The following is an 82,125-nucleotide window of genomic DNA, read 5'->3' as shown; positions in this document are numbered from 1 at the left end:
CCGGAACATGCTCCTTTGTCGTGACGATGGGGCTTTTCGCTCTTTATTATCAGGTCGATCTGGAAAAAGCCAGAACAATGGCGCTGACCACGGCGGTTTTTTGCGAGATGTTCATAGTCTTATCCTGCCGCAGCAAGAGAAATATCTGGGAAATAGGATTTTTCAGCAATAAATTTCTGGTTTATTCGATCGCGATCGCGGTGGGCCTGCAGCTGATCGCGATCTATTCTCCGCTGGCCGGTGTTTTCGGATTCGTTCCTCTTTCGGCAATGGAAATATTAATGATAACGGCGGCCAGCTCCTCGATATTTATCATCTTTGAAATACAGAAGTTTTTTCAATCAAAAAAATCTAATGAGTATCAAGTTTCTCCTTTTAAAAATTAGATGATTCGCCGGCCGCCATGTTCAAAATTTTTTTTAAAATCTTAGCTTATTCGGTTATTGCCTTTGTCATTGTCGGCTTGTATTTTATTTTGGCGCCTAAAAGTAAAAATGTAAAAATAAATCCAATTCCTCCGGTTAGTAATATTATTTCAACCGATGCGCCGGCTATCGCTTCAAGTACTGGAAAGAGCGTTGCCGCGGCGGATAAACCGAAAAGATTGATTGCCGAGCCGATCGCCAATGCTCTGGAAAGGATTACTAAAAAACCTTTCGGGATAAAAGTTTCGCCCGGCCATTCGCCGGTCAGCCCGGAAAGGTTTTCCGGTTATCATACCGGCGTTGATTTTGAAGCTTTTGCCAGCGAAACCGATTCGATCGTTCCGGTTTATGCCATCTGTACCGGGACACTGGCGATCAAGGAAACCGCGCGCGGCTATGGCGGCATGGCCGTCGAGCGCTGCAAGATCAGCGGCCAGGATGTGACGGTAGTCTATGGCCATTTGAAATTAACCAGTATCGGAGTTAAGGTCGGCGAGAATTTATCGGGCGGCGAACAACTAGGAATTTTAGGCCAAGGCTATAGCGCGGAAACTGCCGGCGAGCGCAAGCATCTGCATCTGGGAATTCACAAAGGCACAACTATCAATACCAGCGGCTATGTCGGTACGGCGACGCAGCTTTCCGGCTGGATCGATGTCGAGCAATATTTAAAATAATTTTTATATATTAAAGTTATTTCGGCAATAGCCACGATTTAAGGAGGGCGGCCGGAAGACAAAAATTAATATGTCGTTAAAAAATAAAGTGGCGATCGTGACCGGCGCGGCGCGGGGGATCGGCCGGGGGATTACTGAAGAGTTAGCCAGTCTCGGCTGTAATATCGTCATCGCCGATTTGAATCAAAAGGATTGCGAGCCGGTGGCGGATGAAATCAGAAAGATGGGCGTCGAAGCGATCGGCGTCGGCTGCGACGTTTCCCATAGATCCGACGTGGAAAATTTGCTCGGGAAAACTTTGGAAAAATTCGGGCGCGTCGATATTATGGTCAACAACGCGGGCATTTATCCGTTTAAATCATTTGCGGAATTAAGCGAAGAAGATTGGGATAAGGTCATGAATATTAATTTAAAAAGCAACTTTCTGTGTTCGCAGGAAGCAGTGAAGCATCTGCCGGAGGGCGGCCGTATTATCAGTATTTCCTCGGTCGCCTCGCTAATCGGATTTGAAGGCCTGACTCATTATTGCGCTTCCAAGGGCGGCATCAACGGATTTATCCGCGCCTTGGCTTTAGAATTGGCGCATAAAAAAATTACGGTTAACGCGGTCGCGCCGGGCGCGATCCAAACCCCGGGCGCTTCCGGCGGTTCGGAAGAGCAAACCAAACAAACGATCGCGATGATTCCGGCGGCTCGCATGGGCTTGCCTGCCGACATCGCCAACGCCGTCGCCTTTTTAGCTTCGGAAAAATCCGATTACATTACCGGTCAGGTTATTGTGGTCGATGGCGGCTGGATATTAAGATAAAATTTGCGCTTCAATCCGAGAGGCGATCAGAATTGAACCAAAATAAGGATTTTTTCGGATTATTTTCTGAAGTTTTGCCTCTAAAAGAAAAAATGGCTAAAATTAAGACATACAAAGACGCCGGCTTCGACGCCGGCGTCTTTTTTGCTGAAGTTAAGGTAAAATAAATCACCTCCTTTACCATAAACCATTTTTGGGCTATTATTTATTTGAAAACAGCTAATCAGCCATTGCTTGAAAAATTGGCAGATATTTTATTATCAAGCGAAGCGAGTGAAATAATCCCGCGCCTCGCGGAGATTATTTCCGAGCGAGCGAAGATAAGATTGGTTATCAAGCGAAGCGAGTGAAATAATCCCGCGCCTCGCGGAGATTATTTCCGAGCGAGCGATGATAAAGACTTCGTCCGGCGGCAAGCGAGGATACCTTCTAGAAAAGATAGGGCGAGTGCCTGCCCCGCGGTTGAATACCATTTATTATAAATTTAAATAAATTAAAATTTATGCAGCATTTTTCCAAAAAATTAGCCATAAATTTTTTATTTTTTTCTTTATTAATTGTTGTTTCTATTGGTTTTTTAGGAATAACCTCCTCGCGGGAAAGCGCTCTGGCTTTTTCTAGTCCGGAAGATCAGTTCCAGGCCGAGGCGAAGAGCCGGATATTTATCAAAGAAGCTTATCGGCTTGATGAAAATGGGGGAGTTGTTGAAAATGTTTATGATCAGGTAAAAGCCAAGGATGATATTTGGTCTTCTTTTACGTCCGGGCAATCAGTCAGGGTGACTTTTGAGGGAGCGCTGGACAATACTAAAGATATCACTTTGTCGGCCAGATCAGGCTCGGGAGGATCGATCGAAGTTTATGTGGAAGGAGAGCCGGTTCCAGTTGCTGTTTTTGAAGCGATCAATCAGGAAAAGATTTATCAGATCTATCTTTCTAACCTTAAATCGCCGGCCGATGTTTTTGATTTAAAGATCAAAGGAGATGTTGACATCGATTGGATCGTCGATCCGGACACGATGCTTTTCCGGTTCCTTGCTTCAGGAGGTTCCGCTCCCCACGGTTCGCTCGCGCTAGGAGGTAGTACTTTTTATGGCATGGCTTTTAGCGGCGGAAGATACGGCAAAGGCATAATTTTTTCCGTGGCCACGGATGGCACCGGTTTCACCACTTTGCATGAATTCGCCGGCGGCGCGGGCGACGGGTCCTCTCCCTACGGCTCGCTCATTGTTTCCGGCGGCAAACTTTACGGGACGACCATGACAGGCGGAATTACCGATGAGGGCGTCCTTTTTTCTCTTAACACCGACGGCACCGGTTTTAGCTCCCTTCATGACTTTACTTATGGCGCGGGCGACGGAATCCAGCCGTCTCAATATGGCGAGCTTACTCTTTCTGGCAGTACTCTTTACGGCATGACCTATTCGGGCGGGAGTACGGATTCAGGGATAATTTACGCTATTGATACTGATGGTTCTGATTATACGATCATTCACAATTTTACCGGCGGCGCGGGCGGAGCCGGACCTTATGGTTCGCTTACTTTGGCTGGCAGCACTTTTTACGGCATGACCAGAGTCGGCGGGAGTTCGGACAAAGGCGTTGTTTTTTCCATGAATATTTCCGGGAGCGGTTTTACTGTTTTGCATAATTTTGCCGGCGGCGCGGGCGACGGATCCCACCCCAATGGTTCGCTGATTATGGCTACCAGCACTCTTTATGGAGCGACCAGCGAAGGCGGAACTTCGGATAATGGAACTATTTTTTCCTTAACTACCGGCGGCACCGGTTTTGTTGTCTTGCATGAGTTCAACACCGGCGCGGGCGACGGAATAAATCCTCACGGCGCTCTCACTCTTTCCGGCAACAAGCTTTATGGCACGGCTATGAACGGCGGCGCTTCGTCCGGCGGCGCGATTTTTTCGATCGATACCGATGGCACTGATTTTGCCACCTTGCGCGAATTCGCCGGCGGCGCGGCTGATGGATATAATACCAAATCCACCCTGGTTATTATCAGTAACAAGCTTTATGGCATAACGACCAGGGGCGGTGATTATGATTCAGGCACGATTTTTTCCATTGATACTGACGGAACTGATTTTGCCCTTCCCTATGAATTCCATGTCGGCGGGGCTGACGGCAGCAAGCCCCAGGGGTCATTGATTATTTCCGGCAGCACTCTTTACGGTATGACCAGGACCGGCGGAAGTTCGGACAAAGGTTTGATTTTTTCCGTTTCCACCAGCGGCACCGGCTTTACCGCCTTGCATCAGTTTGCCGGCGGCGCGGGCGACGGAGCAACGCCTTTTTACGGCGATCTCACTCTTTCCGGCAGCACTCTTTACGGCATGACTTTCGCGGGAGGCAGCGCGGATTTGGGCGTTATTTTTTCCCTGAACACTAACGGCACCGGCTTTACGACTTTGCATGAATTTGCCGGCGGCGCGGGCGACGGATCTCGGCCTTACGCGTCTCTTATTGCTTCCGGCACCAAACTTTACGGCCAAACTTTTACCGGCGGGGCGCAAGACAAGGGCGTTGTTTTTTCGATCAATACCAACGGCACCGGCTTTACGACTTTGCATGAATTTGCCGGCGGCGCGGGCGACGGAGCCAATCCTTATAGTTCGCTCGCTTTGGCAAACAATACGCTTTATGGCACGACGGTTTATGGCGGAAGCGCGAACAAGGGCGTTGTTTTTTCCCTTTCCACCAGCGGCGCTGGCTTTGCTGCTTTGCATGAATTTCCCAACAGCACCAGCGACGGCAATGCTCCTTACGGCTCGGTCGTCATTTCCGGCAGCAAGCTTTATGGTATGGCCATGTACGGCCGAACCCCGAATAAAGGAATAATTTTTTCCCTTGATACCAACGGCAGCAACTACGCCACCCTTCATATATTTGCCGGAGGCAATAACGATGGAAAATACCCCAACGGTTCCCTGACTCTTTCGGGCAGCAAGCTTTACGGCATGACCACGGAAGGCGGTACCGCGGATTCCGGAGTTGTTTTTTCTCTCAATACCAACGGGACAAATTACAGCGTTTTTTATAAATTCGTTGGCGGCACAAACGACGGAGCAAATCCTTTTGGCTCGCTTATTCTTTCCGGCGGTCTGCTTTACGGGACGACTGAAGGCGGCGGAGCTTCCGATTACGGGGCTATTTTCTCCATTGTTCCCAATAGTTCGCCGACTTTTGCCGTTGATCCGGCTGACAGTTCCGCGACTTCCACGCCGGTCAACGAAGGAAATAATGTTTCTTTCACGGCCACAGCCGCGGATTCAGAAACGAATAATTATTATTTGGCGGTTTGCAAGACTGATTCGGTTACGGCTAACAACAATGCGGCGCCGACTTGCGATTCCGGTCAAACTTGGTGCGTTTCCGGTTCTACTGCCGCCAGTTCGAGCGCCTCTTGTTCCTATGCCGCGCAAGCAGGCGATAGCGAATCCAGCGATTGGTACGCTTTTGTTTGTGATTATAGCGCTAATTCGGCCTGCTCGTCCGCTTCGCAGGGTTCGGGCGGAGACGGTTCGCCATTCAAAATCAATCACGATCCTTCTTTTACGGCTATTTCCGCGCCGACCGCGGAGTCAAAGGCCGATGAGGAAATAGTTTTTTCTTCCACCGCTTCTGACCCGGACACGGAAGCATCGTCGAGTTTGGTCGCTTTGTATGTTTGCAAGGCCAATGACTTCAACGGCACCGGTTGCGGAGCGGGCGGCGAATGGTGCCATTCCACCGCTATTTCCGCCAACCCTTCCTGCAGCTATAAAGTTGCCTCGAGCGACGGAAGCACTTCTCATAATTATTATGCCTATGTGGCCGATGAGCGCAATCTTGTTTCAACCGCCGGACCTAAAAGCGGCGTATTCATTACCAGCGTTCAAGCCGCTCTGTTGTCTTCCTCGGCTTATAGCGCGCCTTCCCCCAGCTCTTATGAAGCAAAAATTGTAATTAATAATAATGCGGCGGCCGTTTCCAACCGGCTGGTCACTTTGAATTTTTCCGCCGGCCGCGAGATTAAGAAAATGGCTATTTCCGCGAAGAGCGATTTTTCCAATGCCAGCCAGGAAGAGTATCAGCCGAGCAAGTTGTGGGATCTTTGTTCCGGCCTGACCGGCGGTTCAGTTTGCTCTAACGGCAAATATACCGTTTACGCCAAGTTTTATAATGCCTGGGGACAGCCATCCGGCCTTATTTCGGCCGACGTTATTTTAAGCGCTATGGTTTCCGCGGAACCCAAGAAAACAGAAAAACTTGGGATCATTGATAATACCGCGAATGCCGGCATCTCCGGCAATGCTAATGCCGGCGCCCAGCCCGCGGCGGCCAAGAGCAAAACAGCCAAGATTAACTTTAGCCGCAATTTACAACTTGGCAGCCGCGGCGAAGATGTGAAAAATCTGCAAAAATTCCTCAACAGCCATGGTTATGTCGTGGCAAAATCCGGCGCTGGCTCGCCAGGCAAAGAAACCGCTTTATTCGGCGCGCTTACTCGCAAAGCAGTGATCAAATTCCAGGAAAATAATTCTGATAAGATTTTGAAGCCGCTGGGATTGAAAAAGGGAACCGGCAATTTTTATCAGGCCACGCGCAAATTCATCAACGATCTCTCGAATAAATAAAATATATTGCTAACGCGGTTGTCTTTCTCGCTTCGGAAAAATTTAATTACATCACCGGACAGGTGATCGTCGTCGATGGGGGATGGACATTGCGATGAAGCAAGAAGTAATAAGTAAAAAATAAAAAATTTTACAAATAAAAAAAGTCCCCTCTTGGGAGGGGTGGCGCCGCCTCGGCGACGGGGTGGGTCTATTCCTGACATTATTAAAATATCATCAAAAATCTTTGCCACTTTTTTTAAAAAAAGTGGCGCAAAAAACTGCGCGCAGGGACAAATTTCCTATCACTCCGCTAGGAAGCCTAGCAAAATTGCTATACTCGTCCGCCTTGATTTATAAAATTATAATAATGAAGCGGACTTCGGACAACGCAATTTTGCACGGCTTCTACGCTGCGTGATTACGGAAATTTTCCAATGCGCGCTATAGGGAAAATAATTAACTAATTTGTTTTATATTATATGGATCAAGAACAAACAAAAAAATGTCCTTATTGTGCCGAGGACATTAAAATTGAAGCCAAAGTTTGTCGTTTTTGCGGGCACGACTTAGTTAATGAATATGTGCCAGTAAGAGTTGAATTTACTAGCAAAAAAATAAAAAAACACATAGTAATATCCTTCGTTTTTCTTATTCTTGGTTTTTTGCTTTTTCTTTCTAGTTGTGGAAGTCTTGTCAATACGATTACTTCTCCAAATCCTCCAAATGCAAATGATAGTATTAGGTTTGGTATGCAATGGTTATTCGGAGCAATTTTTATTATTACAGGTATAATTTGGGCAATTGTTACGGCCATAAGATCGTGGTGGAAGAGCGGCTGATCTTTTTGCAGAATAAAATAATTTAGTGTAAATTTTATATATTACAACTTTAATTTCGTCTTGCGCTGCTTGCCAACAAAAAACCGCCCCGTTAAGGGCGATTTTTTTATCTTGAAGAAAGATTAGTTTCTAAAATCTCTTCTCGGACCGCGATCTCTCATGCGGGCCTTATTGCATTCGTAGCAATAGAGCCGGCCGTAAGTGCCGTCTTCCTTTTTAGTAGGTTCGAACGGCAATTTGTCTATCGGGGCGCCGCATTCCGCGCAGGTAATACCCAGCGAGGAAATGTCCACCATCGGTCTGGGACCCATGGGGCGACGATCATCTTGATAAGCCATTTAAGTAAGTCACCTTCCTTTCTAGTCTTGGGGATTTTTAAGGTCCCGCTTAATTTGACCGCCAGTTGGCGGACTTAGATTGGTGACTTCTTAATAGCTTATCTATTCGATAACTTCTAAACTTTTCCAAACTATTTTAAACTCGATAACTAGTTGAAATAATCACCTGCCCAAATATTAGCATAGAAGTGGGGGGAAAGCAAGACCGCGACAGAGAGCAGAGAGCATAGAACAAAGAGCAAAGCAACCATGAAGATTTTTGTTCTTTGATCTTTGTTCTAAGACGTTTTTCAAACCTATAAATATATTGTATAATATTAATGTTAATCAATAGTTGACGCAGGAAATAAGCTATGGCTAAAAAATGCAAACCGCCAAAGATCAAAACCGGTACGGAAAAATACCTGGATGGTTTTAGCGTTTTCGAATATTCCCGCCTGGCGGCCGGCGAAGTGCTCAAGCGCTTCCAGACCGGCGAAAACGGCTTGACTGACAGGGAAGCTCGCTGCCGGACCGGCCAATTCGGAGAAAATGTTTTGGTCAAAGAAAAAAAATCGAGCGTGATCAAAGAGTTTTTTTCCAAATTCAAAAGTCCGCTGATTATCCTGCTGTTTGTCGCTTCGGTCATTTCGGCTTTTTTCGGCGAAGTCATTTCCGCCGCGATCATCGTTTTAATGATCATTTCCAGCGCGGTGCTGGATTTTTTCGAAGAGCATAATGCCGGCCAGGCCGTGAAAAAATTGCTGGAAACCGTCAAGACGACGGCGGCGGTCATCCGCGACGGAAAAGAAAGGGAAATCAATGTCGCGCAGATTTGCGCCGGCGATATCATCTTTCTCAATTCAGGGGATCTGGTGCCGGCTGATGCCCGGGTGATCTCCGCCAAAGATTTTTTCGTCAATCAATCGGCGCTGACCGGCGAATCAGTCCCGCGGGAAAAAAATTCTTCGGCGATCGACAATAGCAACGACTCTTTAACCGAACTTGATAATATTGTTTTTGCCGGCACGAACGTGGTGAGCGGCCAAGCTCGAGCCGTGGTGATCAATATCGCCGGACGGACGGAGTTCGGGAAGATCGCCATTTCGCTCGCCCGGCCGGCGGAAAAATCGGAATTCGAAGAGGGGATCACTCATTTCGGTTTTTTCATCATGAAGGTGATCATTTTTTTGGTCATGTTCATTTTTCTTTTTAACGCCATCATCCATCATAAGATTTTGGAATCTTTTCTTTTTTCAGTGGCGATCGCGGTCGGCATTACGCCCGAGCTTCTGCCGATGATCATGTCGATCACTATGGCCCGCGGCGCGGTTAAGATGGCCAAACAGGGCGCGATCGTCAAAAAGCTTTCGGCCATTCCCAATTTCGGCAGCATGGATATCCTTTGCACCGACAAGACCGGGACCTTGACCGAAGGCAAGATCGCCCTGGTAAAATACGTCGATTCGTCGGGAAATAATTCGGAGAAAGTTTTGGAATACGCTTACTTGAACAGTTATCATCAAACCGGCATTGAGAACCCTTTGGATAAGGCGGTCGTTGAATACAAGAAGATCGATATCGGGCGCTATGTCAAGATCGATGAAATACCTTTTGATTTCATCAGAAAAAGAATCAGCGTCGTGGTTGAGGATTCCGCCGGCCGGACAATGATCACCAAGGGCGCTCCGGAAGAAATATTCCCCTGTTGCTCGTCTTATTCTTATAACGGAGAAACCAAGCCTTTAATAGAAGAGGAGCGGATCAAGGCGAATAAGTATTACGAACAATTGAGCATGGAGGGCTATCGGGTGCTGGCTTTGGCGATCAAAAAAGTCAGCAAAGAAAAAAAAGTTTACGAGAAAGAAGAAGAAATTGCCATGGAATTCCGTGGCTTTATCGCTTTTCTCGATCCGCCCAAGGCCGGAACGAAGGAAATTCTGGTGGAGTTGGGAAAGATCGGTATTGAAATAAAAGTTATTACCGGCGACAACGAATTCGTCGCCGGCAAAGTCTGTTTGGAGATCAATTTGCGGGTCAAGGGAACATTATTAGGAAAGGAAGTGGAAAATATTTCCGATGACGCGCTCCGCCGCCGCGTCGAACGCACCACGATTTTTGCCCGTTTTTCTCCGGAAAATAAGAATCGGGTTATCCGGGCGCTCCGCGCCAACAATCATATCGTCGGTTATATGGGCGATGGCATCAATGACGCGCCGTCGCTTTCTACCGCCGACGTCGGCATTTCGGTCAATAATGCCGTGGACGTGGCCAAGGAATCGGCCGATATCGTTCTGGTGCGGAAAAGCTTGCATGTCTTGAAGGACGGCGTGATCGAAGGGCGCAAAGTTTTCGGCAATACCATGAAATACGTGATGATGGGCTTGTCGTCGAATTTCGGCAATATGTTTTCGGCGGCCGGCGCGGTGATCTTCCTGCCTTTTCTGCCGATGCTGCCGATCCAGATACTTTTGAATAATTTTTTATACGACGTTTCCCAGATAACTATTCCCACCGATAACGTCGATGAAGAATGGATAACAAAAGCCCGGCGCTGGAATATCAAGTTCATCCGGAAATTCATGTTTTTTATCGGTCCGATCAGCTCGATCTTTGATTTTGCCACTTTTTTTCTGTTTTATTACGGCTTTAAGGTTACCGAAGGCGCTTTCCAGACTGCCTGGTTTTTGGAATCGCTGGCCACCCAGACTTTGGTTATTCATATTATCCGTACCAAGAAAATCCCATTTTTTCAAAGCCGGCCCAGCACGCTCTTAATGATCAGCACTTTTTCGATCGTGGCTTTTGCCTGGCTGATCCCATTCACGCCGATCGGAGAATTTTTCGGCCTGGTACCGTTGCCGCTTTATATGCTGGGCGCGATCGTCGGCACGGTGGCCATCTATCTCGGCTTGGTCGAGATCGGCAAACGGATTTTTTACCGGCACAACGAACTATAGAAAATAAAAAACTTAGTTTCGAACAGAAACTAAGTTTTTGTTTTCCCGTTAAGCAGGAAAGGGCGCGATTTTTTTTGGCGCTAATTCAGATCAATGAAAATAATTCTTCGAACGGTTCGCCGTTAACGAGATAATTATTTTCCCGGAAAGAAATGCTGATTTCTGCGGGCTCGCGTTCGTCAGCTTTTGCCCTGCAGAACCAAAGAATGCCGTCGCTCTCGGTCATTCTACAGCCGGCGGTTATCGAGAAAGATTCAAGAGTCGGACCAAGACCGCGATATACCTTCGCTTCGATCGTATCGATTGTCGCCTTTTTCGTGTCGGTTGTTGCCGCTGCTTCGATCGTGTCAGTTGTCGCCTTTTTATCATCTTTAGGTGTATTGATTTTGGGAGCCAAAAAAAAGGAAAGTTTATTTAATTTTTCCAGCTCTGAATCGGCGGTGGTGATGATGAAGAATGTTTCGCCGTACATTTTCCCGTAAAAAATAATTTTTTCGGTAGCCGGCAAACCGGGGATTATCGGCGGAATCGTGAGCCGTTTCGCCGTTTTTGGACATCTTTCGGTTGAAGTGTTCAACATTTCCTTCTCCTTTTTTATGGGTTTATAATTGGTTAGTGACAGAAAGAACATCGTTTTTTGGTATTATGGTGGTAAATCAAAAAAAAGTCAAGTCTTTTTTTCCTCTTGCTTTTTCAGCCATTTTGCGTTATTCTTTTTGTTTAAAGGGTGTCAACCGATCCTTTTTATTTTTTGTTATATTTATAATTTATAATTTTTTCAGCCAAGGGCTGATCCGCCTTTGGCGGAAATTCTCATTGATTAAATATATGGCCGACAACATTTTTAAGAAATTATTTCAACCGTCAACTAAGGGCAAGCTCTGGCAGGTCTTCGCGGTTATTTTACTGGTCTTAACCATTACCGCCGGCTTGATCGCCTTTGGAAATTATTACAATCAAGGAGCGGATTGGCTCGCCGGCAAAACCAACGACTTCGTACAATTGCCTCATGCCAAATTCGTGCCTTTCCGCCTGGGTTTGGATTTGCAAGGCGGAACCCAGCTGATCTATAAAGCTGATGTTTCCCAGGTGCCGGTTGGCGATGAAGCCTCGGCGGCGCAAGGCGTTCGCGATGTCATTGAAAGAAGAGTCAATGCTTATGGCGTTTCCGAACCATTGGTCCAGGTGCAGAAATCGGCCGGCGAAGATTACCGGATCGTGGTGGAATTGGCCGGGGTAAAGAATATCGACGAAGCCATCAAGATCATCGGCGAGACGCCGATCTTGGAATTCAAGGAACAAGGAACTCCGTCATCGACCGCGGCCGAGGCGCAAAAAATAAAAGATCAGAACGCGGCGGCTTTGAAAAAAGCCGAAACCGCTTTGGGTAAAATTATTTCTAATGGCGATTTCACCAAGATCGCCGCGCAATATAATGAAAGCGCCAGTTCTACCGCGGCCGGAAATTGGATTGACGCGGGAAAGGCTCCGGAATTGGCGGTAAAACTGGCCGGTTTGAAGATCGGCGCCGCGACCGATATTGTCGAAACGAGTCAAGGGTACATCATCGCTAAATTGTTGGATAAGCGCGCGGCTACCAATCAAATTACCAATCAGCCGAAAAAGGAAGTGAAGGCCAGCCATTTGCTGATCTGTTATCAGGGTTCGGAAGGCTGCGCGGCCACGACTACCAAGGAAGAAGCCTTGGCCAAGATCAAGGAGTTGGCCAAGATCGCCACCCCGCAGAATTTTACCCAATTGGTGAAAAAGAACTCCACTGAACCTGGCGCTGCCCAAAGCGGCGGCGAACTCGGCTGGTTCGGGCAAGGCCAGATGGTTCAGCCTTTTGAAGACGCGGTTTTTCCGCAGAAAGTAGGCACCATTTCTTTCATAGTCGAAACAAAATTCGGTTATCATCTGATCTATAAAGAAGACGAAAGATCTGCCGAGGAATATAAAGTCCAGACGATTTTTATCGCCAAAGCCGCGGCTAATACCGCCGCTGGCGAGCAAAGCTGGGTTGCCACCAAGCTGACCGGAAAATATTTAAAGCGCGCCAGCGTGCAATTTGATCAGAACGGCCAGCCGGAAGTTTCCTTGGCCTTTGATAACGAAGGCGGAGCTTTATTTGAAGAGTTGACCGGCCGTAATGTCGGCAAACCGATCGCCATTTTTTTGGATGGCGAAGTTATCAGCGCGCCGACCGTGGATACCAAGATTTCCGGCGGCAGTGCCGTGATCACCGGAAATTTCACCGTGGCCAAGGCTAATGCCTTATCGCAAAGTTTGAACGCCGGCGCTTTGCCCGTGCCGATAACCTTGGTCAGCCAGCAAACCGTAGGCGCTACTTTGGGAAAAGTTTCAGTGGCCAACAGTTTGCAAGCCGGATTGTGGGGAGTCTTGTTGGTCGCGTTGTTCATGATCTTCTATTATCGTTTGCCCGGTTTGGTTTCGGTCTTGGCTTTGGCGATTTATTCCATTTTGTTGCTGGCTATTTTTAAAGTCTGGGGCATCATGCTTTTGGTCTTGATCGCTTTTGTAATGATATTTTTCCAGCTAACCGGGGGGGCTTTGGCATTGGCCCTGCTCGGATTTGTACTATTGATCATCGGCTGTTTCACTATGCCCAGCCTGGCGCAATTGCCGGTCACTCTGACTTTGCCGGGTATGGCCGGATTTATCTTGTCGATCGGCATGGCCGTCGATGCCAACATTTTGATTTTTGAAAGATTCAAAGAAGAATTGCGTTACGGCAAGCCGGCGGCGAAAGCCATCGAACTGGGTTTTAATCGTGCCTGGCTTTCCATTCGCGACGGTCATATTGCCACCATCCTGACTTGTTTGGTGCTGATGTTCTTCTCGACTAGCATTGTCAAGGGTTTTGCCATTACTTTGCTTTTCGGCGTGGTGATGTCGCTTTTCTCGGCGATCACCGTGACCAAGAATCTTTTGGCGCTTTTGCCGGAGAAGTGGTTTGGATTGAGCTTGATGACGGGCGTGAAGCAAAAACCTACGGAAACGGAAAATCAAATTACCAATAAATAAATTGCAGAAATTTGAAATTAGAAATTTGAGATTAGACATTAATTTCAATCAAATTTCCAATTTCAAATCTCAAATTTCAAAATATGAAAATAATCCAACATCGAAAAATCTGGTTCGCTATCGCTATAATTCTCGCCATTGCTTCGATTGCCGCGCTGTTCATTTGGCATCTGAAATTCGGCATTGATTTTACCGGCGGCAGCTTGCAAGAATTGAGTTTCAACGGTGATCGGCCGACGGTGACCGATGTGCAGGACAAATTATCCGGCCTTGATTTGGGCGGCTTGATCGTCCAACCGGTGGGCGAGCAAGATATGATCCTGCGCTTTCAAAGCACGGAAAATCAGGTCCATACCAAGATTTTGGAAAAATTAGGCACTTCTTCAGTGGAAGAATTGCGTTTTGATTCGGTCGGTCCGTCAATCGGTTCAGAATTGAAAAGAAAAACTTTTTACGCCGTTGTCGTTTCCATTATCATTATTCTTATTTATATCGCCTTCGCTTTCCGCAAGGTCTCCCGCCCGGTGGAATCGTGGAAGTACGGCTTGTGCTCGGTGATTGCCCTGGCTTTCAACGTCTTGGTGGTTTTGGGAACTTTCTCGGTTTTAGGAAAATACGCCGAGATGGAAATCAACGCGCCGTTCATCGCCGCCTTGCTTACCATTCTGGGCTACACCATTAATGATACGATCGTCGTTTTTGATCGCGTGCGGGAAAATTTGCCCAAGAGCGAGTTGGACTTCGAAGGCACGGTCAATATGAGCATCAATCAAACCTTGGTGCGCTCAATCAATACTTCCAGCACCGTGATCCTGGTCTTGATCGCCATTTTCCTCTTCGGCGGCGCTTCGATCCGCGACTTCACCTTGGCGATGGCCATCGGCGTCTTCATCGGCACCTGGAGCTCGATCTTCCTCGCTTCGCCTTTATTGCTTCTCTTTGAAAAGAAGTCCTAAAAAATTAAAAGACCGCCGGATATTAAGGGGCTTGGCGCTTATCGAGCCAGGCCTTTTTTTGTTTTGACAAAGCCTTGATTTTGCGATAAAATCTAATCTAAGACCGTAAAAATTTGTTTTGGCAGCTGTATAATTTTTTTGCACACCAGTAAAGCTAAAAATATAAATTTATAATTTATAATTCATAATTTGTAATTGCTTTTAATATGCTTCAATCCAAGCTTTTCACCAAAGTGACCAAAGAGGCGCCAAAAGACGAAGTAAGCTTTAACGCTCAAGTTTTGATCCGGGCCGGTTTTATCGACAAGCTTTCGGCGGGTGTTTATTCTTTTTTACCTTTGGGACTGCGAGTCTTGCAGAAGATCAGCGATATTATTCGCGAGGAAATGGATAAGATCGGCGGCGAGGAAATTTTGATGCCGGTTTTAATTCCTAAAGAAAACATGGAAACAACCGGCCGCTGGGAAGCTTTTGACGTTCTCTTCAAGCTGAAAGGCGCGGACGAAAAAGAATACGCCTTAGGCGCTACCCATGAAGAAGTTATCGTGCCGCTGGCTAAGAAATTTTTATTCTCTTACCGCGACCTGCCGATCATGCCTTATCAAATCCAGACTAAATTCCGCAATGAATTGCGGGCCAAGTCCGGAATCATGCGCGGCCGGGAATTTTCCATGAAAGACCTCTATTCTTTCCATGCCGATCAAGCGGACCTGGATAAATTCTATGAAGTAGCCAAGCATGCTTATTTTAAGATTTTCGACCGTTTCGGCCTGGGGGACATTACCTATTTAACTTATGCTTCCGGCGGTTCTTTCGCCAAATATTCCCACGAGTTCCAGACGCTTTGCGCGGCGGGCGAGGATATAATTTACATTTGCGATAATTGCCGCGTCGCCATCAATCGCGAAATCATCGCCGAGCAGACGCAATGCCCGATTTGCGGCGGCAAAAAATTCCGTGAAGCCAAAGCCGTGGAAGTCGGCAATATTTTCAAGCTGGCTAATCGTTTCTCCAGCCCGTTCGGATTGCAATATGTCGATAAAAACGGGGAAAAGAAAGACGTAGTGATGGGTTGCTTTGGCATCGGCCCTTCCCGGGCAATGGGTACGGTGGTGGAAATTTGCCATGACGAGCGCGGCATTATTTGGCCGGAGGAAATCGCGCCCTTCAAGGTTCATCTGATTTTATTGGGCAACAAGGCCAGCTGGGGAAATAACAAAAAAGAAGCCGACCAGCTGTATGAAAAATTGCAAGAGCAGGGGGTTGAAGTTTTGTATGACGAACGGGAAGAAGCCGGGGCGGGCGAAAAATTCGCCGAAGCCGATCTGATCGGCTGCCCGATCAGGCTGGTAATAAGTGATAAGACGCTCGCCGAAGGCGCGGTGGAAGTTAAGAAAAGAAACAGCGATCAGGTGAAGCTAATTAAATTGGATAGCCCAGTAAAAGATTTTTTAGCCTAAAAATGTAATATTGTTTAAATCTGCAAAATCCGAAGCACAAAATCCAAAATCCGAAACAAATCTAAAATCCAAAATTCAAAAATTTCTGTCTATTACCCGCAGGGATAAAAAATATCTTAATCTAAAATTTCGATGCAATATAATTTTTTAAATTTTTGTTTTTTAATTTTAGATTTGTTTTGAGTTTTGTGCTTTGAATTTAGGATTTTGAAAAATTATGTTAGCACAATAATATCGATTATTAACCTGAGTTTTTATAATGTTCAATAAGCTATTAGGAAAGTTTAGCAAGGATTTGGCCATTGATCTGGGTACTAAGAATACTCTGGTTTACACGACTGACAAGGGGATTGTGATCAATGAGCCGTCAGTCGTCGCCGTCAATGTGCGGACAGACGAAATTTTAGCCGTGGGCGAAGAAGCCCGGAAAATGGTGGGCAAAACTCCGTCGCATATCAAGGCGATCAAACCGATGAACGAGGGCGTGATCTCGGATTTTGAAGTGACGGAAAAAATGCTGAAATATTTTGTCGATAAAGTCCATAGTGAAAGTTTTACGCTCATTCCGCGGCCGCGGATGATCGTCGGCATCCCGATCGATATCACTGAAGTGGAAAAAAAGGCGGTCGAAGACGCGGCCAAATCTTCCGGCGCCCGCGAAGTATTTTTGATCGAAGAGGCGATGGCGGCGGCGATCGGCGCGCGCTTGCCGGTAACCGAAGCGGTGGCGAATATGGTGGTGGATATCGGCGGCGGCACTTCGGAGATTGCTGTAATTTCCTTGGGCGGCGTAGTTACTTATAAGTCTTTGAATGTGGCGGGGAATAGTTTCGATAGCGATATCATCGATTATATCCGCGAGGAATTCAATATTTTGATCGGCGAACAGGTGGCGGAAAGCGTGAAGATCAAGATCGGTTCGGCCATTCAGCTAAAAGAAGACATGGAAATGGAGGTCCGCGGCCGCGATCTGATCAATGGCTTGCCCCGAGCCGTGATGGTCGATGACGCGCAAATTCGGGAAGCAATCGCCAAATCGATCAATAAGATCATTGAAAATATCAAACTTACTTTGGAAATAACGCCGCCGGAATTGGTGGCTGATATTTACGAAAATGGCATTTTTCTTTCCGGAGGCGGAGCTCTGTTGCGCGGTTTGGATAAGCAGATCGCCGCCGCGACCAAGATTCCAGTGCGTATTTCCGACGATCCTTTAACCTGCGTGGTTCGCGGCATGGGCATTCTATTATCAGACAACGAGTTATTAAAGAAGGTGCTGGCTCCGGGAAGCGAAGAACTTTAAACATAGAGCATGGGAGCATAGAGCATAGAGCAGGGTGATTTAAATAAATTTTGTTCTTTGCTCTTTGTTCTCTGTTTTTTCCCATTCTTTATGAAAAAATTTAATCTCAAATTAATAGTTTTGTTCCTGGCAACCGTGGGGTTGCTTATTTTTTTGCATTTCGTCGGTTGGTTGGCGCCGGTGGAGAGAGTTTTTTTCTTGGTGTTTAATCCGGTGGCATCCCGTTTGCAGTTTTGGTCAAACGAGATTAATAAGAAATATTCCAATAGCGTCCGGCAGGAAAATTTGGCCGTGCAAGTTGAGGATTTGGAAAAAAAAGTCGAACGACTGACCGTGGAAAACGCTTCTTTAAAAAACTTACAGGATGAGAATTCCGTCTTGCGCCAGCATTTGAAATTTTTGGACTCGGGGCAGCAAAAAAAATATGTTTTAGCCAATGTTATTTCGCGGGAGATTTTAAACGGTCCGGAAGAAAGTTTGGGCGATCTGGTAATCGATAAGGGCCGTGACGACGGGATCGTGGCTGGATTGGCGGCGCTGGACGAGACTGGCGCCGTAGTCGGAAAAGTTACGGCGACCGAAGAAAAAATTTCTCGCGTCACTCTGATCACCAATTCGGGCTGCAAAATGGCGGCCACGCTGCAGAATGTCAACCGGACGATCGGCGTAACCGGCGGCAATCTCGGCTTGACCATCAATATGGATTATATTCCGCAAGTGGAAAGTGTCAGCGTCGGCGATCTGGTCGTGACCAGCGGATTGGAGTCGAATATTCCCCGCGGCTTATTGATCGGCCAAGCGGCCAAAGTGGACCGCGGCAGCAACGATATTTGGCAAAGCGTCAATATCCAGCCGGCGGCGAACCTCGACAATTTAACCATCGTTTCAATAATTATCCCGTAATATTGTTTTATAAATTTTAGGAATAAATGGCAAGAAATTAGAAATTAGAAATTGGAAATTAGTTTTAAAAATATTTGTTTCCAAATTTCCAATTTCAAATTTCCAATTTCATAAATGTATCTTCGCCTTTTCTTCAAATTAGTTTTGGTCATCGCGCTGGTGATCCTGCAAATCGCTTTCATTTCCGCCTTGCCGCTTTGGCTGCGGGGGCTGGATTTGGTGATCATTTTTTTGGTTTTTTCCCTGGAATGGAGCGGAGGTTACAAAACGATTTGGTGGTTTTTTTTGATTGGCCTGTTTTTTGATCTGTATTTTCCTCTTTGGTTCGGATTTTTTATCTTTCTTTGGCCGGCGATCTTTCTCTTCACTTCTTTTCTGGCTAAGAATTTTTTCACCAACCGTTCCCTTTATTCTTTTTTTGGCCTGACTTTTTTCGCCACGATTTTTTATTATTTTGTTTTCAACCTCGTTTTTTATTCGGCCGGTTTTTTTTCGGAAAACAAAGCCGCGTTTTTTCCGCTTGTTAAAAATTTTTGGTTGCGGTTAGCGGACGGCCTTGTTTTGAATCTCCTGGCGGTCGCGGTCCTTTTCTATTTGACCAATTTGATCAGCGATCGGCTGAAGCCGGTATTTATTATCAAAAAGTAGGTTTTTATTGTAATACTAATGAATACGAATACATACTAATATAACGAATTCTTGCTAAAAACACATTCGAAATTAGTATGTATTCGTATTTATTAGTATTACATTTGGCAATATATATTTTGAAATAAATGTTCAATTCGACTAAAAAATATGATTTAAAAACAGACGACCCGTTCGTGCTGAAGCATGGCGGTTTTAAGAATGGCAAATTGGAAAAATATTCTCATTTCCGGGAGTGGATCGAAAGTTCGTTTATTCCGAGCGGAAAGATCGGCGAAGTGGTAGGTCGGACTTTTGAATTTTCCCGGCTGAATTTTTTTATAATTTTTATCATTGTTTTCAGCGGTTTGCTGCTCGCGCGAGTGGCCTGGCTGCAGGTGATCAAGGGCGATTATTATTCATCGATGGCGGAAGGCAATAGCGTCAGAACGGCGCGCATCGAAGCCAAACGCGGAATAATTTACGATCGAACCGGACGGCCGCTGGTCCGCAATGCCGCCAACTTCATTCTGTATCTCATCCCGTCCGAAATGCCTTTTGATCCGGAAAAAAGAAATGAAATCTTGGCCAAGGCCGGTGCGATGATTTTTCCCGACGACGCGGCGAAAAAGGAAGCCTTGCTCAATAGTCTGCGCGGCGAGCTCGTTAAGATCGTACCCGGGTCGGCGGATTATTCGCGGCCGATTTTTATCATTGATAAGCTCGATTATGACAAAGCCATGCTGGTTTATTTGTCGGCTGATGATATGCCCGGCATTGTTTTGTCGACCAAAGATCTGCGGCAATATCTTACCGGCGGAGTTTTATCGCTTTCACATATTTTAGGCTACACCGGCAAGGTTAGCGACACCGATCTTGAGCGATACGGCAAAGATTATTCGCCCATCGACTATATCGGCAAGGCCGGGGTGGAAAATTCCTGGGAAAGCACGTTGAAAGGCAAGAGCGGTTTTTCCAAGATTGAAGTTGACGCGCTGGGCTCGGCTAAAAAAGTATTAAGCGAACAGCCGGCGGTTAACGGCAGCGATCTCCAGTTAAGCATTGATTATGATCTGCAAAAAAAAGCGGAAGAGATTTTGAACGCGCGCTTGAAAGCGGCCAAGATCGAAAATAAAGCGGCGGTGGTGATCATGGATCCGAACAACGGGGAAATTTTGACTTTGATCAGTTTGCCTTCTTATGACAATACGCTTTTTGCCCGCGGCATTACTGCCGACGAATACGGAGCGCTGGTCAATGCTCCGGATAATCCGCTGTTTGATCGTTCGATCTCCGGGGAATATCCGTCCGGTTCGACGGTTAAAATGGTGATCGCGGCGGCGGCGCTGCAGGAAAAAGTGATTTCCGAACACACCACGGTGAATTCCACCGGTGGCATCCATGTTAATCAATGGTTCTTTCCCGATTGGCTTTCCGGCGGACACGGGATCACTGACGTGCGCCGGGCTTTGGCTTGGTCGATCAATACTTTTTTTTATTATATTGGCGGCGGTTATGAAAATTTTGTCGGTTTGGGCGTGGATCGGATCGCCAAATACCTGCTGCTTTTCGGCTTGGGGATGGAAACCGGGATCGATCTGCCCAATGAATCGCCCGGCTTCGTGCCGAGCAAAGCCTGGAAAGAACAGGTCAGGGGCGAAAGCTGGTATATCGGCGATACTTATCATCTGGCTATCGGCCAGGGCGATCTTTTGGTGACGCCATTGCAAAATGCCAATTGGACGGCGGTCTTCGCCAATCATGGCACGCTTTACCAGCCGCATGTGGTCAAGGCCGTTTTGACCAATAATGATCAAACCATCACTCCGGTAGCGCCAAAAATTATCCGGCAGAATATGGTCGATCCTTATAATATTGAAGTGGTCAGGCAGGGAATGCGGCAAGTGGTTACATCAGGCAGCGCTCAAAAATTGCAAAGTTTGCCCGTGGAAGCGGCGGCTAAGACCGGCACGGCCCAATGGGGGACGGATAAAGTTCCCCACGCTTGGTTCACGGCTTTCGCGCCTTATAAAAATCCGGAGATCGTGGTAACGGTTTTAGTTGAGGAGGGTATCGAGGGCAGTCAGATCGCTTTGAACGTGGCGCAAGATATCATGCAATATTATTTCACCCGCGGAAAAAATCCCAATGCCACCAGCACTGCGTTCAATTTGGCGAAATAAAAAATTTGTCAGCCGATTGACAAACAATCCTAAAAGTATTAGGTTAGGGAGATTAAGTTTGTTCTTAACAATTTAGCGAAAGGATTGACAATGGAGCTTTCCAATGCCATGAGCGATGTGGCTGAAAAGGCGGTCAAATTACTGGACATTGGGGAAATAGTTCTTAATGTTCCCCGGGAGCTGGATCCGAAGATCGCGGATGTTTTTAACTCAGAAACAAAAGAATTATTCCGGATCAACCAGATCATTCATTCGATCGATTGCCTGATTTTCCGGGCTAGCGATGCCCAAGTAGCGGCTACTTTGCATTTTTGCCACGGTGTTTTCCCTGACAAAAATCCTTCTCTCACGCTCCTTGGCCTGATGGTTATTTATTTTTATGCTCGTCTTCCTGATGGAATCAGGGCCAGCGACTTGCTACGGCTGGTGGGCGATTGCTAGGAATTTCCGGTCAAGCGGACCTGATTCGGGCTTATTTTTCACTCCGGCTATTTCGAATTTTTTTCGGAATAGCCCTTTTTATTTTGGGCTTAGATTAGCAATGCATTTATGTTTATAAATGTGTTTTTTTGTTTTTGACAAAGAGCTAAAAAAAGGGTAATATTAATACATAATTTTCAATTATCCCTGCCTGCCAGCAGGCAGGAATTTTCAAACAAATCTCAATGTTTGAAATTTTAGAATTTTCAAATGGAAAAAATTAATCAATCAGCCTTCGCCAAGGCTTCGGCGGACGAGGGAAAAAAGAATATTTTTGTCGGGATGGAAGAGGAGGTTTTGGCGTTCTGGGAAAAGAATAAAATTTTTGAAAAGTCCGTTCAGAAAGATGCGCCTCGCGGCGAATATGTTTTTTATGACGGTCCGCCGTTCGCCACCGGTACGCCGCATTACGGCCATCTGGTCGCCTCGCTTATGAAAGATGTGGTGCCGCGTTTTTGGACGATGAACGGGTATCATATTCCGCGCCGCTGGGGCTGGGATTGTCATGGCTTGCCGATCGAGAATATCGTCGAGAAAGAATTGGGCACTAAGAGCAAAAAGGAGATTATGGAGACGATCGGCGTGGAAAAATTCAACGCGCTTTGCCGCTCGAAAGTTTTGTCTTATGCCGATGAATGGGAAAAGATCGTTAAGCGTTTGGGCCGCTGGGTGGATATGGATCGCCCCTATCGCACGATGGATTTGAGTTACATGGAATCGATCTGGTGGGCATTCAAACAGCTTTGGGATAATGATCTGGTTTATAAAGATTATCGCTCGATGTATATTTGTCCGCGCTGCGAAACGACTTTGTCGCAATCGGAAGTGGCGGAAGGCTATAAGGACGTCAAAGATCTTTCCGTGACGGCGAAATTCGAATTAGTCGATGAAGCCGCCTCCACTGATGCTTCGGCGAGCCAGGCCCAGACTTTTGTTTTAGCTTGGACGACTACGCCGTGGACGCTGCCGGGAAATGTTGCGCTCGCAGTCGGGAAGGAAATTGACTATATTGAATTACAAATTACAAATGACAAATTACAAATTGAAAAATATATTTTGGCGAAAGAGCGGGCAATAAAGATTTTTGAGGGCAAAGAATATAAAATAATTAAAGAATTTAAAGGCGAGAAATTAATCGGCAAAAAATATAAGCCGTTGTTTGATTATTATGCCAAAGATGAAAAATTGGTGAATCGCGATAATGGCTGGAAGATTTATCACGGCGATTTTGTCACGACCGAAGACGGCACCGGCGTAGTGCATATCGCACCGGCTTTTGGCGAGGACGATATGATCTTGGGCCGCGAATATAATCTGCCGTTCATCCAGCATGTCGCGATGGATGGAACTTTCAAACCGGAAATGGGCGAGTTTGCCGGTCTGCATGTGAAACCGAAAGACGATGTGCAAGCGACTGATGTGGCGATAATTAAATATTTGGCCGCGAAGAATTTATTGTTCTCCAAAGAAAAATTCGAGCATAGTTATCCGCATTGCTGGCGCTGTGAAACGCCGCTGATCAATTACGCGACTTCGTCCTGGTTCGTAAAGATAACCCAGATGAAACCGCGGATGCTGGAATTGGCCGAAGCGATCAACTGGTCGCCGGAGCATATTAAAAAGGGCCGATTCGGCAATTGGCTCGAGGGCGCGCGCGATTGGTCGATTTCCCGCCAGCGTTTTTGGGCTTCGGTTCTCCCGATTTGGGAATGCCAATGTGGCGCCAAAAAAGTTTTAGGTTCGCTGGAAGAATTATATCAGGCCGCCGACGGCCAGTTGACCAAATTGATTTTAATCCGTCATGGCGAGGCCGAGAGCAATGCCGCCGGCGTTATTACTGCGCTTAAAGAAGATAATCATTTGACAGAAAAAGGAAAGACACAGGTAGCGTCAACGATAGAAAAATTAACCAAAGAAATAGCCGGACAGGAAAAAAAGATTGTTGCTTATGCTTCTCCCGTGACCCGCACCAGGGAAACTGCCGAGCTAATCTGTCAAAGCCTGGGGATTGATTTTGAGATAGTTGATTCCCTGCGAGAAATAAATTTGGGCGCTTGGGAAAATAAGGATCGCAAAGAATTGGCCGCTCATGACAAAATCCGCCAAAAATATCTGGCTGCAACGCCTGAAGAAGTAATGGATATTCGTTGCGGCGGTACGGGCGAAACGCAAACCGAAGTCGGCGAGCGGATGTATCAATGGCTCTTGCCGGTTTTGGAAAAAAATAAAGGCAAAACGATCTTAATTATTTCGCATTCTGATCCGATCGACGATTTGATCAGCATTTTAAGAGGCCGGAGCAAGCACGAATCCGGTTTGTCGCTGTACGGCCCGGACCACACCAGAAAAAGCGAATTTAAAATCGTTTATGTCAATAATGCCGCCAAAAAAGAAATTGATCTGCATAAAGATTCGGTCGATAAAATTATTTTAAAATGCGATATCTGCGGAGAGAAGATGAAGCGCGTGCCTGATGTTTTGGATACCTGGTTCGATTCCGGTTCGATGCCTTATGCGCAAATGCATTATCCTTTTGAGAACAAAGAAAGATTTGAGCAGAATTTTCCGGCTGAGTTTATCGCTGAAGGCGTAGACCAGACCCGAGCTTGGTTTTATTATCTGCACGTGATGGCCACCGGTATCAAGAATAACTTTGCTTATAAAAATGTCATCGTCAATGGAATTGTTTTGGCCGAGGACGGCAAGAAAATGTCCAAGCGCTTGCAAAATTATCCCGATCCAACCGAATTATTCGCGAAATACGGCGCCGACGCTTTGCGCTATTATCTTTTGACTTCGCCGGTGATGACTGCCGAGAATCTGAATTTTTCCGAAAAAGGCGTATCCGATTGTTTGCGCAAAGTAAATATGATCCTCTGGAATGTTTATAAATTCTATGAAATGTATGCTGGCGCCCCCCTCCTTTCCAAGGAGGGGTCTGGGGGTGGTTCTGACTTTGAACCAAAAAATGTTTTGGATAAGTGGATTATTGCCAGATTAAATCAGCTAGTCGCCGAAGTGAGCGAGGGGATGAAAAAATATGATTTGCCGAGCGCAACGCGCCCGATCGCTTTATTCATCGATGATTTTTCCACCTGGTATTTGCGCCGCAGCCGCGATCGTTTCAAAAATAATGAGTCCCCTCTAGAGAGGGGTGGCGCGAGCGACAGCGAGCGACGGGGTGTGTTATCCGATGGAGATTCAGCACTAGCAACGACTAGATTAGTATTGACTGACTTGGCTAAAGTGATGGCGCCGTTCACGCCGTTCATCGCTGAAGAATTGTGGCAGAAAGTCACGGGCAATAATTTTGCCGATCCGGAAATGTCCGTGCATCTTGAAGAGTGGCCTAGCGCACCCCTCCTTTCCAAGGAGGGGATGGGGGTGGTTGCCGATATGGCTTTGGCGCGCAAAGTCGTTGAACTTGGTTTGGCCAAGCGCGATGAGGCCGGCATTAAGGTGCGTCAACCCTTGACTGAATTAAGAATTAAGAATTATGAATTAAGAAATGAATACGTTGAATTGATCAAAGATGAATTGAATGTAAAAAAAGTGACGAGTACGGTTGGCGAAGGTGATTTGTCGGTCGAGTTAGATACGGCGATGACGCCGGAGTTAATCGCCGAGGGCTTGAAGCGCGAACTAGTTCGCTTTATAAACGCCGAGCGCAAGAACACCAAACTGACGATCAATGATCGGATTGCCTTGACCATCGCGACTGAAAGCGAGGCGGTAAAAAATGCCCTGAAAATGTTTGCCAAAGATTTGAAAAAAGATGTTTTGGCGGAAAAGATAATCATCGGCGCGGCCGAAGGCGGAAAAGAGGTCGAAGCCAACGGCGAGAAATTGATTATAAAAATTAAAAAAATATGAAAAATATGATAGGAATAGGCATTATTGTTTTTGTTTTGCTGGTTATCGGCGCGGTGATCGCCGGAGTAGTTGAAGATGCGAAAAAAGAAAAAGAAGATAAAAAATAATTAACATATAATAGATAATTTTTAAATTTTTAATTTTATAATTTTTAAAGAAATCTAAATTTTTAATTTTTAAAAATTAGACTTTAAAAATTCTTTAAAAATTAAAAATTACAAAATTTAAAATTCTATCAAATCTATGAACACAACTTTATTGATCATTCTGGGCGTCATCGTTTTGATCGCGCTTTGGGTGATCGCCATGTACAATGGTTTGATCCGCGGCAAGAATCGCGTCGACGAAGCTTGGAGCGATATTACCGTCCAATTAAAAAGACGCTACGACCTGATTCCGAATTTGATCGAGACCGTTAAGGGCTATGCGGCGCATGAAAAAACTGCTTTTGAAAATGTGGTTAATGCCCGCAACCGCGCGATGAGCGTGACTGATGGCGCCTCGGCCGCCAAAGGCGAAGCGGAAAATATGCTCACCGGCGCCTTAAAATCAATTTTTGCCTTATCGGAAGCTTATCCGGACTTGAAAGCCAACCAAAACTTTTTAGAACTGCAAAGAGAATTGACCGACACCGAAGACAAAGTTCAGGCTTCCCGCCGCTTTTACAACGGCAATGTCCGCGACTTCAACACCTCGATCCAAGTTTTCCCGACCAACATCATCAACGGCATGCTGAACTTCAAGGCCTATGAATTCTTCCAGGCCGCCGAAGACGAAAAAGCCCCGGTGCAAGTTAAGTTTTAAGCTTATTTATTCAAGTATCGAATCAAACTATATGGGAAATTTAAATTCGCTAGACAAACTCGCTGGAGTAGCTATCTCCGAAGACCCCGCTGAAGTTAAAGACACGCTGGAAAAATTTGTCGCCGCAGTCGATAAAGTGCATATGGCCCGCCAAGAAGTTCTCGAAGAACGCGGAAGGCATTATAATGCTCTTAGTCCAAAAGAAAAGACCGCCTTGATCAGTAGAAGAGTCGAGGAAAACGACCGAAAGATTAAAGAGGAGATCAATGAGTTAACTTCTTAGACTTTTAATTATTGTCTTTTCGCTTTGCTCAATCTTTGGGCAAAGCAGTAAAGCTGATAATTTAATTCCCCTCTAGAGAGGGGTGGACGGCGCCGCGCCGGACGGAGTGTGTTAAAAATTCCCCTCCGCGGGAGGGGTGCCGAGCCCGGTAAGGCGGGGTGGAGTTCAATATAAGTTATTCTCTTTTCGCTTTGCTCAATTCTTGGGCAAAGCTGTAAAGATAATAAGTATCAAAATATGGAAAATCCAAATTTTCTAAAACAAAAATACAATCTGCACAACAGCGAAGAAGTTGTGGCGGCGGCTTTGCGCACCGAACAAAATACCGGTGAAAAAGTATCACAAAAACCGGCTGACCGCATTCAGAATTATCTTGATCGCCTGGAAAATATCATCCATCCACCGAAGCTGGAAAATCATCCGGATTTTGACCGGCGGGAACGGAATCTCAATTTGCTGAAAAATGTTTTGCACGAAGAATTCGTCATCAAGCTGGAAGAAGTGCCGGACGGCTATTTTGAGACTCAAAAACGCTTAGCTCGCGAACAAGGCCATGGCAATGTTGAAATATTCGATGAGCAAAAAGACCAGTTAGCCGAAATACTTATCACTGATCAAAAAAGCTCGCTGGATAATTGGGTTGATTATTTGTCCTCTAATGATGCCACCTATCCGGATTGGCTGAAATATTATGCCTTTCGCAGCATTTTGTCTTTGGGCGAATATGATAAGGAAACCAAGCAATTCACCAAACGCTCTAAAAGTACGGTTAAGCCGTTTCCGGATATAAACCGCGAGGCCTTGGCCTATGTTTTAGACGCGATTGAAAAGAAATATCAGCCGCAAACCAAGGAACAAAAATTATTAGAAGAAGAAAAAAGAGATCATACCGAAGCTGATTTAACCGCCGAAGAAAAACAGGAGAGAAAAGCTGATCAGGAAAAATTCGCTAAAATCCTCCAAGGCGAAAATTTCGCCAAGCTCTATGCCTGGGCGATTGATAAAGTAACCCCGGCTTCTAAAGAAAAGTTAGCTAATACCGAAGGAAAATGGATAAAGTATGACAGAAATTCCGATCATATGCCTTTGGTTGAATCGTTGCAGGGCCATGGCACCGGCTGGTGCACGGCCGGCGAATCAACCGCAAAAACACAATTGGCTGGTGGCGATTTTTATGTCTATTATTCTTTGGATGAAAACGGCCAAGCGAAAATTCCTCGCGTGGCCATCCGCTTGAGTGGTAATAACATTGCCGAAGTTCGGGGTGTTGCCCAAGAACAAAATCTTGACCCGTATATTAGTGATGTGGTTAAAGAAAAAATGAAAGAATTTCCAGACGGGGCTGTTTATGAAAAGAAAGCAGTTGGCATGAAGAAGCTGACCGAGATTGATAATAAAACAAAACAACAAGAACCGCTGACCAAAGATGATTTGATATTTCTTTACGAAATTAACGTTTCCATCGAAGGTTTTGGCTTCCAACGAGATCCGCGCATCGCGGAAATAATCCAAACAAGAAACAAAAAAGAAGATGCGCCGATTGCTTTGGAATGTCAGCCGAATCAGATCGCTTATCGGCAAGAGGATGTAAACGAAAATACCAAGGCCTATATTGGCCCGTTATTCCCCGGCATATTTTCTAAAAATTTAGAGCATGTCTATACTTCTTTTCCGGAAGGAAAAATTGAGCAAGTAAAAATGACTATCGGTGGTAAGAGCAAGAAAGATATTATTGCCGAATCGAATTATTCCGAAGGAAAAAAAATTATCTCCCCTTTTGCTGGGGGCATGTTAGCTAATCCCGACTTTGATGTTGTTAAAAAGCCGGAGAAAATAAATTTAGTTCGGCTTAAAGTTGAAGATTTAGGATTTTCCAGCGGAGCGACTACCAAAGAAATATATGAGAAAGTCGAAGAATTAGGCTTGAAATTATGTCCGCCCGAAGTCGGCCCGCAATTAAGATTAAACTATGAACAAATTTTTCAACGCCAACAGCCCAAAGGAGAATCGTTATATGTCGGCATGAAAAGAATTACCGACCCCAACGGTGATCCAAGCGTTTTCAGTGTGCAGCGGTTTAATAGTGACGAGCGATGGCTGTACCACCATTGGGCTAAGCCTGATTATGCGTGGAGTGCGGAGCGCGAGTTTGTTTTTCGCAAGTAGAAATTTAAATTATTTTTTTTATGACACTATACACCGATTCCGATTCCAACGCGCGCAAGACTTGGCTGCTGATGACCATATTTTTCATCGCGGTCATCGGCATCGGCTGGGTTTTTTCGCGGGCGATGAACGCGCCGGAGATTTTGTATATCGCCGTCGGCTTTAGCATAATTTCTTCATTCATCAGTTATTGGTGGTCGGACAAAATTGTTTTGGCTATGTCGAGCGCGCATGAAATTGATCATGATCTAAATCGCGAACTTTATCATTTGGTGGAAAATCTTTGTATTACGGCCGGACTGCCGGTGCCGAAAATTTACGTGATTAATGATTCGGCGCCGAACGCTTTTGCCACCGGCCGCGATCCCCAGCACGCGGTCATCGCCGTCACCACCGGCCTTTTGCAGAAATTGGAAAGGATCGAGTTGGAAGGCGTGATCGCCCATGAGCTTTCGCACATCGGCAACCGCGACATTTTGCTTTCCACGGTCGTCACGGTTTTGGTCGGCGTGGTTGTCTTGTTGGCCGATTGGTTTATGCGCTGGAGTTTTTTTGGTGGACGCCGTCGCCGCAGCAATGATGAAGGCGGACAATTACAGTTGATAATGTTGATCGTCGCCATTGTTTTGGCGATTCTCGCGCCGATCTTCGCCTCCTTGATGCAAATGGCCATTTCCCGCAAGCGAGAATTCAAAGCCGATGCCGATGGCGCCTTGTTGACCCGCTATCCCGAAGGCCTGATCCGCGCCTTGGAAAAAATTTCCGCCGACACTGAACCTCTCGAAGTTGCCAACCGCGCCACCGCGCATCTATATATCATTTCACCTTTAAAGGGCCAGGACGGCCATGTCGGTTTTTTCACCAAATTATTCTTAACCCACCCGCCGGTCGCCGACCGTATCGCCGCGTTGAGAGGAATGAAATAAAAAAAGTCCCCTCCACGGGAGGGGTGGCTCGCGCCGCGCGAGACGGGGAGGGTATATTCCCGACATTATTGGTAAATATTTTTAATAAGGTCAGGAATAGACCCACCCCGCCTCTCCTCCCGGGGCGGATCGGCACCCCTCCCAAGAGGGGACTTATCCCAGAAAAAATTTATAATTAATAATTTGTAATTAATTTTATGACGATTAAAGAAATTTTCGATTTAGGGATTAAGCTCGGCATTAAGAGCGATTTAAGAGGGGAGAAGAAAGTTGCGGCGTATTTAGAGCGCGCCAAGAAGAAATACGGAAAATTAGATAAGGACAAAAAGGCGGAATTTGATGCGGAAAAGTTAAGCAACCCATATTCGGACAGCCGGATTTTGGTTTTTGGAAATTCCAAGCAGATTAAAAAAATCATGGTCGGCGTGGATTTGGAAGGCTCGGAAATGCTTTTAGCCAAAGAAAGAGGGGATATTGATCTGCTTTTTGCCCATCACCCGGAAGGCAAGGCGTTGGCCGATCTGCATTCGGTGATGGATCTGCAATCCGAGGTTTTGGCTGATTATGGCGTACCGATCAATATCGCCGAAAAATTGATCAAGCCGCGCATTTCCGAAGTCGGCCGCAGCGTAATTTCCGGCAATTATAATCGCTGGGTAGATTTTGCTTCAGCGCTGAATTTGGATTATATGTGCATCCATACGCCTTGCGATAATCTGGGGGCGCGCTTTATCGTCGATTTGATCGAGAAGAAAAAGCCGGAATTCGTCGGCGACCTTCTGGATTTGATCAAAGAAATTCCCGAATATAAAGAAGCGGCGAAATTAAATGCCGGTCCGACGCTTTTTGCCGGCACTCCCGAAAATCATTGCGGCAAGATCGCGGTCAGCGAATTCACCGGCGGCACCGAGGGCGCCAAGGAAATTTTTGAAAAAATGGCGCAAGCGGGGATTGGCACGGTCATCGGCATGCATCTTTCGGAAAAGCACCGCGAAGAAGCGGAAAAAAATCATATCAATGTTGTTATTGCCGGCCACATGTCGTCCGACTCTTTGGGCTTAAATCTTTTTTGCGATGAACTGGAAAAGAAGGGAATCAAAATTATCCCCATCGCTGGGTTTATCAGGATTAAAAGATAAAATTGTAATACTAATGTCATACGAATACATACTAATATAACGAATGCCTCCTAAACACTCATTCGTTTTATTAGTATGTATTCGTAGATTAGTCTTACATTAAGAATATGATTAGTTACTTAAAGGGAAAAATTATCAAGAAGGGAAGTAATTTTATTATTCTGGCCGTGCATGAAAGCGTCGGCTATAAGATTTTTGTCAATGAAAATTTGGCGGCGGAAACAAAAATCGGCGACCAGCTGGAATTATTCACCCATCAATATATCAGAGAGGACGCTGAAGATCTTTATGGTTTTACGACCTATGAAAAGCTGGCGATGTTTGAAATGCTGTTATCGGTTTCCGGCATCGGTCCGAAATCCGGCTTGGGAATAATGGCGATTGCCGGCGTGGAAGAAATCAAGACCGCGATTGCCGAGGGGGATATTCATTTATTAACCAAAGTTTCCGGCATTGGCAAAAAAACCGCCGAGCGGGTAATTTTGGATCTGCGCGACAAAGTCGGGGTTTTAGTTCCGGCCGAAGGTGCAATTTCTTCCGTTGGTCTGCGCGGCGATGAGATCGACGCTCTGGTTTCTCTTGGTTATTCGATTCAGCAAGCCCGCGAGGCGTTATCTAAAGTTGATAAATCAATTACTGATTCAGGCAAGCGCATCCGTGAAGCACTGAAGAACATAAAATAAAAAATTCCCCTCCCGGGGAGGGGTGGCGCCGCCTCGGCGACGGGGAGGGTTTATTCCTGACAATATTCAAGATGATCATAGTTGAAATAAAAGATAAACAAAGACTCAATGATTTTCTCGGAGCGCAACCGCATGCCGAATTTTTGCAATCGTGGGAATGGGGAGAATTCCAGGAGAAAGTTGAAGGAAAAATTATCCGCCTCGGTGTGGAGGAAAATGGCGAGCTGATCGCGGCGGCAACTTTGGTAAAAAAAACAATGCCTTTAGGAATGAATTATTTTTATTGTCCGCGCGGCCCGGTGATCAGAGCGGAGAGCAGAGAGCAGGGAGCAGAGATGATTAATTTTTTCTTTGCAGAGATAGAAAGAATTGCCCAGAAGGAAAAAGTTATTTTTTTGCGTTTCGAACCGCTAGAACAATTTCCAATTTCCAATTTCCAATTTCCAATTTTCAAAACCATTGATATCCAGGTCAGTAAAACTATCATCTTGGATTTGAATTTATCTGAAGACGATTTGCTTAAAAATATGCATCAGAAGACTCGTTATAATATCCGTTTAGCCGAAAAAAAAGGCGTTAAAATCCGGGAAGCGGAAAAGTCCCCTCTCGAGAGGGGTGGCGCCGCCGCGGCGCCGGGGTGTGTTATGGCCGAAGAATTTGATAAATTTTGGAATTTAATGTCAGCTACGGTCAACCGAGACGGCTTCCGTTTGCATAGCAAGGAGTATTATCAAAAGATGCTTTCTCTCAATGGCGGATTGATAAAATTATTTTTTGGCTTTGTCCCCCGTAGCCTTGGCGAAGGGGGAGAATTTGAGGGAAAAATTATCTGTGCAGGAATTTTTAGTTTTTTCGGCGATACGGCCGTCTATCTCCATGGCGCCTCGGCCAATGAAAACCGGGAATTGATGGCGCCGCATCTCCTGCAATGGGAAATGATCAAGCTTGCCAAAGCCGCCGGGTGTAAATTTTATGATTTCTCCGGCATTGATGAAAAGAAATGGCCGGGCGTGACGCGTTTCAAACGCGGCTTTGCCGGCCAGGAAATGAATTATCCCGGAACCTTTGATGTTATTTTCGATAAGCAAAAATATTCCGCCTACAAAATTTTTAGAAAAATACGCAGACTTATTAAATAATCCATTTTTAATGGAAAAAAATATTTTTCATCAATTTGAGAGTGATTATTTGAATCGCATTGTTTCCACCGTCAAAAAAAGCGAAGAAGAACAGTCGCGAGAAATAAAAAATAAAAGGATCGTAGAAATTGATTACAAAGATCATGATCAGATCCATGTGGAAAATGAGAAGATTGTCCTTGATCTCGGTTATGAAGATTCCGGTTGCCCGGTCGGGACGGACGGTAAGGATTTTGAGCCACGTGCAAACAGCCTCAATTGGCGGAAACTTAATAATTATTCGATTAAGTCCAAACAGTCGGAAACGATGATTAATTTGCTGTCGGAATTGCCCAGAGATTACGAAGTTTTTTTTGAGCCCTATGCCTGGTATACCGGGGGAAAGGCAGGCGTCAAGGATCAGCTATGCATTGTTAGAGGGGATATTACAACAGTGGATGGCCTGTTGGGTCTTTTGCACGAGATCGGCCACTGCGTCGACTATGAGCAGACCAAAAATAAAAGAAATTGGAGGATGAAAGTCTTGGCAGATAACGCTAGAAATGAGGAAGATATGGAGTTTGTCTTGCGCCGGGAAAGGGGAGCTTGGGCGTATGCCTTGAAAAAAATCAAGCCGCTGATCAGAGATCAGATTATTTCCCAAGAAGATGTGATGTTATGTGTTAACGATTCAGTTTATAGCTATCATGAATTTCTGGGCGACAAAATAAAAAAGGAAGAAGAAAAAGAATTTGATGATAAAATCGTGCAAGCGGTAGATGATTTTTTCGCCAAACTCATCGCTTAGATTCGGCTGAAATAAATTTATGGAATGCCGAATAAAAAAGAATTTACAAAATTGTCCTTGCACCTATCAAGGTTGCGAGCTCAAGGGGAAATGCTGCGAGTGCGTCGCTTATCACCGCGCGAACAAGGAGTTGCCGGCCTGCTATTTTTCCACTGCGGAAGAAAAAACTTACGACCGATCAATTAAGAATTTTATTAATAATTTATAAATTTATGAAACATTTTACGCGCACTGAAGATTTCACCAAGGAAGAGTATTTGGAGATTTTTCGCCGGACGGAAATTTTTGAAAAGGGAATCGCTAAGGGAAAAAATTTCACCAACCTTTGTCCGGGAATGGTGATGGCCACGATGTTTTTCCAGGAAAGCACCAGGACCGCGGCTAGCTTGCAGGCGGCGATGGTCCGCTTGGGCGGCGGCTGGTTCGGTATTGCCGGGATCAAGGGAACTTATCTGGAAACCGGCGAAGAAGATTTGGACGATACATTGCGCGGTGTTGCGCCGCTTTGCGATATCATGGGAATCCGGCACAAGAGTTTGGATCTAACCGAGTTGGCGGCTAAAGGTTTTCCCGTGCCCTTGATCAATGCGATGTCCGGCTCGGAAGAGCATTCGATCGCGGGCGCCGGCTTCCCTTATGCGGCTCTCCATGAGTTGGGCCGGTTAGAGGGTTTGAAAATCGGTATTTACGGGATGAGCAAATCTTCCCGCCCGATGAAAGCGGCCGCTAAGGTATTAAGTTTATTTGGCGTGGAATTTTACGAGGATCCGGTTATTCCCGAATTCAAACTGCCTGAATATATCCGCGAGATGATCAAGAAGAACGGCTCGACTTATCAGGAAGACAAGCTGGCGAATTTCATCGGCAAAGTCGATTACTTATTCGTCATTGAAGGCTTGCCGCAAGCCGGCGAAGATCCGGCTTTGGTCGATAAATTCAACAAGGCTTTCATGCCTTTCTCAAAAGCTGATTTGGCCAAGGTAAAAAAAGACGCGATCATCGACGTGGGCGAACCGCGAGCCACTACCGACGGACGCCTGGTGGCCTTGAAAGAAGTTGACGATGATCCGAGAATGTCGGGTAAAAAATTGCTTAAGATCATGGTTTATTGCGAGATGGCCATCATTACTTATTTATTGGGTATTAAAGTTAAATAGTTGACAAGTGCCTACAAATGTGCTAATTTTAGTCGTTGGTACATTTACAATATTGTCGATATAACCTTAATCCCAGAAGGGAATTCATATGAACAACATTACACATTTCAAGCCGGAACAAGTGTTTGCTCCGGATTCGCCCGAGGATAAAGAACTTCAATCCAAAACCGAGATTGAATTCGTGACCGACCCCGCCAGCGGAAAGATCGTCAAAATCGGCAATCCTCGCGATGTGCGGGAATGGCTCGAGGCGGAAAAAATCAGCCGGCCCGATTTAACCGTCGGCGTGGAACAAGGCGGCGTGGCTTTGCCGGGATTCACCGACACCCATAATCATCTGATGTATGGGACTTTCGATGTCATCGGAGCGGGCTTTGCTGCGGCAGATTCTTTGGATGAGATGCGCCAAAGTCTTGGCAAGCAATTGAAAGAAGAGAAAGGTGAAACTCCCAAGGTTTTTTTATGCCACAACACTGCCAGCGTTCCGGATGTTTGGCGCGAGCAGTTGGACGAAATTTCACCGTATCGGCCGATTTGTCTGGTCGATAACAGTTTTCACGGCGCCCGCCTTAATTCACGCATGATCGGTTTGCTCAAAAATGCGATTACGGCTGAAACCGAAGCCGGTCGGCCGGTCACTTCCGGAAGTTTCGATGAACGTACCGGTCAGGCGACCGAAGCCTACGCGATTCTCGCCATTCAGGTTGCGGAAGCTCCGTTTGGCGCGGAAAGGATTGCGGAAGGCATGAAAAACAAACTGAACGAGTGGATCGGCCAAGGCATTACCGATGTCCATGAAATGTATCCGTTGTCGTTCATGGATTTGACGGCGATGCTCATGACTCGGCGCAACTGGAAAGAAATGGAGAAAACAGAATTTCCCGTTCGTCAGGTCTTTATGCCGCCGGTATTAACCATGGAGCTGTTGAAGCGCCAAGGGGAACTGGAAAAGGCCGGGCTCTTTGACCCGCAGAAGGATTGGAAGATGTTCGGCTTGAAGCTGTTGGCGGACGGAAGTTTTGGTTCGCACACGGCCATGGTCGATGAACCCTATGGTGATATTGGCGGGAAAGGGATTGAGTATCATTCCACTGACGAGTTGAACAAGGCGATTGCGTTGGCCAAAGAATACGGAATTAATGGAGCGGCCATGCACGCGATCGGTGATGCCGGTATCCAGCGCGCGTTGGATACCGCCAAAAAATGGCAAGCGATGGCGGAAAAAGCCAAACTTGATCCGAGCCGTTTCCGCATTGAGCATTTCGAACTCTCCGGTAGCAAACTGGACGAAGCCGCGAAACTCGGCGTCTGGGTAAGTTCGCAGTCCAATTTCTTAACTGATTATGTTTACGAAGATCGGTTGGGCAAGAGAGTTACCCAAATTTGCCCGCATGCTGATATCGTGAACAAAGGCATACCGATGATGTTCGGTTCGGACGGCATGCCGACTTCGGCGCTGTTCGGGATGTATGCCGCGACGCATAATCCTAACGAAGCACAGCGCATTCCTTTCACCCAGGCTTTGGCCGCTTATTCTTTGGCCGGAGCTGATTGGGAGAATAGAAATGGCGGTCAGGGAAGAATTGCGGAAGGCGCGGCTGCCAACGTCGTGGTAATCAACCGGGAAACGCTGAATAAGCTGCTCACGGGAGATGCTTCGGCGCAAGAAATGGCGGCAATGGGCAGGGATTCCGGCATAATGGGCGACAAGGTCACCGATCTGGAAGCGGGGATTCAGAAGATTTATCGGCAGGGAAGGTTGGTCGAGAAGAAGTAGTTTTTTACAAGCTGGGCGCTTAATAGTGCCCAGCTTGATTTATTATGAAGATTAATATCGATTCCCGAAAAGAATTGTTCAAATGGGGGCCGATCAGCATTAAACTGATTTATCCTACCGGTTTTGTCATCGGTATTTTGCGCGATGTCGCCAAACATTATCCCTGGCCTTGGCCGCCTAATATCTGTCTGTTTAAGGAAGGCAAAAGCATGATCTGGATCAATCAATCCAGTACGCTCCGGGAAACCGGATTGAAATATTTCCGCCGCTATTTTCTTAATCAAAATAATTACCGCGCGCAATGGAAGAAATTTGAGCGTTGGATAAAAGAATATGAAGCGCTGGCGCCGGAATTGGAAAATAAATTCAAAAGCGATTTGTCCAAAGAGGATTTGCTGCGTTCGCTGAATCGGTTGGCGGATTTGAACAATCGTTTCTGGCTGATAGTCCACGTGCCGGAAATCGCCAACTGGGGCGGAGAATATCTATTGAAGAAAGAATTGGCCAAGATCGATCCGACCCGCGCGGACGAATATTTGGAAATCCTTTCCGCGCCGGTCAAATATTCTTTTTTTCAGGATGAAGAATTAGCGCTGCTCAAATTGGCTCCGATAAAAAATAAAAAAGAATTGGCTGCGGCTTTGAAAGACCATTCAAAAAATTGGCATTGGATTTTGAATAGCTATGGCGGCAACCGCATCCTAAGCCCGGAATATTTTAGCATTAAGCTGAAAGGATTATTAAGGCGCGAAAAGGCTGAAAATATCATCAGGGAGATTAAGAAAAAAATTGAGCATAATCGGAAACGCAAGGCGGATTTAATCAAGAAACTCAAGCTGGATAAAAAAATCATCCTCATTGCCGCCGAGTTAAGCGAATCGATTTGGTGGCAGGATTTCCGCAAAGGCTATATTTGGCGGCAGAATCATCTTTGGGATTTGGCTTTGCGGGCCGTTGAAAAAAATACTTCCTGGAAATTCGGCGAGTTGCAATGGTGTTATTTTGAAGAACTGGTAAAAGTAGTCAGGGGGAAAATTGATAAAAAGGAAATTTTAAAAAGAAGAAAATATTACGGCTGGTATTCGGAAAATGGGAAAATTTATGATTTTACCGATAAAGCGACGTTCCAGAAGTTTTGGCAAGAATATGCCGAAGAGAAAATTGTTTTTTCCAGAGAAATCAGAGGATTATTAGTAAGCCGCGGTAAAGGCGGAATCGTCCGTGGCATTGCGCGGATCATCACTGATCCGTTTAAGGAGCAAAATAAATTCAAGCCCGGAGAAATTTTGGTAGCCAGCATGACTTCGCCGGAGTATATCATTGTGATGAGAAAAGCCGCCGCCGTGATCACCGATTACGGCGGCATGACCTGTCACGCGGCCATCGTCTCCCGCGAACTCGGCGTGCCCTGTCTGGTCAATACCCGTAACGCGACCAAGCTAATCAAAACCGGCGATCTGGTCGAAGTCGACGCGGATAAGGGAATAATAAAGAGATTAAATTAATTTTGGTATGGGGAAAATTAATTTACTAAAACGAGCACTGAAAAAAGATTGGTACGTGCAGGGATTCAACGCCGTGCCCAGTTTTCTCAATCTGCCGGCCTACAGCGGTTTCGCGATGAAAAGGGAGCTGGGTTTCGGCTATTCCATGTTTATCCATAATTATGCCAATGGCTACGGCGAAATGTGGTATTTAGCTGATGATTTCCGGCGGATTTGGGGAATAGTTAAAAATAAATTGAAGCGGAATCCGGATTATTTGAAACAGCAAAAGAGAAGATATAGTCAGATTTTTCAGCCGCACCGAGCTTTGTTTAAAAAAATCGACCGGCTTGATCTGAAAAAAATTTTCCAGGGAGAATTGATGGCCATTTTGAAAAAATTAAATCAGGCGCAGATGGATTCGGTTGGTATTTCCCATTTGGTGGACGCCGTCGGCATTGAAATCGAGAATGAATTCAAGAAGAGTTTATTCGCGGAAATAAAGAATAAAGACGAATTTAATCATTATTTCGGAATTTTAACTGCGCCGACTAAACTGTCTTTTATCGCCCGAGAAGAATTGGAACTGAAAAAATTGCTTAAATTTTCCAGCCGGGTAAGAAAAGAAAAATTGCCAGAGCATGCTAAAAAATATTTTTGGATTTTGAATAGTTATGCGGGAGTGCAAGAACTTAAGGCTGATTTTTTCGCGGAAAAATTGAAAAAAATAGCGGCGGCGGAAAAGAAAAATGCGGTAAAGAATCCGCCGGAGAAAATAAAATTAAGCCGCGCGACCGAAGCGATGGCTAAGATCATTAATTTTGCGGCTATTTGGCAGGATGAAAGAAAGGCGGAAACTTTAAGGACGGTCGGTTATCTTGCCCGCTTGCTCAAAGAAATCGCCCGTCGAATGAAAATCCCGTATGTTTTTTTACTTTATTTGGGAGTTAAGGATATGCGCCGGATTAAATCATTCAAAGACATCAGGTCGTTGAAAAATCAATTAGAGATTAGAAAGAGCGGCGTGGTTTTTTTGACCAATAACAGCCAGGAATATTCTTATACTGAAAAAACGGCGAAAAAATTAATCGCCTTTAAAAATGAACGGATCACCGCCAGCGAGGAAAACAAAAAAGAAATTCATGGTTCGATTGCTAATATCGGCACGGCGGTCGGTCGGGCGATTATTTGCCGCGATCTGGCCTCATTGGCTAAAGTCGAAGTTGGTGATGTGGTGGTGGCTTCAATGACTCGCCCGGAATTTATGACGGCTTTAAAAAAGGCGGCGGCGATTGTCACCGACGAGGGCGGAATTACAAGTCACGCGGCGATAATTTCCCGCGAGCTGGGAATCCCGGCGATCATTGGCACAAAAGTGGCGACCAAAGTTTTAAAAACCGGCATGCTTCTTGAAGTCCGCGCCAACCACGGCGTGGTGAAAATTTTACGTTAAGATTATGACTAAAAAACAAATTTTTAAATATCTTAAAAGCAATGAGCTGGATATTCAAAATGCCACCGCGAATTTGCTGATTTTGGATTTGGCTTTCAGCGCTTACGCTAAATTCAATTTGGTCAGCGGCTTTAAATTCAGCCCGATATTTACTTATGAGGCTTCGGGAAAAAAGTCCGGTTATTATCAGATGACCCCCAAGAGATTGATTAATGATATCGGTTCGCAAATCTATCGCGACTATCAAAAAAATCCGAAAAAAGTCCGGGAGCTAATGGTCGCACAGAAAAGAATAACCGAAGAGATGGCTAGTCTTTGGCGTAAATTTGAAATCCGAGAAAAGAAATCTTTGTCGCGCGCCGAGTGGGGGGAATTTTATCGGCGTTTCAAGGAAAAATCCCGGCAATGGTGGCCGTATAGCGTGCTCGGGGAAGATAAAGGAGAAGTGATCAATCGCGAAGTGGTCCCGCGTTTCGCCCGGCGCAATAAAATAGAAATCAATGAAGCCCGGCGGATAATCATGACGCTGTCTCATCCGGCCGAACAGTCGGTTATGAATCTGGGCCGGATTACGTCTTTAAAAACCAGCCTTTATCTGATTAAAAAAGGGTGGAGTAAAAAAAGTAATGTTGAATTACTGCAAGATAAAAAAGTTGCCACGCTAGTCAAAAAATATTTGGCGCAGAGTTTTTGGACCAAAACCGATTATTATCGCGCTCACCGCATCAGCGCCGCGGAATTCCTGGCTAAAGTTAAAGAGGAAATAATTAATAAGGGTAAGAAAAATTTAGCCAAAGAATTAGCTGAGATAGAAAATAATTTTCGGAAAATTCAGCGGGAAAAAAATAAAATTTTGGGTGGGTTGAAATTGACCAAGGCAGATAAAAAGGATTTGGATTTTTCCCTGCTGATCGCTACCTGGATCGATTGGCGCAAAAAATGGATGATGGAGGCGTGCTATTATACTTTTACTTTTCTTGAGGATTTGGCGGAGTATTTGGGTTTAAGCTATGAGGAAATTTCTTCTTATTTAATCGCGGAGCTTGATGAATTTTTAAAGAGCGGTAAAAAAATATCAGTCAGTCAAGTTAAAAAAAGGTCGTCCGAGGGTGTTTTCCTGGTTTTTACCAACGAGCTGGAAGCGCCAAGTATTTTTTCCGGTCAAGCCGGCAAGGATTTATTTCTTGCCGCTATGCGCCAGGGGGCGGAAAGCCAAGGACTGAAAGGTTTTGTCGCTTCCTCCGCCGGCCAAAGTAAAATTTCCGGCCGGGTGTCGATTGTCCTTGATCTGGATAAAGATAAAATTAAAGCCGGCGATATTTTGGTAACCTCGATGACGAGAGTGGAATTTATCCCGTTAATGCGCCAGGCGAAGGCGGTGATCACCAACGAAGGCGGCATCGCCTGCCACGCCGCCATCGTTTCCCGCGAACTCGGCATTCCCGCGATCATCGGCACCAAAAACGCCACGCAGAAATTGAAAACCGGCGATAACGTGGAAATGGATCTGAAAAGCGGAATAATTAAGATTATAAAATAATGAAATCGAAACAGGAATATTTTAAACTTTTCGACAACCGTCCTTACCCATTGATACTGATGAAAACCTGCATGGCGGCCACTGTTTTCGGTTTTAAAAAAGTTTTTCCCGAAAGTTCGATCAATAATGTCGGCACATATTGGAAAAACGCGCGCAGCGTTTACTTCTGGGAAGATCGCGGCATGAAAGACACAATAAACAAGATTGCCGCTCGGGCACTGACAGACCAGGCATTTTTTATGCGTATTTTGAAGGAGGCATATCAAAGAGCGATCAAACTTAATAAGTTTTCGAGCAAATTCTTAAATAAAGATTTGCGCCAAGAGAAAAATGCGGTTTTGATCGGATTTTTTAAAGATTTTATCAAAGAACTATTCCGAATGTATTCTTATGGCGCGGCGCCGACGATGATCGGTTATCGCGACGATAACCTTCTGTATCTTAAGGCTGAAAAAATACTGAGAAAGAAAACCGAAAATAATCCGGAAAATTTTGCCGATTACTTTGTCGCGCTTACCAGCCCTTTGAAAAAGTTAAAGACGCACGACCAGGAGATTGATGTTTTGAAATTAGCTCAAGCGGCAAAAAATAAAAAAATAAAATCAGCAAAAGAGCTTAAGAGAGTTTTTCGGGATAAGCTGCGATATTTAATATCCGAATACGGCTGGCTCTCTTATGACTTTGCCCATAAGCCAGCTTGGGATTCAGACTATTTCGCCAAACTTGTTTTGGAGAAGGCGAGAACCGATAATAGTCTGCGCTTGGGTTACTTGAATAATTACAATCAGCGCGCCCTTGATGATTTTAATCAGGCGGCCGCTAAATTAAAACTGAATACCAAAGAAAGAAAGTTGTTCGGGCTGATAAGTTGGCTGGGTTATTATAAATGGGTTCGGGAGTATGAATTTTTGAAAGCCATGTATAATTTGAAATTTATCGACGAAGAGCTTGGCCGGAGAGCCGGTTTGACGGCCATACAATCAAAATATATTTTAGCTGAGGAGTTTGAAAAATATTTGGAAACCAATCCGAAAGAATTGAAGAAAATTGTTGAAGAAAGAATGAAAGATTTTTTAATCACAGTTTCCTCCGGCCAGGGAACGGAAATGAAAGTTGGCAAGGAAGCAGTAAAAGGATTCGATAAGATTAAATTTATCAGCTCCAAAATAAACGTAAACTCCCGCGAGATAAAAGGCATGCCGGCCCAAGCGGGCAAGGCCAAAGGGATTGTAAAGATAATTAATACGATAGAAGATTTGGGTAAAATGAAGAAGGGAAATATCTTGGTATCGCAGGCGACCAGTCCCGATCTTATTTCGGCCATGAAAAAGGCCGCCGCTATTGTCACCAATGAGGGTGGGGTAACCTGCCACGCGGCGATCGTTTCCCGAGAGTTGGGCATACCTTGCCTGGTGGGCACGAAGATTGCCACCCAAGTTTTGCGCGAAGGCGATTTAGTTGAAGTTGACGCGGACAAGGGCTTGATAAAAATTTTGAAATAATAATATGAACGATAAATGGGAAATTTATACCAGAGGGACGATTCCGTTGCATCGGGTGGATTTTTTTAAGGCGATGGCGCGGGCGATCCCCAAGACCGGCAAAAAGCATTCTTTGCTGATTTTTTATGTTAACGAAGGGGAAAAATTATGGTGGTCATGGTCGAAAAAGGAAATAACCGAATGGGGGAATTCATTGTTGGCCGGTTTGGCTAAGAAAAAGAAGTGTGATGAATATTATCGTAAATATATCGCCGCGGTGAAAAAAGCCGTCGGGGCGACGGAAAAAATAAGAAAGATGAATTTGGCCAAGGCCAGCAACGCGGATTTGATTAAATTTTATGATTATCTGGAAAAGGAGGCAGGGTTGGCAGTTGGTTTTTCCATGATCGATCTGGACGCTTTTGATTCGGTCTCGGAAAATTTTTTAACCAAAATCTTAAAAAGCAAACTTAGCGAAAATAAAATATCGGTTGCCGAGCAGGGATTTTCTGATCTTTATCGGGCTTTATCCGCGCCGATCTATCAGACATTTGTCAGCCGCGAAGAAGAGGCAATCATTAAACTGGCTCGGCAAAAAAAGGTTTCTGATCGAGAGATCGCCAAAATTTATCAGGAATTCTGGTGGGTTTGTTTGGGCTGGGAAAATCTTCGGCCCCGAATTATGCATTATTATCGTCGGGAAATAGCTAAGCGGCGCCGGGAAAGAAATATGAAAAAAGTTTTAGCCGATCGAGCTGAGCATTTGAAAAAAATCAGTCGGCAAAGGCAAGAGGCTTTAAAAAAATATCATTTTGGGGACAAAGTTAAATATTGGTTGGAAATATTCGATCAGTTCGCTTATTTGCATGATTTGCGCAAGGAAATGCAGGTGCGGACGGTTTTTGCCAATAATTTACTGTTGAACGAGGCAGCGCGAAGATGCAAGATTGAAAAAAATGGGCGCGAATTTTTCACGCATGAAGAAATAAAGAAAATACTGGCCGGCGGTCAGATTGATAAAAAAGAAATTGCCCGCCGCCTGAAAGCCGTGGCAGTGATTGCCGGCAAAAACGGCATTAAGTTAATTTCCGGAGACAAAGCGATCAAATTAAGAAAAAAAGAAATGGCCAACGCCGGCGGCGACATTCAAGAATTCAAAGGTACCGGCGCCACCAAGGGTAAAGTCACCGGCACGGTCAAGGTTTGCCAGGGCGCCCAAGAAGGATTTAAGAAAATAAAACCGGGCGATATTTTGGTCACCGGCATGACTTTGCCGGATTACGTGCCGATTATGAAAATTTCGCGCGCCATCATTACCGACGAGGGAGGTATCACTTGCCACGCGGCGATTATTTCCCGCGAGCTCGGCATTCCCTGCGTCGTCGGCACTAAGATCGCCACGCAAGTTTTACGTGACGGGATGACGGTGGAAGTCGATGCGGATAAGGGAATGATTAAAATTTTAAGTTGAAAATGAATATTAAAGAAATATTAAAAATTATCGAATTACATCAATGGAAAGAAGAGGAAACTCCGGCTGCCAATTGTTTTGTCGATCTTTTCAAAACCTGTTATTTAGAAACAAAAAAAGTTTATCAAAAAGAGATCTTTTCGGTTTGCGCTTATTATCTCGGTGATAATTATTTATTTGAATGGTCAAGAGAGGATGAAACCAGACAGACGCTTTCTTGGGTCGCGGAGAAATATAGAAATGATAAAAATTATTTCAAAGAAAAAGGAAGGAAGTTTGAGGAAGTTTCCTTAAACATTGAAAAAAAAATTCAAGAAACAAAATTAGCCGACCTATCCGTTTTCTCGAATATGCGTTTGGCGGCCCTGCTTGCAGAATTTAAGAAATTTGGCCGAAAGATGTTCGGCTACGCGATTATTACCGAGGCGTTGGATTTTTTATCTGAGAAAGACTATGCCGATAATTTAAAAAATATTCCAGCGAGCGAATTGCCGAAAGCTATCCATGCCTTAACCGCTTCGGAAAAGCTCGGTTTTATTGAACGGGAAAAACTACATCTTTTAAGCTTGGCTAAAATGGCGCTTAAGGATGCAAAATTAAAAAATGCGGTATTGAAAAAAAATCCGGCTGTTTTGATAAAATTTAAAAAGTTCAAGCAAGAGCTTGATAATCATGCTGATAGCTATTTTTGGATTCAAAATGGCTACAAAAAAGCCAACTATTTGAACGAGGATTATTTTTTGAATTCCCTTGCCGCGGAAATCGAAAAAAAGACCATTAAGCAGATAAACAAAGAGGAATATAGCTTAAAGAACCGGGAAATTTTGGCAAAAAAAAGCTTGCGGAATATTTATGCTAAATATGGAATGTCCGCCGAGTCGAAATTATTTTTTGTGATAATCAGAGATTTTTCCTTTTGGCAGGATAAGCGGAAAGAAAATATTTTGCGGCTGATCTATTGTATCGATCGGGTGCTTGGAGAAACGGCGAAAAGATTTAAAATTTCCCGAACTGATTTGTCTTTTTATTTTTTTACTGACCTAATCGGGCTTCTCGAAAGAAATAAGAAAATTTCCCCGAAGGAATTGGATAAAAGGAATAAAGTCCTTTTCTTTTCATATTTTGAAAAAGGTTTATTGAAAACAAAAGATATTTTCGGCCAAGAGGCTGACGAAATAAAGCGATCATTTAAAAAGCAGGGAGAAGAATTATTGCCTGCCGGCATAATTAAGGGATTTGTCGCTTCGGCGGGAAAATCAGGAAACGCCGTGAAGGGAAGGGTAAAAATCGTTCTTGATCCGGAAAATGATTTCTTGGCAGAAGGCGAAATTTTAGTGACCGGAATGACGAGGCCGGAATTCGTGCCGTTAATGAAGAAAGCGGGGGCAATTATCACTAATGAGGGCGGCATCACCACGCATGCGGCGATAATTTCCCGGGAGTTGAAAGTACCCTGTATTATCGGAACAAAAATCGCCACCGAAATTTTGCATGACGGCGATTTGATAGAGATGGATTTAAAAAATGGTTTAGTTAAAATAATCAAATAATTTTATGGCCAAAGAAAAATTTTGTAAGAATTTTAAAGAGTTGAATAAAAAGAATGTCGATATCGCCGGAGGCAAGGGTGCATCGCTGGGCGAGATGACCGGCGCGAAAATTCCGGTGCCGCCGGGATTTGTGGTTCTGGCGCCGGCCTTTGACCGCTTCTTGGAAGAGACGGATTTGTTTCAGGATATCGCGGCCAAATTAAAAAAGGTTAAATATGATGATGTAAATTCCGTTTCCAAGACTTCCGCGGAAATTAGTGATCTGATCATGGACGCGACAATGCCGGCCGACATCGTCAGAGAAATCAAGGCGGATTTTAAAAAGTTGGATGCCAAATTCGTGGCCGTGCGTTCTTCGGCTACGGCCGAGGATTCTTCGGTCGCATCCTGGGCAGGGGAATTGGAATCGTATTTGAATACGACCGAGAAAACTTTGTTGGATAACGTGAAAAGATGCTGGGCTTCACTTTTTACGCCGCGGGCGATTTTTTATCGCCAGGAAAAAGGTTTGGTTGATTCAAAAGTTTCCGTGGCCGTGGTCATTCAAAAAATGGTTGATTCGGAAATTTCCGGCATTGCCTTTACCGTTCATCCGGTGACGCAGGATAAAAACCAAATGATCATCGAGGCCGGTTTCGGCCTGGGCGAAGCGATCGTTTCCGGCTCGATCACGCCGGATAGCTATGTCTTGGGCAAAAAAGATTTATTTTTGATGGATGTGAATATCGCCCAACAGGAAAGAAAATTAGTCAAAGACTTGAAAAAGAGAATCAAATGGGTAAAAGTTTTGAAGCCGGCGCAGGAGAAACAAAAATTGACCAATAAAGAAATAATTGAACTGGCTAAAATTTGCCTGGGCATTGAAAAACATTATAATTTTCCCTGCGATATCGAATGGGCCTGTGAGAAAAAGAAATTTTATATTGTTCAGTCCCGGCCGATAACTACTTTATAAATTAGACAAATATGTTCAACGAAAAAAAATTAGACCAAGAACCGATTCTGGAAAAAGGAGCCAATGTCAGTATCACGGTTAAATTTATCCGTCACGGTGAACGAGACAAGGAAAGCAACTTAACTGATTACGGCCGGGAAGTAACCAGGGAGCGAGCCAGAGCCAGCGGCGTTGCTGAAGATGACTTTTCTGCAATTAAAGCGATTGGTTCAAATGCCGGCCCAAAAAACAAAGAAGGAATGGCCCGGTCTCTGGAGACCGCGCATCTCTATTCGCACGAAATCGCGGGTGAAGAAGCTTTCAATACCAGAAAGAGCGAGGCTTTAAATTTTGAAACGATAATCAGCGAGCGCCCTTATCACCACGTCGAAATTTATAATTCATTTTTGCCGGAAAATTTCAGCACTTTGCCGGATTTGGAAAAATCGGCGGCGGCCAAAAAAGCGCAAACTGGCGTCGTTAATTATTTACTCTCTTTAAAAGGGGAGAAGGCTGAAACGTATAAAAAGGAAGTGGCCGGCACCCACGCCTTTGTCTTGATGCATTATCTGGAGATGATGAAAAAAATAAATTCCGGATCAAAAATTTTAATCCCGGCCGGCACCCATGGCGGAACTATGGAATTACTGCTCCAGCAAGCGTTGGTTTATAAAGACGCTGGAAACGAAGAATATCTTGGTTTTGATAACTCGGAGCAAATCGGCGGAGAGTTCGATCCTTCCGAGGCTTATAATGTGCATCTTGAAAGTGATACTCGCGGCGCCTTGAAAGAATTATCTGTTGATTTTGACAATCCTGCCCGGCAAGAAATAAAAGACGCTCATTTGGACTTGGCGAAAGTCGAAGAATTGGCGGAATTTTATAAAAAACTTCACCAGCTGAAATAGTCTATGAGACAAAAAATAAAGAAATGGGAATTGTATCTTGCCCGGCCATTCACTCTTTTCGGCGCTTCTTTGTGGCGCGAATGGTATTATTCTAAATTGTACCTTCATACAGTTGGAGCAAATTTTAAGAATTGTTTAATGATCGAGCACCCCAAAGGAGTTGTAAGATATTATCGGCGCCGAGATGAACAAGCCAAGTTTTACCGGGCTCTAAATAATTTAGTTCTGAAAAATAAAAATAAACTGGAAAAGTTGCTGAAGCGCGGATTGGTTTTAAATACCAAGGCGGTCCGGGAAATTAAAAAGAATAATTTTAAGGATTTTAAATCGGCCGTCGATTTTATGATTGAGCTATCTTTGCTTTGCACGGTTTTGCCTTTTAAATCCGGCGACGCTCTAACCAATTCGACTAAGGACAAGAGAATTTTTGCTTTGGTCAGAAAGTTAAGAATGGTTTCTTATTATGAAAGGGTGATAAATAAAATCATCGTGCCTTTGGCGCTTAAAGAGCGCGAGTCGCTCGGTTTGAAAAACAGAGAGGAAATCAACTTTGTTACTCTGAACGAGATATTACAGAAAAAAAGAGTAAACTTGTCGAAAAGAGTTTCCGAATCAAAGAAGGGTAAGTTTTTCGTTTACCGAAATTTTAACGGTGCGGAAAGAATTTCCTGGGTTAAAGATCCGGGCAAAATCATCAGTAAAATAGAAGGAGCCAGTAAGTTGACTGATATCGTCAGAGGTAATTCCGCTTATGGCGGCTTTGCAAAAGGGACAGTGCGTTTAGTTTTAACCAACGAAATAAAATCCATTGTTTTTAATGAGGGAGATATTTTAGTGGCGACGAGCACTAGCCCGGAATTAATGGCCTTGATTAAAAAATGCGGGGCAATTATTACCGATGAAGGCGGAATCACCTGCCACGCCGCGATCATCGCCCGAGAACTGAAGAAGCCCTGCGTCATCGGCACGAAGATCGCCACCAAGGTTTTGCATGACGGCGACTTGGTGGAAGTCGATGCCGATCGAGGGGTAGTGAAAATAATCAAATAAGATAATTTTAAATGCAATTGAAATCGTTGAAAGAGGCTAGAAAAATTGAATGGGTGCATTGGCTGGAAAGGCCGTATGGCGCTTTTGTGGCCTCGTTTTTCTTGCCCGGGCCGACGAAGAAAAATTTTACCAGGGTTGGCCTAAAAGGCTTCGGTTATGAGGTCGGGCTTTATCAATTCCCCAACATATATTATTCCCGGAAAGCCAATGATCAGAATTTTGTCTATTTGAAAAAATTTTTGGCAAAAAGAAGCGTTTTTTACATCACTCGGCAATTAGAAAAAACCCACCGGAACAATAAAAAAGCAATCAGGGCTCTGGTAAAAAATAAAAAAATGAAGGCCAGGGAAAAAATGAGGAGAACTTTAGAGCTGATTAGAGCCTATTTTCCTTTTATTTGGCTTTCTATTCCTTTAGAAGAATATTGCCGCGAATTGGTAGCGGAAAAAGTGGAAAAATATTTTAAGGGCGATGAAAAATTTATCGGTGAAGCGAGTGCGCCGCGGAAAAAAAATGAATATGGAAAAATGCTTTCAGCTCTCCAGTCGGGAAAAAGTTTGGCGGCGGTAAGAAAAAAATACGCCTGGCTGAAAAGCCGGGATGGATTTTCCGATTTTTACAGCCTTAAGGATTTGGCCGAAATCAAGAGAAATTCTCCCCGAGCAGTCGCGGCCAAAGTAAAAATACCGGCCCGGTTCAAAAAAATATTTTCCGAAATTCAAGAATTGGTTTTTTTGCGCACTGACCGGACCGATAAGTTCTATGAAGCCCTTGGCTTGGCGCGGCCGATCTTTATGGAGCTGGCGGAATCGATCGGAGTTTCCTTTGAGGAATTGGCACACTATGATCTTGAATCGATTTTTGCCGGCGAGCCGCGCCGCTATCCTGAAAAATTCAGTTATTTTTATAGTCATGGTTCCCAAATAATTTCTAACCAGCCGATAGTATCTTTTGCCGAAAATTCCAGCGAGAACATCAAGGGCTTATCCGCCTTTAAAGGCGTGGTCAGAGGAGTCGTGAAAATCATCCGCCATCCCCGAGAATTGGGCAAGATCAAAAAAGGCGAGGTCTTGGTTTCACCCATGACTCTGCCGTCTTTTATTTCCGCGATGCAGAAAGCCTCGGCTTTTGTGACTGACGAGGGCGGCATAACCTGCCATGCGGCGATCATCGCCCGAGAACTGAAGAAGCCCTGCGTCATCGGCACGAAGATCGCCACCAAAGTTCTGCGTGACGGCGATCTGGTGGAAGTGGACGCGGACAAAGGGATCGTAAAAATTTTAAAATAAATTAATGAGTCAAAAAAACAGGATTGAATTTGAAAAAAGTATTTCACGCGATTGGTCGGTGCTATTTAGCGAATTGTGGCACCGCTCGTATACGACCGAATTCGAAAAACAATTCGGTTGGAGCTATACCGATGCAATTATTGAAGGAGAAAATAATGTGGTAACGGTTTATCATCCGCCGGTCGAACGCTACGTTTCGCTACGAGATTTTATTATTTCCAAGATTTCCGCTGACGACCAGTGGCTCATTAGAATTGTCGGCGAATTAAGATTGAAGGTTTCTGCATTATTGGATTGGTGTGAAAAGGTAAAAAAAGAAGGTTTGAGAAGTATGTCCGGCCAAGAACTTTTTCAACTAGTCAGTGATTTTTCTGGTAAGCTCGACGAAATCGGCCCGTCTTTCTCACTTGATCTCTCCTTTCCTTTTCAGATGGAAAATCATGCTGATGTCTCTAAATACGAGCAGTCGATAACGGCCGCAATTTCAGCTCGCCGAGAAGTTGAAAAAATGGCGCCGCTTGTCAATGATTTTTCGATTATGATCGGAGCGGAAGCTGTTAAGCGCGCTGGTTTTAAGGACGATTCTTTAAAAAAGTATTTATCTTTAGAAGAAATTCAGGCGATTTTTTCGGGGCGGAAAGCGGATGTAAAAATAATCAAACAAAGAAAAAATTATTTTTTAGTTTCCCGTGCCGGCTTAAGCTCGGAAAGAATAGATGATCTGGTTGCTAGAAAAGGATGGTCACTAAAAAAATATCAGGCAGAAGCCGCAGAGGAGATAAAAGGATCGATCGCTTGTGCCGGCAAAGCTAAAGGAAAAGTTAAAATAGTTTTATCAAACCTCGATTTTGGGAAAGTTGAAACGGGGGATGTTATTGTGTCTTCAATGACCACGCCCGATTATTTGCCGGTATTAAAGAAAGCCGTCGCCATTATCACCGATGAGGGCGGCATCACTTGCCATGCCGCCATTGTCTCTCGCGAGCTGAAAAAGCCCTGCGTCATCGGCACGAAGATCGCCACCAAAGTTCTGCGCGACGGCGATCTGGTGGAAGTGGACGCGGATAAGGGGATAGTGAAAATCATCAAATAATAAATATCTATGAGCCAGTATACTTTTAAAAAATCATTCGCAAGAATTAAAAATAAAACCGCCTTTTATAAAAAAAGCGCGCCTGGTTATTTGTTTGGTATGGCTTTGCAGGGTTTGGCCGTCGCTCACGGAGAAAAAGCCAGCCCCTATGCGATGCAGTACGGTTTTCATTTCCAAAACCATAATCGAGCGAACTATATCGATTGGTTCTGGGATAGAAATTTATTGTTGCAAAAAAGAAAGGATATTCTTAACGCAATTAAGAAAGATAATAAATTCAGCGCAAAATTTTACAAACTTTGGAATAAATCGCTGGCCGACTATCTTTCTGCCTGGAATGAGCTAGCTCAAGTTGATTTTAATAAATTGTCAGTCAAGGAGATCAGGAAAAGAACAGCTAATCTTTATCGGAAGATTATCGATAATGCCGTTTATGGATATGTGGTCGATGCTTTCCTGGATGATTCGGAAGAAGATTGGTTTGAAAAAATAATCAAGGATGAACTTGGGAAAAAGGCGACCAGCGAAGTGATCGCTAAATTGACTGCGCCGGTTTTCAATTCCTTCGTCAACGAATTTGAACTGGGAAAATTAAAAATTGCCCAAAAGATAATTGCTGGAAAAAATAAAAAATTAATCCTGGTCGATTGTAAAAAATTAGCAGCCAAATTTTTCTGGGCGCGCTCAAGCTATTTTTTGTATCAGAGAGTTTCCGTCGCCGATATCTACCGCGAAGTCCGGGAAGAATTAAAAAAACTCGGTAACAAAATCAATCAAAAAATTAAGGAAGAAAATGAACGTTATATCCATAATCGCCAGGTAAAACGAATCTTATTTAATAAATTAAAAATTTCACCGTTTTTACGCGGTTTGATAGAAACGTCGGAATTTTTTACGGATATTCAGGATAAAAGGAAAGGCGGAGTCCTGCGGAGTGATACGATTTTTTACGAAGCTCTGCAAGCCGTGGCCAAGAAAGAAAAACTTGACCGCAGCCTGATCTTTTGTATTACGCCAATGGAATTTTTGTCTGAAGAAAAATTTAAAAAAATTGATTGGTTGGAAATAAAACAACGCCGCGACAAGGGAGTGCTGGCGATTTATTGCAACGAAGATATTCATCTTATTCCTCGCTCCCGCTATGATAAAGATTTGCCGATAAATTATTATTTTCAAGAATTTCATAATTTGAAAGAGGTGCGCGGAGCAGCAGCTTATCGAGGTGTAGTACGGGGGATTGCTCGGGTGATTTTCAGTTTTTCTGAGGTTAAAAATTTTAAAGCCGGAGAAATTTTAGTCGTCAATCAGACAACCCCGGAATATGTGCCGCTAATGAAAAAGGCTGCCGCTTTTGTCACTGATCAAGGCGGAATAACTTGTCATGCGGCGATCATCGCCCGCGAAATGAAAAAACCCTGTATCATCGGCACGAAGATCGCCACCAAGGTTCTGCGCGACGGAGATCTGGTAGAAGTGGACGCGAACCAGGGAATTGTTAAGATCATAACCAAATGAAAACAATAAAACTTGCCAAAGAATTTTCCCGGGAGCGGCCATTGGTTTATTTTTGCATGTGGAATGAAAGCAATCGGCTGGGCTGCCAGAGATTTTTAGGACTCAAACTTAAACATACTCTTTTTTTGCGCCAAGGCGAGAAAACATCGGTTTTTTTCAATCAGCGTGAAACTGACGAAAGATATAATTTGATTCTCAGAGAGGCAAAGCAAGACAGAGGTTTTCTCAAAAAATTATCTAAAACACTGAAAGAGAATTGGCCCTATATGTTTCTTTATATTTCCGGAAAGAAAAAGCTGGCCAATGCGCGGCAAGCGAGAAAATATTATAGTGCTTTAACCCGCTGGTGGTCGGCGATGACTTTGATTTTTGATGCTCCTAATGTGGCAGGTCTGCCAGAGAAAGATAAAAATAAAGCGCTGGGATTAAGAGCAAAGTATGAAAAATATTCCAGCACAACTTCCCAGCCCTTGGCCGACGTTTGGAATAAGTTGAATCCGGGATGGGAAAAAATATTTCCCGTTGTGATGGTGGATGAAATCAAAAAACTTTCTTTGAATAGTTTAACCAAGATCAAAAAGCGCCTGGGCGGCTATGCTTTGTTTAATGGTAAATTGTATACGCCTGAGGAATTAAAAGTTAAATTAAGGGAAAATAAAATTACGCTGGAGAAAGAAACTGTCCAGCCGAGAAATAATATTAAAGGCACTATCGCTTGCTCTGGCTGGGCAAAGGGAAGGGCGAGGATCATCATCTCAAAAAAACAGTTCGCGAATTTTCAACCGGGCGAAATTCTAGTGGCCGAGATGACCGAGCCGTCTTTTGTCCCCATAATAAAAAAAGCCGCGGCAATCGTAACGGACGAGGGCGGAGTCACTTGCCACGCCGCGATCGTTTCCCGCGAGTTAGGAATTCCCTGTGTTATCGGAACGAAGATAGCCACCAAGGTTTTGCGCGACGGTGATCTGGTGGAAGTCGATGCTAATAAGGGAATAGTGAAAATTTTATAATATTTTTTACCTAAAATTAGATAAAACCGCTTACTTTGCAGGATTGAGCGGTTTTATTGACTTAATTCGATTTTTGTGATATAATTCAAAGTTACTGTAATTTATTCGTGATCATTAAACTATAAACAATAAAAAAAGAGAGGTGGTTTGTTATGGAAAATCTCGGAAAAAATCCGTGGCTCGGTATCGTCCGGCATCATGATTCGGTTAGCGAAATGCTACGGACCTGGGATGAAGGTCATTATTTGACCGGAAGCCCGGCGACGAGAATACTGGAACAATATTTGTCCGGCTATTACGGCGGAGCAGATACGCTGGTGGTCGACAAAGGCAGAAATGCAGTGCTCGCCACCGTGCTGGCGCTGACTTCAACCGGCGATCTGGTCGCGGTTTCGACCGAAATTTATCCCGGCACAAAAAATCTGTTCAAGGAGCTGGAGGCCAGAGGAATTTTGAAAGTCCTTTGGTTTGACCCGCTCACCACGGATATCTTTGCCATGATGCATTCGCTGACTGCGGAGGTTAAGATGTGCTTTGTGGAAACGATCGGCAATTCCAAAACCATGCCGGTTATTGACCCAGACACTTATACCGCGGATTGCCGCAATTACCTGGTCATTGATTCAACCTTCACCCCGCTTTGGGTTCCCGAGGAATACCAGTGGGAAAATCTCGTCTTAATCGGATCGCTCACCAAGTACGAGCAGCCCGAAGATGAAGCCGCCGGGGGCCGCATTTCCGCCAGCATTGCCACAATCGAAAAGATCGCCAAATTCCCGCTGTTTGCCAACTTCGCCATGTTACCTTCGACGGCCGAATATTATCTCGAGCATGTTGCGGAAACAAAGGCACGGTATGAGGCGCATTCCCTGGCTGCGGACGAACTGGCCCGAGCCTGTCTGAAACACCCGGCAATCAAGAGCGTTTATTATCCGACTTTGACGGATGACGGGGTTCTTGAAAAATGGTATGGCGGTTTGGGCGGCGGAGTCTTGTACATCGTTCCCAAAGGCGGCGAAGAAGCGGCGAAAAAAATCGCTGACGGGGTGGTCAACAAAGTCGATTGGACCATTGCGGTGAGTTTCGGCTCGAACGAGTGGCGAATCTGTCCCTTTGTCGGACCGCTTGCCAAATATGTCGATGAGCCTGGTTTGACCCGGATTTCGGTAGGCCGGCAAAGGAACAAGGCGAACACCGACACTTTGATGATCGCTTTGGATTCTCTCGATTAATAGTCAAGAGACATTGTTTTTCGGGGCCGTTGCGCAGTTTTACGCGACGGCCTTTTTATTTTGACTAAATTCATTTTTTTTGCTAAAATAACATTCTATCTTGGTAATAAAATATTTTTTTATGACTGATAGTAAGTTTAAAAAACATCGCGAAAAGTGGCAAACAATGTCTAAGCTTTGGCGCTTGCTTTCCTCTCCCGGCCGACCCAGCCGGGAAGATCTGAAAAATTACGATAAATTTCTTAAAATCGCCCTTCAAGGCAAGAAGAACGCGGTTATCGTTGTTTACGGTTCCACGCCGGAAATTCGGGACCTACTCTCGCGGTACAGCCAAAAACAAGGCGCGAAAGTATCATGTTTGGAAATGACCAAAGACATGTTTATTGCCATGACTTCAATGGTTAAGAAAAAAAATAACAGAGAAAAATTTGTCGAGGGAAATTGGATCGTGGCCGCCAAAGTGATCAAACCCGGCAGCGTTGATGTTTGCATCGGCGACTATCTTTTGGGTAATATCGGCGGCCATGAAAGCGAATTTTTTTCCCAAGCCAAAAAAATATTAAAATCAGACGGCTATTTTATCACCCGAAATCTTACTCGCGCCGAAAAGCAAGCGTCTCGGGGACCGGAGAAAGAATTGAAGAAACAGGCCAAGCGCGTGGCGCAAGGAAAATTAAGCGTGCGGGTAGCGGCGGGATTTTTTGCCAATAATCTTCTGTTAAATTCTTCTCTCACGAACGAAAAGGCGACGCTCTTAATTTATGACCAGGAAATCAGAGCTTTGCAAGATAAAATTTCGAGCTTAAGCAAGACAGAACAAAAAGTTTTCAGATATTTCTGCAAATCTTGGTGGATGGTCAAAGAGAAATTTTGGACTTATCTCGCTCAAAAGAAAGGCGAGAGAATGATGAAAAAATATTTTAAGATCAGGAAAATTCTTTATTCATCTGATTACGATTTCGCCGAGCATTCGCCGTTCTATTTATTAAGTAAATAATTCTATGGCAAAAGATCATATTTCTCTGGCTTGGAAAAACGTCGCAGCCTATTGGAAAAAAAATACCTGGCCGGCCCGGCCGGGCGCTGGTGATTTGGTTTTTTACCGCCAGGCCTTCGAGGAAAAATTAAAAGTCAAGGAAAAAATCAATGTTTTGGTGTTAGGCTCGACGCCGGAATTGCGCGATCTGGCCGGAGAATATGCCGGGCGCGTTTATTTGGTTTGCGCGGATATCAACCTGGAAATGTATCTGGCGATGAATTCGCTTTTAAGCCGTAAAATCCCGGGTGAAGTTTTTATTTTGTCAGATTGGGCGACTTTGCCTTTGGCTGACAATTTTTTTGATTTGATCATGGGCGATGGGGTTTTCAGCAATTCGCCGGACTTGGATAAATTCTTGCGCCGCGTTAGCGAACTTTTAAATAAAGATGGGATTTTCGTCACGCGTTTTTCCGTTGCCCCGGAAAAAATCATTAAACTCCCGGCGGACGAATTACTTGATTTGTTTATCGAATACAACGACGAAAAAGCTGAGGGTGTTTTATTCATGACGCTGCATTTTAATGCCGAATCCCGCTCGATGGCGGCGGCGCGAAAATATTTAGAGAAGTATTTTGATCCGCAACAGGATAAATATGTCCATCCGGCAAAAAAAGTGGCGCGATTATTGAACGGCCCGTTTCTGGGGAAAATGTTAAAAGATGACAAGGAATGGGGAATAATGGCGGAGAAAGGTTATCGGGAATTGATGGAAAAATATTTTCAGATCATTTCCCGCCAGCAAAACCCGGATTTGAAAAGCGCGCCTTATTTCAGTTTATATGAAGAATTCGTCATCCCGGTTTTTTCCTTGAAGAAAAAGTAATTTTTAATTTTAAATATATGTCGGAGAAAATTTCCACGCCGCATAGTCCGGAATCATGGAACGAAGAATTTGCCAAACATCGCGCCGGGCAAGGTGCTGATGTTTACGCGCGTTCCGGCTATGGAGAATTAAGAGAATTTGAAAAAGAGATCGCGGCGGAAACCGGGGCCGCTGACGCGGCGGTTTTTAATGCCGGCATGGCGGCGATCCATACCGCCATCGAGGCGGAAGAATTGCGGGCCGGTGAAGTAGTTTTAGCCAGTGATAAAGTTTATAGCGCTACCGCCGGTTTATTCGAAGACTTGAAAAAACGGGGCGTTAAAGTCGAGATCATCAAACCGGAAGATACGGCGGGAATCATCAAAAAAATCGAGGAGTTGCAGCCGAGCGCGATAATTTTGGAAAGCGTGGCCAATGCCAAAGAAATGAGAATGGCTGATCTGGGAAAAATAATTCCGGCCGCCGAAGCAGCGAATAAAAAATACCAAACTGAAAATACGCCCGCCGCGCTTTTGGACAAAAGATTGGCGACGGCAAAATTTTCGGACAAATACGCCGACCTGGGAGAAGAAGAAAAAAAAATCATTTTGGCGGCGATTAATGAATTTCAAGAGACCAGTAATTATTTTTGCTTGCGCGAAGCAGTAAGAAAAGTCGAAGGCAAAATCCCCGGGGAGAGAAAAGAAATCATCAAAGATCTGGCGGATATGGTTAAATACGTGGGCAACAATGAGCGCGACCGGTTAAACTTGATCATTGATAATACTTTGCCTTCCGCCAAACTTTATGACGCGCTGGGCGAGACCAAGGGCGAGATGGTCACTAATATGGTAGTCGTGGAAAGCGGCACCAAGCACTATCAATCCGGCGCTGATAAGATCACGATGGGTCTGGCCTATTCCAAAAATCCGGAGAAGATCAAGGCAATCAAGAAAGAAAGAACCAGATTGGGAACCTATTTGCAACCTTCCAGCTTAAAAGAAATTCCTCCCGATTCTTTGGCAATAATGAAAGAGCGGATGGATTTGCATGCCAAGAACGCTTTGGGTTTGGCCAAGGAATTGAACGATACCGGCAAAGCGATCGCTTATCATCCGAATTTGGCCGGACATCCGGACAAAGAATTGGCTGACAGTTTTGCGCCGCAAGGGATCGTTACGGTTTTTTATCTCGAATTGAAAGATATTTCGGCTGACGAATTTGCCCGCCGCGCTTTTGCCAATGCGCAAGGAAAAATCAAGATCGGCGTGGGTTTTGGCCATAATGAAACTTGGTTAACGCCTTTGTCGGAAAAAACCGTGCGCATCTCGGCCGGAATCGAAATTGGCGGCGAGGCCGAGACAGTGGCGGCGAGTTTGAAAAAAGCATTGGAATAAAAAATATGGCTAAACAAAAATTGATTTACAAAGAACCGTGGCAATTGATGGCCGAGCGCTGGGAAAAATATAACACTAACCCCGGCCGCCCCACCAAAGGCGATTTGGCGGCGTATAAAAAATTTATTAAACAAGCGGTCAGGGGAAAGAAGAAACCAAGAGCTTTGGTTATGGGCGCGACTCCGGAATTGCGCGACTTGCTTTATGAATTGAAATGCGAGGTAACCATTATTGACGCGATCGAGGTGATGGTCAAGGCAATGAACGGTTTAAGGAAATATAAAGAGGCCAAAGAAAAAATAGTGATCAGCGACTGGATTGATAATCCTTTAGCCGCTGGTTATTTCGACGTAATTGTCGGCGATATTGTTTTAGCCAATATCCCCAGAGAGAAACAAAATGATCTTTTGCGCGGCGTAGCCCGGATGCTTAAGCCGGGCGGTTATTTTGTGAGCCGTTTTTATGTTTTGCCTGATAAATATAAACCAATTACTATAGAAAAATTTTTGGAGGAATGTGAAAAAAATTTACCGAAACATGATAATTCGGCCATGGAAATGCTCTATGCTTCATATTTGATCATTCCCAACGCCAAGAATAAGCTGCTAAATATGGCAACCCTCAACAGGGGAATAAAAAAATATTGGCAAAAAAATAAATTCGTCCACCCTAATCCCAAGATGGAATATATTTTGAATTTTATGTGGGAAACCTGGAAACCGATGAAAAAAGCCTGGGTGGCCGATCTTGAAAAAGATGTCGCAAAATTAGTTTCCCGTTATTTTACTATCAAAGAAAAAGGTTTTTTTACTGACGTTTTTTGGCCGGAAGCGGCCAAGATCGTACCGATCTGGTCCTGCCAAGTTAAAAAATAATATTATTTTATGAAAACGCATTCTGAAATAAAAAAAGAAGAATGGAGGGACAAAACGGCCGATCAGAGGACGAAGAGCCGGAGCAAGTATATGGCCGCGCCTTCGGCCGGCCCGGGAATCTTAAAAAAATATGAGGAGCTTTTGGACCAAGCGCTTGCGGGCAAGAAAAATTTTCAAGCCTGCGTTTTTGGCGTTACCCCCGAGACGCGGGACATGGTCTTTAAAAGAGGCGGAGATTTGACCATGATCGATATCAGTCCGGATATGATAACCAAGACCGCGCCGTTGATGGAATATGCCAATAGCCCCAAGGAAAAGATCGTCGTCGGCGATTGGCTCCAAAGCGGCTTACCCGGCGATTCTTTTGATTTGATTCTCGGCGACGGCGTGGAAAATAACATCGCTTTCAAGGACCATGATAAATTTTTTGCCGAAATAAATAGGTTATTAAAGAAGGGTGGTTGTGTAATTTTGCGGGAAGTAATTTTTAACCCGCAAAGAGAGATTGAAAAAGTCGAAGAGATTGATCAGGGTTATGCCGCCGGCAATATTCATTGGTTTGACGCTTATATTGATTTGCGCCTCTATAGCGATATTTCCGCCAAGGCCAAGAGCGGCGAATTTGCTTATGAGATGGGTAAATTTTATGAAGAAATTGACGCGGCGCATCAACAAGGCCGGCTGGATGATAAGCTTTATAATGATCTGGGAAACCTGCGCGGGAAGATCAAACATACTTTTGTTTCCCGCCCGATCTTTGAAGAGATGTTTAAAAAATATTTTGAATTAATTGCGGTCGAAGGCACCAGTGACTTTAATTTTTCTAAAGACACGATGCTTTTTTTCTTCGGCCGGGCTAAAAAATAATTATGTCAAAAATTCAAGGCTGGAAAATAGCCGCCAAAAGAGGAAAAAAGAAAAACCGCATCCCGCCTTTCGCGCCCTCGGGAAATGAATTGGCGGTTTATCAGAAATATCTGGCTCGCGCGGCAAAAGATAGAACTTTGCCCAAGAGAGCTTTGACTTTGGGAGCAACGCCGGAATTAAGAGATGGCGCGATCGCGGCCGGTCTTGAGAGCGTGGCCGTTGACGTTAGCCGAACGATGATGAAAAAATTTTCAGGATTGATGGAGAAAAAAAATAACCCCTTGGACAAAAAGGTTATTGGCAATTGGCTGACCATGGATTTTCCCGCCAAAAGTTTTGGCGTAATCATGGGGGATGGAGCGTTAAATAATTTAGCCGCGAGAAGAGAAAACGAAAAGTTAATCAAAGTTTGTTCCAGCCTGCTGCCCGTGGGCGGTTATTTGGTGTTGCGCCAAGTTGTTTTTACGGCGAAGTTTAAAACTTATAAAAATGCCAAAATGGTCGTTGAAGATTTCCGTAAAAAGAAATTAAGCTGGGTTGATATGTATATGGAATTGAGATATTTGGTTTATAAAAAGCAAGTTTATAATAGCAAAACTTTCCAAAGCGATAACGCTAAGGCTTTTAAGATGATAGATGGTCTATGCCAGCAATCCGTTTTGAGCAAGAAGGAATATGACCGAATAAATTTGTTTCGCAACAAAGTTATCAATACGGTTTATCCGGAAAATAAGTTTATTAAGTTAGTTGAACGGCAAGGGTTTGAATTAGTTGAAAAATTTCATGACCGGCCGCATCGATTTTTCAAATATTTATATTTGATGGTTTTTAAGAGAGTCTAAACTCAAGTAAAATGAAAAGGAAGTTTAAATTTTCCGTAGTTAACCCGGAAGTTTGTCTTTGGCCGTTTTGCCTTTTGGGCGAAATGTTCGCTTTTAAATTAAAGAAGCTTTATCCCTGGGCCAAGACCGGCCAGATTCAGGAATTTGCCGATCGCACCAATCGGGTGGCGATTGACCCGGCCAGGTTTAATTTTATCGCGCCGGGGACCGTAAAAAAAGTTTTGGCTGATAGCGGATGGTCCGAAAGAGCCACCGCCGATATTTATATTCATTGCGCCGATTTGATAAAGTTTACCCAGGGAGTTTATCGGGCCGAGCTTGCTAAAAAAACCGATCGAGAGCTATTAAAACTATATTTAATCTATCGGAAAAAATACGTAACAACCTACGCTTACGGCTGGTTTCCTAATGCCCTGGAAGGAACAGAATATTATTTTACGAATTTATTAAAAAAATATTTAGCCGGAAAAATCAAAAATCACCAAGGCCGATTGGAAAATTATTTGAACATTCTTATCACTCCTATCAAGGATTCGGCCAGAGTTAAAGAAGAGATCGGGCTGTTGCGCCTGGGGCTTAAGGCAAAAGAAAAAGGAGTTAAATCGATCGAGCCGGAATTGAATCGGCACTATCAAAAATATTGTTATATCCCTTTCGGCTATGACGGCCCGGCTTGGGATAAAAAATATTTTTCCGGCCGATTAAACGGGATGCTTGGCGAGAATTTTGATTTTACCGCCCGACTGGAAGAGATGGAGCGGCAGAAAATCGAGCTTGAAGCCCAGCGCCATAAAATTATCAAAGAATTTGGATTGGATAAGGATAAAGATTATTATTTTTTATTTAATTTGGCCAGAGAAGTGATGTATGCCAAAGATTACCGCAAAGACGTTTTGTACCAATCTCATTATCATTTGGATAAGCTTATCCGCGAGATCGGCCGCCGGCTTTTGCTTACTCCGATCCAGGTTAAGCATATAATGCCCGATGAAATGAGGCGCGCGCTGGTGGAAAGGAAATATAGCGAAGGAGAATTGAATGAAAGGATCAAATATTCGGTAATATGGGTGGGCGATAAAAAATTAAAATTATACGTCGGCCAACCAGCCAAAGCTTTTGTAAAAAAATATGTGATGCCGGAAAAAAAGATTACGGGAGTCGGGGAATTCAAAGGCGAGTGCGCTTATCGCGGCAAGGTAAGAGGCATAGTTAAATTGGTCATCAACTCCGCCGATATGGCAAAAGTCGAAGACGGCGATATTTTGGTTTCACCGGCCACCAACCCCAATCTTTTGCCGGCCATGAAAAAATGCGGAGCGATCATCACCGACAAAGGCGGAATCACGGCTCATGCCGCGATCGTCTCCCGTGAACTGAAAAAGCCCTGCATTATCGGTACGAAAATCGCCACCAAAGTTCTGCGCGACGGCGATTTGGTGGAGGTCGACGCGGAGCGTGGCGTCGTCATCAAATTAAATAATTAAAGATGAATAAATATCTAAAAATCATTCAAGCTGCGGGATTGGTTCACGCCAGTTCCAGAAAACTGCCGCTATTTTCGGTTAGCTGCCTGTTTTTGGGCTACACCAAACTTCTTCAAGAAATGGCCGGCTATTCTTACGGAACGATCGGCAGTATCGGCGAAAGCAATCGGGTGAATTTTTTAATTAATGAAAATAAAGTGGGGAAATTATTCAACCGGAAGGTGAAAATTTCCGCTTTAGCCGGCTTAAATAATAAATTTAAAATCCGCTTCCGGAAAAATAAACTCGCCATTGTCAGGGAAAAGAGAAAAAAAGATTATTTTAAAACTCTGGAAATGATAACGAAGGTTTACCCGGAAGTTCTCTGCTCGATCGGCTTTTACAATTCGATCATGAGATATGTTAAAGATGATCCGGAGCGAGCGAAAAAAATGGGCAAGCTGGCCGATTCGATCGCCAAAGACAGGGACGCGGTCGCTAACCTTATTTATCCGGAAATTGAGCCGCTGATCATCAAAGGCGTTGATCAAATCGGAAAAGTTTTGAGTTTTGACGGAGATTTATTAAGATATTTAACCTTGAAAGAATTTCAAACATTCCTGAAAGCAAAAAAATTGTCGCGAATAAAATTAGCGGAGTTGGCGAAAAGGAGATCAGGGTATGTTTATTTGTTTTATAATAATGAGGATATGTCGGGAAGTGACCAAAGAGATATTGCCGTTCTGCGCCGGCATTTTTGGCCTGACAATTTTAAGGTTAATCTTATCAAAGGCACGACTGCTTATCCCGGAAAAGTCAGGGGCCGGGTCTATAAATCTTTTCATGGCGTCAAAAGCGTCAAGCCGGGACAGATTTTGGTGACCAATATCACCCGGCCGCAAGACACTCCGCTGTTGCGGAAATTTTTGGCGATAATTACCGATGAAGGCGGGATTTTGTCCCACGTCGCGGTCATTGCCCGGGAATTTAAAATTCCGGCGGTGATGAGCACCAAAATCGCCACCAAAGTTTTGCGCGACGGCGACCTGGTGGAAGTCGATGCGGATAAGGGGGTTGTAAAAATAATCAAATCATAAAATATATGAAGTACGTTAAGGGGTTGATCAAGAGAAAATTGAAAAAATGGCAGGGCAAAGAATGGTACCATCAGCGGTTCGACGGCTCGCCGTATTTTATGTATTTCATCGGCGCGGCCGAGATCGATACGCACACCAAGAGAAAAATGGGCGGCGATTTTACCGTTCATTATTGTTTTTTCGATCAGGGCAAGGCTGACTGGTATATTGAAATGGAAGATATCAAAAAAGTCTATACCTCGATCATCAAAGCAGCCAAGAAAAATCCCAATTTAAGCGCCGATTTCATCAAGCTCTGGAAAAAAGATGAAGATTTGTTTGATGACAAATGTTTAGCGGTTGAAAAAACTAATCTGAAAAAATTAAGCGATCAAGAATTGATCAAGCTGCATGACGATTTTGCGCAAATTTCCTATAATCGTTTCAGCTCCAGTTCTTTGATCGACGGTTTTGCTTTGGGCACCGATCAATTGATCGCCGACCAGATCAGGAAAATTTATGATAAATCTAAAATAAAAGATAGAGAAAGGTTCACTGAAGTTTTTTCCGCGCTGACGGCGCCGACGCATCTCTCTTTTATCAATGAGGCCGAGGTCGAGTTGATGAAGATGGCTTGGCAGATAAAAAAATACCGGAAAAATGCCGGTGAATTATTAAAGGCATATCAGAAAAAGTATTTTTGGACCCGAAATAATTACGTTGATTCCTATGTCTTAAGCGTCAATCATTTTAAGCAGGAGGTCGAGAAATTATTAGCGGCTAAACTAGATTTAAGCCAGGAAATTAAACGGATCGAAGAATTGCCCGCGAAAAACAAGAAAAACAAAAGCCGGCTGATGAAAATTTTAAAAATAAAAGGCGAGTTGAAAGATTTATTGAAAATTTCCGAGGATTTCACTTATTGGCAGGATGAGCGCAAAAAATCAACTTATTGGACGATTCATTATTTCAGTTTGATCTTGGCGGAGATTTGCCGCCGCATCGACATTTCTTTGGCGGATATAAAATATTTTACTCCGCCGGAGCTTTCACGAATTTTTCAAGCTAAACCTAATAAGAAATTTTTAAAGGCCAGAGAAAAGAACAGCGTGATTTATTTTGATAAAGAAGGGTTTGAAATATTGAGCGGTCGGGAAGCCGATCAGGTGAAGAAAGTGATCTTGGGTAGTATCAAGCTGACGGCGGTCGATGATTTCCGCGGCTTGTCCGCCTCCACCGGCAAAGCAACTGGCCCGGTAAAAATATTGAAAAGCGCCAAAGAGATTGGCAAAATAAATAAGGGAGATATATTGGTTGCCGTAATGACCCGGCCCGATTATATTCCGGCGATGAAAAAGGCCGCGGCGATCGTCACTGACGAAGGCGGAGTAACTTGCCATGCGGCAATCGTTTCCCGCGAGCTGGGGATTCCCTGCATCATCGGCACGAAGATCGCTACCAAAGTTTTGCATGATGGCGACCAAGTCGAAGTGAATGCTAATCATGGCTGGGTAAGGATAATTAAAAGAACATAGAATTATGAAAAAAATACATTTTGAAAAAAGTTTAACGCGCGATTCGGCTTTGGTTACGCAGCAAGGCTGGTATGAGGCATTGGCTAAGGCGCCGCGGAAATTTTTGGGTATTAAAAAACCGATTAATCCGCCGATGTTTGATTATATTAATGATGGGGCGGTGGAGATTTGGGAAAGTCCCGAAGCGCTGAAAGAGGCGACTGACAAATTGCTTGCCATCAATAAAAAAGATAAGAATTTTTTAGTGGGCTTTATTAAGCGGCATCAAAAAAATTTAAAATATTTTGAAAAACAATGGCAAAAATCGGCGTTGAAGAGTTCCGCGGCGTTGAAAAGCTATGTAGATAGATTTTTTGAAGATGTTTTGGTTTTTACAATTTATTATTTATCGGCCGTGGACGAGCGGACGCCGAAAAATTTACGAAAGCTGGCTTTAGCGGTGCGTGAAACCGACGTTTATTTCGAAAAAAGCGATCGATTGATCCGGAATAGCTTGATCTATTTGCATCCGGAATTAAAAGGCTATGAAAATTTGATTTTGCGCCGGGAGATTTCAAAACCGCCCTCGCTTAAAAAATTAGCGCGGCGGCGCAAGAATATGGTCGTGGTCGGAGAAAAATATGCCGCGCTGATCAGCTTGAAAGAATTTGCCCGAAAGAATAAAAATTATATTATTAAAATCGATAAAGTTGATAAGAATCTGAAAATCATCAAGGGCCAAACCGGTTTTGGCGGCAATGTCAGGGGTGTGGTCAGAATTTTAAGAAGAAAGGATCAGATTAATGAATTTAAAAAAGGCGAAGTTATCGTTTCTTTCATGACTACGCCGGATTTTGTTCCGGCCATGAAGCTGGCCGCCGCCTTTGTCACCGATGAAGGAGGGGTTACCTGCCACGCGGCCATCATTGCCCGGGAAATGAAAAAGCCCTGCGTCATCGGCACCAAGATCGCCACGAAAGTTTTGCGCGACGGGGACGTGGTTATTGTTGATGCTAATCGGGGGATTGTGGAAATAATAAAATAGTTATAATTTTAATAGTAAATTTATGTTCAAACAAAACGGCGAAGGAATCAATTTTGAAGGAGAAAGGCAGGTCGAGACCAGAGTAGTTTTAGAAATTATGCGCCATAGCATTAAGGAAAAAGCTCCGGAAAAACCGGATGCGGAAATCAGGTTATCGCAAGCGGGCCGGGATTTGGCGAATCTGAAAGGCGAAAGGCTGCAAGCCCAGCCCGAAGTGTCTTTGGCTTGGGGAAGTTCACGGAAGAGAACTCATGAAACTGCTCTGCGCTCGATGCTTCCCGAGCATATCAACCCTTATCAGTCTTTGGAGGAAATAGAAGCGATGATCGCCCAAGAGCAGAAATATGGGAAAAAAGTTATTGTCGATGATCGGTTAAATTTTGATTTAAGCGGACCAGCCGGCGTGGAGGCGATGGATGCTTTTAAGAAAGGGGAGTATTTGGAAAATATCTTTGAAAAAAGTGATCAGCGCGCGCTGGAACTAGGGGACAAGACATCCTCGACTTATTTGCGTCAAGCCGGTAATGTTGCCGAAATTATCGACCGCTACGCCCAAGTCGGAAATAATTTTAATCGGCTTGCCGCGCGAACCGATAAGTATGAAAAATTCGGGAATCAGCTGGAAAGATATCTTGCTACTCACCAGGGCATTTTTGAATGTTTTGTCGCCAAAGTCTTGGAGAAAAAATTCGGCGTGGAGAAAAGAAGAGAATTCCAAAAAGGTCTGGGCAACGGCTCCAAGGAAACGGAAAGCATCCGCGTCGAGATAATCAATCGCGGACCGGAGCAAAAAATAATCGTTAATTATAAAATAGGGGACAGGCAGGAAAGCGTCGAGCTGGACCGGAATTTAATCGAGGAGATAATCAAGGAGCGGCAAGAGTTTGATGAAAAATTTTCCAATAAGGAATAGATTGTAAAAAAAGGTTTTATAAAAAAATGAGCCCGGCTTCCTAAGAAGTCGGGCTCTGGTGTGTTTGCTTGTGCGTCGTGTTAGGCGACGGCGGGGATGATGAAGGTGGCGTTAGTGATAATGCCGTTCTCTACCTCATATGCGATTGCTGATCCCATCTGCATCAGAGAGGGAAAGTCGCTGAGTTGATGCTCAGGGATTGCGAACTCTGCATAAGAGCCGTGGCTGAAGGCCAGAATAACTGGGTCGATGGCCGGATCTGCGCTTGCCGCGTATTCAATGATCGCTTGGGCGATTTGTTTCCTTGCAACACGCGTGTATTCGCTGATTTCCAGCGCTTCCTTCATTGTCCCGCCGGCAGTCTTGATCGCTTCACATTCAGCCAGATACGGATCCATTTGGCTTTTGAAAACGGTCTCAAAAGGAACTTCGAAATGAAAGAGGGGATTGAGGGAAATGGTTGGGTTCCAGAATCCCATCGCTATTGCCGCGATAGCCGAGCACTGTCTGGTTCTGTTCGCGCCGCTGTATGCGATTTTTCCTATGCGACCGTAACGTCTTTCCAGAAGCTCTGCCAGGCCATAAATCTGCATTGCGCCCTTCGCTGTTAGCGAATCCTTTTTGTCTCCGGTTCCCTTTTCTCCATGACGCGCAACAATTACTATTCGCTTGGACATAACGGCCGCCTTTCAATGAGGTGAAGTGTGTATTTGTGATTGAAAAAACAACGTTTTTATGCGAATGTAAATTTATATTGTTTTAATGAGCAGTTCATTAATAATAGCATAAATAAGTCAATATGTCAATAGTAGCGGAAGGCCGGTTTTATTAATTAATTTAGCGTTGATGCGAAAATTTTTTTTCTATGATAGAATAAAATTATTAACATAAACATTGAATTAAATGGATAAAATATTCTCATTCATCAAGAAATTGATCCCGAAAAAGATTTTCAAGGCGCTTCAGTCGCCGTATCATTATTTATTAAGCTGGAGTTCGGCTTTGTTTGCCGGTTTTCCGTCGGAAAAAATGGTGGTGATCGGTATTACCGGGACGATCGGCAAAACCACCACAGCTTATTTATTGTTAAGAACTTTGAAAGAGTGCGGATTTAAAGTTGGCTTATCTTCCACGGCAGTTTTTGATGACGGTAAAAAAGAATGGTTGAATGACAAGCGAATGACCATGGTCGGCCGATTTTTTCTGCAAGGTTTGCTGGCGAAGATGGTCAAGAACGGCTGCCAGTTCGCGATTGTGGAAACGACTTCCGAAGGCATCCGCCAATACCGCCACAAATTTATTAATTATGACTGGTTGATCTTTACCGGTTTATATCCCGAGCACATCGAATCGCACGGCGGTTTTGAGAATTACAAGAAAGCCAAGGGAAAATTATTCGAGCATTTGAAAGACTGCAAGATAAAATATGTTGATGATATTTTTAAAATCTGCAACCAGGCCAGCTGTCTGCAAAAAACCGATTTGAAACGGATCAAAAAAACCGTGGTCGCTAATCTTGATGATGAGAACGCGCCGTATTTTCTTTCCTTCTGGGCGGAAGAAAAAATCGGATTTAAGATGGTCGATTCTTTAACACACCCCGCCTCGCCGGGCTCGGCACCCCTCTCGAGAGGGGAATTAGACTTGCCTGAAAATTTACAGATTGAATATTACAGCGAAATAAAAACCGAAACGGAAGGCGTTTCCTTCCAGGCCTTTGGCGAAAAAATTCAGCTGTCATTATTGGGTGAATTTAATGCCGCCAATGCGATGGCCGCCGCTTGCGTGGCGCGGCTGGCAGTAAAAGATATCAATGAGATAAAAGAGGGATTAAAAAGCGTCAAAGGCGTGGCCGGCCGGATGGAAAAGATCGATGAGGGCCAGTCCTTTACTGTTATTGTTGACTATGCCTTCGAACCGAATTCTTTAGCCAAGCTTTACGATACGATTGAAAAATTTCCGCACAATCGGATTATTAATGTTTTGGGTTCGGCCGGCGGGGGACGCGATGTGGCGCGTCGGCCAAAATTGGGATTGTTAGTTGGCAAGCGCGCTGACTACGTAATTATCACCAACGAAGATCCTTATGACGATGATCCGTTATTGATTATCGAGCAGATTGCGATCGGAGCGGAGAAGGAAGGAAAAAAATTAAATTTCGATTTATTTAAAATCCCTGATCGCCGCGCCGCGATCCGCAAGGCAATCGAAATTGCCGAAGAAGGTGATTTGATTTTGATTTCGGGTAAGGGGAGCGAGCAATTAATGATGATGGCCAACGGCGAAAAAATCCCGTGGGACGACCGGACGGTGGCGAGAGAAGAGATAAATATGGTTAGAGGTAATAAATAAAATTATGAAAAAAATAGTATTACTTGTTATCAGTTTTGTTTTGCTGTTAGTCGGCATAACCGTTTTGTCTGCTTGTTCAGTCAAATTGCCGAGTGCTAAACAAAGTGTCGACAAGAAAGATACTGCAAATAAAACCGTAGAGACTGGCCATGATTTTTATAGAGACTTAGAAACTAGTACTTGCAATACAAATCTAAATGCTTGGAACGAAAGATTTTGTTATGATACAGAGAATTGCCGGGCTTTATGGAAAAATATTTGTCCGGGCAGTGAAACCATTAGCTTCAATTTCGGCAAGTTTGATGTGGAGACATTTGAATTGATATGTGGTCGCGACACTGCTTTTTGGAGCGGTGTTGTTAAAGATAAGAATGGTGTTTATTTGGCTAGTACAACTTACCCGAATGTTGAATGGGAGCATGTTAATCCAGAAACCTTTAAAAATTATAATTGTACGTATTTTAAGGATGGTGATAAAATTTTATCTCTTCCCCCGGTTTTGCCGCTCCGAATTGCAGGCGTTCTTGTTAATGTGTCCGGAGCTGATTCTGAAACTTTTGAAACAATTAAGTATAAACACACGGAATATGGTCAAGCTGCTGAAGATTTTCATTACGCAAAGGACAAAAACAATGCTTACTATATGGGACTTATAATTTTAGGGGCAGATCCTGCTTCGTTTAAAATTATAGATTTTATATATTCTAAGGATAAAAATAACGTTTATTACGTCGTCACTTCGCCAGATAAGCCCGTTCAGATTTCTAAAATTCAAGGTGTTGATGTTAAAAGTTTTAAAATTTTTGATGATTATATTTCCATAGATAAAAATAACGTATATTGCGGCGCCTCTGTGTTAAAGGGCGCTGACGTGAAGACGTTCAGAAAATTAGCTTCAAATGAAAAGAATGAACGTTCCGGTGATTATTGTGACAAAAATAATTGTTATTGGGCAAATTGTGCGAACATTAATAGTCGTCAAGGAGTTAGTTGGTAAGTATTTTTTTTTAAAAAAAAGTGGAATAAATAAATTTTTATAATATTGTCGGGAATAGACCCACCCCGTCAGTCCTCCGCCCGAGGCGGACAAGGCGGCGGACTGCCACCCCTCCCGAGGAGGGGACTTTTAACACACCCCGTCCGCGCGGCGCGGCCACCCCTCCTCCCGCACGCTATCGCTTTGCGGGACAGGCGAGGAGGGGACAAAATTTTTCGAACCCATCTACTTTTCAACTAAGTACCTGATTAACTAATCAACTAATCTGTGCATAACCTGTTGTCAAGTGATAATAATTTTCCATTTTGTCAATCAAAAAAACCTATTTTTATTCTAAAGTTAGATAAATTTGACAGATATCGCTAATTAGCCATTGGAAAACGCTTGACAGGGTAATAGTTACTTGCTAACATAAGGCACATAAGTTCAGATTCTTCTTTTGAGCCAGGGGCTCATTTTTATTCACTTTAAAAGCACTTCTGGCGTTTTTCCCGACGCTGGAACGTCTTCGAAGGTGATCTATTTAACCAATTTAATTTAACAGTTTATAAAAACTCAAACCTACCAGAGCGGGCTTTGAGGTTTTTTTGTCGTTTAGCGGTAAAAATATTTTTGAATATTTTTTTCCCGGTCTTCACTCGTGCTCAAAAAATAGACATTTATCAAAAAATTTAAAAATAATTATTATAAAAATTATTAATTATATTTATGTCTACCAAAAATGTTCCTAAGGAATTTATCGTCACCGGTACCGGCCGCCGCCTCTTCACTCACGGCAAGGGCGTGCTGGAAATGCCGAATCTGATCGAGATGCAGCTGGATTCTTATAAATGGTTCGCCAAAGAAGGTTTGGCCGAACTGTTCGATGAGATTTCGCCGATCACTGATTTCATCGGCCGCGACTTGGAACTTTATTTCGAAGAATATTATCTGGACGAGCCGAAATTCGACGAAAAGCAATCGCGCGCCAAGAATATCACTTACGAAGCGCCGTTGCGGGTGAAAACCCGCCTGGTCAACAAGCGCACCAAGGAAACCACGGCGCAGGAAGTTTTCTTGGGCGATTTTCCGTTAATGACCCAGAACGGCACGTTCATCGTCAATGGCATTGAAAGAGTCGTGGTTTCGCAATTGATCCGTTCCGCCGGCGTTATTTTTTCCGCGGAATTCATCAAGGGCAAGAAATATTATGGCGCGAAGATCATCCCGAATCGCGGCGCCTGGCTGGAAATCGAAACTGACGTTAATAAAGTCATCTGGGTGCGCATCGACCGCAAAAGAAAAGTCGCTTTCACTTCTTTATTGAGGGCTTTTGGCTACGCGACTGATGAATCGCTGATAAATTTGTTCAAGGATATCGATATTGTCCGCCGCGGCGAGGAGGAGCAGACTTTTATCGAAGCGACGATCGCCAAAGATGCGGCGCATAACGAAGAAGAAGGTTTGGAAGAAGTTTACAAAAAGATCCGTCCCGGCGACCTGGCCAATCCGGAAAACGCCAAGTCTTTGATCTATTCGATGTTCTTCCGTTTTGACCGCTACGATTTTGGCCGCGTCGGCCGCTATAAATTGAACCGCCGTTTCGGCGAAGGTTTGCCGGTCAATAAGGAAACCCGCGTCTTGCGCAAGGAAGATCTGGTGAACATCGTCCGCGAAGTCATCCGTTTGAATATTACTCAGGAACCGGAAGACGATATTGATCACTTGTCCAATCGCCGCGTCAGAGCGATCGGCGAATTGATCCAGAATCGTTTCCGCGTCGGTCTGGCCAGAATGGAGCGCATCGTCAAAGACCGGATGTCCACCGCTGATATCCATACTTTAACCCCGAACAAGCTGATCAATGCTCGTCCGGTTATTTCGGTTGTCAAGGAATTCTTCATGTCTTCGCAATTGTCCCAATTTATGGACCAGACCAATCCGCTGGCCGAGCTTGAACATAAAAGAAGATTGTCGGCGATGGGTCCGGGCGGTTTGACCCGCGAGCGCGCCGGATTTGACGTGCGCGACGTGCACACCACTCACTATGGCCGCATTTGTCCGATTGCCACTCCCGAAGGCCCGAATATCGGTTTGGTCGGCCACTTGGCCAGTTTCGCCCGTTTGAATTCTTACGGTTTTTTGGAAGCGCCGTATCGCCAGGTCTGGCATGATTTGGAAATTAATAATAAAGAACTTCCGGGCAAGATCACCCGCGAAGACGTTTATGAAATAAAAGACGCGGAATTGCCGCTCGGCAAAAAACATATTTTGATGTCTGAAGTGCCGGCTAATAAAAAAGGCAAGGTAATCATCAAGGCCGGCGAAAAGATCACTCATGAAGCGGCTAAGCATATCAAAGATAAAGTCAACGCTAAGGTTTTAATCCCGGTGGTGCCGGTCGTGACTGATGAGATCGTTTATCTGGACGCTTTTGAAGAAGAAAAATTCATTTCCACCGCCGCGACCACGCCGATCGATGAGAACGGCCATTTTCTGGTGGCCACTTGCGAAGTGAGAAAATACGGCAATCCGACCACCGATGAAGTAAAAAACGTCGATCTCTTCGGCGTTGCCGCCAACCAGATCATTTCCATCGCCACTTCCTTGATCCCGTTCATGGAACATAACGACGGCCAGCGCGCCCTGATGGGCACGAACATGCAGCGCCAGGCCGTACCGCTGATGACGGCCGAATCGCCGATCGTCGGCACCGGCGCGGAAGAAAGAGCCGCCCGCGATTCCGGCCACGTGATCATCGCTCTGGAAGACGGCGAAGTCACTTTTGTCGATGCCGCCAAAATAATCGTGCGCAATAAAAAAGGCGAAGATAAAGTTTATGAATTGACCAAATTTTTGCGCTCCAACGCCTCGACTTGCATCAATCAGCGACCGATCGTCGATTTGGGCGACCATGTCCATAAACATCAGGTATTGAGCGACGGCCCGGTCATTGATAAGGGCGAATTGGCTTTGGGCAAGAACGTTTTGATCGCTTTCATGGTTTGGGAAGGATTCAATTATGAAGACGCGGTGATCGTATCCGAGCGAATGGTCCGCGATGATATCTTCACCTCTATCTATATAGAGAACTATACGGTTGACGTGCGCGACACCAAGCTTGGTCCGGAATTGATCACTAACGACATTCCTAATATCTCGGAAGAGAAATTGAAAAATTTGGATGAGAGCGGCGTGATCCGCATTGGCGCCGAAGTTTCTTCCGGCGATATTTTGGTCGGCAAGATCACTCCGAAAGGCGAAACCGAATTGTCGGCGGAAGAAAAGCTGCTCCGTGTCATTTTTGGCGAAAAGGCCAAAGACGTGCGCGACTCTTCTTTGTATTTGGAACATGGCGAACACGGCAAGGTCGTCGATATCAAATATTTTTCCCGCGAAGCCGGCGATAAATTAGCCGCGGGCGTGATTCAATCGATCCAAGTTTCGGTCGCCAATTTAAGAAAGATCCAAGTCGGCGACAAGATGGCCGGCCGCTATGGAAACAAAGGCGTTATTTCCCGCGTCGTTGCCACCGAAGATATGCCATATATGGAAGACGGCACGCCGATCGACGTTATTTTGTCGCCTTTGGGCATTATTTCGAGAATGAACTTGGGCCAGACTTTGGAAGTTCATCTGGGTTTTGCCTGCAAAAAACTTGGCTATAAAGTTGCGACTCCGGCCTTGAACGGAATCGGCGAAGAAAAGATCCGCGAAGAATTGGCTAAGGCGGGTTTGCCGATCGACGGCAAGATCACTCTTCTGGACGGAAAAACCGGACAAGCCTATGAAAATAAAGTTGTCGTCGGCATGAAATATCTCTTGAAGCTTAACCATATGGTGGAAGACAAGATGCACCAGCGCTCGATCGGTCCGTACTCGTTGATCACCCAGCAGCCGCTCGGCGGCAAGGCGCAATTCGGCGGCCAGCGTTTCGGAGAAATGGAAGTCTGGGCCTTGGAAGGCTATGGCGCGGCGCATACTTTGCAGGAAATTTTGACGATCAAATCCGATGATGTGCCCGGCCGTTCTGCCGCTTATGAATCGATCATCAAAGGCGAAAAAATAAATAAAGTTAATGTGCCGGAATCATTTAATGTTTTGGTCCGTGAATTAAAAGGCCTTTGCCTCGACGTCCAGCTTTTGGGCGAAAAGCGCTCCGAAGGCGAGGAAGGCCCGCGCGACCGCGACGATGTCCGCCGTTCCAATCAAGACCGGAGAATCGAAGCGAGCGACAAGCCGGGATGGGGGAAGGAGACAGATACGGAGAGAGTAGAGAAGAGAGAGGAATAAATTGTTATATTGTTAAATTGCTAAATTGTTGCGCAACGTTTTTTCTTTTGTCATCCTGAACGGAGCGTAGCGGAGTGAAGGATCTATTGTGCTAGAAGTTCGTATAATAATTTTAAAAATTTTTGTCGAAGAAGTTCGGAGTTCCTGCAAAATAGATCCTTCGCGCGGCGCTCAGGATGACAAAAAATAAAAAAGCCCCCTCTATTTTAGAGGGGTGGACGCCCAAAAGGCGGACGGGGTGTGTTTTGTCGAAAAATTTCTCATCTTGCGTAAACGCGCAAGCGATAATTATAAAAAATATGCGAAAAATTATTCAAGGGTTGGTTCTGGGAGTTTTGCTTTTCGGCATAGCAGGTTCGGCAATGGCGGCTGATTTTGCCACCGCCACGGGCAAAGATGGCAACGTCTTGGTTGGCGCGGCAGAAACCCACAAGAATCTCTACGCGGTTGGCGGCAATGTTACCGTTAACGGCATTACGACCGGTGATCTTACCGCGGCCGGAGGTTTTGTAACCGTCTCAGGCGACGTGGAAAAAGATCTGCTCTTAGCCGGCGGCACGCTGAATTTAAGCGGCACGATTGGCGACAACGCGAAAATCGCGGGCGGAAACATTTTTATCACCGGTCCGGTCAAGGGCGATTTGGCTATCGCCGGCGGCAACATCAATCTGACGGGCAAATCCAGCGTGGACGGAGATCTGTTGATCGCGGGCGGCAGCATCACGATTGACGCGCCGGTCAAGGGAAATGTGAAAATCGCCGGAGGCAATGTTATCATTAACGGCAAGATCGACGGTAGTTTGGATGTTAAAAGCGGTTCGCTTACTTTCGGTTCAGGCGCGGATGTGGCGGGTAACATCAATTATTCGGGAAAAGCTAAAGCCGAGGTTAATTCGGGAGCCAAGGTCGGCAATATCAATTTTACGGAATGGCAGCCCCAAGTACCGACCAAGAAATCGATGGCCGGATTCCTGACGTTCGCGTTCCTGATCAAAATTTTGGCCTGGATGGTCGCGGCTTGGCTATTGATGCATTTTAAAAAGTCTTGGGTGATGAAAGTGTCCGACAGCGTTCAGTCTAAACCCTGGTCGAATCTGGGTTGGGGATTGGTATATCTGATTGCGATTCCTCTGGCCATAATCCTATTGTTCGCCACGCTGATTGGTTTTTATGCCGCGCTGATTGTCGGCGCCATCTTTGCCGTCTTGCTGCTGGTGGCCCATATTTTTGCGGCGCTGATCGCCGGTTTCCTGATCGTCAAGCTGTTTAACAAAACCAAAATCGATATCCCTGTGTGGCAGCCGATCGTGATCGGCGTTCTGGCTTACATGATCGTCAGTCTGATCCCGTTCCTCGGCTGGATCGCGACGGCCATCATCTTCTTGATGACTTTCGGCGCCCTGGTCAAAAGCGCGGGCGAAATGATCAAAGAGAAGTAAAAATGAAGAAATTTTTTATTTTTGTCATCCTGAGGAGGAAGCCGCCTCGGCTGACGACAAAGGATCTATTGTCCGAGAAGCACGTGATTTTTCATTAAAAATTTTTAACGAAGAAATCCAAACTTCCTGCACAGTAGATCCTTCGCCAGGGGCTCAGGATGACAAAACAATAGCGTTCTCAAATACTCCACCTCAAAATAATTATAAATTACGAATTATAAATTATAAATTGGGGTGGAGGGTTGAGGATGATATGGAAAAAGTAAAAAGTAATAAGTAAAAAAGTCCCCTCTCGGGAGGGGACTTAATCAGATCCTTCGCGCGGCGCTCCCTCCCAAGGCGGGCAGGCAGGATGACAAGAAAGAACGTTGCGTAACAATGTAACAATGTAGCAATGAAACACGATTCAGAATCATCCGAATTAAATTTATTAAATAAAAAATTATATAATAATAAACGCATATGCTGAATCCAATTAAAACTTCCGACTTTGATGCCATTAAATTAAAGTTGGCGTCGCCCGCGGAAATGCTGGCCTGGTCGCATGGCGAGGTTACTCGGCCGGAGACCATTAACTATCGCACGCAAAAAGCTGAAAAAGACGGCTTGTTTTGCGAGCGTATTTTCGGCCCTTCCCGCGACTGGGAATGCTATTGCGGAAAATATAAGAAGATCCGCTACAAAGGAATCGTCTGCGATAAGTGCGGCGTCGAGGTCACGCGTTCGATAGTAAGGCGCGAGCGTTTCGGCCATATCAAACTGGAAACGCCCTGCACGCATATCTGGTTTTTGCGCGGCATCGCTTCCAAGATCGGCTTGCTTTTGAATTTGTCGATGCAATCTTTGGAAAAGGTGGTTTATTTCGCGAGCTTCATCATTACTGACGTGAATATGGATTTGAAGAACGCCACGCTCGAGCAGATCAAGGGCGAATTCAAGGAAAAGAAAAAGAGCATCGCCGACGAATACAATCACCAGGTCAAGGAGATCCGCAATAAGAAAGGTAAGATGATGAACGAGGGCATGGATGCGGCCGAAGCGGAATTGACTTTGGGCAAGGAGGTTGACGCGCTGACCAAGGTTAAGGAAGAAAAATTGGATAATTTGAATAAATATTTTGCCGAATCCCAGCGCGAACTGAAAGATTTGAAACCGATGCTCGTCGTCTCCGAAGATATTTATCAGCGCTTGTCGCTGAAGTACGGCCATATTTTTGAAGCCGGCATCGGCGCCGAAGCGATCGTCAAGATTTTGGAAAAAATCGATTTGACCAGAACGATCGAACGTTTGGAAAAAGAATTGGAGCACGCGGTGGATTCCAAGCAGGAAAAGATCATCAAGCGCTTGAAACTTTTGAAAAGCTTGCGCGTGAACGATATCCGCCCGGAGTGGATGGTGCTTTCGATTATCCCGGTCATTCCGCCGGATCTTAGGCCCATGGTTTCGCTCGAAGGCGGACGCTTTGCCACTTCGGATTTGAACGATTTGTATCGCCGCGTCATTAATCGCAATAATCGCTTGAAGCAATTGATCGAACTTTCCGCGCCGGAAGTCATCTGCCGCAATGAAAAAAGAATGTTGCAGGAAGCCGTTGATGCTTTGATCGATAACTCGGCTCGCGCCTCCAAGACCACGATCGCTTCGACTGGCCAGAAACGCCAATTAAAATCTTTAGCCGATTCGCTCAAGGGCAAGCAAGGAAGATTCCGCCAGAACTTGCTCGGCAAGCGCACCGACTATTCCGGCCGCTCGGTCATCGTGGTCAATCCGAAATTGAATTTGGACCAGTGCGGTTTGCCCAAGCGCATGGCCTTGGAATTGTTTAAGCCGTTTATTATCAGTAAATTGATTGGCAAAGAAATAGTCCATAATGTCCGCTCGGCTTCCCGTTATATCGATGCCGGACCGGATGAAGTTTGGGATATTTTGGAAGACATCGTCAACAAGTCTTATGTGCTTCTTAACCGCGCTCCGACTTTGCACCGCCTCGGCATCCAGGCTTTCAAACCGATCTTGATCGAAGGCAAGGCCATTCAGATCCATCCTTTGGTTTGCACCGCTTTTAATGCCGACTTTGATGGCGACCAAATGGCCGTCCACGTGCCGCTGACCGAAGAAGCCAAAGCCGAAGCCCGCGATTTGATGTTGGCCTCGCATAATTTATTGAAACCGGCGACCGGCGATCCGATCGTCACGCCCAACCAGGATATTGTTTGGGGCGCTTATTATTTGACCTCCACCGGAGAAAAGCCGGAAGACAAAGCGGAAAAAGATTTCCATTATTTTTACAATGAGACCGACGCCAAGAACGCTTATGAATACGGCCAGATCAAATTGCAGAATTTCATCAAGGTAAAAATAAATAGCGAGATGGTAAAGACAACCGTTGGCCGCATCCTCTTCAATGAAGTTTTGCCGGAAAAATTGCGCTTCATGAACAGGGTGGTCAAGAAAGGCGATTTGAAACAAGTGGTCAAGGATTGTTTGCATCATTATGGCGAAGAAGAAACCGTGAAGTTCGTTGATAACTTGAAGAACCGCGCTTTCGAACTGATCACCAAAAGCGGCTTGTCTTTCGGCATGTCTGATCTGCCGCACTTTCCTGACGTGGATACCAAGATCGCCGAAGCGGACAAGAAGGTTGATGAAATAAAATCCCAATACGAAGAAGGCTTGCTCACCGATTCCGAACGCTCGAGCAAAACTATCGAACTTTGGAGCGATGTCAAAGAAGAGATCATGGAGATCTGCAAAAAGCAATTGCCGCCTTCAAGTTCGGTTTATTCGATGATCGATTCCGGCGCCCGCGGCTCCTGGGCGCAGCTGACGCAGATACTGGGCATGAAAGGCTTGGTGACTTCGCCTTCCGGCGGCATCATCGAATTGCCGGTCAAGGGAAATTTCAAAAAAGGTTTTGATGTTTTGGAATATTTTATTTCCACGCACGGCGTCCGCAAAGGTTTGTCTGATACGGCTTTGCGCACCGCCAATGCCGGTTATTTGACCCGGCGCTTGGTCGACGTGGCGCAAGACGTGATAGTTTCCGAAGAAGATTGCGGCGACGAGGAAGGCATTGTGATCACCAAGAAGGAGAGCGAAGAAATGGGTGAGACATTAATGAAGAGGATCGGCGGGCGCTATTTGGCCAAAGATTTGAAGGATGTCAAGGGTAAAACGCTCTTTAAAAAAGGAGAACTTTTGACCGAGTCCGCGATCGACGAGATCAAAGACAAGGAGATCGACGAGGCTTGCATCCGCTCGGTCTTGTCTTGCCGTTTGCCTCGGGGAGTTTGTTCTCATTGCTATGGCTATGATCTGGCGCGGAACAAAACCGTGGCTGTCGGCGTTCCAGTCGGCATTATTGCCGCCCAATCCATCGGCGAACCGGGTACGCAGCTCACGATGAGAACTTTTCATACCGGCGGCGTGGCCGGCGGCTCTGACATCACCCAGGGTTTGCCCAGAGTGGAAGAAATTTTTGAAAACCGCACGCCGAAAAAGAAAGCGATCATTTCCGACGTCGATGGCAAGGTCAAGATCGAATCGGAACAGAAAACCATCAAGGATGAAAACGGCGCCGAAGTTTTGGTCACTAACGCCCGCGTCAAGATCTTGAAAATTTATTATAAAGGCGAAGTGACGGAAAAATATCGCTTGAGCGCCGCGGCTGTTGAAGGCGACGAGAAAAAGGAGGCGATGAAGATCTTGGTCAAAGAAGGCGACGAGCTGAAAGCCGGCGACGCGCTTTATACTTTGGGCAAAAAGACAATCACCGCCCGCGAGGGAGGCCGGGTGGCGATTACCGCCAAACATTTGAAAGTGATCAGGGAAACCGAAAAAGTCGAGGAAATGATCATCCCCAAAGGCACTACTTTATTAGTTAAGGACGGCGACGAAGTCAAGCGCGGCCAGCAATTGACCGACGGCAGCTTGGATTTGGATCAATTATTCCGCTTGCAAGGGCGGGCCGCGGTGCAAAAATATATCATCAAAGAAATCCAGTACGTCTATTCTTCGCAGGGCCAGCCGCTGAACGACAAGCATGTCGAGATTATCGCCCATCAGATGTTCTCTCGTTTCTTCATCACCGAGGCCGGAAAGTCCGATCTGCTGCCCGGCGAAGTGGTGGAAGAAAGCATTATTGCCCGCCTGGATGAAGATGTGCGCAAGACAATTAAGGCCGAAAGATTGCTTTCCGGCATCACCAAAGCTTCCTTGACCACCGAAAGCTTCTTGTCCGCCGCTTCCTTTCAGGAAACCGCCCGCGTCTTGATCGATGCGGCTTTGTCCGGCAAGATCGATTATCTTGAAGGTCTGAAAGAAAACGTGATCATCGGCTGCCTGATTCCGGCCGGCACCGGATATAAGGGAAAGAAGAAAAGAGCGAAGTATTAAACAAAAAGTAAAAAGTAATAAGTAAAAAGTAAAAAAAATAAGAAATAATGTCGTAAAGTATTCTTGTATACTAAATACCAAATACTTTATACTAAATACCAATTTTATGTCCAATCGTTGCGATATTTGCGGGCAAGGCCCGACTCGGGGAGCGAAGCGTTCCCATTCCAACCGCCAAACTCTCAAGCGGCAATATTTGAATTTGCAAGCGGCGACAATCAACGGCAAAAAAGTTAAATTGTGCGCAAGATGTTTGAAGACTTCGAAGAAACCGGCGAAAGCTGCCGCCAAGAAAAAATAACCAATAAAAAATACCCAATATTTTAAAAAATAATAAAATATTTAAATATTAAATTATTTTTTGCCATGCAGCAGTCTCGCCTCGGACTGCTGCCGGATTGAAATATTTTCTCTTCCTTTTTGCCATGCAGCAGTCTCGCCTCGGACTGCTGCCGGATTGGTAATAATTGCGTCGCAGTCCCGAGGCGGAGACTGCGACGGGGCAAATTTTTATGACGATTATTCCAATTTTCATCATCGTCGTCCTCATCTTCTCGGCCATCGTGCACGAATATATGCACGGCTGGATGGCCAATGAATTAGGCGATTCGACGGCCAAAAATGCCGGCCGGCTGACTTTGAATCCGCTGGCACACTTGGATCCCTGGGGTTCGGTGATCATGCCGATCTTGTTGTATTACACGACCGGTTTTATTTTCGGCTATGCCAAGCCGGTTCCTTATAATCCTTATAATCTCCGCGATCCGAAATATGATCCGGTCAAAGTCGCCTTAGCCGGTCCGTTATCTAATTTAGTCTTAGCGATTTTTTTCGGTTTGTTTATCCGTTTTATTCCGATCGGCAACGAATTGTTAGTTCAGCTTTTGAGCGCGATTGTGGAAGTAAATTTGATTTTATTCATCTTCAATATTTTGCCCATCCCGCAACTGGACGGTTCTCGCGTAATTTTTCCTTTTTTACCCCGCCCGTTGCAGGAATTTTATCTGCGCACCGAAGCCTTTGGAATTTTCATCGCTCTGCTTTTTGTCCTCGTCGCCTTCCCGTTTATTGCGGTTATTGAAGGATTTTTGTATAAATTAATTGTTGGTTAATTGTTTTTTAGATATTGACTGAATAGATTATTCATATTAAGCTAAATTCAAATAAAATTCACTTTTTTATCGAAAGGCGGTAAAAATGGCTCCTTCAAAATCTTATCTGGAAAAGTTGGCCACGCGCTGGTCGAACCCTCTGACGCAAAGAATGTTCATCTGTTTGTTTTTTCTGATCGCCGTGTTGGGTGCGGATTGGTTTTTATCAGTCTTACTCTATCGCCATGAAGTTTTGGGCAATGGTTTCATAAAAATGGCGCTGGCAATCAATCACCCTGTCATGAAAGAGCTGGTGGTCGTTTATGGAATGCTGCCTTCAGTGATTGTCATGGCAATAATCTGGGCGACGACTTTTGTGGGTACGTTGGTTTATTTGCCCAGCGTTTTTTTGCGAACAATGATTTGCGCATTTTTCGGCCTGGATGAAGACGAAACATCGTTTTTTATCCGTAGTTGGTGCTCCATAAGCTCCGATTACAGCTGGATTAGCGATGCAATTTTTGACAAGCGTCGTCCATTTAGAGTTCTGCTTTATTTAGCCGGATGGGGAATTTCCAATGTCCGCAAGGGTTTATTTTGGATTATTTTTTGGCCGGCGTTCGTTGCCATGAAGCTGGCGAAAATAATCGGAACCGCATTGGGCCAGTTCGCTAAAGTTTTCAGGACTATGTACTTTTCTTCATATAATGCAAAATATTAGTGGATTTTTTGGGGAAATAAACCGCGAAATCAATGGTGATGGCGCGGTTTTTAAAATCCTTGACTTATTTACAAGTATTTGATAAATTATAGGTAATCAATATCCCGATTAGTCGGGATTGTTTTAATACCACAAAATTTAGTTAATTAGTTAATTAGTCAATTAGTTGTATAAGAAAATATTTTTTACTTGTAGACTAATTAACCAATTAACTAATATACCAATTTACTAAGATATGCCTACTATCAATCAATTAGTCCGCAAGGGAAGACATAGCAAAAGAAAGAAGATGAAGTCGATCGCCTTGCATTTATCGAACGATACTTTGCACCGCAAGAAGACTGTTTCCGCTCATGGGGCGCCTTTTAAACAAGGTGTCTGCGTTAAGGTTACCACCACCACTCCGAAGAAGCCGAACTCGGCTTTGCGCAAGATCGCCCGCGTCCGCTTGTCCAACGGTATGGAAGTTACCGCTTATATCCCGGGAATCGGCCACAATCTTCAGGAGCACTCGATCGTCTTGATCAAGGGCGGCAGAACCAAGGATCTGCCGGGTTTGCGCTACAAAATCATCCGCGGCATGTACGACGCGCAAGGAGTTGAGAATCGGAGACAATCGCGATCGAGATATGGAGCCAAGAGACCAAAGAGTTAAAGAAATTTGAAATTGGAAATTTGAAATT

General features: G+C 44.8%; 59 protein-coding genes and 5 pseudogenes. 61 read left to right on the top strand and 3 right to left on the bottom strand.

Annotated elements, in window-relative coordinates; translation table 11 throughout:
• The 6 genes and pseudogenes from PHE24_03085 to PHE24_03060 form a co-directional block, all read left to right on the top strand.
• On the top strand, window positions 1-386 hold a 386-nt coding region (locus PHE24_03085), incomplete at its 5' end, for a cation-translocating P-type ATPase C-terminal domain-containing protein (GenBank protein MDD4902095.1).
• Window positions 387-403: 17 nt separating this feature from the next.
• Complete coding sequence (locus tag PHE24_03080) at window positions 404-1,102, top strand: M23 family metallopeptidase (protein MDD4902094.1); 699 nt, start codon at window positions 404-406, stop codon at window positions 1,100-1,102.
• 70 nt (window positions 1,103-1,172) lie between these two features.
• Window positions 1,173-1,910, top strand: a complete 738-nt coding sequence (locus PHE24_03075) for an SDR family NAD(P)-dependent oxidoreductase (GenBank protein MDD4902093.1) — start codon at window positions 1,173-1,175, stop codon at window positions 1,908-1,910.
• 502 nt (window positions 1,911-2,412) lie between these two features.
• On the top strand, window positions 2,413-6,543 hold the full coding sequence (locus tag PHE24_03070) for a peptidoglycan-binding protein (protein MDD4902092.1): 4,131 nt from the start codon (window positions 2,413-2,415) through the stop codon (window positions 6,541-6,543).
• Window positions 6,543-6,641, top strand: a pseudogene (locus PHE24_03065) (SDR family oxidoreductase). Before PHE24_03070 ends, PHE24_03065 begins: the two are co-directional and overlap by 1 nt.
• 363 nt (window positions 6,642-7,004) lie before the next feature.
• Complete coding sequence (locus PHE24_03060) at window positions 7,005-7,364, top strand: zinc ribbon domain-containing protein (GenBank protein MDD4902091.1); 360 nt, start codon at window positions 7,005-7,007, stop codon at window positions 7,362-7,364.
• Between the two features lie 122 nt (window positions 7,365-7,486).
• Here PHE24_03060 and PHE24_03055 read toward each other — a convergent pair whose 3' ends face one another.
• On the bottom strand, window positions 7,487-7,702 hold the full coding sequence (locus PHE24_03055) for a hypothetical protein (protein MDD4902090.1): 216 nt from the start codon (window positions 7,700-7,702) through the stop codon (window positions 7,487-7,489).
• A 353-nt stretch (window positions 7,703-8,055) separates the two neighbouring features.
• Here PHE24_03055 and mgtA point away from each other — a divergent pair, with 353 nt between their 5' ends.
• Entirely contained in the window at window positions 8,056-10,641 is a 2,586-nt protein-coding gene (gene mgtA / locus PHE24_03050) for a magnesium-translocating P-type ATPase (GenBank protein ID MDD4902089.1), read from the top strand.
• An 85-nt stretch (window positions 10,642-10,726) separates the two neighbouring features.
• On the opposite strand, the gene PHE24_03045 is transcribed toward mgtA, so the two are convergent.
• A complete protein-coding gene (locus PHE24_03045) occupies window positions 10,727-11,221 on the bottom strand; it encodes a hypothetical protein (protein ID MDD4902088.1) in 495 nt (164 codons plus the stop codon).
• A gap of 248 nt (window positions 11,222-11,469) precedes the next feature.
• On the opposite strand from PHE24_03045, the gene PHE24_03040 reads away from it, so the two are divergent.
• The 45 genes and pseudogenes from PHE24_03040 (at window position 11,470) to PHE24_02820 (ending at window position 66,175) form a co-directional block, all read left to right on the top strand.
• On the top strand, window positions 11,470-13,686 hold the full coding sequence (locus PHE24_03040; GenBank protein MDD4902087.1) for a peptidylprolyl isomerase: 2,217 nt from the start codon (window positions 11,470-11,472) through the stop codon (window positions 13,684-13,686).
• Between the two features lie 83 nt (window positions 13,687-13,769).
• Window positions 13,770-14,642 (top strand): protein translocase subunit SecF, encoded by an 873-nt coding sequence (gene secF, locus PHE24_03035; protein MDD4902086.1) that lies wholly within the window; start codon window positions 13,770-13,772, stop codon window positions 14,640-14,642.
• Between the two features lie 206 nt (window positions 14,643-14,848).
• Window positions 14,849-16,102 carry a His/Gly/Thr/Pro-type tRNA ligase C-terminal domain-containing protein gene (locus PHE24_03030; protein ID MDD4902085.1) on the top strand — a complete coding sequence of 418 codons (1,254 nt, stop codon included), beginning with the start codon at window positions 14,849-14,851 and terminating at the stop codon, window positions 16,100-16,102.
• Window positions 16,103-16,361: 259 nt separating this feature from the next.
• Entirely contained in the window at window positions 16,362-17,405 is a 1,044-nt protein-coding gene (locus PHE24_03025; protein MDD4902084.1) for a rod shape-determining protein, read from the top strand.
• A gap of 90 nt (window positions 17,406-17,495) precedes the next feature.
• Window positions 17,496-18,308 (top strand): rod shape-determining protein MreC, encoded by an 813-nt coding sequence (gene mreC, locus PHE24_03020; GenBank protein MDD4902083.1) that lies wholly within the window; start codon window positions 17,496-17,498, stop codon window positions 18,306-18,308.
• A gap of 114 nt (window positions 18,309-18,422) precedes the next feature.
• On the top strand, window positions 18,423-18,956 hold the full coding sequence (locus PHE24_03015; protein MDD4902082.1) for a hypothetical protein: 534 nt from the start codon (window positions 18,423-18,425) through the stop codon (window positions 18,954-18,956).
• A 128-nt stretch (window positions 18,957-19,084) separates the two neighbouring features.
• On the top strand, window positions 19,085-21,118 hold the full coding sequence (mrdA, locus tag PHE24_03010) for a penicillin-binding protein 2 (protein MDD4902081.1): 2,034 nt from the start codon (window positions 19,085-19,087) through the stop codon (window positions 21,116-21,118).
• 90 nt (window positions 21,119-21,208) lie between these two features.
• Window positions 21,209-21,559, top strand: coding sequence for a hypothetical protein (locus PHE24_03005; GenBank protein MDD4902080.1), 351 nt, complete (start codon window positions 21,209-21,211; stop codon window positions 21,557-21,559).
• A 249-nt stretch (window positions 21,560-21,808) separates the two neighbouring features.
• Window positions 21,809-25,471, top strand: a complete 3,663-nt coding sequence (locus PHE24_03000; GenBank protein MDD4902079.1) for a class I tRNA ligase family protein — start codon at window positions 21,809-21,811, stop codon at window positions 25,469-25,471.
• A gap of 243 nt (window positions 25,472-25,714) precedes the next feature.
• Window positions 25,715-26,275 carry a LemA family protein gene (locus PHE24_02995; GenBank protein ID MDD4902078.1) on the top strand — a complete coding sequence of 187 codons (561 nt, stop codon included), beginning with the start codon at window positions 25,715-25,717 and terminating at the stop codon, window positions 26,273-26,275.
• Window positions 26,276-26,306: 31 nt separating this feature from the next.
• Window positions 26,307-26,558, top strand: a complete 252-nt coding sequence (locus tag PHE24_02990; GenBank protein MDD4902077.1) for a hypothetical protein — start codon at window positions 26,307-26,309, stop codon at window positions 26,556-26,558.
• A 237-nt stretch (window positions 26,559-26,795) separates the two neighbouring features.
• Window positions 26,796-28,724, top strand: a complete 1,929-nt coding sequence (locus tag PHE24_02985) for a hypothetical protein (GenBank protein MDD4902076.1) — start codon at window positions 26,796-26,798, stop codon at window positions 28,722-28,724.
• A 20-nt stretch (window positions 28,725-28,744) separates the two neighbouring features.
• Window positions 28,745-29,650 (top strand): M48 family metallopeptidase, encoded by a 906-nt coding sequence (locus tag PHE24_02980; GenBank protein MDD4902075.1) that lies wholly within the window; start codon window positions 28,745-28,747, stop codon window positions 29,648-29,650.
• Between the two features lie 197 nt (window positions 29,651-29,847).
• Window positions 29,848-30,789, top strand: a complete 942-nt coding sequence (locus tag PHE24_02975; protein MDD4902074.1) for an NGG1p interacting factor NIF3 — start codon at window positions 29,848-29,850, stop codon at window positions 30,787-30,789.
• Window positions 30,790-30,896: 107 nt separating this feature from the next.
• On the top strand, window positions 30,897-31,472 hold the full coding sequence (gene ruvA, locus PHE24_02970) for a Holliday junction branch migration protein RuvA (GenBank protein ID MDD4902073.1): 576 nt from the start codon (window positions 30,897-30,899) through the stop codon (window positions 31,470-31,472).
• Between the two features lie 71 nt (window positions 31,473-31,543).
• The gene (locus PHE24_02965) at window positions 31,544-32,611 is read left to right on the top strand and encodes a peptidoglycan bridge formation glycyltransferase FemA/FemB family protein (GenBank protein MDD4902072.1); all 1,068 of its coding nucleotides are present in this window, start codon (window positions 31,544-31,546) and stop codon (window positions 32,609-32,611) included.
• 10 nt (window positions 32,612-32,621) lie between these two features.
• Window positions 32,622-33,398, top strand: coding sequence for a hypothetical protein (locus tag PHE24_02960; GenBank protein ID MDD4902071.1), 777 nt, complete (start codon window positions 32,622-32,624; stop codon window positions 33,396-33,398).
• A 19-nt stretch (window positions 33,399-33,417) separates the two neighbouring features.
• Window positions 33,418-33,606, top strand: coding sequence for a DUF6485 family protein (locus PHE24_02955; GenBank protein MDD4902070.1), 189 nt, complete (start codon window positions 33,418-33,420; stop codon window positions 33,604-33,606).
• 4 nt (window positions 33,607-33,610) lie between these two features.
• Window positions 33,611-34,555 (top strand): hypothetical protein, encoded by a 945-nt coding sequence (locus PHE24_02950; GenBank protein MDD4902069.1) that lies wholly within the window; start codon window positions 33,611-33,613, stop codon window positions 34,553-34,555.
• 88 nt (window positions 34,556-34,643) lie between these two features.
• A complete protein-coding gene (locus tag PHE24_02945; GenBank protein MDD4902068.1) occupies window positions 34,644-36,332 on the top strand; it encodes an amidohydrolase family protein in 1,689 nt (562 codons plus the stop codon).
• Between the two features lie 44 nt (window positions 36,333-36,376).
• The gene (locus PHE24_02940; protein ID MDD4902067.1) at window positions 36,377-37,837 is read left to right on the top strand and encodes a PEP-utilizing enzyme; all 1,461 of its coding nucleotides are present in this window, start codon (window positions 36,377-36,379) and stop codon (window positions 37,835-37,837) included.
• Window positions 37,838-37,844: 7 nt separating this feature from the next.
• A complete protein-coding gene (locus PHE24_02935; GenBank protein ID MDD4902066.1) occupies window positions 37,845-39,269 on the top strand; it encodes a PEP-utilizing enzyme in 1,425 nt (474 codons plus the stop codon).
• A gap of 4 nt (window positions 39,270-39,273) precedes the next feature.
• A complete protein-coding gene (locus PHE24_02930) occupies window positions 39,274-40,809 on the top strand; it encodes a PEP-utilizing enzyme (protein ID MDD4902065.1) in 1,536 nt (511 codons plus the stop codon).
• Window positions 40,809-42,311, top strand: a complete 1,503-nt coding sequence (locus tag PHE24_02925) for a PEP-utilizing enzyme (protein MDD4902064.1) — start codon at window positions 40,809-40,811, stop codon at window positions 42,309-42,311. The genes PHE24_02930 and PHE24_02925 overlap by 1 nt, the downstream gene beginning before the upstream one ends.
• A gap of 1,135 nt (window positions 42,312-43,446) precedes the next feature.
• Window positions 43,447-43,746 (top strand): annotated as a pseudogene (locus tag PHE24_02920) (PEP-utilizing enzyme).
• A gap of 17 nt (window positions 43,747-43,763) precedes the next feature.
• On the top strand, window positions 43,764-45,311 hold the full coding sequence (locus tag PHE24_02915; GenBank protein ID MDD4902063.1) for a PEP-utilizing enzyme: 1,548 nt from the start codon (window positions 43,764-43,766) through the stop codon (window positions 45,309-45,311).
• Between the two features lie 4 nt (window positions 45,312-45,315).
• On the top strand, window positions 45,316-46,266 hold the full coding sequence (locus PHE24_02910) for a PEP/pyruvate-binding domain-containing protein (protein ID MDD4902062.1): 951 nt from the start codon (window positions 45,316-45,318) through the stop codon (window positions 46,264-46,266).
• 11 nt (window positions 46,267-46,277) lie between these two features.
• Complete coding sequence (locus PHE24_02905; protein MDD4902061.1) at window positions 46,278-47,153, top strand: hypothetical protein; 876 nt, start codon at window positions 46,278-46,280, stop codon at window positions 47,151-47,153.
• Between the two features lie 3 nt (window positions 47,154-47,156).
• Window positions 47,157-48,203: a PEP-utilizing enzyme gene (locus tag PHE24_02900; GenBank protein ID MDD4902060.1), complete on the top strand. Its 1,047-nt coding sequence runs from the start codon at window positions 47,157-47,159 to the stop codon at window positions 48,201-48,203.
• Window positions 48,204-48,214: 11 nt separating this feature from the next.
• Window positions 48,215-49,492: a PEP-utilizing enzyme gene (locus PHE24_02895; GenBank protein ID MDD4902059.1), complete on the top strand. Its 1,278-nt coding sequence runs from the start codon at window positions 48,215-48,217 to the stop codon at window positions 49,490-49,492.
• Between the two features lie 853 nt (window positions 49,493-50,345).
• Window positions 50,346-50,570 (top strand): annotated as a pseudogene (locus PHE24_02890) (PEP-utilizing enzyme).
• A 24-nt stretch (window positions 50,571-50,594) separates the two neighbouring features.
• Window positions 50,595-52,100, top strand: a complete 1,506-nt coding sequence (locus PHE24_02885; GenBank protein MDD4902058.1) for a PEP-utilizing enzyme — start codon at window positions 50,595-50,597, stop codon at window positions 52,098-52,100.
• Window positions 52,101-52,885: 785 nt separating this feature from the next.
• Window positions 52,886-53,098, top strand: a pseudogene (locus PHE24_02880) (PEP-utilizing enzyme).
• Between the two features lie 164 nt (window positions 53,099-53,262).
• The gene (locus PHE24_02875; GenBank protein MDD4902057.1) at window positions 53,263-54,342 is read left to right on the top strand and encodes a PLP-dependent transferase; all 1,080 of its coding nucleotides are present in this window, start codon (window positions 53,263-53,265) and stop codon (window positions 54,340-54,342) included.
• Window positions 54,343-54,463: 121 nt separating this feature from the next.
• Window positions 54,464-55,339: a class I SAM-dependent methyltransferase gene (locus PHE24_02870; GenBank protein ID MDD4902056.1), complete on the top strand. Its 876-nt coding sequence runs from the start codon at window positions 54,464-54,466 to the stop codon at window positions 55,337-55,339.
• A gap of 4 nt (window positions 55,340-55,343) precedes the next feature.
• The gene (locus tag PHE24_02865; GenBank protein MDD4902055.1) at window positions 55,344-56,204 is read left to right on the top strand and encodes a class I SAM-dependent methyltransferase; all 861 of its coding nucleotides are present in this window, start codon (window positions 55,344-55,346) and stop codon (window positions 56,202-56,204) included.
• Between the two features lie 17 nt (window positions 56,205-56,221).
• The gene (locus PHE24_02860; protein MDD4902054.1) at window positions 56,222-57,580 is read left to right on the top strand and encodes a PLP-dependent transferase; all 1,359 of its coding nucleotides are present in this window, start codon (window positions 56,222-56,224) and stop codon (window positions 57,578-57,580) included.
• Window positions 57,581-57,585: 5 nt separating this feature from the next.
• The gene (locus tag PHE24_02855) at window positions 57,586-58,455 is read left to right on the top strand and encodes a class I SAM-dependent methyltransferase (protein ID MDD4902053.1); all 870 of its coding nucleotides are present in this window, start codon (window positions 57,586-57,588) and stop codon (window positions 58,453-58,455) included.
• Between the two features lie 9 nt (window positions 58,456-58,464).
• The gene (locus PHE24_02850; GenBank protein ID MDD4902052.1) at window positions 58,465-59,322 is read left to right on the top strand and encodes a class I SAM-dependent methyltransferase; all 858 of its coding nucleotides are present in this window, start codon (window positions 58,465-58,467) and stop codon (window positions 59,320-59,322) included.
• 2 nt (window positions 59,323-59,324) lie between these two features.
• A complete protein-coding gene (locus PHE24_02845; protein ID MDD4902051.1) occupies window positions 59,325-60,164 on the top strand; it encodes a hypothetical protein in 840 nt (279 codons plus the stop codon).
• An 11-nt stretch (window positions 60,165-60,175) separates the two neighbouring features.
• Entirely contained in the window at window positions 60,176-61,648 is a 1,473-nt protein-coding gene (locus PHE24_02840) for a PEP-utilizing enzyme (protein ID MDD4902050.1), read from the top strand.
• 2 nt (window positions 61,649-61,650) lie between these two features.
• Window positions 61,651-62,724 (top strand): PEP-utilizing enzyme, encoded by a 1,074-nt coding sequence (locus PHE24_02835; GenBank protein MDD4902049.1) that lies wholly within the window; start codon window positions 61,651-61,653, stop codon window positions 62,722-62,724.
• Between the two features lie 1,196 nt (window positions 62,725-63,920).
• Window positions 63,921-64,199, top strand: a pseudogene (locus PHE24_02830) (PEP-utilizing enzyme).
• 43 nt (window positions 64,200-64,242) lie between these two features.
• The gene (locus PHE24_02825) at window positions 64,243-65,262 is read left to right on the top strand and encodes a PEP-utilizing enzyme (protein ID MDD4902048.1); all 1,020 of its coding nucleotides are present in this window, start codon (window positions 64,243-64,245) and stop codon (window positions 65,260-65,262) included.
• Window positions 65,263-65,284: 22 nt separating this feature from the next.
• The gene (locus PHE24_02820) at window positions 65,285-66,175 is read left to right on the top strand and encodes a histidine phosphatase family protein (GenBank protein ID MDD4902047.1); all 891 of its coding nucleotides are present in this window, start codon (window positions 65,285-65,287) and stop codon (window positions 66,173-66,175) included.
• Between the two features lie 80 nt (window positions 66,176-66,255).
• On the opposite strand, the gene PHE24_02815 is transcribed toward PHE24_02820, so the two are convergent.
• Window positions 66,256-66,852 (bottom strand): histidine phosphatase family protein, encoded by a 597-nt coding sequence (locus PHE24_02815; protein ID MDD4902046.1) that lies wholly within the window; start codon window positions 66,850-66,852, stop codon window positions 66,256-66,258.
• A 226-nt stretch (window positions 66,853-67,078) separates the two neighbouring features.
• Here PHE24_02815 and murE point away from each other — a divergent pair, with 226 nt between their 5' ends.
• The 9 genes from murE to rpsL all read left to right on the top strand — a co-directional run bounded on the left by murE (window position 67,079) and on the right by rpsL (window position 82,097).
• The gene (gene murE / locus PHE24_02810; protein ID MDD4902045.1) at window positions 67,079-68,527 is read left to right on the top strand and encodes a UDP-N-acetylmuramyl-tripeptide synthetase; all 1,449 of its coding nucleotides are present in this window, start codon (window positions 67,079-67,081) and stop codon (window positions 68,525-68,527) included.
• A gap of 4 nt (window positions 68,528-68,531) precedes the next feature.
• On the top strand, window positions 68,532-69,524 hold the full coding sequence (locus PHE24_02805; GenBank protein ID MDD4902044.1) for a DKNYY domain-containing protein: 993 nt from the start codon (window positions 68,532-68,534) through the stop codon (window positions 69,522-69,524).
• A gap of 708 nt (window positions 69,525-70,232) precedes the next feature.
• Window positions 70,233-73,796 carry a DNA-directed RNA polymerase subunit beta gene (locus PHE24_02800; GenBank protein ID MDD4902043.1) on the top strand — a complete coding sequence of 1,188 codons (3,564 nt, stop codon included), beginning with the start codon at window positions 70,233-70,235 and terminating at the stop codon, window positions 73,794-73,796.
• A gap of 299 nt (window positions 73,797-74,095) precedes the next feature.
• Window positions 74,096-75,235, top strand: a complete 1,140-nt coding sequence (locus PHE24_02795) for a hypothetical protein (GenBank protein MDD4902042.1) — start codon at window positions 74,096-74,098, stop codon at window positions 75,233-75,235.
• Between the two features lie 462 nt (window positions 75,236-75,697).
• Window positions 75,698-79,630 carry a DNA-directed RNA polymerase subunit beta' gene (gene rpoC, locus PHE24_02790; GenBank protein ID MDD4902041.1) on the top strand — a complete coding sequence of 1,311 codons (3,933 nt, stop codon included), beginning with the start codon at window positions 75,698-75,700 and terminating at the stop codon, window positions 79,628-79,630.
• A gap of 106 nt (window positions 79,631-79,736) precedes the next feature.
• Entirely contained in the window at window positions 79,737-79,931 is a 195-nt protein-coding gene (rpmB, locus tag PHE24_02785) for a 50S ribosomal protein L28 (GenBank protein MDD4902040.1), read from the top strand.
• 211 nt (window positions 79,932-80,142) lie between these two features.
• Window positions 80,143-80,742: a site-2 protease family protein gene (locus PHE24_02780; GenBank protein MDD4902039.1), complete on the top strand. Its 600-nt coding sequence runs from the start codon at window positions 80,143-80,145 to the stop codon at window positions 80,740-80,742.
• 85 nt (window positions 80,743-80,827) lie between these two features.
• Entirely contained in the window at window positions 80,828-81,442 is a 615-nt protein-coding gene (locus tag PHE24_02775) for a hypothetical protein (GenBank protein MDD4902038.1), read from the top strand.
• Between the two features lie 235 nt (window positions 81,443-81,677).
• Window positions 81,678-82,097: a 30S ribosomal protein S12 gene (rpsL, locus tag PHE24_02770; GenBank protein ID MDD4902037.1), complete on the top strand. Its 420-nt coding sequence runs from the start codon at window positions 81,678-81,680 to the stop codon at window positions 82,095-82,097.
• Window positions 82,098-82,125 lie beyond the last annotated feature (28 nt).

The organism is Patescibacteria group bacterium, from assembly GCA_028707065.1.
In the GTDB taxonomy this organism is placed as follows: Bacteria; Patescibacteriota; Patescibacteriia; order Patescibacteriales; family WJLG01; genus JAQTUZ01.
Note: the sequence above shows the minus strand (reverse complement) of the source record. Positions and strands in the feature narration are given on the sequence as shown.

What these genes read in the sequence shown, in the direction of transcription:
- PHE24_03070 (MDD4902092.1), top strand. Translation starts at nt 2,413, where the DNA reads ATGCAGCATTTTTCCAAAAAATTAGCCATAAATTTTTTATTTTTTTCT.
- PHE24_02795 (MDD4902042.1), top strand. Translation starts at nt 74,096, where the DNA reads ATGCGAAAAATTATTCAAGGGTTGGTTCTGGGAGTTTTGCTTTTCGGC.
- PHE24_02995 (MDD4902078.1), top strand. Translation starts at nt 25,715, where the DNA reads ATGAACACAACTTTATTGATCATTCTGGGCGTCATCGTTTTGATCGCG.
- PHE24_02840 (MDD4902050.1), top strand. Translation starts at nt 60,176, where the DNA reads ATGAAAAGGAAGTTTAAATTTTCCGTAGTTAACCCGGAAGTTTGTCTT.
- PHE24_03005 (MDD4902080.1), top strand. Translation starts at nt 21,209, where the DNA reads ATGGAGCTTTCCAATGCCATGAGCGATGTGGCTGAAAAGGCGGTCAAA.
- PHE24_02870 (MDD4902056.1), top strand. Translation starts at nt 54,464, where the DNA reads ATGACTGATAGTAAGTTTAAAAAACATCGCGAAAAGTGGCAAACAATG.
- secF (MDD4902086.1), top strand. Translation starts at nt 13,770, where the DNA reads ATGAAAATAATCCAACATCGAAAAATCTGGTTCGCTATCGCTATAATT.
- PHE24_02885 (MDD4902058.1), top strand. Translation starts at nt 50,595, where the DNA reads ATGAGCCAGTATACTTTTAAAAAATCATTCGCAAGAATTAAAAATAAA.
- PHE24_02900 (MDD4902060.1), top strand. Translation starts at nt 47,157, where the DNA reads ATGAGACAAAAAATAAAGAAATGGGAATTGTATCTTGCCCGGCCATTC.
- PHE24_02935 (MDD4902066.1), top strand. Translation starts at nt 37,845, where the DNA reads ATGGGGAAAATTAATTTACTAAAACGAGCACTGAAAAAAGATTGGTAC.
- PHE24_02985 (MDD4902076.1), top strand. Translation starts at nt 26,796, where the DNA reads ATGGAAAATCCAAATTTTCTAAAACAAAAATACAATCTGCACAACAGC.
- PHE24_02910 (MDD4902062.1), top strand. Translation starts at nt 45,316, where the DNA reads ATGGCCAAAGAAAAATTTTGTAAGAATTTTAAAGAGTTGAATAAAAAG.
- PHE24_02950 (MDD4902069.1), top strand. Translation starts at nt 33,611, where the DNA reads ATGAAACATTTTACGCGCACTGAAGATTTCACCAAGGAAGAGTATTTG.
- PHE24_02860 (MDD4902054.1), top strand. Translation starts at nt 56,222, where the DNA reads ATGTCGGAGAAAATTTCCACGCCGCATAGTCCGGAATCATGGAACGAA.
- PHE24_03075 (MDD4902093.1), top strand. Translation starts at nt 1,173, where the DNA reads ATGTCGTTAAAAAATAAAGTGGCGATCGTGACCGGCGCGGCGCGGGGG.
- rpoC (MDD4902041.1), top strand. Translation starts at nt 75,698, where the DNA reads ATGCTGAATCCAATTAAAACTTCCGACTTTGATGCCATTAAATTAAAG.
- PHE24_02805 (MDD4902044.1), top strand. Translation starts at nt 68,532, where the DNA reads ATGAAAAAAATAGTATTACTTGTTATCAGTTTTGTTTTGCTGTTAGTC.
- PHE24_02990 (MDD4902077.1), top strand. Translation starts at nt 26,307, where the DNA reads ATGGGAAATTTAAATTCGCTAGACAAACTCGCTGGAGTAGCTATCTCC.
- PHE24_03040 (MDD4902087.1), top strand. Translation starts at nt 11,470, where the DNA reads ATGGCCGACAACATTTTTAAGAAATTATTTCAACCGTCAACTAAGGGC.
- PHE24_03030 (MDD4902085.1), top strand. Translation starts at nt 14,849, where the DNA reads ATGCTTCAATCCAAGCTTTTCACCAAAGTGACCAAAGAGGCGCCAAAA.
- PHE24_02905 (MDD4902061.1), top strand. Translation starts at nt 46,278, where the DNA reads ATGTTCAACGAAAAAAAATTAGACCAAGAACCGATTCTGGAAAAAGGA.
- PHE24_02945 (MDD4902068.1), top strand. Translation starts at nt 34,644, where the DNA reads ATGAACAACATTACACATTTCAAGCCGGAACAAGTGTTTGCTCCGGAT.
- PHE24_02915 (MDD4902063.1), top strand. Translation starts at nt 43,764, where the DNA reads ATGAATATTAAAGAAATATTAAAAATTATCGAATTACATCAATGGAAA.
- PHE24_02980 (MDD4902075.1), top strand. Translation starts at nt 28,745, where the DNA reads ATGACACTATACACCGATTCCGATTCCAACGCGCGCAAGACTTGGCTG.
- PHE24_02865 (MDD4902055.1), top strand. Translation starts at nt 55,344, where the DNA reads ATGGCAAAAGATCATATTTCTCTGGCTTGGAAAAACGTCGCAGCCTAT.
- PHE24_02775 (MDD4902038.1), top strand. Translation starts at nt 80,828, where the DNA reads ATGGCTCCTTCAAAATCTTATCTGGAAAAGTTGGCCACGCGCTGGTCG.
- PHE24_02965 (MDD4902072.1), top strand. Translation starts at nt 31,544, where the DNA reads ATGATCATAGTTGAAATAAAAGATAAACAAAGACTCAATGATTTTCTC.
- ruvA (MDD4902073.1), top strand. Translation starts at nt 30,897, where the DNA reads ATGATTAGTTACTTAAAGGGAAAAATTATCAAGAAGGGAAGTAATTTT.
- mrdA (MDD4902081.1), top strand. Translation starts at nt 19,085, where the DNA reads ATGTTCAATTCGACTAAAAAATATGATTTAAAAACAGACGACCCGTTC.
- PHE24_02875 (MDD4902057.1), top strand. Translation starts at nt 53,263, where the DNA reads ATGGAAAATCTCGGAAAAAATCCGTGGCTCGGTATCGTCCGGCATCAT.
- PHE24_02815 (MDD4902046.1), bottom strand. Translation starts at nt 66,852, where the DNA reads ATGTCCAAGCGAATAGTAATTGTTGCGCGTCATGGAGAAAAGGGAACC.
- PHE24_03025 (MDD4902084.1), top strand. Translation starts at nt 16,362, where the DNA reads ATGTTCAATAAGCTATTAGGAAAGTTTAGCAAGGATTTGGCCATTGAT.
- PHE24_02820 (MDD4902047.1), top strand. Translation starts at nt 65,285, where the DNA reads ATGTTCAAACAAAACGGCGAAGGAATCAATTTTGAAGGAGAAAGGCAG.
- murE (MDD4902045.1), top strand. Translation starts at nt 67,079, where the DNA reads ATGGATAAAATATTCTCATTCATCAAGAAATTGATCCCGAAAAAGATT.
- mgtA (MDD4902089.1), top strand. Translation starts at nt 8,056, where the DNA reads ATGGCTAAAAAATGCAAACCGCCAAAGATCAAAACCGGTACGGAAAAA.
- PHE24_02855 (MDD4902053.1), top strand. Translation starts at nt 57,586, where the DNA reads ATGGCTAAACAAAAATTGATTTACAAAGAACCGTGGCAATTGATGGCC.
- PHE24_03060 (MDD4902091.1), top strand. Translation starts at nt 7,005, where the DNA reads ATGGATCAAGAACAAACAAAAAAATGTCCTTATTGTGCCGAGGACATT.
- PHE24_02925 (MDD4902064.1), top strand. Translation starts at nt 40,809, where the DNA reads ATGAAATCGAAACAGGAATATTTTAAACTTTTCGACAACCGTCCTTAC.
- PHE24_02850 (MDD4902052.1), top strand. Translation starts at nt 58,465, where the DNA reads ATGAAAACGCATTCTGAAATAAAAAAAGAAGAATGGAGGGACAAAACG.
- rpsL (MDD4902037.1), top strand. Translation starts at nt 81,678, where the DNA reads ATGCCTACTATCAATCAATTAGTCCGCAAGGGAAGACATAGCAAAAGA.
- rpmB (MDD4902040.1), top strand. Translation starts at nt 79,737, where the DNA reads ATGTCCAATCGTTGCGATATTTGCGGGCAAGGCCCGACTCGGGGAGCG.
- PHE24_02780 (MDD4902039.1), top strand. Translation starts at nt 80,143, where the DNA reads ATGACGATTATTCCAATTTTCATCATCGTCGTCCTCATCTTCTCGGCC.
- PHE24_03055 (MDD4902090.1), bottom strand. Translation starts at nt 7,702, where the DNA reads ATGGCTTATCAAGATGATCGTCGCCCCATGGGTCCCAGACCGATGGTG.
- PHE24_02895 (MDD4902059.1), top strand. Translation starts at nt 48,215, where the DNA reads ATGCAATTGAAATCGTTGAAAGAGGCTAGAAAAATTGAATGGGTGCAT.
- PHE24_02825 (MDD4902048.1), top strand. Translation starts at nt 64,243, where the DNA reads ATGAAAAAAATACATTTTGAAAAAAGTTTAACGCGCGATTCGGCTTTG.
- PHE24_02835 (MDD4902049.1), top strand. Translation starts at nt 61,651, where the DNA reads ATGAATAAATATCTAAAAATCATTCAAGCTGCGGGATTGGTTCACGCC.
- PHE24_03080 (MDD4902094.1), top strand. Translation starts at nt 404, where the DNA reads ATGTTCAAAATTTTTTTTAAAATCTTAGCTTATTCGGTTATTGCCTTT.
- PHE24_02800 (MDD4902043.1), top strand. Translation starts at nt 70,233, where the DNA reads ATGTCTACCAAAAATGTTCCTAAGGAATTTATCGTCACCGGTACCGGC.
- PHE24_03015 (MDD4902082.1), top strand. Translation starts at nt 18,423, where the DNA reads ATGTATCTTCGCCTTTTCTTCAAATTAGTTTTGGTCATCGCGCTGGTG.
- PHE24_02845 (MDD4902051.1), top strand. Translation starts at nt 59,325, where the DNA reads ATGTCAAAAATTCAAGGCTGGAAAATAGCCGCCAAAAGAGGAAAAAAG.
- PHE24_02940 (MDD4902067.1), top strand. Translation starts at nt 36,377, where the DNA reads ATGAAGATTAATATCGATTCCCGAAAAGAATTGTTCAAATGGGGGCCG.
- PHE24_03000 (MDD4902079.1), top strand. Translation starts at nt 21,809, where the DNA reads ATGGAAAAAATTAATCAATCAGCCTTCGCCAAGGCTTCGGCGGACGAG.
- PHE24_02930 (MDD4902065.1), top strand. Translation starts at nt 39,274, where the DNA reads ATGACTAAAAAACAAATTTTTAAATATCTTAAAAGCAATGAGCTGGAT.
- PHE24_02960 (MDD4902071.1), top strand. Translation starts at nt 32,622, where the DNA reads ATGGAAAAAAATATTTTTCATCAATTTGAGAGTGATTATTTGAATCGC.
- mreC (MDD4902083.1), top strand. Translation starts at nt 17,496, where the DNA reads ATGAAAAAATTTAATCTCAAATTAATAGTTTTGTTCCTGGCAACCGTG.
- PHE24_02975 (MDD4902074.1), top strand. Translation starts at nt 29,848, where the DNA reads ATGACGATTAAAGAAATTTTCGATTTAGGGATTAAGCTCGGCATTAAG.
- PHE24_03045 (MDD4902088.1), bottom strand. Translation starts at nt 11,221, where the DNA reads ATGTTGAACACTTCAACCGAAAGATGTCCAAAAACGGCGAAACGGCTC.
- PHE24_02955 (MDD4902070.1), top strand. Translation starts at nt 33,418, where the DNA reads ATGGAATGCCGAATAAAAAAGAATTTACAAAATTGTCCTTGCACCTAT.